This window comes from Caulobacter sp. Root487D2Y (genome assembly GCF_001427165.1).
In the GTDB taxonomy this organism is placed as follows: Bacteria; Pseudomonadota; Alphaproteobacteria; order Caulobacterales; family Caulobacteraceae; genus Caulobacter.
This window is the reverse complement of record NZ_LMFD01000010.1, coordinates 110,239-220,032: the sequence shown is the minus strand read 5'-3', so window position 1 is coordinate 220,032 and position 109,794 is coordinate 110,239. Positions and strand designations below refer to the sequence as shown.

Annotated in this window: 115 protein-coding genes and 1 pseudogene (2 of these 116 cut by a window edge); 53 read left to right on the top strand and 63 right to left on the bottom strand. The window is 69.1% G+C overall.

What is annotated here, in order from left to right:
- Together ASD38_RS10985 and ASD38_RS10980 are read left to right on the top strand one after the other, a co-directional pair.
- A protein-coding gene (locus tag ASD38_RS10985) for a hypothetical protein (RefSeq protein WP_056460024.1) crosses the window boundary here: on the top strand, positions 1-322 show its 3' portion. It extends 35 nt beyond the left edge of the window; only the last 322 of its 357 coding nucleotides appear in the window; the start codon falls outside the window, past its left edge; its stop codon occupies positions 320-322.
- A gap of 104 nt (positions 323-426) precedes the next feature.
- On the top strand, positions 427-1,323 hold the full coding sequence (locus ASD38_RS10980) for a helix-turn-helix domain-containing protein (RefSeq protein ID WP_200946003.1): 897 nt from the start codon (positions 427-429) through the stop codon (positions 1,321-1,323).
- A 21-nt stretch (positions 1,324-1,344) separates the two neighbouring features.
- On the opposite strand, the gene ASD38_RS10975 is transcribed toward ASD38_RS10980, so the two are convergent.
- The 3 genes from ASD38_RS10975 to ASD38_RS10965 all read right to left on the bottom strand — a co-directional run bounded on the left by ASD38_RS10975 (position 1,345) and on the right by ASD38_RS10965 (position 4,748).
- Positions 1,345-2,370, bottom strand: coding sequence for an SMP-30/gluconolactonase/LRE family protein (locus ASD38_RS10975; protein WP_056460020.1), 1,026 nt, complete (start codon positions 2,368-2,370; stop codon positions 1,345-1,347).
- Between the two features lie 84 nt (positions 2,371-2,454).
- The gene (locus tag ASD38_RS10970) at positions 2,455-3,588 is read right to left on the bottom strand and encodes a CaiB/BaiF CoA transferase family protein (protein ID WP_056460017.1); all 1,134 of its coding nucleotides are present in this window, start codon (positions 3,586-3,588) and stop codon (positions 2,455-2,457) included.
- Positions 3,585-4,748, bottom strand: coding sequence for a CaiB/BaiF CoA transferase family protein (locus tag ASD38_RS10965; RefSeq protein WP_056460015.1), 1,164 nt, complete (start codon positions 4,746-4,748; stop codon positions 3,585-3,587). Before ASD38_RS10965 ends, ASD38_RS10970 begins: the two co-directional genes overlap by 4 nt.
- Before the next feature lie 135 nt (positions 4,749-4,883).
- On the opposite strand from ASD38_RS10965, the gene ASD38_RS10960 reads away from it, so the two are divergent.
- Positions 4,884-5,732, top strand: coding sequence for an aldose 1-epimerase (locus ASD38_RS10960; RefSeq protein ID WP_056460013.1), 849 nt, complete (start codon positions 4,884-4,886; stop codon positions 5,730-5,732).
- Positions 5,733-5,838: 106 nt separating this feature from the next.
- Positions 5,839-6,480 carry a TylF/MycF/NovP-related O-methyltransferase gene (locus tag ASD38_RS10955; protein ID WP_162250231.1) on the top strand — a complete coding sequence of 214 codons (642 nt, stop codon included), beginning with the start codon at positions 5,839-5,841 and terminating at the stop codon, positions 6,478-6,480.
- Between the two features lie 2 nt (positions 6,481-6,482).
- Here ASD38_RS10955 and fixK read toward each other — a convergent pair whose 3' ends face one another.
- The 5 genes from fixK to cydD all read right to left on the bottom strand — a co-directional run bounded on the left by fixK (position 6,483) and on the right by cydD (position 12,619).
- The gene (gene fixK, locus ASD38_RS10950; protein WP_056440573.1) at positions 6,483-7,127 is read right to left on the bottom strand and encodes a transcriptional regulator FixK; all 645 of its coding nucleotides are present in this window, start codon (positions 7,125-7,127) and stop codon (positions 6,483-6,485) included.
- A 119-nt stretch (positions 7,128-7,246) separates the two neighbouring features.
- On the bottom strand, positions 7,247-7,861 hold the full coding sequence (fixJ, locus tag ASD38_RS10945) for a response regulator FixJ (RefSeq protein WP_056440575.1): 615 nt from the start codon (positions 7,859-7,861) through the stop codon (positions 7,247-7,249).
- Positions 7,854-9,347, bottom strand: a complete 1,494-nt coding sequence (locus ASD38_RS10940) for a PAS domain S-box protein (RefSeq protein WP_056440577.1) — start codon at positions 9,345-9,347, stop codon at positions 7,854-7,856. The genes fixJ and ASD38_RS10940 overlap by 8 nt, the downstream gene beginning before the upstream one ends.
- 6 nt (positions 9,348-9,353) lie before the next feature.
- Positions 9,354-10,973, bottom strand: a complete 1,620-nt coding sequence (locus ASD38_RS10935) for an ATP-binding cassette domain-containing protein (protein ID WP_082554718.1) — start codon at positions 10,971-10,973, stop codon at positions 9,354-9,356.
- Positions 10,970-12,619 carry a thiol reductant ABC exporter subunit CydD gene (cydD, locus tag ASD38_RS10930; protein WP_056460010.1) on the bottom strand — a complete coding sequence of 550 codons (1,650 nt, stop codon included), beginning with the start codon at positions 12,617-12,619 and terminating at the stop codon, positions 10,970-10,972. Before cydD ends, ASD38_RS10935 begins: the two co-directional genes overlap by 4 nt.
- A gap of 123 nt (positions 12,620-12,742) precedes the next feature.
- On the opposite strand from cydD, the gene ASD38_RS10925 reads away from it, so the two are divergent.
- The 4 genes from ASD38_RS10925 (at position 12,743) to ASD38_RS10910 (ending at position 16,230) form a co-directional block, all read left to right on the top strand.
- The gene (locus ASD38_RS10925; RefSeq protein WP_056460005.1) at positions 12,743-14,308 is read left to right on the top strand and encodes a cytochrome ubiquinol oxidase subunit I; all 1,566 of its coding nucleotides are present in this window, start codon (positions 12,743-12,745) and stop codon (positions 14,306-14,308) included.
- Positions 14,309-14,321: 13 nt separating this feature from the next.
- A complete protein-coding gene (gene cydB, locus ASD38_RS10920) occupies positions 14,322-15,467 on the top strand; it encodes a cytochrome d ubiquinol oxidase subunit II (RefSeq protein WP_056440584.1) in 1,146 nt (381 codons plus the stop codon).
- 28 nt (positions 15,468-15,495) lie between these two features.
- Positions 15,496-15,615 (top strand): cytochrome bd-I oxidase subunit CydX, encoded by a 120-nt coding sequence (gene cydX, locus ASD38_RS10915; RefSeq protein ID WP_056440585.1) that lies wholly within the window; start codon positions 15,496-15,498, stop codon positions 15,613-15,615.
- Between the two features lie 162 nt (positions 15,616-15,777).
- The gene (locus ASD38_RS10910) at positions 15,778-16,230 is read left to right on the top strand and encodes a chemotaxis protein CheW (RefSeq protein WP_056440587.1); all 453 of its coding nucleotides are present in this window, start codon (positions 15,778-15,780) and stop codon (positions 16,228-16,230) included.
- A 102-nt stretch (positions 16,231-16,332) separates the two neighbouring features.
- Here the strand turns inward: ASD38_RS10910 and ASD38_RS10905 are convergent, their stop codons facing one another.
- Positions 16,333-16,830 (bottom strand): ASCH/PUA domain-containing protein, encoded by a 498-nt coding sequence (locus ASD38_RS10905; RefSeq protein ID WP_056440589.1) that lies wholly within the window; start codon positions 16,828-16,830, stop codon positions 16,333-16,335.
- A gap of 106 nt (positions 16,831-16,936) precedes the next feature.
- Between ASD38_RS10905 and ASD38_RS24595 the strand changes: the two are divergent.
- A pseudogene (locus tag ASD38_RS24595) lies at positions 16,937-17,038 on the top strand (hypothetical protein); the annotation flags it as partial.
- Here the strand turns inward: ASD38_RS24595 and yihA are convergent.
- The 11 genes from yihA to ASD38_RS10850 form a co-directional block, all read right to left on the bottom strand.
- On the bottom strand, positions 17,036-17,677 hold the full coding sequence (gene yihA / locus ASD38_RS10900; RefSeq protein WP_082554719.1) for a ribosome biogenesis GTP-binding protein YihA/YsxC: 642 nt from the start codon (positions 17,675-17,677) through the stop codon (positions 17,036-17,038). The pseudogene ASD38_RS24595 and the gene yihA sit on opposite strands and share 3 nt — an antisense overlap.
- A complete protein-coding gene (yidC, locus tag ASD38_RS10895; protein ID WP_056460003.1) occupies positions 17,677-19,554 on the bottom strand; it encodes a membrane protein insertase YidC in 1,878 nt (625 codons plus the stop codon). The genes yihA and yidC overlap by 1 nt, the downstream gene beginning before the upstream one ends.
- A gap of 8 nt (positions 19,555-19,562) precedes the next feature.
- Positions 19,563-20,009 (bottom strand): ribonuclease P protein component, encoded by a 447-nt coding sequence (gene rnpA, locus ASD38_RS10890; RefSeq protein ID WP_056440595.1) that lies wholly within the window; start codon positions 20,007-20,009, stop codon positions 19,563-19,565.
- Positions 20,010-20,121: 112 nt separating this feature from the next.
- Positions 20,122-20,256 carry a 50S ribosomal protein L34 gene (rpmH, locus tag ASD38_RS10885; RefSeq protein WP_012284717.1) on the bottom strand — a complete coding sequence of 45 codons (135 nt, stop codon included), beginning with the start codon at positions 20,254-20,256 and terminating at the stop codon, positions 20,122-20,124.
- Positions 20,257-20,471: 215 nt separating this feature from the next.
- Positions 20,472-21,467, bottom strand: coding sequence for an NADPH:quinone oxidoreductase family protein (locus ASD38_RS10880; RefSeq protein ID WP_056461352.1), 996 nt, complete (start codon positions 21,465-21,467; stop codon positions 20,472-20,474).
- A gap of 25 nt (positions 21,468-21,492) precedes the next feature.
- The gene (locus tag ASD38_RS10875) at positions 21,493-22,536 is read right to left on the bottom strand and encodes an alpha/beta hydrolase (protein WP_056459999.1); all 1,044 of its coding nucleotides are present in this window, start codon (positions 22,534-22,536) and stop codon (positions 21,493-21,495) included.
- Between the two features lie 29 nt (positions 22,537-22,565).
- Positions 22,566-23,207, bottom strand: coding sequence for a TetR/AcrR family transcriptional regulator (locus tag ASD38_RS10870; RefSeq protein ID WP_056459996.1), 642 nt, complete (start codon positions 23,205-23,207; stop codon positions 22,566-22,568).
- Positions 23,208-23,258: 51 nt separating this feature from the next.
- Positions 23,259-24,638 carry a flavin-containing monooxygenase gene (locus ASD38_RS10865; RefSeq protein ID WP_056440605.1) on the bottom strand — a complete coding sequence of 460 codons (1,380 nt, stop codon included), beginning with the start codon at positions 24,636-24,638 and terminating at the stop codon, positions 23,259-23,261.
- Between the two features lie 84 nt (positions 24,639-24,722).
- Complete coding sequence (locus tag ASD38_RS10860) at positions 24,723-25,034, bottom strand: hypothetical protein (protein ID WP_056440607.1); 312 nt, start codon at positions 25,032-25,034, stop codon at positions 24,723-24,725.
- Between the two features lie 34 nt (positions 25,035-25,068).
- A complete protein-coding gene (locus ASD38_RS10855) occupies positions 25,069-25,608 on the bottom strand; it encodes a hypothetical protein (protein ID WP_056459993.1) in 540 nt (179 codons plus the stop codon).
- Between the two features lie 96 nt (positions 25,609-25,704).
- A complete protein-coding gene (locus tag ASD38_RS10850) occupies positions 25,705-26,598 on the bottom strand; it encodes a LysR family transcriptional regulator (protein WP_056440610.1) in 894 nt (297 codons plus the stop codon).
- 105 nt (positions 26,599-26,703) lie between these two features.
- Between ASD38_RS10850 and ASD38_RS10845 the strand changes: the two genes are divergently transcribed.
- Entirely contained in the window at positions 26,704-27,720 is a 1,017-nt protein-coding gene (locus tag ASD38_RS10845) for an NAD-dependent epimerase/dehydratase family protein (RefSeq protein ID WP_056440612.1), read from the top strand.
- A gap of 29 nt (positions 27,721-27,749) precedes the next feature.
- On the opposite strand, the gene ASD38_RS10840 is transcribed toward ASD38_RS10845, so the two are convergent.
- The 4 genes from ASD38_RS10840 to ASD38_RS10825 form a co-directional block, all read right to left on the bottom strand.
- Positions 27,750-28,502: a DUF72 domain-containing protein gene (locus ASD38_RS10840; protein WP_056459989.1), complete on the bottom strand. Its 753-nt coding sequence runs from the start codon at positions 28,500-28,502 to the stop codon at positions 27,750-27,752.
- A gap of 73 nt (positions 28,503-28,575) precedes the next feature.
- On the bottom strand, positions 28,576-28,878 hold the full coding sequence (locus ASD38_RS10835) for a hypothetical protein (protein WP_056440616.1): 303 nt from the start codon (positions 28,876-28,878) through the stop codon (positions 28,576-28,578).
- Positions 28,879-28,980: 102 nt separating this feature from the next.
- Complete coding sequence (locus ASD38_RS10830; protein WP_056440618.1) at positions 28,981-30,369, bottom strand: L-serine ammonia-lyase; 1,389 nt, start codon at positions 30,367-30,369, stop codon at positions 28,981-28,983.
- A 159-nt stretch (positions 30,370-30,528) separates the two neighbouring features.
- Positions 30,529-32,184: a M28 family metallopeptidase gene (locus tag ASD38_RS10825; protein WP_056459986.1), complete on the bottom strand. Its 1,656-nt coding sequence runs from the start codon at positions 32,182-32,184 to the stop codon at positions 30,529-30,531.
- A gap of 131 nt (positions 32,185-32,315) precedes the next feature.
- Between ASD38_RS10825 and xth the strand changes: the two genes are divergently transcribed.
- Positions 32,316-33,089, top strand: coding sequence for an exodeoxyribonuclease III (gene xth, locus ASD38_RS10820; protein WP_200946012.1), 774 nt, complete (start codon positions 32,316-32,318; stop codon positions 33,087-33,089).
- Here the strand turns inward: xth and ASD38_RS10815 are convergent.
- Positions 33,086-34,063, bottom strand: coding sequence for a threonine ammonia-lyase (locus ASD38_RS10815; RefSeq protein ID WP_056459980.1), 978 nt, complete (start codon positions 34,061-34,063; stop codon positions 33,086-33,088). The genes xth and ASD38_RS10815 overlap by 4 nt on opposite strands.
- Positions 34,064-34,161: 98 nt before the next feature.
- On the opposite strand from ASD38_RS10815, the gene ASD38_RS10810 reads away from it, so the two are divergent.
- The 4 genes from ASD38_RS10810 to ASD38_RS10795 all read left to right on the top strand — a co-directional run bounded on the left by ASD38_RS10810 (position 34,162) and on the right by ASD38_RS10795 (position 38,313).
- Entirely contained in the window at positions 34,162-34,770 is a 609-nt protein-coding gene (locus ASD38_RS10810) for an acyloxyacyl hydrolase (RefSeq protein ID WP_056440625.1), read from the top strand.
- Between the two features lie 120 nt (positions 34,771-34,890).
- Positions 34,891-36,177 carry an adenylosuccinate synthase gene (locus ASD38_RS10805; RefSeq protein WP_056459977.1) on the top strand — a complete coding sequence of 429 codons (1,287 nt, stop codon included), beginning with the start codon at positions 34,891-34,893 and terminating at the stop codon, positions 36,175-36,177.
- Between the two features lie 108 nt (positions 36,178-36,285).
- Entirely contained in the window at positions 36,286-37,410 is a 1,125-nt protein-coding gene (locus tag ASD38_RS10800) for a hypothetical protein (RefSeq protein ID WP_056440629.1), read from the top strand.
- Between the two features lie 93 nt (positions 37,411-37,503).
- The gene (locus ASD38_RS10795) at positions 37,504-38,313 is read left to right on the top strand and encodes a response regulator transcription factor (protein ID WP_156390661.1); all 810 of its coding nucleotides are present in this window, start codon (positions 37,504-37,506) and stop codon (positions 38,311-38,313) included.
- 97 nt (positions 38,314-38,410) lie between these two features.
- On the opposite strand, the gene ASD38_RS10790 is transcribed toward ASD38_RS10795, so the two are convergent.
- The 3 genes from ASD38_RS10790 to rpoH all read right to left on the bottom strand — a co-directional run bounded on the left by ASD38_RS10790 (position 38,411) and on the right by rpoH (position 42,563).
- Complete coding sequence (locus ASD38_RS10790; protein WP_056459974.1) at positions 38,411-40,708, bottom strand: TonB-dependent receptor plug domain-containing protein; 2,298 nt, start codon at positions 40,706-40,708, stop codon at positions 38,411-38,413.
- A gap of 206 nt (positions 40,709-40,914) precedes the next feature.
- Positions 40,915-41,616 (bottom strand): alpha/beta fold hydrolase, encoded by a 702-nt coding sequence (locus tag ASD38_RS10785; protein ID WP_056459971.1) that lies wholly within the window; start codon positions 41,614-41,616, stop codon positions 40,915-40,917.
- Positions 41,617-41,675: 59 nt separating this feature from the next.
- On the bottom strand, positions 41,676-42,563 hold the full coding sequence (gene rpoH / locus ASD38_RS10780; RefSeq protein WP_056440637.1) for an RNA polymerase sigma factor RpoH: 888 nt from the start codon (positions 42,561-42,563) through the stop codon (positions 41,676-41,678).
- A 292-nt stretch (positions 42,564-42,855) separates the two neighbouring features.
- On the opposite strand from rpoH, the gene ASD38_RS10775 reads away from it, so the two are divergent.
- Positions 42,856-43,215, top strand: a complete 360-nt coding sequence (locus tag ASD38_RS10775) for a phage holin family protein (protein WP_056440642.1) — start codon at positions 42,856-42,858, stop codon at positions 43,213-43,215.
- Positions 43,216-43,375: 160 nt separating this feature from the next.
- Here ASD38_RS10775 and ASD38_RS10770 read toward each other — a convergent pair whose 3' ends face one another.
- From ASD38_RS10770 to lgt, 8 genes are all read right to left on the bottom strand, one after another.
- The gene (locus ASD38_RS10770) at positions 43,376-44,110 is read right to left on the bottom strand and encodes a tetratricopeptide repeat protein (RefSeq protein WP_056440644.1); all 735 of its coding nucleotides are present in this window, start codon (positions 44,108-44,110) and stop codon (positions 43,376-43,378) included.
- A 65-nt stretch (positions 44,111-44,175) separates the two neighbouring features.
- Entirely contained in the window at positions 44,176-44,796 is a 621-nt protein-coding gene (gene pth, locus ASD38_RS10765) for an aminoacyl-tRNA hydrolase (RefSeq protein ID WP_056440646.1), read from the bottom strand.
- 111 nt (positions 44,797-44,907) lie between these two features.
- The gene (locus ASD38_RS10760; protein WP_056440648.1) at positions 44,908-45,510 is read right to left on the bottom strand and encodes a 50S ribosomal protein L25/general stress protein Ctc; all 603 of its coding nucleotides are present in this window, start codon (positions 45,508-45,510) and stop codon (positions 44,908-44,910) included.
- A gap of 146 nt (positions 45,511-45,656) precedes the next feature.
- Positions 45,657-46,739: a hypothetical protein gene (locus ASD38_RS10755; RefSeq protein ID WP_056440650.1), complete on the bottom strand. Its 1,083-nt coding sequence runs from the start codon at positions 46,737-46,739 to the stop codon at positions 45,657-45,659.
- Between the two features lie 168 nt (positions 46,740-46,907).
- Positions 46,908-47,846 carry a ribose-phosphate pyrophosphokinase gene (locus tag ASD38_RS10750; protein WP_056440652.1) on the bottom strand — a complete coding sequence of 313 codons (939 nt, stop codon included), beginning with the start codon at positions 47,844-47,846 and terminating at the stop codon, positions 46,908-46,910.
- A 101-nt stretch (positions 47,847-47,947) separates the two neighbouring features.
- Positions 47,948-48,727: a peptidoglycan editing factor PgeF gene (pgeF, locus tag ASD38_RS10745; protein ID WP_056459969.1), complete on the bottom strand. Its 780-nt coding sequence runs from the start codon at positions 48,725-48,727 to the stop codon at positions 47,948-47,950.
- 2 nt (positions 48,728-48,729) lie between these two features.
- The gene (locus tag ASD38_RS10740) at positions 48,730-49,893 is read right to left on the bottom strand and encodes a class I SAM-dependent methyltransferase (protein ID WP_056459966.1); all 1,164 of its coding nucleotides are present in this window, start codon (positions 49,891-49,893) and stop codon (positions 48,730-48,732) included.
- Complete coding sequence (lgt, locus tag ASD38_RS10735) at positions 49,880-50,788, bottom strand: prolipoprotein diacylglyceryl transferase (protein ID WP_056459963.1); 909 nt, start codon at positions 50,786-50,788, stop codon at positions 49,880-49,882. The genes ASD38_RS10740 and lgt overlap by 14 nt, the downstream gene beginning before the upstream one ends.
- A 129-nt stretch (positions 50,789-50,917) precedes the next feature.
- Here lgt and ASD38_RS10730 point away from each other — a divergent pair, with 129 nt between their 5' ends.
- From ASD38_RS10730 to ASD38_RS10715, 4 genes are all read left to right on the top strand, one after another.
- Positions 50,918-51,184, top strand: a complete 267-nt coding sequence (locus ASD38_RS10730) for an accessory factor UbiK family protein (RefSeq protein WP_056459960.1) — start codon at positions 50,918-50,920, stop codon at positions 51,182-51,184.
- Between the two features lie 127 nt (positions 51,185-51,311).
- Positions 51,312-51,818 carry a YbjN domain-containing protein gene (locus tag ASD38_RS10725; protein WP_056459958.1) on the top strand — a complete coding sequence of 169 codons (507 nt, stop codon included), beginning with the start codon at positions 51,312-51,314 and terminating at the stop codon, positions 51,816-51,818.
- A gap of 179 nt (positions 51,819-51,997) precedes the next feature.
- The gene (proC, locus tag ASD38_RS10720; RefSeq protein WP_056459955.1) at positions 51,998-52,780 is read left to right on the top strand and encodes a pyrroline-5-carboxylate reductase; all 783 of its coding nucleotides are present in this window, start codon (positions 51,998-52,000) and stop codon (positions 52,778-52,780) included.
- Positions 52,781-52,847: 67 nt separating this feature from the next.
- Positions 52,848-53,390, top strand: coding sequence for a hypothetical protein (locus tag ASD38_RS10715; RefSeq protein WP_056440666.1), 543 nt, complete (start codon positions 52,848-52,850; stop codon positions 53,388-53,390).
- A 77-nt stretch (positions 53,391-53,467) separates the two neighbouring features.
- On the opposite strand, the gene ASD38_RS10710 is transcribed toward ASD38_RS10715, so the two are convergent.
- Positions 53,468-54,808 (bottom strand): hypothetical protein, encoded by a 1,341-nt coding sequence (locus ASD38_RS10710; protein WP_056440667.1) that lies wholly within the window; start codon positions 54,806-54,808, stop codon positions 53,468-53,470.
- 117 nt (positions 54,809-54,925) lie between these two features.
- On the opposite strand from ASD38_RS10710, the gene ASD38_RS10705 reads away from it, so the two are divergent.
- Positions 54,926-56,011 carry an MBL fold metallo-hydrolase gene (locus ASD38_RS10705; protein WP_056459953.1) on the top strand — a complete coding sequence of 362 codons (1,086 nt, stop codon included), beginning with the start codon at positions 54,926-54,928 and terminating at the stop codon, positions 56,009-56,011.
- A 46-nt stretch (positions 56,012-56,057) separates the two neighbouring features.
- Here the strand turns inward: ASD38_RS10705 and ASD38_RS10700 are convergent, their stop codons facing one another.
- Positions 56,058-56,591, bottom strand: a complete 534-nt coding sequence (locus ASD38_RS10700) for an SRPBCC family protein (protein WP_056459951.1) — start codon at positions 56,589-56,591, stop codon at positions 56,058-56,060.
- Positions 56,588-56,956: an ArsR/SmtB family transcription factor gene (locus ASD38_RS10695; RefSeq protein WP_056440673.1), complete on the bottom strand. Its 369-nt coding sequence runs from the start codon at positions 56,954-56,956 to the stop codon at positions 56,588-56,590. The genes ASD38_RS10700 and ASD38_RS10695 overlap by 4 nt, the downstream gene beginning before the upstream one ends.
- A 112-nt stretch (positions 56,957-57,068) precedes the next feature.
- Here ASD38_RS10695 and ASD38_RS10690 point away from each other — a divergent pair, with 112 nt between their 5' ends.
- The 6 genes from ASD38_RS10690 to ASD38_RS10665 are packed head-to-tail and all read left to right on the top strand — an operon-like array spanning position 57,069 to position 61,095.
- Positions 57,069-57,512 (top strand): MarR family winged helix-turn-helix transcriptional regulator, encoded by a 444-nt coding sequence (locus ASD38_RS10690; protein ID WP_056440675.1) that lies wholly within the window; start codon positions 57,069-57,071, stop codon positions 57,510-57,512.
- Positions 57,509-58,279 (top strand): enoyl-CoA hydratase, encoded by a 771-nt coding sequence (locus ASD38_RS10685; protein WP_056440677.1) that lies wholly within the window; start codon positions 57,509-57,511, stop codon positions 58,277-58,279. The genes ASD38_RS10690 and ASD38_RS10685 overlap by 4 nt, the downstream gene beginning before the upstream one ends.
- 1 nt (position 58,280) lies before the next feature.
- Complete coding sequence (locus ASD38_RS10680; RefSeq protein ID WP_235523818.1) at positions 58,281-58,700, top strand: DUF3995 domain-containing protein; 420 nt, start codon at positions 58,281-58,283, stop codon at positions 58,698-58,700.
- A 51-nt stretch (positions 58,701-58,751) separates the two neighbouring features.
- A complete protein-coding gene (locus ASD38_RS10675) occupies positions 58,752-59,720 on the top strand; it encodes an SDR family NAD(P)-dependent oxidoreductase (RefSeq protein ID WP_056459948.1) in 969 nt (322 codons plus the stop codon).
- Entirely contained in the window at positions 59,720-60,238 is a 519-nt protein-coding gene (locus ASD38_RS10670) for a hypothetical protein (protein WP_056459945.1), read from the top strand. The genes ASD38_RS10675 and ASD38_RS10670 overlap by 1 nt, the downstream gene beginning before the upstream one ends.
- On the top strand, positions 60,235-61,095 hold the full coding sequence (locus tag ASD38_RS10665; protein WP_056459942.1) for an SDR family oxidoreductase: 861 nt from the start codon (positions 60,235-60,237) through the stop codon (positions 61,093-61,095). The genes ASD38_RS10670 and ASD38_RS10665 overlap by 4 nt, the downstream gene beginning before the upstream one ends.
- Positions 61,096-61,242: 147 nt before the next feature.
- Here ASD38_RS10665 and ASD38_RS10660 read toward each other — a convergent pair whose 3' ends face one another.
- On the bottom strand, positions 61,243-61,578 hold the full coding sequence (locus ASD38_RS10660) for a TfoX/Sxy family protein (RefSeq protein WP_082560731.1): 336 nt from the start codon (positions 61,576-61,578) through the stop codon (positions 61,243-61,245).
- Between ASD38_RS10660 and ASD38_RS10655 the strand changes: the two genes are divergently transcribed.
- Positions 61,577-62,056 (top strand): GNAT family N-acetyltransferase, encoded by a 480-nt coding sequence (locus ASD38_RS10655; protein ID WP_056459935.1) that lies wholly within the window; start codon positions 61,577-61,579, stop codon positions 62,054-62,056. The genes ASD38_RS10660 and ASD38_RS10655 overlap by 2 nt on opposite strands.
- A 2-nt stretch (positions 62,057-62,058) precedes the next feature.
- Here the strand turns inward: ASD38_RS10655 and ASD38_RS10650 are convergent, their stop codons facing one another.
- Positions 62,059-63,345, bottom strand: coding sequence for an MFS transporter (locus ASD38_RS10650; protein WP_056459932.1), 1,287 nt, complete (start codon positions 63,343-63,345; stop codon positions 62,059-62,061).
- 257 nt (positions 63,346-63,602) lie between these two features.
- On the opposite strand from ASD38_RS10650, the gene ASD38_RS10645 reads away from it, so the two are divergent.
- The 6 genes from ASD38_RS10645 to ASD38_RS10620 all read left to right on the top strand — a co-directional run bounded on the left by ASD38_RS10645 (position 63,603) and on the right by ASD38_RS10620 (position 68,488).
- Positions 63,603-64,133: a GNAT family N-acetyltransferase gene (locus ASD38_RS10645; protein ID WP_056440691.1), complete on the top strand. Its 531-nt coding sequence runs from the start codon at positions 63,603-63,605 to the stop codon at positions 64,131-64,133.
- Positions 64,134-64,211: 78 nt separating this feature from the next.
- Positions 64,212-64,805 (top strand): DUF1285 domain-containing protein, encoded by a 594-nt coding sequence (locus ASD38_RS10640; RefSeq protein ID WP_056441177.1) that lies wholly within the window; start codon positions 64,212-64,214, stop codon positions 64,803-64,805.
- Between the two features lie 2 nt (positions 64,806-64,807).
- Positions 64,808-65,455 carry a CoA pyrophosphatase gene (locus tag ASD38_RS10635; RefSeq protein ID WP_056441180.1) on the top strand — a complete coding sequence of 216 codons (648 nt, stop codon included), beginning with the start codon at positions 64,808-64,810 and terminating at the stop codon, positions 65,453-65,455.
- Between the two features lie 137 nt (positions 65,456-65,592).
- Positions 65,593-66,846, top strand: coding sequence for a CCA tRNA nucleotidyltransferase (locus ASD38_RS10630; RefSeq protein WP_156390660.1), 1,254 nt, complete (start codon positions 65,593-65,595; stop codon positions 66,844-66,846).
- A 227-nt stretch (positions 66,847-67,073) separates the two neighbouring features.
- Complete coding sequence (locus ASD38_RS10625; RefSeq protein WP_056440700.1) at positions 67,074-67,781, top strand: glutamine amidotransferase-related protein; 708 nt, start codon at positions 67,074-67,076, stop codon at positions 67,779-67,781.
- 59 nt (positions 67,782-67,840) lie between these two features.
- A complete protein-coding gene (locus ASD38_RS10620; RefSeq protein WP_056440701.1) occupies positions 67,841-68,488 on the top strand; it encodes a hypothetical protein in 648 nt (215 codons plus the stop codon).
- A 4-nt stretch (positions 68,489-68,492) separates the two neighbouring features.
- Here the strand turns inward: ASD38_RS10620 and hemF are convergent, their stop codons facing one another.
- Both hemF and ASD38_RS10610 read right to left on the bottom strand, forming a co-directional pair.
- On the bottom strand, positions 68,493-69,365 hold the full coding sequence (gene hemF / locus ASD38_RS10615) for an oxygen-dependent coproporphyrinogen oxidase (protein ID WP_056440703.1): 873 nt from the start codon (positions 69,363-69,365) through the stop codon (positions 68,493-68,495).
- Positions 69,366-70,169: 804 nt separating this feature from the next.
- Entirely contained in the window at positions 70,170-70,631 is a 462-nt protein-coding gene (locus ASD38_RS10610; protein ID WP_056440705.1) for a tRNA (cytidine(34)-2'-O)-methyltransferase, read from the bottom strand.
- Between the two features lie 204 nt (positions 70,632-70,835).
- Between ASD38_RS10610 and petA the strand changes: the two genes are divergently transcribed.
- Genes petA through ASD38_RS10595 form a run of 3 tightly spaced genes read left to right on the top strand, consistent with a single transcriptional unit; the run spans position 70,836 to position 73,572 of the window.
- Positions 70,836-71,387 carry a ubiquinol-cytochrome c reductase iron-sulfur subunit gene (gene petA, locus ASD38_RS10605; protein WP_056440707.1) on the top strand — a complete coding sequence of 184 codons (552 nt, stop codon included), beginning with the start codon at positions 70,836-70,838 and terminating at the stop codon, positions 71,385-71,387.
- A gap of 5 nt (positions 71,388-71,392) precedes the next feature.
- Complete coding sequence (locus tag ASD38_RS10600; protein WP_056440709.1) at positions 71,393-72,712, top strand: cytochrome b; 1,320 nt, start codon at positions 71,393-71,395, stop codon at positions 72,710-72,712.
- Positions 72,713-72,717: 5 nt separating this feature from the next.
- A complete protein-coding gene (locus ASD38_RS10595) occupies positions 72,718-73,572 on the top strand; it encodes a cytochrome c1 (protein ID WP_056440711.1) in 855 nt (284 codons plus the stop codon).
- A gap of 64 nt (positions 73,573-73,636) precedes the next feature.
- On the opposite strand, the gene ASD38_RS10590 is transcribed toward ASD38_RS10595, so the two are convergent.
- Complete coding sequence (locus tag ASD38_RS10590; RefSeq protein ID WP_056459926.1) at positions 73,637-74,401, bottom strand: hypothetical protein; 765 nt, start codon at positions 74,399-74,401, stop codon at positions 73,637-73,639.
- A 155-nt stretch (positions 74,402-74,556) separates the two neighbouring features.
- On the opposite strand from ASD38_RS10590, the gene ASD38_RS10585 reads away from it, so the two are divergent.
- Positions 74,557-75,117 carry a DUF1579 domain-containing protein gene (locus tag ASD38_RS10585; protein ID WP_235523817.1) on the top strand — a complete coding sequence of 187 codons (561 nt, stop codon included), beginning with the start codon at positions 74,557-74,559 and terminating at the stop codon, positions 75,115-75,117.
- On the opposite strand, the gene ASD38_RS10580 is transcribed toward ASD38_RS10585, so the two are convergent.
- From ASD38_RS10580 to ychF, 4 genes are all read right to left on the bottom strand, one after another.
- Complete coding sequence (locus tag ASD38_RS10580) at positions 75,114-75,800, bottom strand: dienelactone hydrolase family protein (RefSeq protein WP_056459920.1); 687 nt, start codon at positions 75,798-75,800, stop codon at positions 75,114-75,116. The two genes, ASD38_RS10585 and ASD38_RS10580, sit on opposite strands and share 4 nt — an antisense overlap.
- Before the next feature lie 2 nt (positions 75,801-75,802).
- Positions 75,803-76,483, bottom strand: a complete 681-nt coding sequence (locus tag ASD38_RS10575; protein ID WP_056440720.1) for a dienelactone hydrolase family protein — start codon at positions 76,481-76,483, stop codon at positions 75,803-75,805.
- A 104-nt stretch (positions 76,484-76,587) separates the two neighbouring features.
- Positions 76,588-77,277, bottom strand: a complete 690-nt coding sequence (locus ASD38_RS10570; RefSeq protein WP_156390659.1) for a hypothetical protein — start codon at positions 77,275-77,277, stop codon at positions 76,588-76,590.
- 190 nt (positions 77,278-77,467) lie between these two features.
- Entirely contained in the window at positions 77,468-78,568 is a 1,101-nt protein-coding gene (ychF, locus tag ASD38_RS10565; RefSeq protein ID WP_056440725.1) for a redox-regulated ATPase YchF, read from the bottom strand.
- A 713-nt stretch (positions 78,569-79,281) separates the two neighbouring features.
- Here ychF and ASD38_RS10560 point away from each other — a divergent pair.
- On the top strand, positions 79,282-79,500 hold the full coding sequence (locus ASD38_RS10560) for a hypothetical protein (RefSeq protein WP_056459917.1): 219 nt from the start codon (positions 79,282-79,284) through the stop codon (positions 79,498-79,500).
- Between the two features lie 4 nt (positions 79,501-79,504).
- On the opposite strand, the gene ASD38_RS10555 is transcribed toward ASD38_RS10560, so the two are convergent.
- The 3 genes from ASD38_RS10555 to ASD38_RS10545 form a co-directional block, all read right to left on the bottom strand.
- Positions 79,505-79,753 carry a DUF2188 domain-containing protein gene (locus tag ASD38_RS10555; RefSeq protein ID WP_056459916.1) on the bottom strand — a complete coding sequence of 83 codons (249 nt, stop codon included), beginning with the start codon at positions 79,751-79,753 and terminating at the stop codon, positions 79,505-79,507.
- Between the two features lie 240 nt (positions 79,754-79,993).
- Entirely contained in the window at positions 79,994-81,001 is a 1,008-nt protein-coding gene (gene cobS, locus ASD38_RS10550) for a cobaltochelatase subunit CobS (RefSeq protein WP_056440733.1), read from the bottom strand.
- Between the two features lie 127 nt (positions 81,002-81,128).
- Positions 81,129-81,548: an RcnB family protein gene (locus tag ASD38_RS10545; RefSeq protein WP_056440736.1), complete on the bottom strand. Its 420-nt coding sequence runs from the start codon at positions 81,546-81,548 to the stop codon at positions 81,129-81,131.
- A gap of 234 nt (positions 81,549-81,782) precedes the next feature.
- Here ASD38_RS10545 and ASD38_RS10540 point away from each other — a divergent pair, with 234 nt between their 5' ends.
- Complete coding sequence (locus ASD38_RS10540) at positions 81,783-82,499, top strand: phosphatase PAP2 family protein (protein WP_442857026.1); 717 nt, start codon at positions 81,783-81,785, stop codon at positions 82,497-82,499.
- A gap of 75 nt (positions 82,500-82,574) precedes the next feature.
- Positions 82,575-83,795, top strand: a complete 1,221-nt coding sequence (locus ASD38_RS10535; protein ID WP_056459911.1) for a hypothetical protein — start codon at positions 82,575-82,577, stop codon at positions 83,793-83,795.
- A 21-nt stretch (positions 83,796-83,816) separates the two neighbouring features.
- Here the strand turns inward: ASD38_RS10535 and ASD38_RS10530 are convergent, their stop codons facing one another.
- Positions 83,817-84,467, bottom strand: coding sequence for a J domain-containing protein (locus ASD38_RS10530; protein WP_056440742.1), 651 nt, complete (start codon positions 84,465-84,467; stop codon positions 83,817-83,819).
- Positions 84,468-84,526: 59 nt separating this feature from the next.
- Here ASD38_RS10530 and ASD38_RS10525 point away from each other — a divergent pair, with 59 nt between their 5' ends.
- Both ASD38_RS10525 and cdd read left to right on the top strand, forming a co-directional pair.
- Positions 84,527-84,799, top strand: coding sequence for a BolA family protein (locus tag ASD38_RS10525; protein ID WP_056441183.1), 273 nt, complete (start codon positions 84,527-84,529; stop codon positions 84,797-84,799).
- Positions 84,800-84,904: 105 nt separating this feature from the next.
- On the top strand, positions 84,905-85,348 hold the full coding sequence (cdd, locus tag ASD38_RS10520) for a cytidine deaminase (RefSeq protein WP_056440744.1): 444 nt from the start codon (positions 84,905-84,907) through the stop codon (positions 85,346-85,348).
- 93 nt (positions 85,349-85,441) lie between these two features.
- On the opposite strand, the gene ASD38_RS10515 is transcribed toward cdd, so the two are convergent.
- Positions 85,442-87,493 carry an alpha/beta hydrolase family protein gene (locus ASD38_RS10515; protein WP_056459908.1) on the bottom strand — a complete coding sequence of 684 codons (2,052 nt, stop codon included), beginning with the start codon at positions 87,491-87,493 and terminating at the stop codon, positions 85,442-85,444.
- 309 nt (positions 87,494-87,802) lie between these two features.
- Between ASD38_RS10515 and ASD38_RS10510 the strand changes: the two genes are divergently transcribed.
- Entirely contained in the window at positions 87,803-90,826 is a 3,024-nt protein-coding gene (locus ASD38_RS10510; RefSeq protein WP_082554722.1) for a TonB-dependent receptor plug domain-containing protein, read from the top strand.
- Positions 90,827-90,974: 148 nt separating this feature from the next.
- Complete coding sequence (locus ASD38_RS10505; protein ID WP_056440751.1) at positions 90,975-91,760, top strand: hypothetical protein; 786 nt, start codon at positions 90,975-90,977, stop codon at positions 91,758-91,760.
- 9 nt (positions 91,761-91,769) lie between these two features.
- Here ASD38_RS10505 and ASD38_RS10500 read toward each other — a convergent pair whose 3' ends face one another.
- From ASD38_RS10500 to ASD38_RS10485, 4 genes are all read right to left on the bottom strand, one after another.
- A complete protein-coding gene (locus ASD38_RS10500; RefSeq protein WP_056440754.1) occupies positions 91,770-92,138 on the bottom strand; it encodes a response regulator in 369 nt (122 codons plus the stop codon).
- Positions 92,139-92,141: 3 nt separating this feature from the next.
- A complete protein-coding gene (locus tag ASD38_RS10495; RefSeq protein WP_235523816.1) occupies positions 92,142-93,752 on the bottom strand; it encodes a sensor histidine kinase in 1,611 nt (536 codons plus the stop codon).
- Positions 93,753-93,923: 171 nt separating this feature from the next.
- Positions 93,924-95,207 carry an HlyC/CorC family transporter gene (locus ASD38_RS10490; RefSeq protein WP_156390724.1) on the bottom strand — a complete coding sequence of 428 codons (1,284 nt, stop codon included), beginning with the start codon at positions 95,205-95,207 and terminating at the stop codon, positions 93,924-93,926.
- A gap of 63 nt (positions 95,208-95,270) precedes the next feature.
- Positions 95,271-96,215 (bottom strand): alpha/beta fold hydrolase, encoded by a 945-nt coding sequence (locus ASD38_RS10485; protein WP_082560729.1) that lies wholly within the window; start codon positions 96,213-96,215, stop codon positions 95,271-95,273.
- A gap of 160 nt (positions 96,216-96,375) precedes the next feature.
- Between ASD38_RS10485 and ASD38_RS10480 the strand changes: the two genes are divergently transcribed.
- Complete coding sequence (locus ASD38_RS10480; protein ID WP_056440764.1) at positions 96,376-97,206, top strand: helix-turn-helix domain-containing protein; 831 nt, start codon at positions 96,376-96,378, stop codon at positions 97,204-97,206.
- Positions 97,207-97,344: 138 nt separating this feature from the next.
- Here ASD38_RS10480 and ASD38_RS24885 read toward each other — a convergent pair whose 3' ends face one another.
- The 3 genes from ASD38_RS24885 to ASD38_RS10465 all read right to left on the bottom strand — a co-directional run bounded on the left by ASD38_RS24885 (position 97,345) and on the right by ASD38_RS10465 (position 100,186).
- Positions 97,345-98,358 carry a VOC family protein gene (locus ASD38_RS24885; protein ID WP_056459899.1) on the bottom strand — a complete coding sequence of 338 codons (1,014 nt, stop codon included), beginning with the start codon at positions 98,356-98,358 and terminating at the stop codon, positions 97,345-97,347.
- Between the two features lie 110 nt (positions 98,359-98,468).
- Positions 98,469-99,578 (bottom strand): 3-dehydroquinate synthase, encoded by a 1,110-nt coding sequence (gene aroB, locus ASD38_RS10470; RefSeq protein WP_056459896.1) that lies wholly within the window; start codon positions 99,576-99,578, stop codon positions 98,469-98,471.
- Complete coding sequence (locus ASD38_RS10465; RefSeq protein WP_056440767.1) at positions 99,575-100,186, bottom strand: shikimate kinase; 612 nt, start codon at positions 100,184-100,186, stop codon at positions 99,575-99,577. The genes aroB and ASD38_RS10465 overlap by 4 nt, the downstream gene beginning before the upstream one ends.
- A gap of 121 nt (positions 100,187-100,307) precedes the next feature.
- Between ASD38_RS10465 and ASD38_RS10460 the strand changes: the two genes are divergently transcribed.
- From ASD38_RS10460 to ASD38_RS10450, 3 genes are all read left to right on the top strand, one after another.
- The gene (locus ASD38_RS10460; protein WP_056459893.1) at positions 100,308-101,756 is read left to right on the top strand and encodes a hypothetical protein; all 1,449 of its coding nucleotides are present in this window, start codon (positions 100,308-100,310) and stop codon (positions 101,754-101,756) included.
- Positions 101,753-102,664, top strand: coding sequence for a site-specific tyrosine recombinase XerD (locus ASD38_RS10455; protein ID WP_056440771.1), 912 nt, complete (start codon positions 101,753-101,755; stop codon positions 102,662-102,664). The genes ASD38_RS10460 and ASD38_RS10455 overlap by 4 nt, the downstream gene beginning before the upstream one ends.
- 102 nt (positions 102,665-102,766) lie before the next feature.
- Positions 102,767-102,988, top strand: coding sequence for an alkylphosphonate utilization protein (locus ASD38_RS10450; RefSeq protein WP_056440777.1), 222 nt, complete (start codon positions 102,767-102,769; stop codon positions 102,986-102,988).
- Between the two features lie 148 nt (positions 102,989-103,136).
- Here the strand turns inward: ASD38_RS10450 and ASD38_RS10445 are convergent, their stop codons facing one another.
- On the bottom strand, positions 103,137-103,622 hold the full coding sequence (locus ASD38_RS10445) for a VOC family protein (protein WP_056459891.1): 486 nt from the start codon (positions 103,620-103,622) through the stop codon (positions 103,137-103,139).
- A 117-nt stretch (positions 103,623-103,739) separates the two neighbouring features.
- The gene (locus tag ASD38_RS10440) at positions 103,740-104,372 is read right to left on the bottom strand and encodes a DUF4328 domain-containing protein (RefSeq protein WP_056440783.1); all 633 of its coding nucleotides are present in this window, start codon (positions 104,370-104,372) and stop codon (positions 103,740-103,742) included.
- 102 nt (positions 104,373-104,474) lie between these two features.
- On the opposite strand from ASD38_RS10440, the gene ASD38_RS10435 reads away from it, so the two are divergent.
- The 4 genes from ASD38_RS10435 to ASD38_RS10420 all read left to right on the top strand — a co-directional run bounded on the left by ASD38_RS10435 (position 104,475) and on the right by ASD38_RS10420 (position 109,391).
- Positions 104,475-105,614: an aminotransferase class I/II-fold pyridoxal phosphate-dependent enzyme gene (locus tag ASD38_RS10435; RefSeq protein ID WP_056459888.1), complete on the top strand. Its 1,140-nt coding sequence runs from the start codon at positions 104,475-104,477 to the stop codon at positions 105,612-105,614.
- A 374-nt stretch (positions 105,615-105,988) separates the two neighbouring features.
- The gene (locus tag ASD38_RS10430) at positions 105,989-106,993 is read left to right on the top strand and encodes an aldo/keto reductase (protein ID WP_056459884.1); all 1,005 of its coding nucleotides are present in this window, start codon (positions 105,989-105,991) and stop codon (positions 106,991-106,993) included.
- A 220-nt stretch (positions 106,994-107,213) separates the two neighbouring features.
- The gene (locus ASD38_RS10425; RefSeq protein WP_056459881.1) at positions 107,214-108,239 is read left to right on the top strand and encodes a mechanosensitive ion channel family protein; all 1,026 of its coding nucleotides are present in this window, start codon (positions 107,214-107,216) and stop codon (positions 108,237-108,239) included.
- Between the two features lie 102 nt (positions 108,240-108,341).
- Positions 108,342-109,391 (top strand): HpcH/HpaI aldolase/citrate lyase family protein, encoded by a 1,050-nt coding sequence (locus ASD38_RS10420; protein WP_056440801.1) that lies wholly within the window; start codon positions 108,342-108,344, stop codon positions 109,389-109,391.
- A gap of 132 nt (positions 109,392-109,523) precedes the next feature.
- Here the strand turns inward: ASD38_RS10420 and ASD38_RS10415 are convergent, their stop codons facing one another.
- Positions 109,524-109,794: the 3' portion of an OsmC family protein gene (locus ASD38_RS10415; RefSeq protein WP_056459877.1), read on the bottom strand. The gene runs 146 nt beyond the window's last position; only the last 271 of its 417 coding nucleotides appear in the window; its start codon lies off the right edge, out of view; the stop codon is at positions 109,524-109,526.

Here is a 109,794-nt window from a genome sequence, read left to right as displayed (position 1 = left end):
CGGCGTGACGCTCCTGATCGGGCGCCTGGCCGCCGCGGCCGTGCTGGTGTTCGCCCTGGGCGGTCCCGCGCTGGAATCCCCCTGGCCGGCCCTGCCCCTCCTCTTCCTGGCGGCCGCCCTGACGGCGGGGCTGCTGACCCGCTTCGCGGCGGCGGCCTGCGCGGTCCTGGTGATGTTCGGCGCGGCCAAGGCGGACGGGACGCTTTCCGCGGTGCTGGCGCTCAACGCCTTGCATATCGTCGGACTCGTGCTGACCGGGGGCGGCGCCTATTCGCTGGATGCGCGGCTGTTCGGCCGGCGCGTGATCCGGCTTGACGACTAGGGCGACCACCCGATCGGGCGTCCGACGCCTACCCATCCGGGATTTACCGGCGCCAATGTTCGGCCGATCGTCTGGCCACGTCCGAACAGTGTTGGGAGCGCGTCATGATTGTCCGTAGCGTCGCGGAAATGGCTGGATCCGAGCTCGCCGGCCTCTTTGTCGCCCCGCCCGGCGTGGGCAAGTGGAAGGTCGCCGCGGCGGAGGTCCGGCTGCGGCCGACACAGGACGTCTCGTCCCCCGCCCCGCGGACCGACACCCTGGTGGTCCGCCTGCAGCTGAGCGACTACCCCAGGCAACGGTGCTGGGAGGGCGGCGTGGCGGCCCCGGTTCGCGACGTGGCGGCGGGCGAGGTTCTGTTCCACGACCTGCGGCGCGATCCTCGGCTGTTGTTGGACCAGCCCTATCACGCGTTGCACGTCCACATCCCTCGCGCCGCCTTCGAAGCGATCGCCGCGGAATGCAACGCCGTCCCGATCGGCGATCTCGACTACACGCCGGGGGTCGGCCTGGTGGATTCGACGATCGCCGGCCTTGGCGCTTCGATCCTGGCCAACGCCCGGGACGGCGCGGTCCATAATCGACTGTTCGTCGACCACCTGATCCTGGCCGTGGCCACCCATGTGGCGACCCGCTACGGCGGCATGGTCGCGATGTCGCGGAGCGCGCGCGGCGGGCTCGCCCCCTGGCAGACCCGCCGGGCGAAGGAGATCCTCGCCGCCAATCTCGACGGCGCGGTGCCGCTGACCGAGGTCGCCCGCCAGTGCGGTCTGTCGGTGGGCCACTTCTCGCGATCGTTCCGGCGCTCGTTCGGCACCACGCCGCACCAATGGCTGGTCCAGCGGCGACTGGACGCGGCCAAGGATCTGATCCGCTCGTGCCGCATGCCGCTGTCGAACGTGGCGCTCAGCTGCGGCTTCGCCGATCAGAGCCACCTGACCCGGGTCTTCACCCGCGAGGTCGGCGCCAGCCCGGCGGCCTGGCGCCGCGAGGTGCAGCAATAGGCCGAAGGGCGCCGACGGGATTCAGGCCGCCAGCTTCCTGGCCTTCACCTTGACCCGGATCACGCGGTGGTTGGACGACATGTAGAGGTGGCCGTCGGCGGCCAGCTCGCAGTTGGAGATCACGTCGTCGGCCCGGATGATTCCGATCCGTTTGCCGGCCGGGGTGAAGATGGAGATCCCGTCCTTGCTCGAGGCCCATAGGTTGCCGGCGCGGTCGACCTTCAGGCCGTCGCCGCCGTCGATGCCGGTCGCGGCGCGGTCGACGAGCTGCCGGCGGGCGGTGGGCGCGCCCTTGGCGTCCAGGTCCCAGGCGACCCAGCCCGACTTGCGGTCGGTGGCGTACAGCGTCCGGCCGTCGGGCGACAGGCCGACCCCGTTGGGCTCGATCGTCTTGTCGATCATCGTCAGGACGTTGTCGGTCCCCAGGCGATAGACGCCCGAATACTCCGTCTGGCGATAGGGCGAGCTCCAGTCGCCCTTCAGGCCCCAGGGCGGATCGGTGAAGTAGATCGCTCCGTCGCGGGCCAGGACCAGGTCGTTGGGACTGTTGAGGCGCTTGCCGTCGAAGCTGGAGGCCAGGACCGTCTTCTTCTGGGTCTTCAGGTCGATGAACGAGACGCAACGATTGCCGCTGTCGCCGATCACCAGGCCGCCGCGCGCCAGGATCAGGCCGTTCGAGCCGGCCTCGCGCAGGCTGATCGTTTCAGGACCCGCATAGCCCGAGGGCGACAGCCAGACCGCGCCGCCGCGCGCCGGCGACCAGCTCATGATCTTGTTGGCCGGCACGTCGGAGACCAGCAGGAAGCCGTCCTTGCCGCCGACCCAGACGGGGCCCTCGCTCCAGGTGAAGCCGTCCAGCACCTGCTCGACCGGCGCGTCGGCGTCGATCAGGGCGTCCAGGGCCGGGTCGAGGCGCTCGACCTTGCCGACGACGGTGTAGGATTGCATCGCCGCCTTGGCCGAGCCCGGGGCCAGGGCGGGGGCGGCCGCGAGGGCGAGGAGCGCGGCGGCCGCGCCGCGACGGGTCATCGGGAAGTCTGGGTTCACGGGCGAAGCTCCTGGCGCCGGAATCGTAAGCCTCGCTGTTGTGCCCCGCGTTCGGCCGTCGCGCTACTGTCGCTGACAGCCTTGTCACGATCTAGGCGGACGCGGGCGGGCGGCATGCCATCCCTGGCCGGCATGTTCGTCCAGGTCCGGCGCCCTGGGATCCACGCGCCCGGGTTCCTCACGAAACACCAGGGGCGTGCCCACCACGGCGTTTCCATCGGCGTCCCGCGCGATCATCCCGCGCGCCGCCACGGCCGGATCATCGAAGGCGGCCTTCAGGCTGCGGACCGGCGCGAAACAGATGTCGCGGCCCTCGAACCAGCTTTCCCACTCGGCTTGGCTCCGTGTGCGGAAGGTCTCGCGAAAGAAGGCCCGCAGCGGCTCCTGACCCGGGCCCGGCGACAGCTTGCCGTAGTCTAGCAGGTCCAGCCGCCCCAGGGCCTCCAGCAGATTGGCCGCGAACTTCACCTCCGAGCCGCCCAGCACGATCCAGCGGCCGTCCGCGCATTCATAGAGATTGAACATCGCGGCCCCGCCCCACGAGCGTTCGGCCTTGGGGAGGTTGGCGCGCCCCCCGGCGAACACCGGGCCGGTGGCGTTGGGAGTCCAGGCCATCAGGCTGTCGAGCATGGCGACGTCGAGATGATCGCCCTGGCCAGTCTTCTCCCGCCGCAGCAGGGCCATCAGCACGCCGGACAAGGCGGTCAGCGAGGCCAGGGCGTCGGCGGCCATCAGGCCGGGCATGGCCGGCTTGCCGTCCTGGCCCTCGTTCAGCGCCACCAGCCCCGCCAGGGCCTCGACGGCCAGGTCGTGGGCCGGACGGTCGCGATAGGGGCCGGTCTGACCGAAGGCGCTGATCGAGCAGTAGACAATGCCCGGATTGACCGCCTTCACGGCCTCGTAGCCGACGCCCAGCCGGTCGACCACGCCCGGGCGGAAGGCCTCGACCAGCACGTCGGCCTCGCCGGCCAGGGCCCAGAACGCCGCCTGGCCCTCGGCGCTCTTCAGGTCCAGTTGCACCGAGCGCTTGCCGCGATGGGTGTTGCGGAACCAGACGGTCAGATCGTTTGTCGACAGGCCGATATGACGACTGGGCTCGCCCTCGCCGACCGGCTCGACCTTGATCACGTCGGCCCCGTGGTCGGCCATCATCAGGGTCAGCATCGGACCGGGCAGGAACAGGGACAGGTCCAGAACCTTGACGCCGTCGAGCTTCATGCTCCCTCCCGCCTTTTTGGCCGTCCGAGCAGCAGGTGGTTGTGCTCGCCCATCGCCGGGGCGCGGGCGGCGGGCATTCGTTGGCCGTCGACCTTGATCGGGCAGGCCAGCATGTCCAGGCCCTGGGGCCGGGCCGGATGGTCGATGCGGTCGCGCATGGCCACCTCGGCGACGAACGGGTTATCCAAGGCGTCGGCCAGATCGGCGATCGGCGAGAACGGCACGCGGCCGCCCAGATAGCCCATCCACTCGGCCCCGGTCCGCTGCTCCATGATCGCGTCGAGGATCGGGGTCAGGGCGTCTAGGTGGGCGCGGCGGGCCGGCATGTCGAGGAAGCGCGGATCGGTCTTCAGCTCCGGCCGGCCGACCAAGTCGCACCAGACCTCCCAGAAGCGCTGGGTCTGGCACATCAGCATGCCCCAGCCGTCCTTCGTCTTCACCCGTTGCGAGGGGCTGATCGAGGGATGCGCCCCGCGTGGCGGACGGCCGACCTGGTGGCCCTCGTTCATCGCCCACACCGCCGGATAGGAGGTCTGGTGCAGGGCCACGTCGAACAGCGACACGTCGACGTCGCAGCCCACTCCGGTGGTCCGCGCCCCGAGGATCGCCGAGACGATCCCGAGCGCGAACACCGAGCCGGTCATGAAGTCGACCATCGACAGGCCGAAGCGCACCGGCGGCCCGGCGGGCTCGCCGGTCAGGGTCATGAACCCCGCCTCGGCCTGCATCAGATAGTCGTAGCCCGGCCAGGCCTCACGGCTGTTGCCTCGTCCGTAGGCGGACAGATGGGCGCAGACGACGGCGGGATTGATGTGCTTGAGGTCCTCGTAGCGGATCGCCAGCTTCTCGGGCTGGTCGCCGCGCAGGTTGTTGACTACGGCGTCGGCGCCGGCCACCAGCCGCTCGAACTCGGCCCGCCCCTCGGGCGTCTTGATCTCCAGCGCCACCGATTGCTTGCCGCGCGAGAAGGTCTGGAAAAACTGGCTGTCCTGGTCGCCCAGGAAGTAGGGGCCCAGGCTCCGGCTGATGTCGCCGCCCAGGGACGGAGCCTCGATCTTGATCACCCGCGCGCCCAGCTCGCTCAGCAGCTGGGTGCCGTAGGGCCCGGCGGCGTACTGCTCGACCGCCACGATGCGCACGCCGTCCAGGGGTCTGTTCATCCGCTCCGCCTCTATTCGGACGGATGATGCGACGGGCGTCCCGTCGCGCCTAGGGCGACGTTGGGGAAGGGCGCTTGTTTCAGGGGGACGATGTGCGTAGGCAGGCCGCGTCAGCGCTATTGCTTCGAGGCCCCCATGACCGTCGTCCTGCAAGCCGCCCGCGCTCGTGTCGAGCTGTTGCCCGCCCTGGGCGGTTCGGTCGGCCGGTTCGTCTGGGACGGCCGTGACGTGCTGCGGCCGGCGCCGGCCGGGGCGACCGAGGTGCTGGACACGGGAAATTTCGCCCTGGTCCCGTTCTGCAACCGCATCCGTGACGGGCGCTTCAGCTTCGGCGGTCACGACGTGGCCTTGTCGCCGAACCTGGGCGACCATCCGCACGCCCTGCACGGCCAGGCCTGGCGCGGAGCCTGGCGCGTGGTGTCGGCCGGCGAGACCGAGGCGGTGCTGGCCTTCGACCACGCGCCTGGCGAATGGCCCTGGGCCTATCGCGCCGAGCAGCGCTTCACCCTGGGCGACCACGGCCTGCGCCAAGCGCTGTCGGTGACCAACACCGGCGCCGAACCGATGCCCGCCGGCCTGGGCTTCCATCCCTATTTCCCGACCCGCGACGGCGAGCGCCTGCGGGCCGGGGTGACCGGCGTCTGGCTGATCGACGACGACTGCCTGCCCACCGCCCAGGTCGCGGGCCCATGGCGCTCGGATTGGGCGGCGGGCGCGCCGACGGCGGTCTCGGCCCTGATCGACAATTGCTACACGGGCTGGAACGGCGTCGCGACCCTGTCGGCGCCGGGCGGCGCCGGCACGACCCTGACCGCCTCGCCGGACTGCCGCTGGCTGCATGTCTATTCGCCGCCGGGCGCCGATTTCGTCTGCGCCGAGCCGGTCGCCAACCGCCCCGATCCGTTCAACGGCGAGGACAGCGGCATTGCGATCCTCGCGCCGGGCGAGACGGCGTCGGTGTGGATGAACGTGGCGTCGTCATAGACCGGCCTCCATCCGGGTTGACGCCGCCCGGCGAGCGCCCGCATTGGAGGAGAGTTCAGCTTCGAGGATTGGGTCGATGCAGTTTGGATACGAACCGATTCATCCCATGGCGACCTACGCGCCGTGGCTGGACGATCCCGATTTCCTGGCCGTCTACAAGACCGTCCAACCCAACACCCTGGTGGACCACATGCGGGCTTTCGAGCTGTGGCGCCTGGTCGATCAGGCGTTGAAGGTCCCGGGCGACATCCTGGAGGTGGGCGTTTGGCGCGGCGGCACCGGCTGCCTGATGGCCAAGCGTGTCCAGGCGCTGGGATCGAGCGCCAAGGTCTATCTCTGCGACACGTTCGCGGGCGTGGTGAAGGCCGGGCCGGCCGACCGGTACTACAAGGGCGGGGAGCACGCCGACACCTCCCAGCGGATCGTCCTGGACCTCGCCGACCAGCTCGGGCTTTCCAACGTCAGCCTGCTGACGGGGATCTTCCCCGACGACACCGGAGACCAGGTCGCCGACCGGCGGTTCTGCCTCTGCCACATCGACGTCGACGTCTACGACTCCGCCCTGCACGTCCTGGAGTGGGTCTGGCCGCGCATGCCGGTGGGCGGCGTGGTGGTGTTCGACGACTACGGCTTTTCGTCCTGCACGGGGGTCACCCAGCTGGTGAACGACCGCATGGCCCAGCGGGGCGCGCTGACTTTGCACAATCTGAACGGCCACGCCGTGATCGTGAAGACGGCCGAGGACTAGGCTCAGTCCACCATCGCTTCCAGGGCGCTGCGGTCGCGCAGCAGCACCTTGCGGGTGGTGGGCAGGGCGATCAGGCCGTCGTGCTGGAACTGGGTGAAGGTGCGCGACACGGTCTCGATGGTCAGGCCCAGATAGTCAGCCATGTCCTGGCGGGTCATGGGCACGTCGAGCAAGGCCCGCGCACCCGTGCGCTCGGCCAGGTCCAGCAACAGGGCGGCGACGCGCTCGCAGGCGGCGCGGCCGCCCAGCATCAGCACGTGGTCCTGGGCGCGGCGCAGGCTGTCGGTGGTCAGTTCCAGCAGGCGTCGAGCGACGTCGCCGCGCTCGCAGGCCAGGGCTTCCAGGGCCGAGCGGGGCATCACCCGCACGATGGTCGGGCTCAGCGTCTCGGCCGCCACGCGATAGGTCTCGCCGCTCTCCAGGCCGAACACGTCGCCGGCGAAGTGGAACGCCTCGATCTGCCGCCGGCCGTCGCGCAGAATCCTGCAGGTGCGCAACGATCCGGAGATCAGCTGGTAGATCCGATCGGCCGGTTCGCCCTCATCGAAGATCGTCTCGCCGCGACCATAGGTGTGGTGCAGGCCGTCGAGCACGATCGCCGCCGGCTGGCGGGCGGTGGGCGCGGGAGTCTGGGCCACGGACAGCATCAAGGTCTCCGATCTCTCTCCCGCCCAATCTCCTTCGCCGGAGCCAAGCGGTACAGTCGGGACCTACGCCTAAGGAGGACTACCTAGGACGGTTTGCACGACGCGATCGTCCCGCGCGGCTAGCCGCGCCTGGCCGAAAGCGTCATCCGCACCAGGGCCGCCAGGTTGTCGGCGTGCATCTTGGCCATCAGCTTGGCGCGATAGATCTCGACCGTGCGCGGACTGATCCCCAACTCGCGGGCGATCACCTTGTTGGGCTGGCCATCGACGACGCCGTCCAGCACCTGACGCTCGCGCTCCGACAGGGTCTCCAGCCGTTGGCGGACCACGGCCGCCTCGTCGGAAGCCTTGGCGGCCTCCGGCCGCGGGCCCGCTTCCAGGGCGCGGTTCAGGGCGTCGAGCATGCGGCTTTCGCCGAACGGCTTTTCGATGAAGTCGGCCACCCCGGCCCGCATGGCCTCGACGGCCAGGGGAATGTCGCCATGGCCGGTGATCATGATGATCGGCACGCGGGAGCCTCGGGCGTTCAGCTCGCGCACCAGCTCCAGGCCCGTCATGTCGGGCATGCGCATGTCGGTGATCACGCAGCCGGCCCCGTCCAGGGGCAGGGCCTCCAGCAGGGCCAGGGCCGAGGCGTGGCTGACCACCTCGAAGTCGGCGGCCTCCAGCAGGAAGGCCAGGGACTCGCGGGCGCTCTCGTCGTCGTCGACCACGTGGACCACGGCTTCACTCATCGATCACGTCCTCGTTGTCTCGTCTGGGCGGCAGAATGAAGTGAAACACCGTCCCGCCCTTTGGGTTCGGGTCCGCCCAGATCCGACCGCCATGCGCCTCGATGATCGAGCGCGAGATCGACAGACCCACACCCATGCCCTCGGCCTTGGTGGTCATGAACGGCTGGAACAGCCGCTCGCGGAAATCGTCGCTAATGCCCGAACCGGTGTCGGTGACGCTGACTTGAACGGAACCGTTGTCGAGCCGCTGGCTCGATATGGTCAGTTCGCGTCGCGGGGAGTCGGCCATGGCGTCGACGGCGTTGCGGATCAGATTCACCAGCACCTGCTGGATCTGCACGCGGTCGGCATAGACCGCGTCGGCGGCGGGGTCCAGCTGCAGGCGGGTGGTCACTAGATGCTCCCGCGCCCCGATCAGGGCCAGGGCGGCGGCGTCCTCGACCACCTTGGACAGGCTCTCGGGCGCGCGTTCGCTGGCCCCGCGCCGCACGAACTCGCGCATGCGGTGGATCACGTCGCCGGCTCGCAGGGCCTGGGCCGAAGCCTTGTCGACCGCGTCGCGGACCTTGGCCTGGTCTTCGGGGCGGCCGCGGTCGAGCAGGCGGCGCGAGCCGGTCAGCAGGTTGGCGATCGCCGACAGCGGCTGGTTCAGCTCGTGGGCCAGCGTCGAGGCCATCTCGCCCATGGCGGTCAGGCGCGAGACGTGGACCAGCTCGGTCTGCAGGTCGCGCAGTCGCGCCTCGGTGTGCTGGCGCTCGGTCAGGTCGCGAATGAAGCCGGTGTAGAACGGCTGGGAGCCCCGGGTCTCGCCGACCGCCAGCTCCATCGGGAAAGTCGTGCCGTCCTTGCGCCTGCCGACCACCACGCGGCCGGTGCCGATGATCCGCTTCTCGCCGCTGCGGCTGTAATTGGCCAGGAAGCCGTCGTGGCCGGCGCGGTCCGGCTCGGGCATCAGCAGGCTGACGTTCTGGCCGATCGCCTCGGACGAAGCCCAGCCGAACAGCCGCTCGGCGGCGGGGCTGAACGAGGTCATCACCCCGGCCGGGTCGATGACGATCACCGCGTCGGGGGCGGAGTCGAGGATCGACTGCAGGTGATGGGTCATGGCGGCGGCGCGCGAGCGGGCGGCGTGAAACCAGCCGCCGCCGACCGACATGCCGAAGCCGATCATCACGAACACCAGGCTGGACAGAGCCGTGGCCTGGTCGGGCGTTCCGCGCACCTTCAGCAGCCAGACCGCTCCGGCCGCCAGCACGGTGGCGAACAGGCCCGGCGCCAGGCCGCCGACCGCGGCGCTGATCAGCACGGCCGGCACGAACAACAGGAAGGCCGAGGGGGCGGTGAAGCCGGGGGGCAGGGCCAGCTGGATCAGGGCGCAGGCCAGGACCGTGGCCATGGCCGCCAGATAGGCCCGGGGCCGCAGATCGCTGTGCAGCGTGCCGGCCGAAACCGTGGTCATCACGTGATAGCGGTCTCCGCTGCGCAAGGTCGGCTACCCTATAGCCGTTGGCGCGGCGATTGGCAGTCTCAGATCGCACAAGGCACGCGGCGCGGGACGATGGCTGACCAGGATCAGGCCCTGGCCGGTGCGCTTGAGGCGAGCGTCCAGGCGCTCGACGATCAGGGCCTCGGTCGCGGCGTCCAGCCCCTCTGTAGGCTCGTCGAGCAGCAGCCAGGGGGCGTCCCGCAGCAGGGCCCGGGCCAGGGACAGCCGCCGCCGCTCGCCCCCCGACAGCCGCTCGCCGTTCTCGCCGATCCAGGTGTCCAGGCCCTGGGGCAGGGCGCGGACCCGGGCCTCCAGCGCGGCGTCGGCCAGCGCGTCCCACAGGGCCTCGTCGGCGCGGGTTCCGGCGAGGGCGAGATTGGCGCGGACGGTCCCGGCGATCATCGCCGCGTCCTGCGGGGCGTGGGCGAAAGCGGCGCGGGTTCGTGCGTCGGGCTCCTGGCCTCCGCATGACAACCGTTTGTCCCGGCTTTCGCCGGGATGAGCGGCTGTTGGGGGAGCGCGCAGGCCCAGCAGCCGTTCGAGCACCGTGGTCTTGCCGCAACCCGAGGGGCCGGTCAGGACCAGCCGCGAACCCGCCGTCAGGGTGAGGCCGCCGAAGTCGAGGCTGGGGCGATCCGGCGGGGCCTGGGCGCGCGCCGCGTTCGGTCCATGGACCAAAATCGTATCCAGCCGCTTGGCCGCCGCGTCCGCTCCGGCGTCCTGCTCGAACGCCTTGCCGACTCCGGCCAGGCCTTCCAGCGCCATGGCGGTCGCCAGGCCGGCCATGGCCGCCAGGGGCGTGGCGGCATCGCGGGCCAAGGCCAGGACCAGGGCGACGGCGAGGCCGAGGATCGCGCCCTGCAGCGCGATCAGCCAGCCGGCGGCCGCCACGGCCTCGCGCCTGAGGGCGTCCAGGCGCGCGCCCTTGGCGGCGATCTCGGCGGCCGCTCGGTCTTGCACGCCATAGACCCGCAGCTCGGGCGCGGCGGCGGCGTAGGCGGCCAGGGCGTCCTTCAGGTCGCCGGCCGCCTGCTGGATCGCGGGGCCGGTGCGGGCGGTCAGGCGGCGGGCCAGGGCGCGGCCGCTCAGCACGGCGCCGGCCGCGGCCACGGCGACGACCAGGGCCGGACCCCAACCGGCGGGCGCGGTCATGGCCAGGCCGGCGGTGACCGCCGCCCCGGCGCCCCAGGGGGCGGAGAGGCGGATCAGCCGGGTCTCGACCGCGTCGACGTCCTGCACCAGCCGGGCCGAGGCCTCGCCGCGCGACAGGGCCAGGGCCTGGGCGGGCGGGGCGGCGGCCAGGGACGCGTAGAGGGCCGGGCGGATGGCGGCCAGCGCCTTGAGGGCGGCGGCGTGGCTCGACAGGCGCTCCAGGTAGCGGAAGGCGGTGCGCAGGATGGCCAGCAGGCGGATGCCGGCGCTGGGCAGCAGCACGTTGAAGGCCTGGGCCGCCGCCAGTCCGCCCAGGCCGGCGATCGCCGCGCCGGTCAGGAACCAGCCCGACAGGCCCAGCAGCAGCACCGATCCGGCCCCGACGACCGCGGCCGAGATGGCGGCCAGGCGCAGGCCGGCCGCGTGGCGTTTTCGCTGTTGGCGGATCAGAACGGCGAGGGGACTGGAGCTCACAGCCGCACCACCCGGTCGGCCAGCGCGGCGACGGCCTCGGAATGGGTGGCGATCAGGGTGGTGCGGCCGGCCGCCGCTTGGCGAAGGATCGGCAGCAGGGCCTGCTCCGATGCCGCGTCGAGATCGGCGGTCGGCTCGTCCAGCAGCAGGATGGGCGCGGGCTTGAGCATGGCCCGGGCCAGGCCCAGCCGGCGTCGCTCGCCGCCGGACAGGCCGGCGCCGCGCTCGTCGAGCCGAGCGTCCAAGCCGCCCCGGCCGTCCAGCACGTCCGCCAGACCGACGGCGCGGGCCGTCTGTTCCAGAGCGTCCCGTGTCGCGCCGGGATGGGCCAGGGCCAGGTTGTCGGCCAAGGTTCCCGGCAGAACCACCGGCGACTGTCCGGCCCAGGCGACCGATGTCGCGATCGAGCCGAGATGCGACAGGCGCTGGTCGCCGACCGACACCTCGCCGCCGCTCAGGGGCGCCAGGCCGAGCAACAGGTTCAGCAAGGTGGTCTTGCCGCTGCCGCTGGGCCCCAGCAGGGCGACGACCTCGCCCGGCGCGACGTCGAGATCGAAGCCTTCGAACACGGCGGTCTCGCCGGGATCATAGGTCACGGTCACCGCCTGGAAGCGAATGGGCGGCGGCGCGGCGAAGATCACGGCCGGCGGGGCGGGCGCGGGGGCGGGCAGGGCGGCCAGGGTCAGGGCGGCGGCCTCGGCGGCCTGGCGATCGTGATAGGCGGCGGCCAGACGGCGCAGTGGGACATAAACCTCCGGCGCCAGGGCCAGGGCGAAGAAGGCGCGCTTGAGATCCAGCTGTTCGGGAACGGGGAAGGGGAGCAGGCGCAGCAGGTTGAAGCCGCAATAGACCGCCACCAGGGCCACCGACAGGGCGGCGAAGAACTCCAGCGCCCCCGACGACAGGAAGGCGACCCTCAGCACACGGATCGTCCGCCGCGCCAGGTCGTCGGCGGCCAGGGCGAGGTCGCGGGTCACCGCGCCCTCGGCCTGGAACGCCAGCACCAAAGGCAGGGCGCGAACCCGGTCGAGGAACAGGCTGGAGAGCCGCTCCAGGGCCAGGAACTGCCGCCGCGACTCCTCCGCCGCGGCGCCGCCGGCGAGGGCCATGACCAAGCCGAACGGGACCAGGGTCGCCAGAAGGATCCCGGCCGCCACGGGCGTGGCGACGGCGACAGCGGCGATGACCAGCAGGGGCGCGACCGCGGAGGCCAGTCGGGCCGGTGTGAAACGGGCGACATAGCCGTCCAGGGCCTCGATCCCCTCGACCACGGTCGACAGGGCCTCGCCGCCGGTGGCGCGGCCCTGGGTCAGGGCGCCGCCCAGCACCGAGGCGACGGCGTCGCCGCGCGCCTTGGCCTTCACCCCGGCGGCGGCCTGGGCCCCGACTTCGGCGGCGCGCTTGGCCAGCAGTCCGCGCGCGGCGGCTGCCAGGGCGAGCACGACCAGCCAGGGCGCGGCGGCGGCCAGGCCGCGCGGCAGGGCGTCGAGGGCCAGGGCCAGGCCGGCGGCGAAGGCGATCGCGGCCGGAACATCGGCCAGCAGCCACAGCGGGGCCGTCCTGGCGTCTGTCCCGCCGGCCTTGCCCAGGGTCTTCAGCCAGGGTCGCGCGACGGCGTCGAGCTCGGCGGTGAAACTGACTGTCATCGGCCGTGTTTAGACTCGGCGAACGGGAAATCCTTGATTGGGATCAACGCACCCTAGCCAGGACGCGTCTAGAGGTGGAGGGTCCTTGAGGCGACCGATCGCCAACGACAACCGGAGCGCTGCATGGATCCCGCCGTCGTCGACCTCTCCCGCCTGCAGTTCGCCCTGACGGCCCTGTACCACTTCCTGTTCGTGCCCCTGACCCTGGGCCTCTCCTTCATGCTGGTGATCATGGAGAGCGTCTATGTGATGACAAAGCGGCCGATCTGGCGGACCACCACCCGGTTCTGGGGCACGCTGTTCGGGATCAATTTCGTGCTCGGCGTCGCCACCGGCCTGACCATGGAGTTCCAGTTCGGCATGAACTGGTCCTACTACTCGCACTATGTCGGCGACATCTTCGGCGCGCCGCTGGCCATCGAGGGGCTGATGGCCTTCTTCCTCGAGGCCACCTTTGTCGGGCTGATGTTCTTCGGCTGGGACAAGCTCAAGCCCGTGACCCACCTTTTTGTCACCTTCCTGGTGGCCTTGGGCACCAACCTGTCGGCCCTGTGGATCCTGGTCGCCAACGGCTGGATGCAGAACCCGGTCGGCGCGGCCTTCAATCCCGACACGATGCGGATGGAAGTGGTCGACTTCAAAGCCGTCATCTTCAATCCCGTGGCTCAGGCCAAGTTCGTGCACACGGTCAGCGCCGGCTACACCATCGCCGCGGTCTTCGTTCTGGGGATCAGCGCCTGGTATCTGCTGAAGGGCCGGTATGTCAGCGTCGCCAAGCGATCGCTGACCGTCGCGGCCGCCTTCGGCCTGGCCTCGTCCTTGTCGGTGGTCGTGCTGGGCGACGAGAGCGGCTACGCCCTGACCGACAACCAGAAAATGAAACTCGCGGCCCTCGAGGCCATGTGGGAGACCGAGCCCGCGCCCGCCGGCCTGACCGCCTTCGGCATCCCCGACCTGAAGGACCGCAAGACCCACGCCGAGATCAAGGTGCCCTACGTCCTGGGCTTGATCGCGACCCGCAGCTTCGACCGGCCCGTGGCCGGCATCTTCGAACTGGTGGCCCAGGCCGAAACGCGGATCGAGAGCGGCGTGGTCGCCTACGACGCGCTGGAGACCCTGAAGGCCAATCCAACCGACCTGGCGGCGCGCGGCGTGTTCGAGACGCACCGTCGCGACCTCGGCTACGCCCTGCTGCTCAAGCGCCACGTCGCCGACCCGCGAACGGCCGACAAGGCGCTGATCCAGAAGACCGCCTGGGACACCGTGCCCAACGTGCCGGTGATGTTCTGGTCGTTCCGGATCATGGCCGGAATCGGCTTCCTGATGATCGCCCTGTTCGCCACGGCCTTCGTGCTGGTGAGCCTGCGCAAGCAGAACACCCGCTGGTTCCTGATGATCGCGGTGGCGGCCATTCCGCTGCCCTGGATCTCGACCGAGCTGGGCTGGGTGCTGGCCGAGGTCGGGCGTCAACCCTGGGCGGTGGAGGGCGTTCTGCCGACCTTCCTGGCGCCCTCGTCGCTGAGCGTGGCCCAGATCCTGACCAGCATCGTGGTCTTCACCCTGCTCTACGGCGCCCTGGCGGTGGTCGAGGTCGGGCTGATCCTGAAGACCATCAAGAAGGGTCCCTTCGCCGAGCAGGAGGCCTTCCCATCCGGACCGCTCGCCCCCGCCGGCGAAGCCGTGGCCTAGGAGAAACCGGATCATGGAACTCCCCCTCGACTATCCGACGCTTCGCCTGATCTGGTGGGGCCTGCTGGGCGTGCTGCTGATCGGCTTCGCCCTGACCGACGGCTACGACATGGGCGTGGGCGCGCTTTTGCCGTTCGTCGCCAGGACCGACGAGGAGCGCCGCATGGTGATCAACACCGTCGGCGCCACCTGGGAAGGCAACCAGGTGTGGTTCATCACCGGCGGGGCCGCGATCTTCGCGGCCTGGCCGCTGGTCTACGGCGTCAGCTTCTCGGGCTTCTACCTGGCCATCTTCCTGGTGCTGGTGGCGATGATCCTGCGGCCTGTCGGCTTCAAGTACCGATCCAAGCGGCCGGACCCGCGCTGGCGCGCGTTCTGGGACTGGGCGCTGTTCACCGGCGGCTTCGTGCCGGTGCTGGTCTTCGGCGTGGCCGTGGGCAACGTGCTGCAAGGCGCGCCGTTCAAGCTGGATGGCGACCTGCGCAGCACCTATCACGGCGCTTTCTTCGCCCTGTTCACGCCCTTCACCCTGGTCTGCGGCCTGCTGTCCGTGGCCATGCTGGTGCTGCACGGGGCGGCCTGGCTGGGGGTGAAGGCCGAGGAGGGCGGCGCGGTCCAGGACCGGGCCCGCAGGTTCGGCACGGGCGCCGGCGTCGCCACTCTGCTGCTGTTCCTGGTCGGCGGTCTGCTGGCCATGCGCCTGGGCTTCCGCGTCGAGGGCGCGTTCGATCCCGCCGCGCCGTCCAATCCGCTGCGGACGGCGACCGTCGCCGCGCCGGGGGCCTGGTTCGACAATTTCGGCCGCTATCCCTGGATGCTGATCGCGCCGGTGCTGGGCTTCGGCGGGGCGATCGTGGCCCTGCTGGGCCTGTGGCGGCGATCCGCGCCCCTGGCGTTCGGCGGCTCGTCGGCGTCGGCGGCGGGGATCATCGCCACGGTGGGGCTGTCGATGTTCCCGTTTATCCTGCCCAGCACGATAGACGCCCATTCCAGCCTGACGGTGTGGAACGCCTCGTCCAGCCACATGACCCTGTTCATCATGCTGGTCGTCGTCGTGGTGCTGCTGCCGGTCGTGCTGCTCTACACCGCCTGGGTGTTCAAGGTGCTGTGGGGCCGGACCAGCACGGCGGCCCTGAAGACCGACCCCGCTCTCTACTGAAAACGGCCCGTACTGAGGAGATCTCGCGATGTGGTATTTCACCTGGATCCTCGGCCTGGGCCTGGCGCTGGCCTTCGGGGTGCTGAACGGCGTCTGGTACGAGTTCAACCTGACCGACGAGGGCGATGTCGGGGCGTCGGAGCCCTGATCCTCCCCCGCAGGGTGAAGATCAGGCGGACGCGACAATTCGACGCCGTCCGGTAAGCTTTGCATTAACCGTTATTAAACGGCGGTCGAGCTCTTGTGACAGGTGACGCGAAACCGGCTTTCGGCGTTCGCCGCAAGACCTTTTGAGCCTCGGGACCCGACCATGACCGACCACGCCGAACCCGCCCTGGAGCTGATCTCGTTCTGCATCGGCGAGCAGGAGTTCTGCATCGACGTCAAGACGGTCCGCGAGATCCGCGGCTGGACCCCGGCCACCCCGATCCCGCACGCCCCGTCCTTCCTGAAGGGCGTGATCAACCTGCGCGGCGCGATCATGCCGGTCATCGATCTGCGCAACCGCCTGGGCCTGGGCGTCACCGTTCCGGAGACCCGCCACGTCATCGTCGTGGTCGAGTGCCAGGACCGCCTGGCCGGCATCCTGGTCGACGCGGTCAGCGAGACCTTCACCGTGTCGCGCGACCACCTGCAGCCGACCCCGGACCTGGGGGCCGACGAGCTGCGCTTCATCCAGGCGATCATCTCGCTGGACAGCCGCCTGATCACCTATCTGCGCATGGACGACGTCTTCCCGGCCCAGGTCAGCCAGGCGGCGTAGGCCGCGCTTCAGAGAAACGAAAAAGGGCGGACCAGCTGGTCCGCCCTTTTTGATTCAGCACCCCGGACTGGTGACAGGCGCATGCGCCTGGCACCAACCGATCTACTTCCCCCGCACGAGCTTCGCGGCGGCGGCGTGGAAGACGGCCTCGGCCTCGGCGGCGTCAGCCACGGCGTTGTGGCGGTCGGCGGCGACCGGCATGGCCGCGCGGCCGGTGGTCGGGGCGGCGTAGCTCTGGGCCACCTTGCGGGCGTCCTGGGCGCGCAGGGCGGCGTTGTCCGAGGTGGTCTCGTGCCAGTGGGCCAACTTCTCCGCTGTCAGCGCGCCGTCGACCGGCAGGTCGCCGTGATGGACCACTTCGCCAAAGCCGATGGCCACGAAGCCGTGGATCACGCCGTAGTCTTCCTCCGACAGTAGGAAGGTGATCTGCCGCTCCTCGACCTGGCCGGTATAGGCGTCCTGCTCCGGGTCGAACTCGCGCAGCACCAGCACGTCGCCGACCGCGAACTCGCGGTCGTTGCGGCGGATCTCGAAGCGCTTCTTGCCCGACCGCACGGCGGCGAAATACTGGGGCCAGGTCTTCAGTTCGTGACGGGTCATGGGGAGATTCTCGGAAACGGGAGGCGTGGCCTTGGCCGGCGGTTCGGGCTGGAAGGTTAAGGCCTGGATGGAATGTTGTGGATCGGATTGAGCCGACGGTGCTGAAATCCTCGTCCTTCGACAAGCTCAGGATGAGGATTTCTACAGCCGCTTCGGGGTCGAAATTAGCCCTCATCCTGAGCTTGTCGAAGGACGAGGGCGGCCCCTAGGTCAGGCAGGTCCGCGCGATCTCGGCGCGCAGTTCGGGCAGGCCGTAGCCTTTCTCCGACGAGGTCGCCAGGACCTTCGGGAAGGCCGCCGGGCGCTTGGCGATGGCCTTGAGGGTCTTGTCGATCGTGGCGTCGAGCTCGGCCTGCTTGATCTTGTCGGCCTTGGTCAGGACGATCTGGTAGGAGACCGCCGCGACGTCCAGGGCGTCCAGGGCCTCGGTGTCCACCGACTTCAGCCCGTGGCGGGCGTCGATCAGCAGATAGACCCGCTTGAGGTTCACCCGGCCGCGCAGATAGGCGCGGCCCAGGTCCTGGAACTTGTCGGCCACGCTCTTGGAGACCCGCGCGAAGCCGTAGCCCGGCAGGTCGACCAGGCGCAGCTTCTCGGCCAGCACGAAGAAGTTGACCTCCCGCGTGCGCCCCGGCGAGTTCGAGGCGCGCGCCAGGTGGTTCTGGCCGACCAGCCCGTTGATCAGGCTGGACTTGCCGACGTTCGAGCGGCCGGCGAAGGCGACTTCGGGCAGGCTCGGCGCGGGCATGCCGTCCATCTTGACCGCGCCCATCATGAAGGTCGCCGGCTGGGCGAACAGCACGCGGGCGGCTTCGATGTCCTCTTCGCTATAGGCCAGTTCGTCCATCAGGTGGCCCCGACGGTCTTGCCGCTCAGCCGGGCGATCAGCTTGTCGATCGGGTTCTCGACCTTGTAGCGGTGCATGATGATGTACTGCTGGATGATGGTCAGCACGTTGCTCCAGCACCAGTAGATCACCAGGCCGACGGCGAAGCCCGACAGGGTGAAGGTGAAGATGATCGGGAAGAACTGGAAGATCTTCTGCTGGATCGGGTCGCCGGCCGGCGGGTTCATCGACGTGGTCAGCCACATGGTGAAGCCGTACAGCAGCGGCCAGACGCCCAGGTGGACGATCGAGGCGCCCAGGAACGGCAGGGTGGCGGGATCCCAGGGGATCAGTCCGAACAGGTTGAACAGGGTGGTCGGCTCCGGCGCCGACAGGTCGACGATCCAGCCGAAGAACGGCGCGTGCCGCATCTCGATGGTCACCGTCAGCACCTTGTACAGCGAGTAGAAGACCGGGATCTGGATGAGCATGGGCACGCAGCCCATCATCGGATTGATCTTCTCCTTGGCGTACAGGCCCATCATCTCCTGCTGCTGCTTGGCCGGATCGTCCTTGAACTTGGCCTTCAGCTTCTCGACCTCGGGGGCGATCTTCTTCATCTTCGCCATCGACTCGTAGCTCTTGTCGGCCAGCGGGAAGAGGATCAGCTTCAGGGTCACGGTCAGCAGCATGATCGCCACGCCGAAGTTGCCCACCAGCTTGTAGAAGATCTCCAGGATGTTGAAGATCGGTCGGGTGATGACCGAGAACATCCCCCAGTCGACGGCCTTGTCGAAGCTGGGGATCACGCTGGCCGGACGGTTCCAGAACTGCCACCAGACCACCGGCTTGCCGCCGTACTGATAGCGGGTCAGCAGCGGCACGGTCTTAGCGCCGGCGAACAAGCGGGTGGTGTTGGTGATCGTGGCGCCGGCCGCCAGCGATTGAGGCGCGCCGGTGAAGGCCGATTCATAGACGTCGACGCCCTTGACCGGCTGGACCTGGAAGCGGCCTTTGATCATCTCGGACTGCTCGGGGATCAGGGCCGCCAGCCAGTACTTGTCGGTCATGCCGATCCAGCCGCCCTTGGAGGCAAGATCGTTCTGGACCGGCTTGTCCTTCTTCCACTTGGGGTACTTGGCCTTGTCCTGAAGGATGTATTTCTCGTCGGTAACGCCGCCCAGCACGCCGATGCCGCCTTCGTAGACGATCTGGGTCTTGCCCAGGCCGTGCGGGCCTTCGGTCGGGATGCCCTGGCGCTGGACCGAGGCGTAGGGCGCCAGGGCCACGGCCGCGCCGCCCTGGTTGCGGACGGTGTCGGCGACGGTGAACATGGCGTCGGCGTCGACCGAGATGGTGCGGGTGAACACCAAGCCCTGGCCGTTGTCGTAGGTCAGGACGACCGGGGTGGTCGGGCGCAGCACCTGGCCGGGCGCGGCCGTCCACACGGTCTGGGGCGTGGGCAGGCCGGTCATGCCGGTCATGCCGGCCCAGCCGAAGTCGGCGAACCAGGCGTGCTCGGCGCCCTCGGGGCGGAACAGTTCGACCGGCGGTGAATTCTTGTCGACCGTCTGGGTGAAGCGCTTGAGCCACAGATCGTCGATCCGCGCGCCCTTCAGGGCGATCGAGCCCGCCAGGGCCGGGGTGTCGACGGCGATGCGCGGGCTCTGGGCCTTGGCTTCGTCGCGCGACAGCTTCAGCGGCTGGGGCAGGCCGTCGGCGCCGAGGGTCATGCCCGGCTGGGCGGCGACCTGGGCCTCGGCGATCTTCTTGGCGCGCAGCTCGGCCTCGGCCTTCTTCTGCTGCGGGCCCATGTAGAAGACCTGGTAACCGATCAGGATCGCGAACGCGCAGACGAGGAACATCAGCGTGTTTTTGTTGGAGTCGTTCGGCTGCATGAGATGACTTAACCAGAAACGGAGGAATCGGACGCGGCGGGGGCGTGCGGAGCGGGTTCAGGGCCCGGGCCCGCGCGATCGAGGTCGGCGGCGAGGCTTATCAGCGCGGTTTTAACATCGTCAAGCAAACGCCCCCATGGCCGCTGGCCGGTTCCGCCGCGGGCGATGAACACATAGTCGCAACTGGGACGGCCATGAAGGGGGAGAAGCAGTCTGGCGGCCTCGCGCAGGCGTCTTTTCGCGCGATTTCGCTCGACCGAGCCGCCGATCTTCTTGGTGGCGGTGAATCCGACCCGGATCAACGGGTCGTCGTCGTGGCGGGGGCGCATCTGCATGAACACCGCGCCGCGCGCCAGATTGGGCGCCTTGGCGGCCTTCAGGAAGTCCGGGCGCTTCTTCAGCCGCTCGATCTTCACGGGAATGACCTGCCCAGAAGGGATGGGGGCTTCGGTCATGAAAAAAGCCGCCCTTTCCGGCGCAGGCGCAGAGCCTGGTTCGAGGAAAGGGCGGCTTCCATCATGGTCTTTATCCCGCGCCGTTCTTGCGAAGAAGCGGGGTAGAAGGCTGTTAGGCCGTCAGGCGCTTGCGGCCCTTGGCGCGGCGACGCGCGACGATCTTTTGGCCGTTCTTGGTGGCCATACGCGCGCGGTAGCCGTGACGGCGGGCTCGCACGAGCTTCGACGGCTGGAATGTCCGCTTCACGAGGTGGCTCCGATAATAATGGGACGCGGCAGCCGGAGGGCCGCCGCGAGTGAGGGGCGGTGGATAAGGGAAGGGGCGGTCGCTGTCAACATGAGTCGAACCAAGGGCTTGTGCGAACCTGCCCCACCTGGCGCCTTCGCCGCCTGTCCGTCCCCATAGGGGGCCTAGGACGAAGAGGAGCCGCGGAGCGACCGGTAGGGGGCAAGTGCTCGCCGCTATAGATCTGACCGAATGATAGCCTTGCCGATCACTTGCCGATTGGCCAGCAGATCGAACGCCTCGCGCCAACGGTCAAGGCCCAGCTCCGCATGCACGTGCGGCCGGATCGTCCCCTCGTCGGCCATCTTCCACACCGCCTCGGTGTTCTCCCGCCCCTTCTCCGGAAACCGCCGGCCGTACTCCCCCGCCCGCACGCCCATCACCGAGAAGCCCTTGATCAGCGGCATGTTGACCGAGACGGTCGGGATGCGGCCCGAGGTGAAGCCGATCACCAGCAGCCGGCCGTCGAAGGCGATGCAGCGGACGCTCTCGTCGAACACGTCGCCGCCGACCGGGTCGTAGATCACGTCGGCGCCGTTTCCGCCGGTGATCTCCTTCACGCGCTCACGGAAGCCGCCGGTCACGTTGACCACGGCGTCGGGGGTGTAGAGGCGCTGGATCGCCGCCAGCTTCTCGTCCGAGGCCGAGGCGGCGATCACCCGAGCGCCCAGGGCCTTGGCCAGGTCGACGGCCGCCAGGCCCACCCCGCCGGCCGCGCCGTGGACCAGCACCCACTCGCCCGGCTCCAGCCGCGCCCGGCGAACCAGGGCGACATAGGCGGTCAGATAGGCCGCGCCATAGGCCGCCGCCTCGGCGAACGACAGTCGCGCGGGCTTGGGCTTGAGAGCTTCGGCGTCCAGCACCGTATACTCCGCGAACCCGCCCAGCCGCGCCCCGCCGACCACGGCGTCGCCGACGCTCCAGCCCGTCACGCCCTCGCCCAGCGCCGCGACCTCGCCGGCCAGATCCAGCCCCGGGGTGAAGGGCAGGGGCGGTTTGAACTGGTACTCGCCCCTCGTCATCAGCAGGTCGGGGAAGTTGACGCTGGCGGCGCGCACGCGGACCAGCACCTGGCCGGGGCCGGCTCGCGGCATGGGCACGTCGCGGACCGCGCAGCCGGCGAAGTCGGAGGCGAGGCTTTCGACGACGAGGGCGCGCATGGTGTCGGTCATGAATCCCACCAAGCGGACCTAAAAATCAGGTCCGTGCGTCGAACGCCGCCCGCACCAGCCCGGCGATCTCGCGGCAGGCCGCGTCGGCCGCCGGCACCGCGCCGGTGAAGGCCGTGAAGCCGTGGGCCAGGCTGTCGTAACAGCGATAGGTGGTCGGCACCCCGGCCGCGATCAGTCGCTTGGCGTAGGCCTCGCCCTGGTCGACCAGCGGGTCGAAGCCGGCGGTGATCACCACGGCGGGGGCCAGGCCCGACAGGTCGGCGGTCTTGTCCGGCGACAGGCGCGGATCGGCCGGGTCGGCGTCGGGGCCCATATAGTGGCCCATGAACCAGTCCATGATCGGCCGGCTCAGCGGATAGGCGTCGCCGTAGGTGGTCATCGACGGCGTCTCGCTGGCCACGTCGACAGCGGGATAGATCAGCAGCTGCAGGGCCGGCTGGGTCTCGCCCAGGCGCTTCATCTCCTGGGCGACGATGGCGGCGAAGTTGCCGCCCATCGAGTCGCCGCCGATGGCGGCCACGCCCGGCGCGGCCCCGAATCGGGCGGCGTTGTCGCGGGCCCAGCGGAAGGCGGCCAGGACGTCGTCGAGGCCGGCCGGGAACCGGTGGTCCGGCGCCAGGCGGTAGTCAACCGAGATCACCGCCGTGCGGGCGATCCGGGCCAGGATCCCGCAGAAGGCGTGGCAGGTCTCCAGGTCGCCGATCACGCCGCCGCCGAAGTGGGCGAAGACGATCAGGGGCGCGCTGCTGTCCTGGTCGGCCGGACGATAGGCTCGAGCCTTGATCGCCCCGTTAGGACCGTCGATCGACAGGCTCTCGTTGCGCACGCCCGGCTCGGGCGGACCGCTCATGGCGGTCAGGCCCCGGGCGCTGGCGGCCCGGGCCTCGTCGGGCGCCAGGCTGGTCAGGGACGGCATCTTGGCGGCGGCCGCGGCCAGGAACTGGAAGCGCGGATCCAGGGTCCGCCCGCCGCGATAGACCGTCCCGCCCCCCGACATCATCCGCAGCACCGGGCTGGGCAGCGACAGCAGGACCTTGAGGATGAACTTCTGGACGGCGGGGTCGGCCATTCGGGCTCTTTCTTGTTCTTGCGGAAGGTCTAGGGGCGAGGCAGGGCGGGCAGGCCGCCCAGGATCATCCGGACGGCGAAGTCGGCCGCGCCGTCGACGTCGATCGGCCGGCGCTCCAGCATCTTGTCGCCGACCTCGCGGGCCACGGCGATGCAGGCGGCGGCGAAGTAGTCGAGATCGACGGCCGGGGCGTGGTCGTGCTCCAGCACCTTGGCGAAGGCGGCATGGACCTCGTCGAACACCGCCTGGATCTCGGGCGTGGCGCGGGCGTGGGGGAAGACCTCGCCGGCCGGCCGGTTGATCCGCCAGCTCTCGTGCTCGCCCTCCAGGAAGTCGAAATAGGCCCGGATGGCGCCGCGCAGGAAGCTTTCGAAGTCGACCGCCTTGTCGGACTCGGCCCGCAGGATCGGCCGGAAGCGCCGCGCGCCATCGTCGGCCAGGGCGTCGAACACTTCTTCCTTGGACTTGTAGTAGTTGTAGAAGGTGCCCGAGGCCAAACCCGTGCGGCGGATGATGTCGCGCACCGTGGCGGCCTCGTAGCCCAGCTCGCCGAACACCGCGCGCGCCGCGTCGAGGATCGCCTGGCGGTTGGCGACCTTGGTGCGCTCGCGCTTGCCGGGGCGGGCGTCGTCGGTGGTCGGGCGGACGGGGAAATAGGCGATGTTCGACATCGGACGCGACTCGTGGCGAGGCCCAGATGACGCCCCGTCACGATTTCAGCCTCATTCCGCCGCCAGAGGCAAGGATTCCGACGCGCGCGCCGAAACCGGCAAGACGCCGCCAGACGCCCGCGCCCGCTTCTGGCCGGCGGCGATCTCCTTCTTGAGATCGGCGCAATAGACCCCGAAGTCGACCTGGATGGTGTGGCGCGCCGAGGCGTAATACTGGCCGGTGTGGCGCTCCTCGTCCCTGGCGGTGATCTTCGCCATCTCGGCGACCGGCGGCGGGGCGTAGCGGCCGGTCAGATAGGCGGCCACCAGCTTGGACTGCTGCTCGGCGAAATTGACCAGGGTCGGCAGGGCCTGGGCCAGGCCCATATAGAAGAGATCGGGCACGCCGGGCTTCATCATCCGCTTGAACAGCGGCAGGCGGTGGTGCGCGTCGGGGACCAGGGCCGGGTCGTCCAGGAACGGGAAGCTGATCTTGTAGCCGGTGGCGAAGACGATCACGTCGACGGGCAGGACGCTGTCGTCGGCGAAGCGGACGTTCCTGCCCTCCAGCGCCTTGATCGCCGGCTTGAAGGTGATGTCGCCGCAACCGGCCCGGGTCAGGAACTCGCCGCTGACCGAGGGGTGGGCCTCCAGCGGCTCGTGGTCGGGCTTGGGCAGACCGTAGTCCTCCATCCTGCCGACGTGCTTGCGGATCAGCGAGCGGACGATCTTCAGGCCCAGTCCGCGCGGCATCCACGGCGGCATGGCCGACTTGTCCGACGGCTTGCCGTTCAGATATTTCGGGAACACCCAGACCCCGCGCCGGGCCGAGACGATCAGCTTGCCGGCGATCGGGCGCTGGGCGAGTTCACTCGCGATATCCATGGCCGAATTGCCCATGCCGACCACGACGACGGTCTTGCCGCGCATGTCGACCGGGTCGAACGGGTCGCTATAGGCGTGGGCGTGGAAGGCGACGCCGTCGAAGGTCCCGGGATACTCGGGCACGCGCGGGTCCCAGTGGTGCCCGTTGGCGACGATCAGCACGTCGTAGAGCCGCGTCTCGCCGGTCCACAGGGTCACCGACCAAAGTCCGCCCTGGGTGCGCTCGGCGCGCAGCACCTTGGTGTTGAAGGTGATGGTCTCGCGCAGGCCGAAATGGGCCACGTAGTCCTTGAAGTAGGCCAGGACCTGGCTGTGGTGCGGAAAGTCGGGCCAGTCGGGAGGAACCGGAAAGTCCTCGAAGGCCAGCCGCCACTTGGAGGTGTCGATGTGCAGGCTCTCGTAGCAGGCCGACAGCCCGTTGGGGTTCTTGTAGTACCAGTTGCCGCCGATGTCGTCGGAGGCCTCGAAGCAGTCATAGGGGACGCCGGCGTCCTTCAGCCGCTTGGCGGTGGTGAAGCCGCTGCAGCCCGCGCCGATGATGCAGACCTTTGGCAATGCCGAGGTCATCGCCTGCTCCCTGACTTATCGTTGTTCAGGTGAACGTATCAGCGTTATGCGAGGCGTCAAACTGCCGTTGGGTCAGCGGGGCGATCAGTTGGCGCGCGGCGAATAGGTCGCCGTGCAGCGTGACTTGCATTGCATCCATTGGGTCGGGCAACCGTCGTCGTCGCCGTTGGCCTTGCAGAAGAAATAGGTGCGGTTGCAGGACGAGCGGCACTGGTCCGGATCGCGGCTCGGGGATGCGCCGGTCAACGGGATCAACGGCGGCGGCAGGGCGGGGCTGTCGCTCTGGGCGGGGGCGCCGCCGGACGCGGGCGACAGGCGCGCGGGCTTGGCCGGCTGGGCCGTGGCGGAGCCGGCCAGGGCGGCGAGGATCAGCAGGCTGGCGAGGGCGCGGCGCATGTGAGGGGTTTAGCGGGACGGCGTTGAGGTTCGGTTAACCATGTTTTTGGGCCGCGGGGCACGCCATGCGCGTCGCCTCGTAGTGGGCGAAGGGCTCTTCCTTGTCGCCCTCGCGCGCGGTGATCCGCCAGTCCAGCCGGTCCCCCGCCAGGGTCCAGCGGTTCAGAAAGCTGGAGGGCGGATAGGGATAGGCGATCTCGAAGCCGTCCTCGCGGACCGCGCCCGCGCCGGTCGCCGTGTAGTCGCCGCCGAAGCTGTCGGCCCAATAGCCCGTCAGCGTCGCCGGAAAGGCCCCCTTGGGCGCGCGGGCTCCGATCACCAGGTGGGCGGCGTAGCGGTCGGCCGGATCGGCCTTGGCTTGGCTCTCCGCCTCGATCTGGAACATCGCGCCTTCGACGATCGGCTTGGCCGACAGGACGATCGTGACCGGCTTGCCCATCACTTCTCCCGCGCCGCCCCAACATCCCGCCAGCGCCTTCACCTGGGCGGGAAGCTGGACGGGCGGCGCGTCCTGCGCCAAGGCCGATCCGGCCGTCAACGACAGCAGCATCGCAAGCGCGCGCGAAACCTTCATTCCGTTTCCCCCGACGGACCACGCCCCGTGGCGCCTTGGCTGGCTTAGTGGCGTGATCCGGTCCTCGACGTCCAGTCGCGCCGCGGATCATGGCGCTCAGGGCTGCGACGTCGCCAGGAACGCGCTCAGCCCCTCGGCCAGGTGGTCGAACATCGCGCGCATGCGCGGGGTGGCGCGCAGGTCTTCGTGCATGACCAGCCAGACCTCCAGGCGAAAGCCGACCTGACCGGGACAGACGGGGATCAGGTCCGGATCGCGGCGGGCCACGCCGTGCTGGATGAAGCCCACCCCGCATCCGGCGCGGACGGCGGCCAGCTGGGCCAGGTCGTTGTCGGCCCGCAGGATGAAATCGTCCCTGTTCAGAGGCAGGCGCTGCATCAGGCCGCGCAGGAACGGCGTCTCGCGGTCGAAGCCGACCAGGGCGTGGCCCTTCAGATCATGGAGCGCGCCGGGAACCCCCTCGGCCTCGAGATAGCGGCGGTTGGCGTAGAGGCCCAGGTGAGTGTCGGCCAGGCGGCGGGCGACCAGGGCGTCCTGGGTGGGGCGCACCATGCGCACGGCGATGTCGGCCGCCCCGCGCAGCAGATCCTGCTGCTGGTTGTCCAGCGACAGCTCGACCGCCACGCCGGGGTGCTTGGGGCGGAAATCGGCCAGGATCGACGGCAGCACTTCGGCGCCGATGATCTCGCTGGCGGTCAGGCGGACCACGCCGCGCCCGGTGTCGCCGGCCCCGGACGCCGCGCGGACCAGGGCGCTGGCCGCTCCGGCCATGGTCTGGGCGTGGGGGGCGAGGTCGAGGGCGGCGTCGGTGGGCTTGAGGCCCTGGGGCGAGCGGGTGAACAACGCCACGCCCAGGGCGCGCTCCAGCTCGGCGATCTGGCGGCCGAGGGTCGGCTGGGTCAGGCCCAGGGCCCGGGCGGCGGCCGACAGGCTGCCTTCGGTCATCACCGCCAGGAAGGCGCGGTACAGGCTCCAGTCGGGATCACTCATGCATTTATGCATGGCAGATCAAGAAGGTTCGTCAATTCCCGTTTGGCTTGCCGCGACGCATCTTCCCGTCATCAAGCCCGCCTCATGGACCCGATGGAGACCGACATGACCACGACTGAACGACGCATCGCCCTGGTGATCGGCGCGACCGGCGGCATCGGCGGCGAAGCCGCCTCGGCCCTGGTCCGCCACGGCTGGACCGTCCGGGCCCTGACCCGTCGCGCCCAGCCGGCCCAAAACACCAAGCTGGCGGGCGTCGAATGGATCCAAGGCGACGCCATGGTCGCCGCCGACGTGGCCCGCGCCGCGCGGGGCGTCGGCCTGATCGTCCACGCCGCCAATCCGCCCGGCTACAGGAACTGGGGCAAGCTGGTCCTGCCGATGATCGACAACACCATCGCCGCGGCCAAGGCCGAGGGGGCGCGGATCCTGCTGCCGGGCACGGTCTACAATTTCGGCCTGGAGACCTTCCCGCTGATCGACGAGACCGCGCCCCAGGTCCCGACCACCCGCAAGGGCAAGATCCGGGTCGAGATGGAGCGGCGGCTGAAGGCGGCTTCGACGCAGGGCGCGCCGGTGCTGATCGTCCGGGCCGCCGACTTCTTCGGGCCGCACGCCGGCAACAACTGGTTCGGGCAACTGGTGATCAAGCCGGGCGCGCCGGTGAAGTCGGTGACCGAACCCGCCGCCAAGGGGCTGGCCCACGCCTGGGCCTATCTGCCGGACCTGGCCGAGACCATGGCTCGGCTGCTGGACCGCGCCGACCGCCTGGCGGCCTTCGAGGTCTTTCACTTCGGCGGCCACCTGCTGGCCTGGGGCGAGATGGCGGCCTCGGTGCGCCGGGTGACCGGGCAGCCCAAGCTGCCGGTCATGGGCTTCCCCTGGTGGCTGGTCGTGGCCCTGTCGCCGGTGGTGCGGGTCTTCGGCGAGATGGCCGAGATGCGCTACCTGTGGCGCGAACCGATGGTGCTGGACGACCGCAAGCTCCAGGCGTTCCTGGGGGAGGTTCCGCACACGCCGCTGGACTTCGCGGTGGGGGCAAGCCTGTGGGCGCTGGGGTGCTTGGAAAACCCTCGCCCAGCGCGACAGGGCGGTGCCCGCCGCGTGGCGGTGGAGGGGTGAGGGAGTGCGCCCTCACCCCTTGAGGGGCGCTATTTCAGCTTCTCGATCAGCGCCATGGCGGCGGCTGGGTTCCTCACCTTCGCCCCGGCGATGAAGTAGGCGAAGACGTCGCCGCGCTTGGCCCAGGCCCGGGCCTGCTTGGCGATGCCGTCCAGTTCGTCCGAGGTCATGCCGGTGGGCTCGTCCGGCTTGCTGGACATCAGGCGGGCATAGGTGAAGTCGGCGGTCGGCTCGTCGATGCAGGGCCAGGTCGGCTCCTCGTCGTCGACGGCGTAGACGATGGCCGCCCCGTACTTGGCGGCCAGGTCGTAGAACCGCTGGTCGGCGAAGGTCGGGCTGCGCACTTCCAGCGCGTGACGCGCCGGCCGACCACCGATCTCCTTGGGCAGCAGCTTGAGGAAGCCCTCGAAATCGACCGGGTCGAACTTCTTGGTCGCCATGAACTGCCAGTTGATGGGGCCCAGTTTCGGCCCCAGCTCCTCCAGCCCCTGGCCGAGGAATTTCTCCAGCGAGTCGTTGTTCTCGGAGAGCACCCGGCGGTTGGTGCAGAACCGGCTGGCCTTGACCGCGAACACGAAGTCGTCGGGCGTCTCGTCGCGCCACTTCTGCCAGCTGTTGGGCTTGAAGGTCGAATAGTAGGTGCCGTTGATCTCGATGCTGGTCAGCTTTGACGAGGCGTACTTCAGCTCGTCCTTCTGCTTGAGATCGTCGGGATAGAAGGGCCCGCCCCGCCAGGGCTCGAACGTCCAGCCGCCGATGCCGCAGCGAATGGTTCCGGTCATGGGTGTTCCCTTCCTGTTCTCGCGCACCCTAGGCGAGGCGCGGGAGAACAGGCAAGCGGGAAAACGCGGGTCGCTAGCGGCGGACCTGCAGTTCCCGCACCTCGGCGCGGCCGGTGCGCTTGTCGAACACGCAGGTGGCCTTGCCGCGCGCGCCCCTCATGTGGCGGGGCTTGTAGACGCCTTCGAGGCTGGAGACGGTGACCGACTGGAACGTATCGCCATAGGCGGCGACGCGGACGTTGCGCAGTTCCTGGGCGGCGGCGATGCAAGCCTTGTCGGAGCGGGCGCGTAGGTCGTTCCAGGAGCCGGGCGTCGAGGCCTGGGCCGAGCCGGCGGCGAGGGCGGCGAGGGCGGCGGCGGTCAGGGCGAGACGCATGGGAAGACTCCGACGTTGGGAATGGTGAGGCTTAACGTCTAGAGGCGCCCCCCGGTTCAAAGGCCCTCCCCCGTGGGGGAGGGCCTTGCGGCGGTCAGGTCGTCAGCACTCCACCCGGTTCACCGAAAGCCCCACCGCCAGGCCCCCAAGCGACGTCTCCTTGTAGATCTCGTTCATGTCCTCGCCGGTGCGCTTCATCGTGGCGATCACCTTGTCCAGGGACACCGAGTGTTGCCCGTCGCCCAGCAGGGCCAGGCGCGCGGCGTCGATGGCCTTGATGGCCCCCATGGCGTTGCGCTCGATGCAGGGGATCTGGACCAGACCGCCGATCGGGTCGCAGGTCAGGCCCAGATTGTGCTCCATGCCGATCTCGGCGGCGTTCTCGATCTGGTCGTTGGTCCCGCCCAGGGCGGCGCACAGGCCCGCCGCCGCCATCGAGCAGGCCACCCCCACCTCGCCCTGGCAGCCGACCTCGGCTCCGCTGATCGAGGCGTTGCGCTTGTAGAGCGCGCCGATCGCCGCGGCGGTCAGCAGGAACACCCGCACCCCCTGCGGCGTGCCGTTGTGGAAGCGGTGGTAGAACCGCAGCACCGCCGGGATCAGGCCGGCCGCGCCGTTGGTCGGGGCGGTGACCACCCGGCCGCCGGCCGCGTTCTCCTCGTTGACCGCCATGGCCCACAGGTTGACGTAGTCCATGGCCGCCAGCGGATCGCTGATCTGGCGCTCCATGCGGCCCTGGATGGTCTGGTGGATCTGGCGGGCCCGGCGCTTGACCGCCAAGCCGCCGGGCAGCACGCCGGTCTCGCGCATCCCACGATCAATGCAGGCCTCCATGGCCTGGAAGATGCGGTCGAGCTCCGCGTCCAGCTCGGCCTGGTCCATCCGCGCCAGCTCGTTGGCGCCCATCACCCCGGCGATCGACAGGCCCGCGTCGGCGGCCCGCTGCAACAGATCGGCGCCGGACTCGAACGGGTGGGGGATCTCGGGACCCGGCTCCGGCGGGGCGTTGCGGCCCATCTCGCTTTCGTCGCGCACGAAGCCGCCGCCGATCGAGAAATAGGTGCGCTCGGCGAGGACGACGCCAGCGGCGTCGAAGGCCGTAAAGGTGAGCCCGTTGGGGTGCTGGGGCAGGCGTTCGTGGCCGGCCCAGACGATGTCGCGCTCGGCGTCGAACTTGATCCCGCTCTCGCCGCCCAGATGGATCCATTGGCTGGCGGCGGCCTCGACCAGGGCCGCTTCGCCGGCGTCGGGATCGAGCCGCGCGGGCACGAAACCCATCAGGCCCAGGATCACCGCCCGGTCGGTGGCGTGGCCGCGGCCGGTCAGGGCCAGCGACGCATAGAGCCGCGTCTCGACCCGGGCGACGTCGGGCAGCTTGCCGGCCTCGCGCAGGCGGCCGACGAACCGGCCGGCGGCCGTCATCGGCCCCATGGTGTGGCTGCTCGACGGGCCAACGCCCAGCTTGAACAGATCGAAGACGGAGGCTGTCATTTCAAACTCCGCTCATCCCGCGTGGGGAGGAGCGCCAACAAATCCTGTCATCCCGGACAAGCGCGAAGCGCGCCGATCCGGGACCACCGGAAGCGCATGCGTTCACGCGTCGGTCCCGGGTCTTCGCTTCGCTTCGCCCGGGATGACAATACAAAGAAGCTACTTCCGGTCCGCTTTGGTCGCGTCGCGCAGCGCCTTGAACTCCGAGCCCGCCTGCCATTCCGGCCAGGTCTTGGAATTGGCGAGGTCGGCGCCGATCTCGTAGAACAGGCCGATGTCCTGGGCCTGGCCGGTCAGGTCCCAGTCGGCGCTCCATTCGTCGGCAGGCTGGTGGTAGCGGTTGGCCGTGTAGTCCTCTTCGGCCTTCTGGCCGGCCTCCTTGCCGCCCTTGACCAGGTCCTCGCCGGAGCCGACCGAGATGGCCGGCACCCCGCGCTTGGCGAACGGGAAGTGGTCCGAGCGATAGAAGTGGCCGGCCTGGGGCGAGGGATCGGGCGTGAAATAGCGGCCGTGGGCCTTGGCCTTGGCGACCAGCAGGTCCTGCAGATCGACCTTGCCGTCGCCCGAGGTGGTGACGTCCTTGGCCGGACCGGCGGCCGACAGCGCGTCGATGTTCAGGTCGCCGACCGTCTTGGAGATCGGGAACAGCGGGTTGGCCGCGTAGTATTCCGAGCCCAGCAGGCCGCGCTCCTCGGCGGTGACGGCCAGGAACAGGATCGAGCGCTGCGGAGCCGGCTGGCCCTTGAAGGCGCGGGCCAGTTCCAGGATGGCGGCGATCCCGTCGGCGTTGTCGATCGCGCCGTTATAGATCTTGTCTCCCTTGGCGTCCGGCTCGCCGACGCCCAGGTGGTCCCAGTGGGCGCTGTAGATCACTGTCTCGTCGGGCCGGGCCGAGCCCTTGATCCGGCCGGCGATGTTCTTGGACACGATCACCGAATGGTCGACGGCGTAGGCGGCCGAGAAGGTCGCGCCCTTCAGCTCCACCGGCTTGAAGTCGCGGCTCTGGGCCTGTGTCTTCAACGCGTCGAAATCGAGTCCGGCCGACTTGAACAGGTCGACGGCCACGTCGCGCTGGATCCACGATTCCAGGCTGGGGTGGCTCTTGGCCGGATCCTCGCGGACGATGTCGAACATCGTGTTGGTGTTGGAGTTCTTGACGGTCGCCCAGCCGTAGGAGGCCGGCGCGCTCTCGTGGACGATCAGCACCCCGGCGGCGCCCTGGCGGGCGGCTTCCTCGAACTTGTAGGTCCAGCGGCCGTAATAGGTCATGGCCTTGCCGCCGAAGTCGCCGGTTCCCGTTTCGAAGTCGGGATCGTTGATCAGCACGACCAGGATCTTGCCCTTCACGTCCAGGCCCTTGAAGTCGTCCCAATTGCGCTCCGGAGCCTTCACCCCATAGCCGACGAACACGATCGGGGCGTCCTTGATGGCGACGCTGTCGACATTGGTCATGGCCGCGCGGATGGCGATCTGCTCGCCCTGGGCCAGGGGGACGGCCTTGCCGCCGACGGTGAACTGGGCGGCGACCGGGCCCTTGATGTCGAACTTAGCCAGCGGCACGTCCTGGGTCCAGGCGCGGGTTCCGTCCTTCTGGGGGTCGCCGGCCGGCTCCAGCCCGATGGCCTTCATCTGGTCGACGATGTAGCCGACCGACTTGGTCTCGCCGGCCGTGGCCGGGCCGCGGCCCTCGAACGCGTCCGACGACAGCACCTTGACGTGGGCCGACAGCTTGGCGGGGTCGATCTTGGGCGCGTCGGCCGCGTAAGCCAGCATGGGAACGGCGAACAGGGCGGTCGCGAGCAGCAGGCGTTTCATCGGGTCTCTCTTTTGGAGCAGATCTTGATCGTTGGAGCGGACCCTAGCCGTAGGCGCCGCGCGCGTCATCCTCCGACTTCGTCCGAAAACGCCGCGAGGGACCGTCCCGCGCCGTGCCGCGTTTGGACCCCGTGAAGATCGCCACCTTCAACATCAACAACGTCGTCAAGCGGCTCGACAACCTCGTCGCCTGGCTGGCCGAGGCCGAGCCGGACGTGGTCTGCCTGCAGGAGTTGAAGGCCGAACGGGGCTGGTTTCCCGCCGAGCCGCTGGCCCAGATGGGTTACCACGCGGTCTGGCAGGGCCAGCGCAGCTGGAACGGCGTGGCGATCCTGGCGCGCGGGGCCGAGCCGGTCGTTACCCGCACCGCCTTGCCTGGCGATCGCGAGGACAGCCAGGCCCGCTATATCGAGGCGGCCGTCAACGGGGTGCTGGTCGCCTCGCTCTACCTGCCCAACGGCAATCCGCGACCCGGTCCGAAGTTCGACTACAAGCTGGCCTGGTTCACGCGGCTGATCGCTCACGCCGCCGACCTGCGCGCCTCGGGCGCGCCGGTCGTGCTGGCGGGCGACTACAATGTCGTGCCGACCGAGGCCGACATCTACCAGCCGCACAGCTGGAAGGACGACGCCCTGCTGCAGCCGGAAGTCCGCGCCGCCTACCGCGCCCTGCTCGACCAGGGCTGGACCGACGCTCTTCGCGCCGTCCATCCCGACGGGCCGCTGTGGACGTTCTGGGCCTATCTGCGCAACCGCTGGCCCAACGACAAAGGCCTGCGCCTGGACCACCTGCTGCTGACGCCGGACCTTGCCGAGCGGCTGGCCGACGCAGGCGTCGACCGCTGGCCGCGCGGCGAGGAGGACGCGAGCGACCACGCGCCGACCTGGATCGCGTTGGACCTCTAGAGCTCGCCGTTCAGGATTCGCGCGTACAACGCCGGATCGACGTTGCCGCCCGAGCAGACGACGGCCGCCGTCTGGCCCTTCAGGTCGATCTTGCCGGTCAGGGCCGCCGTCAAGGCCACGCAGCCGCCGGGTTCGATCACCAACTTCAGTGTCGAGAACGCATAGCGCATCGCCTCGGCCACCTCTGCGTCGGTGACCGCCACGACGCCGCTGAGGTTACGGCTGTTGATCGGCCAGGTCAGCTCGCCGGGGATCGGGGTCAGCAGGGCGTCGCAGATCGAGCGGGCCCCTTCGTCGATGGTTTCCCGCTTGCCTGAGGCGAGAGAACGCCGGGTCTCGTCGAAGCCGGCCGGCTCGGCGCCCCAGACTTCCGTCGCCGGCGACAGCGCCTTGACCGCCGTCGAGACGCCGGCGATCAACCCGCCGCCGCCGACGGGCGAGAGCACCTTGTCCAGCGCCACGCCCAACGCCCGCGCCTGTTCGACGATCTCCAGTCCGGCCGTGCCCTGGCCGGCGATGATGTGCGGGTCGTCGTAGGACGGCACGACCACGCAGCCGCGCTCGTCGGCGATCTCCTTGGCGATGGCGACGCGGTCCTCGGTGAAGCGGTCGTAGAACCGGATCTGCGCCCCGAAGCCGCGCGTGCCCTCGACCTTCACCTTCGGGGAGTCGGACGGCATGACGATCAGGGCGGGGCAGCCCAGCAGCTGGGCCGCCAGGGCCACGCCCTGGGCGTGGTTGCCCGACGAGAAGGCCACCACCCCACGCTTGCGCTCGTCGTCGCTCAGCTGGGACAGGCGGTTGTAGGCGCCGCGGAACTTGAAAGCCCCGGCCCGTTGCAGGGTCTCGGGCTTGATCAGCACCCGGCCCCCAAGGCGCTCGTTCAGCGCCGGGCTCTCGATCAGCGGAGTGCGGACGGCCCGGCCCTCAAGGCGGGCGGCGGCGGCTTGGATGTCGGAAAGGTCGATGCTCATGCGGGAACGTCTACCGTCCCCAAAGCGGCGCCGAAACCCTTTGCGAGCGGCGTCGTTCACGGGATAAGAGGACACACGATATCGCTGGGGAGCCTTCCGTGAAGAAAGCCTTGTTCGCCGCCGCGGCCTGCGCCGCCGTGGCCGTCGCCGCGCCCGCCTTCGCCGGGGAAGCCTTCATCGGCGTCTACAAGCACGACGTCACCTTCGTCGGAAACGCGGTCGGCCTGGGCGCCGCGGGCCGCGAGGACGGCGTGGACGTCCATCTGGGCTATCGCACCAACAAGATCGAAAGCCTGCGCTGGCTGGGCAAGCCCCAGGTGCACGCCATGCTGTCGGTCAACAGCGAGAACACCTCCAACTTCGTGGCCGCGGGCTTCGACTGGAAGATCAACCTGGGCAAGCCGGGCGGCTTCTACCTGCGTCCGGGCATGGGCCTGGCCTATACCGACGGCAAGGCCGGCTTGCCGCCCGCCAACGCCCCGAACCTGACTCCGGAAGAGCGCGCCCGCCGCACCGAGCTCTACTACACCCGCATCGATTTCGGTTCGAAGGTGCTGTTCGAGCCGGAACTGGCCCTGGGCTACGACTTCAACGACCACTGGTCGGGCGAACTCAGCTACGTCCACCTGTCGAACGGCCAGGTCTTCCACCAAGGCAAGAACCAGGGGCTTGACGACGCCGGGGTCCGGCTGGTCTACAAGTTCTGAACCGGACGGCCCCCTTCGAAGGTGGGCCGTCACGCCGATCACAAGAGATGAAACGTCCGCCGCCGAGTCCTGTCGAAGGGCCGCGGGCGCCTTTCGGCAGGTGATAAGGCATATCTGAACATGGCCAATGTGACCGTTGTCGGCGCCCAATGGGGTGACGAGGGCAAGGGCAAGATCGTCGACTGGCTGTCCAACCGGGCCGATGTCGTCGTTCGTTTCCAGGGCGGCCATAACGCCGGCCACACCCTGGTGGTCGACGGCAAGGTCTATAAGCTGGCCCTGCTGCCGTCGGGCGTCGTGCAGGGCAAGCTGTCGGTCATCGGCAACGGCGTGGTCGTCGATCCCTGGCACCTGCTGGGCGAGATCGCCAAGATCGCCGAGCAGGGCGTGATCATCGGCCCCGATCTGCTGGTGCTGGCCGACAACGCCACCCTGATCCTGCCGCTGCACAAGGACCTGGACCAGGGTCGTGAGGCCGCCTCCAGCCAGAAGATCGGCACCACCGGCCGCGGCATCGGTCCGGCCTACGAGGACAAGGTCGGCCGTCGCGCCATCCGTGTCGCCGACCTGGCCGATCCCGAGGCCCTGAAACCCAAGATCGAGCGTCTGCTCAGCCACCACGGCGCCCTGCGCCGGGGCCTGGGCTTGCCGGAGGCCGACGGTGAGGCGCTGTTCGACCAACTGATGGAGATCGCGCCGAAGATCCTGGCCTACGCCCAGCCGGCCTGGCGCCTGCTGGACCAGGCCCACAAGGCCGGCAAGCGCATCCTGTTCGAAGGCGCCCAAGGCGCGCTGCTGGACGTCGACCACGGCACCTACCCGTTCGTCACCTCGTCCAACACCGTCGCCGGCCAGGCCGCCGCCGGTTCGGGCATGGGTCCCAAGGGGCCGGGCTATGTGCTGGGCATCGTCAAGGCCTACACCACCCGGGTCGGCGAAGGCCCGTTCGCCTGCGAGCTGGATGATGACGTCGGCAAGCACCTGTCGACGGTGGGCCGCGAAGTGGGCGTCAACACCGGCCGGGCGCGTCGCTGCGGCTGGTTCGACGCGGTGCTGGTGCGCCAGTCGGTGGCCATCAACGGCATCGACGGCATCGCCCTGACCAAGCTGGACGTGCTGGACGGCCTGAAGACCCTGAAGATCTGCGTCGGCTACAAGATCGGCGACCGCGAGGTCGACTATCTGCCGGCCGGCATGCGCGACCAGGCCGCGGCGGTACCGATCTACGAGGAAATGGAAGGCTGGAGCGAAAGCACCGCCGGCGCCCGCTCGTTCAAGGACCTCAACGCCAACGCCATCAAGTATGTACGCCGCGTCGAGGAACTGATCGGCGCCCCGGTGGCCCTGCTGTCGACCAGCCCCGAGCGGGACGACACCATCCTGATGCGCGACCCGTTCCAGGGCTGATCCGCCCAGCTATTTCGGGTCCGATTAGCGATTGCTTAGCAGGCCCGGGCCTATGACGGCGGCTTCTCTTGGGAAGGTCCGCCGTCATTGGCCGTTGCGCGTCGTTTAATGAAGTCCGCCAACAAGGCGGATCGGCTGACGCGCAGCCTGCGGGCGCTTGATCGCGAGGCGTCGACCAGCCGCGTGCTCAACCTGCTGGCCATCGAGACCCGCAGCGGCCACCGGCCGGAACACGCCGAGGCGCCGTTGTTCCGCAACCGCATCCTCAACTCCGCCCTGCTGGTCAAACACCGCCTGCGGGCCGACGACATCTTCCTGTTCGACGAGGTGCGGCCGAACGCCACCAAGGTCATCATCCCGTTCGAGCGCAGCGACCTGGGCCTGGGCGGCCAGTCGTTCTTCGTGGGGCAGCGCGGCTGGGCGGATCTGCTGCGCGAAGCCTGCAACGAACACACCGACATGGCGCGCGATATCGCGACGCTGCGCCTGATCGACAAGCTTCCGTCCCTGGACCCGTTCCTGCTGCGCGAGCATCTGCGCCGCCACGGCCTGTCGGTGGCGCCCAGCTATTTTTCGCTGTCGGGCGCGGACATGGAGCAGATGCAGAGCTTCGTGTCGGTCCAGATCTCGCAACTCATCGACCTGGCCTTTCGCCACGCCGGCCGGGTCGCGCCCGGGGCCCATGCCGCCCGCCTGGTCGAGGCCCTGCTGTCGACCGACGTCGACGAGCGGCTGGAGCCGCTGCGCAAGACCCTGGTCATGGACGGCGAGAGCTTCAAGGAAGGCGTCTTCAGCTGGAAGGGCTTCCTCTACTACAAATGGACGCTGACACGGCTGTGGTCGGAACTTGAGACCGTAGGCGACGAGATCTCTCGGCTGAAGGTCAACGGCAACCGCGACGACGACGCCCAGCGCTCCATCGACGACCTTCGCAAGCGGCTAAGGCAAGGCCTCATCGTCGAGCGCAAGGCGATCATGCGGACTTTGGCCGTCTATGACCGGGCCTTCGACGGCCTGATCGATGAGGGCAATCCCCACGGATTCCGTGATTTCCTGCAGCGCGCGCCCGAGAGATTCCTGTCGCTGGGCGAGCGGGTCGGGGTGATCGCCCATATCGCCAGCTTCTGGCGCTATCGGTTCCCGCAAGGCGCGCCGCTGATCGCCGACATCGACGATGCCTTCGATATCCTGCAGGACTTCGACTCGGGCCTGAGCGCCAATTTGGCCGTCTGACGAACGCCCTGGCGCGACATGTCGCCATCAAGCGGATTTTTACTATCGGCCGCCTAAGATGCGGACGAAAGACTTTTGGAGCGCCCGGGTCCCGTGTTCGACGGCAATATCCGCACCCTGCAGCGTATCGCGGCGAAGATGCAGCGCGTGCTGATCGTCGACCCGCACCCGGCCGCCGGGCGCCTGCTCGCCGACCATCTGCGCCACGTGGGCGGCCACATCCAGATCTTCAACGCCCCGACCATCGAGGCCGGCTGGGGCATGGCCCGCACCATCGACCCGATGCTGTTCTTCGTCGAGCATGCCTCCTCCGGCTGCGACGGCCTGGCCCTGGCCCGCAAGATCCGCCGCAGCGATCTGGCCTGCCGCGAGAACCCGATCATCATGTGCACCGCCGAGGCGACGGCCGAGGCGATCTTCGGGGCTCGCGACGCGGGCATCCACGAGTTCATGCGCAAGCCGTTCACGATCAAGGATCTGGAACGCCGGCTCGAGGCGGTGACGCTGAAGCCCCGCGATTGGGTCGAGGCGGTGCAATATGTCGGACCCGATCGCCGCCGCTTCAACTCGGCCGAGTACAATGGACCGCGCAAGCGCAAGGCCGACGCCGGCGGCGCCCCCGCGGCCCGCCTGTCGCAGGCTCTGCGCATCGTCAAGTCGGCCGCCCAGGCGCTGGACAGCGATCCGGCCCAGGCGCGGCGCGCCCTGGCCGCCCAGGCCGTGGAGCTCAAGAAGGTCGGGGAAACGCTGAAGGACGCGCGTCTGGTCGAGGCCGCCGCCGCCCTGGGCGCTTGCATGACCGGCGGTACGGCGCGGGTCGAACTGGTCAAGCGCATCGACGTCGTGATGGGTTTCCTGATCGATGACGGCAAGAGCGGCCGTGCGACCCTCGAGGTCGCCTGAGACCGTCCAAGAATTCCGGCGGCGCCCTGGGGATCGACCACGAAAAAGGGCGGCGTCCGCGGACGCCGCCCTTCGTCGTTCCGGATCGCGCCGCGGGTTAGAAAGCCAGGCGGGCGATCAGCTGGAACACAGGACCGGCGTTCTCGCGCTCGATTTCGTACTCGTCGAAGCCGCGGTCGGTCTGGTCTTCGATGGTGGTGAACTTGTTGAAGGTCTCCTTCTTCTCGGCGTCCAGCAGGTTGGAGCCGGTCAGGCGGATGGTCAGGTCCTTGCCGATCCGCTTTTCGAGGAAGATCTCCAGGTCGCCGTCATAGGTGGTGGTCACTTCCTCGCCCACGACGCGGCTGTAGGCCTTGCCCTGCTTGCGATAGGTGGCCCCGAACGCCGCGCCCCACGTCGGGATGTCCTGGATGAAGCCGACGTTCAGCACGTAGTCCGACTGGCTGTTGAACTTGCGTGAGCCGAACTCGTCGTTCACGTCGCTGTCGAGCCACGAGTAGTTCAGGAACACGCCGGTATTCTCCAGGCCGATCGCCGTCAGCGGCGTCGACAGGTCGAACTCGACGCCCCAGACCTTGCCGTCGCCGGTGTTGCGGGCCGAGTAGACGAACGTGCCGGGACCCTCGTCGCCTTGCGCGCCGGTGTTGCTCAGTTCGATCAGGTCCGAGACCTTGCGGTAGAAGACGTTGACCCCGGCCACGCCCTGCTTGTCCATCCGATGCTCGTAACCGACGTCCAGGCCCCAGGCGGTTTCCGGCTTCAGTTGCGGATTGCCGATGAAGTCATTGTCGCCCAGCTCGGCGGTCAGCAGGGCCGGGGACAGGTAGTCGAAGCTGGGACGGCGGATGGTGCGCGCGCCCGAGACGTAGAGCTGATCGTCGGCGGTGAGGTTGTAGCGCAACGACGCCGACGGCAGCAGGACGTTGTAGTCGGTGTCGGTGGTCGAGGGGACCGTGCGGTCCTGCAGGCTGACGTCGGTGGTCTCGTAGCGCAGGCCGGCTTCCCACTTCAGCGCGCCCGACTTGCCGTCCAGCATCACATAAGGGTCCAGGCGGGTCTGCTCGAACGCCGCGTCGCCGCCGTCGATCGCCGCATAGGCGCCGAAGGGCGGCGGATTGGCGTTGGGCAGGTTGTAGCGGTTGCGCGGAACCTCGGTGACCAGCAGGTCGCGCTGCTTCTTCTCGTACTGGACGCCGAACTGCAGCCGCACGCCTTCGGAGAGGTCGCGCTTGTGCTCGAGCTTGGCGGAGAACTCGGTGTCCTCCAGGTCGGTCCTGGACTTGTCGCGAGTGATGCGGTCGCCGTCCGGATAGGGGGTAGCGTCGCGCAGGTACTCGGTTTCGTCCTCGAACTCGGCCTCCTGATCCTTGAACGAAGCGTAGCCCAGCTTCACGCTGGTCGTGCCGCCGGCCATCTCGTGGCTGTACTTGCCGTTGATCGAGTAGCTGTCCTGATCGATGTCGACGTCGTTGTCGTTCAGGGTCGATAGGTTGGCGTTGGTGCGGATGCCCTTGTTGTACTCGATCGAGTCTTCGTTCTGGTAGCGGTCGGTGTGGACATAGAAGCCGCTCAGGTCCAGGTCGCCGCCGGCCAGCGGGGTCTGGTAGCTGGCGTTGAACGAGTAGTCGGTGCCGTTGCGCACGTCCGTCTGGACTTCGCTGTTGTTGATCGGCGCGCCCGGTTCGTCATAGCGAAGGCTGAGCTTGTTCTTGGGGTTGCGGCGGCCCTGGATGTTGGCGCCGACCAGCAGGCGGCCGGGGCCGACCTGGCCGCCCCAGACGCCGCCGACGGTTTCGCGGATGCGCTTGTCGTCGAACATCAGGGCGCCCAGGCGCACGAAGCCGCCGTCCAGGGCGTAGGCGTCGCGCAGCACGATGTTCAGCGCGCCGGCCACGGCGTCGCCGCTACGGTTGGCCGAGGCGCTGCGGACGATCTCGATGCGGTCGATCAGTTCGGCGGGGATGCGGTCGACGAAGAAGGCCGAGTCCGCGCCCGAGCCGAACGCGCCCGAGCCCGAGCCGGCGCCGGGGACCTTCTCGCCGTTGATCAGGATCTGGGTGTAGGCGGGGTCCAGGCCGCGCAGGCGCACCCCATCCGATTCCAGCACGTCCGACAGGAAGGCCACGCTGGGCACGCGCTTGAGGGCGTCGCCGGCGGTCAGGGGCTCGAAGCGCTGGAAGTAGTCCAGGCCGTAGTCGAGGACCGGGGCGGCCTGGTCGGTGCGGTTGCGATAGGCGATCTGGGCCTGGACGACCAGTTCCGATGCGATGGTCGGCGCCTCGGCGGCCGTGGCGATCGGCGCGTCGGCGTCGGCGGCCCAAGCGGTCGTCGAGACTCCGGCGGCCAGGGTCATGGGCGCGAGCGCGGCCAAGGCGAACAGTGCGGTCTTCTTCATCGAGACATCCCCCTCACGGCGTCCCGATTTCGGGGTCGTCCGCGTGTTTTCACGCGAAGGGGCATAGTTTCGCCGTGCTTGGGCTTCCAGTGATGTTTGTCTGAAGCTTTTGCTGCGGTTTTGTGAGGGTTGAGGAAATCTGTGCCCTGATGGTCCGGGCGGCCAGGGCGTGGCGAGTCTGGGCGCGACCGGCGCCGAAGCGGTCTCTAGCGCGCCAGCCAGCGGCGCAAGGCGGCGTTGACCGCCTCGGGCGCTTCCATCGGCGTCATGTGGCCCGCGTTCGGGATGATCACCATGTGCGAGCAGCCGATGGCGTGGGCCATCTCGTGCTGGCCGGCCAGCGGGGTGATGGCGTCGTGCTCGCCGCAGATGATGACGATCGGGCAGCGCAGGGCCCGCAGGGCGGCCGCGCCGTCCTCGCGGGGCAGGGCGTTCTGGCGCAGGAACACCTCGCGGCCCAGCCGCTGGGTCATGGCCTGGATACGGCCGGTCAGGTCCTTGTCTTCGAGCCGCGAGGCGTCGACATAGCTGGCCATCAGCCGGTCGGCGACGCCCAGGAAGGCGCCCTCATGGGCGGCCGCGGCGTTGACGGCCCGGCGCTGGGCGGCCCGTTCGGGTGTGTCGGCGCGGATGGCCGTGTCGATCAAGGCCAGGCGTTCGATGCGCTCGGGCGCGAGGCGGGCGATCTCCTGGGCCACGTAGCCGCCCATCGAGAACCCGGCCAGGGCGAAGGTCGGCTCGGCGTCGGCCAGCACCTGCTCGGCCAGTTCGCGAAGGCTCTCGCCGCGCGTCAGGTCGGGAACCTGGCAGCGGGCGACGTCGGCCAGGCCGCTGACCTGGTCGCGCCACAGCTCGGCGTCGTTCAGCAGGCCGGGCAGGAGCAGGAGTTGGGGCCGGGGATCGATCATCGAAAAACGCCCCGGACCTTGCGGTCCGGGGCGCTCCAGTTCTTAGGGTTCAAGCCGTTCTAGGCTTCGACCATGTTCTTGGCGATGGCGGCTTCGCGCATCGACTTCTGCAGCTTCTCGAAGGCGCGGACCTCGATCTGGCGGACCCGCTCGCGGCTGACGCCATATTGCGAGGCCAGGTCTTCCAGGGTGGTCGGGTCGTCCTTCAGGCGCCGCTCGGTGAGGATGTGGCGCTCACGATCGGTGAGCTCGACCATGGCCTCCTCGAGCAGGCTCATCCGCAGCGACTTTTCCTGGTTCTCGGCGACCACGGTCTCTTGCGAAACCTGGTCCTCGTCGGCCAGCCAGTCCTGCCACTCGCTCTCGCCGTCGGCGCGCAGCGGCGCGTTCAGCGAGGCGTCGGGACCGCCCAGGCGGCGGTTCATCGAGATGACCTCGCTGTCCAGCACGCCCAGCTTGGTGGCGATGGCGCTGACCTGGTCGGGACGCAGGTCGCCGTCCTGGAAGGCCTCGATCTGGCTCTTGGCCTTGCGCAGGTTGAAGAACAGCTTCTTCTGCGCGGCGGTCGTGCCCATCTTCACCAGCGACCACGAACGCAGGATGTATTCCTGGATCGAGGCGCGGATCCACCACATGGCGTAGGTGGCCAGGCGGAAGCCCTTGTCGGGCTCGAATTTCTTGACGGCCTGCATCAGGCCGACATTGCCCTCGGAGATCACCTCGCCGATCGGCAGGCCGTAGCCGCGATAGCCCATGGCGATCTTGGCCACCAGACGCAGGTGGCTGGTGACCATCTTGTGGGCGGCTTCGGAATCCTGATGCTCTTTCCAGCGTTGGGCGAGCATGAACTCCTCGTCCTTGGCCAGCATCGGGAACTTGCGGATTTCGGTGAGATAACGCGACAGGCCGCCATCCGGCGACATCACCGATAGTGAATTCACGGCCATGGAAAACCATCCCCTTGGTGTGGACCCGCCCGTCAACCGCGCGCCATCATCCCCACCGAATGGGTCAGATAGGAATGGGTTGCGGCTAAGGTAAGGTCGATAACGTATTTGTAATGTCCGACACCCGGACTCGGGTATTGGCGCTTCGAAAGTGAGAATGAACGTTCATTCTCAGAATTTCAAGCGCAAAATGCCGTGCGACGCTACGTCATGCGAAGGCGGCCCGGCGGGCTTGCCCAGATGGGGGCAATGCCCATCTAATGGTCGCGCTTGACGCCAAGGAGGCTTTCCCGTGACGCGCTTCATCATCCGAGCCCTGATCGCCGCTCTGGGCCTGTGGCTGGCGTCGGAGATCGTGCCGGGCATCGCCGTGCCGGGCGGTTGGACGAGCCTGCTGATCGCCGCGGTGCTGCTCGGACTGGTCAACGCCATCGTCCGGCCGGTGGTCTTCGTGCTCACCCTGCCGATCACCGTGGTGACGCTGGGCCTGTTCCTGCTGGTCGTGAACGCCGCGATGCTGGGCCTGGTCGGCCTGATGCTGGACGGCTTCGTGGTCGACGGCCTGTGGGCGGGAGTCTTCGGCTCGCTGGTGGTCGGCGTGGTCAGCTGGCTGGGCCACCTGCTGATCGGCGACGGGCGGGAGCGGGCCTAACAACCATCGCCCGTCATCCTCGGACTTGTTCCGAGGACCCCTCTATCAGTAGAGCTGTCGGCGAGGGTTGGACCGCGATCTCACCGCTTCCCGGATCGACCTTCTTCGCGGTTGAAGCAGGGACCCTCGGAACAAGTCCGAGGATGACGATTGTTGGGGGTCACCCCACCGCCGCCGCCGCCAGGTCGCGCCAGCCGCGGGCTTCCTTGCGAAAGTGCGAGTGGGTCTTGGCCAGGCGCTTGTCGATCTCGACCAGCGCCTCGCGAGCCTCGTCCTTGCGGCCGGTCTGGGCCAGGAACACCGCGTAGCGCGCCATCCCCTCGAAGCCCGGCAGGTGCGCCGCCGCCCAGCGCAGGGCGGTGTCGGCGTCCGCCTGGCGGCCCAGGGCGTGATAGGCGCGGCCCATGGCCAGGGCGACGTTCGGCGTGCGGGCGGCGGGCGATTGGGCGCTCAGGCCCTCCAGCAGCGGCAGGGCCTCGGCCGAACGGTTCAGCTCGATCAGGGCGTTGGCGCGGCCCAGCAGCAGCTGCGGATCGTCGGCGTACATGCCCTGCAGGGCCTCGGCGTACAGGCGCTCGGCCTCGGCGTGCCGGCCCAGACCGGCCGCGGCCACGGCCAGGCGGCTGCGATTGGCCACGGTCGGCGCATCCTCGACGGCCTGGCCGGCCTCGCGGTATTCGCGCTGCGGGTCGAGGACCTGCCGTGCGGCGTGCCGGGCCTTCTGGGCCTTGGCGCCGCCCAGGAAGTCCGGCGCGACGATGGCGAGCAGATAGACGAGGCCGCCCAGCGGCTGAAACAGCAGGATGATCATCAGCCAGTACATCTGCTGGCCCGTGCGCACCACGTGGACGCACAAGGCGATCGAGAAGATCAGCGACAGGCCTAACAGGATCATCGGAAGAGGCGCTCCAAGCTTAGCGCTATGTGTGGGCTGGAGCCGGCGCCGTCAATCGGCCGGACCTACTCGGCTTGGCGCGCGGCTTTTTTGGGATCGGCCTTGGGGGCGGGCGCCAGGCGCAGCACCTCGGCCTGGTAGCGTTCGTCGTCGCCGGCCGCCGCGAAGGGCAGGGCGTCGGCCAGGGCGTCCAGCATCGGGTCCAGCCACTGGTGCTCGACCTTGTGGAAGTCGCCCAGCACGTAGTGCATGACCGCGTCCTTGTGGCCCGGATGGCCCACGCCGATCCGGCCGCGGCGGAAGGTGTCGCCGATCTGGCTGGTGATCGAGCGCACGCCGTTGTTGCCCGCCGCCCCGCCGCCGGCCTTCATCCGGAAGCGGCCGGGGGCCATGTCGATCTCGTCGTGGAAGACGATCACGTCGGTCGGGGCCAGCTTGAAGAACTTCATCGCCTCGCCCACGGCGCGGCCGCTCTCGTTGTAGAAGGTCTTGGGCTTGAGCAGCAGCAGCTTGACCGGGCCGTTCGGGGTCGAAACCTGACCTTCGCAGGCCAGGCCCTGGAAGCGCGAGCGCCACGGCGCCGTGCCCCATTTGCGGGCCAGGGCGTCGACCGCCATGAACCCGACATTGTGGCGGTTCTTCTCGTATTTCGGCTCGGGATTGCCGAGGCCGGCGAGGATCAGCATCGCGTAAGACCCAGAGTGGACGCCCATGGCGAAGAACGGGGCAACGAAAAACGGGCGGGCCGTGAAGCCCGCCCGTTCTCGCTTATCAGATCGGAGACCCGACCAAAGCGCTTAGGCTTCGGTGGTGGCCGTGTCGCCTTCGTTCGATTGCGAAGCGGCCGAGGCCTTCAGGTTGGCGATCACGAAGTCGCGGTCCATGGCCGGACGCACGCCTTCCGGCAGCTTGATTTCCGAGATGCGGATGGTGTCGCCGATGTCGTGCGAGGCCAGGTCGATGACCAGCTCTTCGGGGATCTTGTCGGCCGGGCAGGCCAGCTCGACGGTGTGGCGGATGATTTCCAGCGTGCCGCCCTTCTTCAGGCCGACCGAGATGTCGTGGTTCTTGAAGTGCACCGGCACTTCGATCTTGATCAGCTGGTGCTCGTCGACGCGGTACAGGTCGAAGTGCAGCGGCTCGTCGGTGACGGGGTGGAATTGCACGGCCTTGGCGATGACCGATTGCTTCTTGTCGCCGTGTTGCAGGGTCACCAGGTGGCCGAGCAGCTTGCCGGTGTAGAGCGCCTTGCGGAATTCGTTGCCCTTCACGGCGATGTTCACCGGGGCCTCGGGGCCGCCGTACAGCACGCCCGGGATCTTGCCCTGGCGGCGGGTTTCGCGCGAACCGCCGGTGCCGGCGCGGTCACGAATTTCGACGTTGAGAATGATCTCGGCCATGTCTTGTCTCTCTGGAGAGCCCCGTGCTCTCGAAATGCGAAACCGCCGCACAAGACTGGATTGTCTCGCCCGGTCGGTGGTTTTGGGGTGGGGCTAAATACACAGAACGGCCCGCCGATGCAACGGCGGGCCGCTGGGTGGGGCGATCAGCCCTTCTTGGCGGCGGGCTTGGCCGCGGCGGCCTTGGCCTTCTTGGAGTTGCGGCCCGCGCCGCCCGCCGAGATCGATTCCTTGACGGGGATCGCGCGCGGCGGCGGCGGCGGCTCGTAGGGCATCTCGGCGCCGGACGCCTTGATCACGCACATGCCGGTGTCGATCAGGATGTGCTGGCCCAGGCAGAACACGTCCTCGTAGTGCGGCTTGGCCACGGCCAGGCACTGGTACAGGTTCAGCTTGGCCATGTTCAGGCACATGGCGCTGGCCGGCTCGGCCATCACCGCGTCGATCAGGGTCAGCTTGTCGTCGCCGGCATAGCCGAGCGCGGCCAGGGCCGCGACGGCCAGGCCGCGGATGACCAGCGGCTTGTAGGGCGGCGGCGCCGAGCGGGGCGTGATGACCAGCGGAACGGCGCCGCTCGAGGCCTGCTGCAGGACGGCGATGTCGGCGCTGTCGGCCAGGCCGGGCGTGGCCGACATGGTCTTGGCATAGGCCAGGCGGCCGTCGCGGTCGAGCACCGGCAGCGTCGACCACTTCGAGCGCTGGACGTCATAGGCCGCCTGCTTCACGGCCTTGCCGGCGGTGTAGACCTTCAGGCCGTCGGCGCCGAGCGTGTCGATGATCAGGCCGGCGGCGGTGTCGCTGCCCTTGAAGCCGACGGCGTAGGCCGGGTCGGAGATGATCTGGTTGATGACCTGCTGGCGCTGGGTCGGATCGGCGGCGAACGCGCGCACCGAGGCCACATAGGTCGGATCCTGCAGCGCCAGGACGGCGGCGTAGGCCGTGGCGCCCGACAGGAACCGCTTGGGCTCGTAGGCGACGGCGATCTTCAGCGAGCTCTGGATCTGCTCGCCGTTCTCGAAGGTGGCGCCGATCGCGCCGGCCCGCTGCATGTAACCGCGGAAGGCGCTGGCCTTCTCGACGATGCTCGACGACAGGGTGATCGGCGGCGGGGCGGGCGGAGCGGCGACCACGGGCGGCGGGGGCGGCGGCGTTTCGCAGCTGGCCAGCAAGGTGGCGGCGACCACGGCGATGGCCGTCAGCGCGGCGCGCGTACGCGTGGTGGAAAGCATCCCGGAAACATCCCCAATGATAGAGCGCCAGCCATTAGCACCGGCGCGCGGGCGAGATTGTGACAGTCAGCCCGTTAACCCCCTGTTGACAAGCGGCGCCATCGAAAAGGCGCTCGAAGCCCGGATGGTTCCCCTCCGAGGCGTTATTGGGTGCTTTCCCAGGGCGTCCTAGTCGAACAGCTTGGAGACCGATTCCTCGTTGGCGATCCGGCGGATGGCCTCGCCGATCAGCGGCGCGCAGGAGACGTAGCGGATCTTCTTGCAGGCCTTGACGGTGTCGGAGGCCTCGATCGAGTCGGTGACCACCAGCTCGGTCAGCACCGAAGCGGCGACCCGGTCGGCGGCCGCGCCCGACAGCACCCCGTGGGTGACATAGGCCGAGACCGACTTGGCGCCGTGGGCCATCAGGGCGGCGGCGGCGTTACAGAGGGTGCCGGCCGAATCGACGATGTCGTCGAACAGGATGCAGCGACGGTCCTTCACGTCGCCGATGATGTTCATCACCTCGCTCTCGCCGGGGGCCGAGCGGCGCTTGTCGACGATGGCCAGGTCGGCGTCGTTCAGGCGCTTGGCCAGGGCCCGGGCCCGCACCACGCCGCCGACGTCGGGCGAGACGACCATCAGGTCGTCGCCCATCTTGTAGCGCTTGTGGATGTCGTCGGCGAGCAGGCGCGAGGGCAGCAGGTTGTCGGTCGGGATGTCGAAGAAGCCCTGAATCTGGCCGGCGTGCAGATCCATCGTCAGCACCCGGTCAGCGCCCGAGCGGGTGATCAGATTGGCCACCAGCTTGGCCGAGATCGGCGTGCGGCCGCCGGTCTTGCGGTCCTGGCGGGCGTAACCGAAGTAGGGCAGCACGGCCGTGATCCGCTTGCCCGACGCGCGCTTCAGCGCGTCGATGCAGATCAGCAGCTCCATCAGGTTGTCGTTGGCCGGATAGCTGGTCGACTGGATGACGAAGACGTCCTCGCCCCGGACGTTCTCGTCGATCGTGACGAACACCTCGAGGTCGGCGAACCGGCGCACCTGGGCGCGGGTCAGCGGCATGTCGAGATACTCCGCGATGGCCTGGGCCAGGGTGCGGTTCGAATTGCCTGACAGCAGCTTCATGGTTTGGTCTCGGAGAGGGGTGTCGCCGTTGCGGGGGCTTCTAGCAGTCCCGGGCGCGGGAACAACCCCGTGTTTCCACTGAGTCTCGTTATTCGACCCGCTCATGCCTCAAGCGCGATCGCCGAGAGAAGTCGTCCGTAGTCGGACTCCCCGTCCAGGAAGGCCCTGCGGTTCGAAAAGAACAGGTCCGGCTCGGCGCGGGTGTCGCGGCCGACCCATTCGCTCTGGCCCACGCCCGCCGTCTCCAGGCGGTCCAGGACGAAAGCCGGAAGGTCGAACAGGCGCTTATCGTCGGTTTCACCCGGTGAAAAGAATCGGCCGGAGCCGGGGCTGTCGGCCTCGAAGCGGTGCAGGAACTCCAGCCCCACCTCGTAGGACCGGGGCCCGATGCAGGGGCCGACGGCGGCGACCATGCGAGAAGGCTGGGCGCCCAGGGCCGTCATCTGGTCGACGGCGGCCTGGACCACGCCGTCCAGCGCCCCGCGCCAGCCGGCATGGGCGGCGGCGACGATCCGGGCGACCGGGTCGGCGATCAGCACCGGGGCGCAGTCGGCGTGCAGCGCCCCGCAGACCACGCCCGGGGTCTTCGTCACGACGGCGTCGCCCTCCGGGCGAACCTCGCCCCACGAGCCGTCGGCGACGATGGCGATGGTCGAGTGGATCTGGAAGCAGGTGTTGAGGTCTTCCGGCGCGGCGCCGAACCAGGCGGCGGCCCGGGCGCGGTTCTCGGCCACGTCGGCCGGCTCGTCCTTGCTGCCCCGGCCGACGTTGAGACTGGAATAGAGTCCAGTCGAGACGCCGCCCTGGCGCGTGAAGAACGCGTGCCGGACCCCGGCGACGGCGGCCAGCAGCGGCGACTGGACGGTGGGCAGGTCGTGCATCGTCACGGGTCCTCGAACAGCGGAGGAGAAAGGCCGGGCGCGGACAGGCAGACGACCTTGAACAACTGCCCCATCTGCGCCGCTCCGGTCAGGCGATCAAGCTGTCTTGCCAGCTTGTCCGCCTGGTTTGCCTGGGGCTGGGCGGCGGCCAGGGCCTGGGCGCGGGCCTCGATCCCCAGTCCCGCGAGAAACGCCCCCTGGGTCAGAATGGGTCCCACGGCCGCGCCGGCCTCGGCGGCGGCGGCCAGCACGGCCGGGAAGTCGGCCCAGACGGTGAGGTCGGCCTGGCCCGGCTCGGCCAGGGGCGAGACCTTGGTGTGGGCCTTCAGGGCCTGCAGGGTGTCGCCCGCCCCGGGCGCGTCGCGGCCATAGTCGATCAGCAACGCCGCGCCGCCGTCCCGGGCGACGCGGTGGCCGATCTCCGAGCCGAGGGCGGCCTGGGCGGGAGAGGATTCGACGAGGGTTCCAATGGGCAGGTCCTCCCCCTGTGGGGGAGGTGTCGATCGAAGATCGACGGAGGGGGGATTTTGCCGACTCGGCAGGTTCCCTCCACCGTCCCTTCGGGCCGCCTCCCCGACAGGGGGAGGGCCCAGGGGTTTCAGCCCGAACGCCAACGCCCCAGCCGCATCCAATCCCACCACGCGTTCGGCCCAGCCGCTTTGCGTCCGCACGAACTGATGGGCCGGCAGGCAGTCGAGCACCTCGTTGGCGACCAGCAGCAGCGGCGCGCCGGCCGGCACGGCCTCCAGGCGGTCGGCCCAGCGCGGCGTCAGGGGCGCGTTCGCCAGCGTCGCGGCCTGGACCGCGCGCAGCGGCGGCGACACCTCGACCAGCCACAGGTCGGCGGCCTCGAGGAATTCGGGCAACAGCCGGGCGGCGCGCAGGATGTCGGAGATCAGCGTCCCGTCGCCCGGCCCCATCTCGACCAGCCGCACCGGCGAGGGTCGGCCCATGCGGGTCCAGGTCTCCAGGAGCCACAGGCCGATCAGCTCGCCGAACATCTGGCTGACGCCCGGCGCGGTCAGGAAGTCGCCGCCCTCCCCGAGCGCGGGCCGGGTGGCGTAGTAGCCGTCGCGCGGGTCGTGCAGGCAGCGGGTGAAGTACTCGGCGACGCTGATCGGGCCGTCCTGGGCGATCTGGGCCCGCAGGCGGTCAAGCAGGCTCATGGTCTTCCGTGAGCGGCGCGGGAACCGGCTCGCGCAGGGCGCGCCACAGAAGCCAGAGGCCGACCAGCAGCATCGGCGCCGACAGGATCATCCCCATGGTCAGGCCCAGCGGGAAGTCCGGCATGCCGCGGTCGGGGTTGCGCACGCCTTCCAGCGAGAAGCGGAACAGGCCGTAGCAGATCAGGAACGTCGCCACGAGCGCGCCCCGGCGCTGCAGCCACTTCAGCTTGTGGGCGGCGAAGTTGAGGATCAGGAACAGCACCACGCCCTCCAGCGCCGCCTCGTACAGCTGGCTGGGATGGCGCGGCTCGGGCCCGGCGGGGCAGAAGCCGTTGTTGGCCTTCTGGATCGTGTGGTTGCAGAAGATCATGCCGAACGGATGGTCGGTGACCCGGCCCCACAGCTCGCCGTTGATGAAGTTGGCGCAGCGGCCGAAGAACAGGCCGATCGGCGCGACCGGGGCGATCAGGTCGCCCAGCTTCAGCATGTCGATCTTCTGCTGGCGGGCGAACAGCACGACCGCGGCGCACACCCCCAGGAAGCCGCCGTGGAAGGACATGCCGCCCTCCCAGACCTTGAAGACGCTCAGCGGGTTTTCCGCCAGTCCGGCCCGCTGATCGTCGTTCATCAGCATGTAGAACAGCACGTAGCCGATCCGCCCGCCCAGGATGATGCCCAGCGTGATCCACAGCACCAGGTCGTCGATCTGCGCCGGGGTGGCGGTCGGCTTGCGGCCGCCCCACAGCTTGGCGTCGCGGACCAGCCGGATCGCGTACTGCCAGCCCAGCAGGATGCCGGCGACATAGGCCAGGGCGTACCAGCGCAGGGCCAGCGGGCCCCATTGCAGCGCCCAGGGGCCGATGTGAACGATGGGGTCGATGTCGGGGAAGATCACGCCGCGAGCGCTCCGGACGGACAGATGGTCGCACCTGTACCGCGTTCGCTCTTCGCTTTCATCCTTCCTTTCCCATATAAGGGCCGCGACGAACCGCGCCGCGCCTCCCGAGGCGCTCTGGGAATCTCGATGCACAGCCAAAACCCCTTCCTCGACGAATTCGCCAAGCTGACCCAGGCCGCCATGGGCATCGCCCAGACCGCCGGCGAGGAGGCCAAGACCGCGATGCGGGCCCAGGCCGACCGCTTGGCCGCCGAGTTCGACCTGATCCGGCGCGACGATTTCGAGGCCCTGAAGGCCGAGGTCGCCGCCCTGCGCGCGGAAATCGCCGAGCTGAAGGCCAAAAAGACGCCCGCCAAGAAGTCCGCCGCTGGCAGCGATAACGCGGCCGAATAGGCGAGTTTCGTTCCCGTTCGACGTGAAGGCGGTTGTGACGCCGCCCGCGAAGCAGATTAGACTCCCTCGAGTGGGTGATTTGGTCGGGTCCCACGACCCGTCTCTCCCCCGGGGGCCAAAGGTTCTTATGGACACCCAACCGGAAGAAGACGACGTCCTGCTGGCGATGGATCCCCTCGAGGTCGTCGAGCATGTCCTGGCGGCCGAGAACCTGACGTTCGACCGCACCGAGGACGGCGACCTGGCCTTCGCCCTGACCGGCGACTGGAAGGATTACGAGCTGTGGTTCGCCTGGCGGCCCGAGGCCGACTGCCTGCAGCTGTGCCTGTCGCTGGACCTGCGCGCCGCCAAGACCAAACGCCCCAGCGCCTATGAATTGCTGTCGATGATCAACCAGCGCGTCTGGCTGGGCCATTTCGAGGTTTGGACCGACGACGGCGAGGTGGTGTTCCGCCACGCCCTGGCCCTGCCGGCCGGCGAACGCCCGACCATGGCCCAGGCCGCCTCGATGATCGACGCCGCGGTGGAGGCCGCCGACCGCTTCTATCCCGCCTTCGACTTCCTGCTGCACGGCGCCAAGACCCCGGACGAGGCCATGGCCGCCTGCATGTTCGAGACCGTGGGCCAGGCTTAGGACTGGACTTTCCTTCTCCCCTTGCGGGAGAAGGGGACCTTGCGAAGCAGGGTCGGATGAGGGGTTTCTCGGACGCTTGAGCTGGGTCGCTGGCCTACCGCCGCGCGACCCCTCATCCGTCGCTTCGCGACACCTTCTCCCGCAAGGGGAGAAGGATCAGGTAGAGCGGAGATCCAGCCATGACCCCCATCCTCCTCCTCGGCGCCGGACGCATGGGCGGGGCCCTGATCGAGGGCTGGACCAAGGCGGCGACCTTTTCCGCCGCCGACCTGATCGTCCGCGATCCCAATGTCGACGCCGCCGCCTTTCCCGGCGCGAGCGTCAATCCGCCGCTCGATGCCCTCTCCGCCGCCAAGACCGTGCTGCTGGCGGTCAAGCCGCAGATCTGGCGGCAGGCCGTGGCCGACGTCGTCCCGCGCCTGGCGCCCGACGCGGTGATCGTCTCGATCGCCGCCGGGGTGCGCGCCGCCGACATTTCCGCCGCGTTCGACGGCCGCGCCGTGGCCCGGGTGATGCCGACCACCGCCGTCGCCATCGGCCTGGGCACGGCCAGCATCGTGGCGGACACCGCCGAGGCGCGCGCCCGGGCTCATGCCCTGCTCGACCCGGTGGCCACCACGGTCGACCTCGACGACGAGGAGCAGATGCACGCCGCGACCGCGGTGTCCGGCTCGGCCCCGGCCTATCTCTACGCCTTCATCGAGGCGCTGGAGGCTGCGGGCGCCGCTCAGGGCCTGGACCCCGCCGCCTCGGCCAAGCTGGCGCGGGCCACCATCGTCGGGGCGGCGGCCCTGCTGGGGCAGGGCGGCGAGGAGCCGGCCGAACTGCGCAAGCAGGTCACCTCGCCCGGCGGGACGACCGCCGCGGCGCTGGCCGTGCTGATGGGCGAGGGGGGATTTGGCGACCTGCTGCCCCGCGCGCTCGAGGCGGCGGTGAAGCGGTCGGTGGAGCTGGGCGGGTAGGGGCGGGCTCTCTCCCCACGGGAGAGGGTTCTTGTAAGCGCGGCTAGAACCCGCCATTTCAGCAGCCATGACCGCCGCCGAAGACATCCTCGATCGCGCCGCCGCCGCGGCCCTGTCCCTGGCCGCCGACCGGCCGTGGACTCAGATCAGCCTGCGCGACATCGCCCTGAAGGCCGAGGTCCCGTTCGCCGAGCTCTATGCGCGCGCCGACGGCAAGGGCGCGGTGCTGAACCATCTGGCCGCCCGCTTCGACCGCGCCGCCCTGGCCACCGTCTCGGCCGAGGACGCCACCACCCACGACCGCCTGTTCGACGCCGCCATGGCCCGGATCGAGGCGATGGAGCCGCACCGCGCCGCCCTGATCGCCATCAGCCGCTCCGAGAGCCTGGTGATCTCGGCCCTGCGCTTCCCCAAAACCGCCCGCGCCATACTGGAAGCCGCCGGCGTCGACGCCACGCCGGCTCGGCTGGCCGCGATGTCGGCCGTCTGGGGCCGCACCCTGCAGGTCTGGCGTGACGACGAGGGCGCCCTGAACCGCACCATGGCGGAGCTGGACAAGCGCCTGAAGCAGATGGCCTCGAGCCTGGAGAAGGTCGGGGCGGGGCTCTAGGTCTCTAAATTCGAAACAAAGAAAAAGCCCGCCGGGATCGCTCCCGGCGGGCTTGCTGTTTCAGGCTGTGCGCCCGATCAGCTCTTGGTCTTGTTGGTCGGCAGCTTGCAGCCGCCGCCCACGCCCTTGGCCTGCAGGCAGGACAGCACTTCCTTGGCGTGCGGGGCGGTGGTGGCGAGCGGATAGGCCATCACCCAGCCGGGCAGGCCGTCCGAGCAAGCCACCTCGACATAGCCGTCGGTGGCGGTCTGGCCGATGATGCGAGCGCCCGAGACGGTGCAGCTGCCCTTGCCCAGGCCCTTCAGGTCGTTGGTCAGGCGCGAGAAGGCGGCGTCCGGCTTGGTGAAGCTGCAGCGGTAGCCGTTCATTTCCGAGGTGATGCAGTCGTAGACCGTGTTGCTGGTGGCGGTGAAGATGCCGATGCCGCCGTCGGGACGGTTGGAGCACTTCAGTTCGACGATCTCCTTGCGGGGATCGGGGCTGGGCAGCATGCCGTACTTCTCGACCTTGCAGTCGAAGCCGGCCTTGGTGGCCAGCTTGGTGTAGAGGCCGGCCTGCTCGGTCTGGGCGGCCACGGCGTCGCTCAGGGTGCAGCCGCCGCCGACGAAGCCGGCTTGGGCGCAGTCGATGGCCTTGACGAAGGCGCCGCCGGCGGCGGCCTGTTGCAGCACGTAGCCCTTGCCGTCCTGGCAGGCGACCTCGAAGTAGTTGTCGGTCTTGGTGCTGAGGATGTAGCGCTTGTCCTTGATCGCGCAGTTCTTGCCCGCGGCGGCGTTCAGCGTGTCGACGACGGCCAGTTGGGTGGCCTTGTCGGTCAGCTTGCAGCTGACATTGCCGCCTTCGTCGTACAGCAGGCAGCTGTTGACCGTGACTTCCTGGTCCACATTGATCGGGGCCGAGGTCTGGACGATGTAGCCGGCGCCGCCCTTACAGGCGACCTCGAAATAGGCGTTCTTGGCGCCGGCGCCGATGGCCCGGGCGTTTTCGATGTCGCAAGGAGTCTGAGCCTTGGCCAGGTACGGCGCCAGACCGGCCTTGGGATTGGCGTTGCCCGGCAGGATGCAGGCCAGGGCGCTGGGCTTGCCGTCGGCGGCCGCCGCGGCGGTCTCCAGGCAGCTGTAGGTCTGCGGAGCCGTGTCCTTCTTGGCCAGCACCGCGAAGCCCAGGCCCTGCTGGCAGGCGACTTCGTAATAGTCGGTGGCGGTCTTCTTGTCGTTGCCGATCAGGCGGGCGTCCGTGACGGTGCACGAAACGCCGGCGGTCTTGATCAGATCCGGCGCGGCCTTCATGCCGGCCTCGCGGGATTTGGCGTCGACAGCGGGGGCGGCGGCCTTCTCCTTCGGCGCCGAGATCACGGCGGCCGGAATGAGCGCGGCGAGCGCGAGGGCGGCCGTCAGGCCGATCGCGATGGGCCTCATGGGGGTATGTCTCCTGGGGTAAATTCCTCGCGCGGACTTAAGGCCCGCTTGCATCGGGGGTCAAGATGTCGTCCGACGGGGGCGCAATCATGACGACGGCCGGTAGCGGAGGACCAGATGCGAGACGGGATCGAGGAAGACGCGCCCGAACCGCCCGAGAAGACGTACAGGCCGCGGCTGATCTATCCGTTCGAAGCGGCGCCGGAGACGGGGTCGGGGCAGGCGATCGAGGTCGCGCCGGGCGTCCTGTGGCTGCGCCAGCCGCTGGGCGGGTCGCTGGGCTTCATCAATGTCTGGGCGATCGCCGACGGCGAGGGCTGGGCGGTGGTCGACACCGGCCTTCAGACCAAGGAGACCTCGCAGGCCTGGCGGGCGGCGTTCGCCGGAGCCCTGGGCGGGCGGCCGGTCACCCGGGTGATCTGCACCCACCTTCATCCCGACCATGTGGGCCTGGCCGGCTGGATCGCCCGCAAGTTCGACGTCCGGCTGTGGATGACCCGGCTGGAATATTTCCAGTGCCGGATGCTGGTGGCCGACACCGGCCGCGAGGCGCCCGAGGACGGGGTGCGGTTCTTCCACGCCGCCGGCTGGGATGACGACGCGATCGAGAACTACAAGGCCCGGTTCGGCGGCTTCGGCAAGGCGATCTACCAGATGCCCGACAGCTATCGCCGCCTGAGCGACGGCGAGACCTTCCGCATCGGCGACCACGACTGGCGGGTGGTGACCGGCCAGGGCCACTCGCCCGATCATGCCTGTCTGTGGTGTCCGGACCTGGACGTGCTGATCTCCGGCGACCAGGTGCTGCCGCGCATCTCGTCCAACGTCTCGGTGCATCCGACCGAGCCGGACGCCGACCCGCTGACCGACTGGATCACCTCGCTGGCCAAGGTGAAGGCGGCCGTGCCGGACACGGTGCTGGTCCTGCCGGCCCACAACGACCCGTTCCGGGGACTGCACGCCCGCATCGATCACCTGATCGGCGGCCATGAGCGCGGCCTGGGACGGCTGGAGGGCAAGCTGTCGGAACCCAAGCGCGCGGTCGACGTGTTCGGCGCCCTGTTCGCCCGGCCGATCGGTCCGGATCTGCTGGGCATGGCCACCGGCGAGGCGCTGGCCCACCTTAACTGCCTGATCGGCCGGGGGCTGGCCACGCGCGAGACCGACGGCGACGGGGTGAACTGGTACCGGGCGGCCGGCTAGTCGGGGACAGGCGCAGGCGCCTGTCCCGACGGCGTCGCGGACGGCCTCAGGCCGGCAGGCGCTTGTCGTATTCCGCCTTGAGCCCCCTCCAGACGTCCCAGAAGGACGTCGTCTGCGGCTTGCCGCCGATCCGCGCGGCCAGGATGTCCAGGTGCGTGTGCCAGCCGGCGCTGACATTGAGCAGGGTGGCGCGGTCGGGCGCGCGTTTGTGGGTGACGGTCAGCAAGACCTTGTCGCCGGCGGGCTCCAGCTCGAACGAGACCTCGCCGGTGTTCCAGGCGATGGTCAGCTTGCGGCCCGGGTCCAGGTCGAGGATCCGGCTTTCCATGCTGTGTTCGGCGGCGAAGCCGTCGGGCCGGCGGCCGGGCGGGTCGCTGAGTTCGTCATTGCGCCAGGTGAACGTGAACGGCGCGCCGGCCTTCACGTCCATCTGGCCCGCGGCCAGCCATTGGCGGCGCAGTTCGCTCTCGGTCAGATACGCCCAGACGCGATCGACCGGCCCGGGCAGCAGGCGCTGGATCCGCAGGGTCATGGGCTCGATCAGGTCGCCATAGGCGTCCAGAGTGGCGAGTTCCGTCATTGATCGTTTCCTTGTCTGGGGGGCGGGGTCTTGCGGGCGTCCTCCTCGCGAAGGAGCCGGTCGAGCACGTCCAGACGGCTGGTCCAGAAGTGCTCGTAGAAGTTCAGCCACTCGTGGGCGCCGGCCAGCGGGCCGGGTTCGAGGCGGCACAGGTGGGTGCGGCCACGGATCTCGCGCTGGATCAGGCCGGCGCTTTCCAGGGCCTTGATGTGCTTGGAGGCGGCCGCCAGCGAGATCGAGAACGGCTCGGCCAGCTGGCCCACGGTCCGTTCGCCGTTCGCCAGTTCGCGCAGCATCCGGCGGCGGGTGGCGTCGCCGAGGGCGTGGAAGACGCTGTCCAATTGAGGGGTGAGTAATTCAACCATGTGGTTGAATGTGTAGGGCGCTCGTCAGAGAGTCAACCGATCGGTTGAATAATTTCCGATCAAAGTCGAAACATTCGTTTGATATTTCGTGCGCGAATTATAACCTCGCCCCATGACCACGCCTCCCGACCGCCGCCTGGTGTTCCTGCTCAACGTCGCGCACCGCAGGGTGCAGCGCTACGTCGAGGCCAAGATGGCCGCCAAGGGCGGGCTGACCGCCGCCCAGTCCGGGGCCCTGTTCGTGCTGGGCCAGAAGGACGGCGCCCTGATCGGCGAGGCCGCCGAGGCGCTGGACCTGGCCCCTTCGGCCATGACCGGCCTGGTCGACCGCATGGTCCGCGCCGAGCTGGTCGAGCGCCGGCCCGACCCCAAGGACGGCCGCGCCTTCCGCCTGCACCTGACGCCCCACGGCGAGGCGGCCCGCGAGGAGGCCAAGGCGGGGGTCGAGGGCCTGAACGCCCACCTCACCGACGGTTTCACGGACGACGAGATCGCCGTGGTGTCGCGCTGGCTGGCCAGCCTGCAATCGAAGTTCCCCAAAGGAGACCCCTCATGACCGACTACGTCCAAGTCGCCGTGGACGCCGGCGTGATGACCATCACCTTGGCCCGTCCGGACAAGAAGAACGCCCTGTCCAACGCCATGTACGGCGTGCTGGCCGACAGCCTGGAGCGGGCCGAGACCGATCCGTCCGTGCGGGTGGTGGTGTTCCAGGCCGACGGCGACAGCTTCAGCGCCGGCAACGACCTGCAGGACTTCACCGCCCAGGCCACCGGCGCCTTCACCGGCGAGCGCCATGTGATGCGGTTCCTGAAGAACCTGGCCAAGGCCACCCGGCCGCTGGTCGCCGCCGTCCAGGGCCAGGCCGTGGGCGTGGGCACGACCATGCTGCTGCATTGCGACCTGGTGTTCACCAGCCCCGACGCCAGGCTGACCGTGCCGTTCGTCAACCTGGCCCTGGTGCCGGAAGCCGCCTCCAGCCTGCTGCTGCCGGCCCGCATCGGTCACGCCCGCGCCTACGCCATGTTCGCTCTGGGCGAGGCGGTGAGCGGCGAGACGGCCGCCGCCTGGGGCCTCGCGAACGCCTGCGTGCCGCTGGCCGACCTGCGCGCCAGGGCCCGGGCCGCCGCCGACCAGCTGGCCAAGCGTCCGCTGGGCGCCCTGACCGTCACCAAGAGCCTGATGCGCGACGCCGAGACGATCTCGGCCCTGATGGACAAGGAAGGCGAGCTGTTCGCCGCCCGTCTGCAGACCGCCGAGGCCCGCGAGGCCTTCATGGCCTTCGCCGAGCGCCGCGCGCCGGACTTCAGCAAGGTCGGCTGAAGTGGCCCTGGCCCTCGCCCTGATCCTGGCGGCGGCGCTGTTCGCCTTGGCGGGAATCCACCTCTACTGGGCGTTCGGCGGACGGTGGCCAGGGCATGACGAGGCCTCGATGGTCGAGCATGTCGTCGGCCGCACGCGCGGCATGCGCGCGCCGAGCCTGGCCTCTGGCGTCGCGGTCGCCCTGGCCCTGGCGGCGGGCGGCGCCCTGGTCGCGGCGACCCTGGTTTCGACCCCGTGGGACACGGCGTTGAAGGTCGCGCGCTGGGGGCTGTTCGCGGTGTTCGCCGGTCGAGGCCTGGCGACCTACGTCCCGCCCGTCTTCCGCTATGCCGAGGGCACGCCGTTCGCGACGCTCAACCGCCGCGCTTACGGGCCGCTGTGCCTGGCGATCGCCCTGGGGCTTCTGATCCTGCAGCTGTAGCCCCAGTCACGACCACAAGGTCACAACGATAAAATCAAAGGGAGCGAACACATGGTCGACCGCATCAAATCGCCCTTCGGGGCCTTCACGGACGCGCGCGCCGTCGTCGCCGGCCACGACCTGACCGGCAAGGTCGCCATCGTCACCGGCGGGGCCACCGGCATCGGCGTCGAGACCGCCCGCGCCCTGGCCGAGGCCGGGGCCGAGGTGGTGATCGCCGTGCGCAAGCCGGACCTGGCCGAGGCGGCCGTCGCCGACATCCGGAAGACCGCGAAGGGCGAGGTGTCGTGGTCGATGCTGGACCTCTCCAGCTTCAAGTCGATCCGCGCCTTCGCCGAACGCTGGGGCGACCGGCCGCTGAACATCCTGATCAACAACGCCGGGGTCATGGCCTGCCCGCTCGCCTATACCGAGGACGGGCTGGAGATGCAGATCGGCACCAACCACTTCGGCCACTTCCTGCTGTCGGTGCTCCTGGCCCCGAACCTGGTCGCCGGGGCCAGACAGTCGGGCAAGACCTCGCGCCTGGTGTCGCTGTCGTCGATCGGCCATCGCCGCGCGCCGATGAACTTCGACGACCCGCACTTCCGTTCGCACCCGTACGAGAAATGGGAGAGCTACGGCCAGGCCAAGACCGCCAACGCCCTCTTCGCCGTCGGCTTCAACAGGCGCTTCAAGGACCAGGGCGTCACCGCCAACGCGGTGATGCCGGGCGGCATCTTCACCCCGCTGCAGCGCCACCTGCCGATCGAGGAGCAGAAGGCGATGGGCTGGCTCGACGACGACGGCAAGCCGCGCGCGGGTTTCAAGACCCCCGAGCAAGGCGCCTCGACCAGCGTCTGGGCCGCCGTGGGCGACGAGCTGGAGGGGCGGGGCGGGCTCTATCTGGAGGACCTGGCCCAGGCCGCTCCCTGGAGCAAGGACCATCCCTGGGCGGGCGTCATGCCCCACGCCCTGGACCCCGAGGCGGCCGAACGCCTCTGGACCCTGTCGGTCGAAACCACCGGCGCGGGGGCCTGATGCGGCAGCAGACCATCTGGCGGCTGGCCGGCCTGGCCGCCGTCCTGGGCGGGACGATCGACCTGTTCGGCCCGCTGCTCTATCCGCACCTGGCCGAGCCGGTCCGGCTGTCGACCTATGTGCTGATCGACGTGCTGCTGCTGTTCGGCATGCTGGGGGTGCAGTCGGTGGCCGGACGGGTCATGGGCTGGCCGGGGCTGGTCGGCTTCGTGATCGCCGTGAGCGGCGTCCTGCTGGTCCGCAGTTCGGCGGCCGGAATCTGGGGCGCGGCGTCCTACACCGTGGCCTCGGCGGTCTGGTCGATCGGCATGGTCGTGGTCGGGGCGGCGCTGCTGGCCGGGAAGGGACCGTTCCGCGCGCCAGCGGCCCTGTGGATCGCCGCCTTCGTCATTGGCCTTGCCGGTCTGGCGCTGAAGGATCAGGGTCTGGCCCATCGCCTGGCCGGCTGGTGCTTCGCCCTGGGCTTCGTCGCCGCCGGCGTCATCCTGGCCAGAACCGCATCGAGAGCAGAAGCATGACCAGCCTTTCCGGCAAGACCCTGTTCATCACCGGCGCCTCGCGCGGCATCGGCCTGGCCATCGCCCTGCGCGCGGCCCGCGACGGGGCCAATATCGTCATCGCCGCCAAGACGGCGCAGGCCCATCCCAAGCTGCCGGGCACCATCTACACCGCCGCCGCCGAGATCGAGGCGGCCGGCGGCAAGGCCCTGCCGCTGGTGGTCGACGTGCGCGAGGAGGCCAGCGTCCAGTCGGCCGTCGACAAGGCGGTCGAGACGTTCGGCGGCATCGACATCTGCGTGAACAACGCCTCGGCGATCTCGCTCACCGGCACCCTGTCGACCGACATGAAGCGCTACGACCTGATGCACCAGATCAACGGGCGGGGCACGTTCCTGACCTCGAAGATCTGCCTGCCGCACCTGAAGAAGGCGGCCAACCCGCACATTCTGGCCCTGTCGCCGCCGCTGGACATCAAGCCCCGCTGGTTCGCGCCGCACGTCGCCTATTCGATGGCCAAGTACAATATGAGCCTGTGCATGCTGGGCATGGCCGAGGAGTTCCGCGCCGACGGCGTGGCCTGCAACGCCCTGTGGCCGCGCACCGCCATCGCCACCGCCGCCATCCAGTTCGCCCTGACCGGCGAGGAAGGCCTCAAGCACTGCCGCACGGTCGAGATCATGGCCGACGCGGCGCACGCGATCTTCTGCAAGCCGTCGCGGGAATTCACCGGCCAGTTCGTGATCGACGACACGTTCCTGTACGGCGAGGGCGTGCGCGACTTCGACCCGTACCGCGTCGATCCGACCGCCACCCTGATGCCCGACTTCTTCGTGCCGGAGGACAGCGTCCCGCCGCCGGGGGTGGTGATCGGGTAACCCACTCTCCGCTCATCCCGGCGAATGCCGGGACCCAGATGGAATGGCTTTAAGGCTGACGCCAAAGGCGCCGAGCTTTTCCAATCCGCCACACCGTCATGGGATCTGGGTCCCGGCATTCGCCGGGATGAGCGGATTTTTTGGGATCTATTTCGGCTTGCGCGCTTTCCGCGCCGCCGCCACCGCGATCGACCGCCGCGCCCAGTCGACCATCAGGTCCGGATCGTCCAGCGCCTCGGCCGGGGCGGTCCAGTAGGCCATCGGGCTCATGCCGAACGGCGCGAACTGGGTGCTGCCGGCGGCTTCGAAGTCAGGACGCAGGGCGTCGTCGCCCTTGAGGTACAGGGTGTCGTCGTCGATCAGGGCGAAGAACAGCCCTTGGGCGTAGAGCCCGACTCCGCCGAACATCTTGCGCGAGGTCAGCGGTCCGACCGGGGCCAGCTGTTCGAGCACGAAATCCAGATAGTCCGAAGAGACCGCCATGCCTGTATCCATTCGCCCCGCCGTCGCGACAGACAGCGCTCTGATCTATCGGTTCATTCGCGATCTGGCGGAATACGAAAAACTACTCAGTACGGTGGAGGCCACGGAAGACGACGTGACCGCCGCTCTGTTCGGCGAAACGCCCAGGGTCTTCTGCGACATCGCCGAGATCGACGGCCAGCCTGTCGGGTTCGCGCTGTGGTTCTACAACTTCTCGACCTTCGTCGGCCGGCACGGGATCTATCTGGAGGACCTGTTCGTGCGCCCCGAGGCGCGAGGCTCCGGCGCGGGCAGGGCCCTGCTGGCCGGCCTGGCCCGACGCTGCCTGGACGAGAAGCTGGGTCGGCTGGAATGGGCCGTGCTGGACTGGAACGCCCCGTCGATCGCCTTCTATGACAGCCTGGGCGCGGCGGCGATGGACGACTGGATCGTGCGGCGGATGACGGGCGAGGCGTTGCGGAGATTGGCGGGGGTCTAGCCCTATGCCAGCCGGTCCGCCTTGCGCAGTTCGGGGAACATCTTGGCCCACGCCCCGGTCACGATCAGCGCCCCGACGCCGCCGAACACCGCCGCGCCCACCGGGCCCAGGAACCGCGCCGCGACGCCGCTCTCGAACTCGCCCAGCTCGTTGGAGGCGCTGATGAACAGGCCCGAGACGGCGGCGACGCGGCCGCGCATCGGGTCGGGCGTGACCAGTTGCACTAGGGTCTGGCGGATATAGACCGAGACCATGTCGGCCCCGCCCAGCACGACCAGGGCGGCCACCGACAGCCAGGTCCATTTCGACAGGCCGAACACCACCGTCGCCGCGCCGAACACGGCCACGGCGCCGAACATCAGCAGGCCCGCGCGGCGGCGGATCTGATGGCTGGCCAGGAAGACCGCCACTAGGGTCGCGCCCACGGCGGGGGCGGCGCGCAGGATTCCGAAGCCCTCGGCGCCGACGTGCAGCACGTCGCGGGCGAAGACCGGCAGCAGGGCGGTGGCCCCGCCCAGCAGCACGGCGAACAGGTCCAGCGAGATCGAGCCGAAGACGATCTTGTTGTCCCAGGTGTAGGCCAGGCCCTCCTTGATCAGGGTCCAGCGCGAGCCCGGCTGCACGACCGGCTTGGTCGATTGGCGGATGAAGGTCAGCAGCAGGCCGCCCAGCAGGAACAGGCCCACCGACGCCCCGAAGGCCGTGGCCGGCGAGATCGCGCACAGCAGGCCGCCCAGGGCCGGGCCGATGATCGAGGCGCTCTGCCAGGACAGCGAGTTCCAGGCGATGGCGCGCGGCAGCAGCGGGCGCGGCACCAGCATCGGGCCCATGGCGCTGGAGGCCGGCGACAGGAAGGCGCGGCCGGCCCCGAACAGCACGGCGATGGCGAAGATCGGCCAAAGCGCCGTGTGTCCCGACCAGGCCAGCAGCCCCAGGCCCGCGGCGCACAGGACGTCGACGCCGATCGCGGCGGTCACGATCATCTTTCGGTCATGGCGGTCGGCGGTTTCGCCGGCGGTCAGGGTCAGGAAGAACAGCGGGATGAACTGGGCCAGGCCCACCATGCCCAGCAGGAAGGCCCCCTGGCCCTCGTTGTGTCCGGTCTCGCGGGCCAGGGTGTAGACCTGCCAGCCGATCGTCACCGCCTGGATCTGCACCGCCAGGGTGGCGACGAAGCGCGCGGCCCAGAAGAACACGAAGTCGGTCTGCTTGAGCAGGGCGCGCATCGAGGTGTCCGCCACTTCGAGAGCCGAAGGGACGGAGTCGGGGTCGGGGGGGAGGTCGGTCATCGGCGCGGACCATGTCCCCGAGCGAGCGTCACCGCAATCGAGTTTGTTTGATGCGACAGTTGATTTCATTGACGCCAGGCGCCCCAGGCCCTATTTCGCGCCCCTCTGAACGGAAGGAAGCGCCGCCATGCGACGCCTGCGACGAACCTGCGCCGCGCGGACCGGAGTCCGCGTCTGAACGCCCCGGAAGCGGCCGTCTCGGCCGCGTCACGATCCGGGGCTATGCCCCTTTTCGTGTCTTGGATCGTTTAGCGCCCATGTCGTTTTCCGCCGTCGCCTCTTCGCCGCCGCCTCCCGGCCTGGCCCCCTCCCTCCTGATCGAGCGGCCCGAGCACGCCCGCGCCGTCGAGGTGCTGGTCGACCGCGCCTTCGGCCCCGGCCGGTTCGCCAAGTCCTCCGAGCGCCTGCGCGAGGGCAACCATAAGCTCGACGACTGCTCGTTCGTGGCCCTGCACGAAGGCCGGGTGATCGGCAGCGTGCGCCTTTGGCCGGTCACGGTGGGCGGCCAGCCCGTCGCCTTCCTCGGCCCGCTGGCCGTCGACGCCGACGAGCGCAAGCACGGCCTGGGCCAGGCCCTGGTCGAAGCCGCCTGCGAGGCCGCCGCCAAGGCCGGCTGGCGCGCGGTGCTGCTGGTCGGCGACGCCCCCTATTTCGGCCGCGTCGGCTTCTCGGCCGCGCCCGCCGCCCGCGCGGTCATGCCCGGACCGGCCGACCAGCGCCGGGTTCTGGTCAAGGCCCTGGTCGAGGGCGGGGATCAAGGCCTGGTCGGGCCGATCCGCATCCGCTGAAGGTTCCCTAGGTCCTCCCCCCGCGAGGGAGGGCAAGCGAGCCTTGAGCCCGAGCCCGGCTTGGCCTACCTGAACCCCATGACCGTCGATCCCACATCTTCCGGCCTCGCGGGCGTCACCGCCGCCGCCAAGGAAGCGGGCCAGCGGGGCCTGCCGCCGGTGCATCTGTGGCATCCGACCCATTGCGGCGACATCGACATCCGCATCCGCAAGGACGGGGTCTGGTTCCACGAGGGCACGCCGATCGGCCGCGAGGCGCTGGTGCGGCTGTTCTCGACCGTGCTGCGGCTCGATCCGGACGGCTATCACCTGGTCACCCCGGTCGAGAAGCTGAAGATCCAGGTCGAGGACGCGCCTTTTATCGCCACTCGCGTGGACGCATTGCCAAGCAAGGACGGGGTGGGCGATACGCTCCGCTTCGAGACCAATGTCGGCGACGTGGTCGAGGCGGGACCGGACAACGCCATCCGGGTCGAGACCGACCCGGCGACCGGCGAGCCCCGGCCCTATCTGCACGTGCGGCGCGGGCTGGAGGCGCTGATCGCCCGGCCGGTGTTCTACGAACTGGCCGAGCTGGCCGCCGAGCGCGACACGCCGGACGGGCCGCGCCTGGGCGTGACCTCGAACGGCGCCTGGTTCCCGATCGCCCCGGTCGGGGCGCATCGCGGATGACCCTGAGCCGTGAAGAGCGTCGGGCCTGGATCGTCAGCAAACTCGATCCGATCGGCGGCTACGATCCCAGCCTGGACGCGGCCCGCTCGGACTTCGACCTCAATCCCGGCCTGCGGCCCGACAATCCCCACGCCCTGCGGCCGGCCGCGGTGCTGGTCGGGCTGGTCGAGCGCGAGGCGGGCATGACCGTGCTGCTGACCCGCCGATCCGACACCCTGCGCAGCCACACCGGCCAGATCGCCTTTCCCGGCGGCCGCTGCGATCCCGGCGAGACGCCGTGGGAGACCGCGCTGCGCGAGGCCCAGGAAGAGGTGAACCTCGACCCGTCCTTCGTCACCCTGGCCGGCCTGCTGCACGGCTATCGCACGGTGACCGGCTTCCATGTGACGCCGGTGGTGGGCTTCATCGACCCGGCCGCCACCTTCGAGCCCTGCCCCGACGAGGTGGCCGACGTGTTCGAGACGCCGTTCGCGTTCCTGATGGATCCGGGCAACCACCAGCGCCAGCACCGCGACCTGCCGGACGGCGAGCGGCGGTTCTTCTACGCCATGCCGTGGAACGAGCGGTTCATCTGGGGCGCGACGGCGGGCATGCTGCGGGGGCTGTACGAACGCCTGCACGCGCCGGACGAAACGCCGGATTCCCCTTAGTCCCGCCAAGGCCTCCGCAGCGTAAACCACGGAAGAATCTATAGTTAAGCTTATCAACGGGCTTGTTCGCCCGCGATAATCGTCTGAAATGCCTCGCCCCGAATGCCGGGGCATGTTGCGTACCGCGGGGGACTAGCGTGAGCACCGAGACAATAGGCGTGGCGCCGTGGATGGCGCTGCCGGAGACCCAGGCGGTGATCGCCGCGCTCGAGGCCCGGGGCTTCCCCGGCTGCGCGCGGTTCGTGGGCGGCTGCGTGCGCAACACCCTGATGGGCAAGCCCATCGACGACATCGACATCGCCACCACCCTGACCCCCGACCAGGTGATCGAGGCGCTGGGCGAGGCGGGGCTGCGCGCCATCCCCACTGGCGTCGACCATGGCACCGTCACGGCCATCTCGGGTGGGCGGCCTTACGAGATCACCACCCTGCGCCGCGACGTCTCGACCGACGGCCGCCGGGCGGTGGTGTCGTTCACCCAGGACTGGGACCAGGACGCGGAGCGCCGCGATTTCCGCTTCAACGCCCTTTATGTCGACATCCACGGCCGGCTCTACGATCCGACCGGCGAGGGGGTGAACGACGCGCGTGACGGGCGGGTGGTGTTCGTCGGCGATCCGATGACCCGGATCCGCGAGGACTATCTGCGCATCCTGCGCTTCTTCCGCTTCCACGCCTGGTACGGCAAGGGCGACGCCGACCAGAAGGCCCTGGCCGCCTGCAAGGCGCTGAAGGGCATGGTCGAGGGCCGCGCCGCCGAGCGCACCCAGAAGGAGCTGTTGAAGCTGCTGGCGGCCGAGGATCCGCGCCCCGCGCTGCGGCTGATGGCGGCCACCGGCGTGCTGTCCTCGATCCTGCCGTTCGTGAAGTCCCTGGCCCGTTTCGAAGGGCTGATGGCCATCGAGACCGAGCAGCTGTTCGAGAACGATCCCGAGCTGCGCCTGGCGGCCCTGATTCCCGACGATCCCAAGATCGCCGAGCAGATGGCCGAGCGGTTGCGGCTGTCCAACGCCCTGAAGGAGCGGCTGGTCGAGGCGGTCGGCAAGTCGCCGCGCGTCGTCAGCTGGATGAGCCCGCGCGAAATCCGCCGCGCGGTCTACGCCCTGGGCCTGAAGACCTTCAGCGATCGGGTCAAGCTGGCCTGGGCGGCCGCCAGCCGGTCGGCGACCACGCCGCAATGGCGCGGCCTGCTGGCCCTGGGCGAGAGCTGGACGCCCCCGGCCTTCCCCCTGAGCGGCGAGGACATTCTCAAGGCCGGCGTGCCCAAGGGCCCGATGGTCGGCGAGGTGATGCGCGAGGTCGAGATCTGGTGGATCGACCAGGACTTCATCGAGGACAAGTTCTCGGCCATCGAGCGGCTGAAGGCCGTGGCCCAGGGGATGGCGTTCTAGAGGGGCTGATCAAGCCTCTCCCACGGGCCGTCATTCCGCCCTTGTGGCGGGAAACCCTCCATCCGTCGCAGGGGCAGGGGGGGGGGCGCGCCGGCGCGCCAAGGCGCTTCACCGTCGGCTGAACCAGGGGTTCCCGCCACAAGGGCGGGAATGACGGCTGAAAGGGTGGTTGAACTGGGTCGCGCGTGACCACAAATGCCCGTCAGCCCCGGTGGAGACCCATGCCCATGAAGATCGGCTTGCTCGAGACCGGCGAACCGCCCGAGGCGCTGCAGCCCGAGTTCGGCCGCTATGGCGCGATGTTCCAGGACCTGCTGGGGCCCGGTCACGACTATGTCGTCTACGACGTGCAGGCGGGGGCCCTGCCCGCCGATCCGGCCGAGTGCGAGGCCTATATCGTCACTGGCTCGTCGGCGGGGGTCTATGACGACCTGCCGTGGATCGAACCGCTGAAGTCCTTCCTGGTCGAGGTCCGGGACCGACCCCTGGTCGGAGTCTGTTTCGGCCACCAGGTCATGGCCGAGGCGTTCGGCGGCAAGGTGGTGAAGTCCGACAAGGGCTGGGGCGTTGGCCTGCACGTCTACGATGTCGCCGAGTTCCAGCCCTGGATGGACTTTGGAATGGATGGGGACGCCAAGGTCGCCGTCCCCGCCTCGCACCAGGACCAGGTGGTCGAGATCCCGCCGGGGGCCCGGGCCGTGGCCGGCAGCGCCTTCACCCCGGCCGGCGTGCTGGTCTATGACGACCGGCCGGCGATCTCGATGCAGTTCCATCCCGAGTTCGACCCGGCCTATGCCCGCGCCCTGATCGAGGCCCGGCGCGGCAGCCGCTTCACCGACGCCCAGGCCGACGCGGCCATCGCCAGCCTGGGCGGCGTCGACGATCGGGCGCGGGTCGCCGGCTGGATCGAGGCCTTTCTCGCCCACGAGGCCTGAAATCAGGCAACCTGGACCGCTAGCCAGCCGTTCCGGCTGAAACGCGGGAGACCAGGACCATGAGAGCTGTCGCCATCGTGCTTGCCGCCGGTTCGCTGATGGTCGGCGGAGCGCTGCTGTCCAGCGTTGGAGCGGCCGCCCCCGCCGCACCGCCCGCGGCGCCGGTCGAAACCCTCAAGAGCGTCGCCGATTTCACCTCGATCCAGGACCCGGCCGCCCGCTCGGTGGCCCTGTTCACCGAGGCTGGCAAAGTGATCAACAGCCCGCGCTGCATGAATTGCCATCCGGTCCAGCGCGCCCCGACCCAGGGCGACAATCGCCATCCGCACAACCCGCCGATGGTGGCCGGCCAGAGCGGTCACGGACCCGTCGGCCTGTCCTGCGCGTCCTGCCACGGCCCGGCCAATTTCGCGACCTGGGGCCAGGACATCAAGTCGATCCCCGGCGATCCGAAATGGGCCCTGGCCCCGGTCGAGATGGCTTGGCAGGGCAAGTCGCTGGGCGCGATCTGCGCCCAGATCAAGAACCCGGCCAAGAACGGCGGCCGCTCGCTGGCCGAGCTGCATCACCACATGGCGCAGGACCACCTGGTCGGCTGGGCCTGGAATCCAGGCGACGGCCGCCGGCCCGCGCCGGGGACGCAGGCCCAGTTCGGCGAACTGGTGAAGGCCTGGATCGATACGGGCGCGAAATGTCCTAAGGCCTAGGGCCCTACGGCCACTTCACCGCGGGCGGCATCGAGCTGAGGATCGACTCGACGTTGCCGCCGGTCTTCAGGCCGAACATCGTGCCGCGGTCGTAGAGCAGATTGAACTCCACATAGCGGCCGCGCTGCACCAGCTGCTGCTCGCGCTCCTCGGGCGTCCAGGCCTCGCCCATCCGGCGGCGAACCAGCTCGGGGTAGATTTCCAGGAACGCCTTGCCGACATCCTGGGTGAAGGCGAAGTCGCGGGCCCAGTCGCCGCTGTCGTGGTGATCGTAGAAGATCCCGCCGACGCCGCGCGGCTCGTTGCGATGAGGCAGGAAGAAGTACTCGTCGCACCAGGCCTTGTACTTGGCGTGCCAGGTCGGGTCATGGGCGTCGCAGGCCCGCTGGTAGGCGGCGTGGAAGTCGACGGCGTCGGGAAAGTCCTGCCGGCGCTGGTAACCGAGCAGGGGCGTCAGGTCGCCGCCGCCGCCAAACCAGGTCTTGGTGGTGGCGATGAAGCGGGTGTTCATGTGCACGGCCGGCACACGCGGATTGGTCATGTGGGCGATCAGGCTGATGCCGGTGGCGAAGAACCGCGGGTCTTCCTCGGCGCCGGGCATGTTTTTCGCCATCTCCGGCGTGAAGGTCCCGAAAACCGTCGAGACGTGGACGCCGACCTTCTCGAACAGGCGGCCGTGCATCATCGACATCACCCCGCCGCCGCCGGCCTCGCGGTCCCAGGGCTTGCGGACGAAACGGCCGGGCTCGCCGGCGTAGAGGTCGTCGGGGGCTTCGTCCTCCAGCCGTTCGAATTCCGCGCAGATCTGGTCGCGCAGGCTTTCGAACCAGGCGCGGGCCGTGGCTTTTTTCTGGTCGAGGTTCAGGGCGTCGGTCATGGCCAAGCCGATTAAGCGTTCGCCGCGCGCGGCGCAAATACGCAGGAGCGCGTAGAGGCCAACCGCGTCGCGCCTTGCTTCCGATCAACTGGGGGGATTGGGAATGTCTAGGGGGACCCGGCCGCGTCCATCCCCGCCAGCGACGCGAAAAAACCGAGCTCTTTCAAGGCTCTGGAAAATAATCAGCGTCACCAACGCGCCAGGGTTCAAACTTCCCGCACAATAAACCCGTCCCCATCGCGGGGGAGGGCTCTTGGTACCGGCCCAAGCAGGCGATGGAGATCGAACCGAGCGGGGCCTGGCTGGCCTGGCGGGCGGATCGTCGCGGGAAGCGGGTCTCAGAAGGATCCAAGGCCCGGGGTGGATGCAAGCCGGACGGCCGGGGTCGACGGGGCCGGAAAGTTCAAACCGGCCTGTTCCAGGATCAGTCGGAGTCGCCGACGGCCCCTTCCGGGCGACCTGATCCTGCCCGTCCGAGGGGGAACGTCGATCGGGATGAAACAGGCCCTCAATCGACGTCCCTTGGTCAAAACGGTTCGGCGGAGCGGTCAGGTCTAGCCGAAACGCACATCCAAACCCACGGTCATCCGGGCTGGGCCCGGACCGCTCCGCGCCTCCCCATCATCCTTTCGGGCCATCCCGAAAGGCGACGAAGCCGTGTGTCCCAGGTCCTCCCCCCGTGGGGGAGGTGTCGGCCCAGCCGACGGAGGGGGGAGTGTTCGGAAGATGGCCAGACCTACGATCTTCGATCCCAAACCTCCCCCCACCGGCCTTCGGCCGCCTCCCCCACCAGGGGGAGGGCTTTTAAACCTCCGGAAACCCGTCCGTCTGCCGCAGCGCCTCGCCGAGCGCCATGGCCGCCGTCGTGGCCAGGTTCATCGATCGGGCCTCCGGCCGCAGAGGGATCGTCAGGCGCGAGAAGGCCGCCTCGTGAACCTCTGGTGGCGCGCCGCGGCTTTCGTTGCCGAACAACAGGGTGTCGCCCGCCTGGAACGCGAACTTATGGAACGGGGCGGTCGCCTTGGTGGTGAACAGCAGCAATCGACCCTCGCGACGTTCCGGCGCGGCGAGAAACGCTTCCCACGAGGCGTGGCGGATCATGTGGGTCAACGGACCATAATCCAGGGCCGCGCGCTTCAAGCTCTTGTCGTCCAAGGGGAAACTGCAGGGCTCGATGACGTCCAGACCCACCCCCAGGCAGGCGCCCAAACGGATCGCCGCCCCAACGTTCTGCGGAATGCCGGGTTGAAAAAGCGCGAGCCGCATTCTAAGCGAACCACCATAGAGCCAGCAGGGGCATTTGCTGCGAATCGAAAGGGCTTGCGGACTTCGTCCGCGCGTCCGATAGGACGATCCGCTTTTGCCTCTTGTGGCGAAGACCCGTTCGCGGGTCCAGACAGTATGCGCCGACAGGCGTTTCTCCAGGCCGGGCCGTCTTTGGCGGCGCGGCGGCATCGAAGGGTGACTTGGGTGGCCGACACCGCCGTGGGCGCAAAAACAGATCCGGCGCATGGGGAAGACCCCAGCCGCCGGGATTTCATCTACATCGCATCGATGGCGGTCGCCGCCGGCGGCGCGGCCGCGATCGCGTGGCCGTTCATCGACCAGATGAACCCCGCCGCCGATACGCGGGCCTTGGCCTCGATCGAGTTCGACGTGACCAAGGTGGGCGAAGGCCAGCAGGTCGTCGTCAAGTGGCGCGGCAAGCCCTTGTTCGTGCGCAACCGCACCAAGGCCGAGATCGCCAAGGCGGTCGCGGATGACAATGCGTCGATGAAGGATCCCGAAAAGGATTCGGCGCGCGTGAAGCCGGGCAAGGCCCAATGGCTGATCGTCGGCGGCAACTGCACCCACCTCGGCTGCGTCCCGACCTTCGGCGGCGGTGATTACGGCGGCTGGTTCTGCCCGTGCCACGGCTCGGTCTACGACACCTCGGGTCGCATCCGTAAGGGCCCGGCTCCGAAGAACCTGATCGTTCCGGAGTACGCCTTCCTGTCCGACACCAAGGTCAAGATCGGTTAAGCGAGATGAGCGGACATTCGACCTACGAACCCAAGACCGGTTTCGAGCGCTGGCTCGACGCCCGTCTGCCGATCGTGCGCCTGGGCTACGACAGCTTCGTCGACTACCCCACGCCGCGTAACCTGAACTACTGGTGGACCTTCGGCGGCATCCTGTCGCTGTGCCTGGCCTCGCAGCTGATCACCGGCATCATCCTGGTGATGCACTACACGCCGAGCGCCGACCACGCCTTCGCCAGCGTCGAGCACATCATGCGCGACGTGAACTACGGCTGGCTGATCCGCTACATGCACGCCAACGGCGCGTCGATGTTCTTCATCGCCGTCTACATCCACATGCTCCGCGGCCTCTACTACGGCTCCTACAAGGCGCCGCGCGAAGTGCTGTGGCTGCTGGGCTGCGTGATCTACCTGCTGATGATGGCCACGGCCTTCATGGGCTACGTCCTGCCCTGGGGCCAGATGAGCTTCCACGGCGCGGTCGTGATCACCAACCTGTTCGGCGCCCTGCCGGTCGTGGGCGAGAGCATCACCACCTGGCTGTGGGGCGGCTTCGCGGTCGACAACCCCACCCTGAACCGCTTCTTCTCGCTGCACTACCTGCTGCCCTTCATGATCGCCGGCGTGGTGATCCTGCACATCTGGGCGCTGCACGTGGTCGGCCAGAACAACCCGACCGGCGTCGAGCCGAAGTCGAAGGCCGACACCGTGCCCTTCACCCCGTACGCGACGGTGAAGGACGGGTTCGCGATGAGCGTCTTCCTGATCCTCTTCGCCTTCTTCGTCTTCTTCATGCCCAACGCCCTGGGCCACGCCGACAACTACATCCCGGCCAACCCGCTGGTGACGCCGTCGCACATCGTTCCGGAATGGTACTTCCTGCCGTTCTACGCGATCCTGCGCGCCGTTCCCGACAAGCTGATGGGCGTGCTGGCCATGTTCGGCGCCATCGCCTGCCTGTTCGCCCTGCCGTGGCTGGACCGCTCGAAGGTGCGCTCGATGCGCTACCGCCCGACCGCGAGGATCCACTTCTTCATCTTCGTGGTGGCCTGCTGCATCCTGGGCGTCTGCGGCGCCAAGCTGCCGGACGATCAGATCATTCCTGGCCTGACCACGTTCAAGGTGATGGAATCGGACCTGAACAGCTTCGTCTGGCTCAGCCGTGTCGCGGCCGCCTACTATTTCGCTTTCTTTGTGATCGTGATGCCGTTCCTGCCGCTGTCGGAAAAGACCCTGCCGGTGCCGGACTCCATCGCCTCTCCCGCCCTGTCGCATCCGGCCGCCGCGCCGGTCGAAGCGACCGCCGCGCCTGAAATGAAGGGCTGATCCCGATGCTGCGCAAACTCTCCGTCATCGCAGCGGTCGCCGGTCTCCTGACGGCCGGCGTCGCGGGTCCGGCCCTGGCCGGCCACGGCCCGCTGGAAGCCAAGGACGTCCACTGGTCGTTCGAAGGTCCGTTCGGCAGGTTCGACCAGGCCCAGCTGCAACGGGGCTACAAGGTCTATCGGGAGGTCTGCTCGGCCTGCCACTCGATGAGCCTGGTCAGCTTCCGCAACCTCGGCGACAAGGGCGGTCCGTTCTACGACGAGAAGTACCCGAACTCGAACGACAACCCGTACGTCAAGGCGATCGCCAAGGACTACGAGGTCGCCGACATCGACAACGAGACCGGCGACGCGATCAAGCGTCCGGCCACCCCGGCCGACCGCTTCCCCGCGCCGTTCGCGAACGAGGCCGCGGCCCGCGCCAGCAACGGCGGCGCCCTGCCGCCGGACATGTCGCTGCTGGCCAAGGCCCGCGAGGCCGGTCCGGCCCACATCTATTCGATCGTCACCGGCTACGTGGCGCCGCCGGCCGGCCTGAAGGTCGATCCGACGTCGCACTACAACCCGTACATGGCGGGCGACCTGACCTCGTACTGGTCGGGCAGCCACGAGCACGTGCCTCCGGGCGGCTTCATCGCCATGGCGCCGCCGCTCAAGGCCGGCCAGGTGACCTTCGACGACGGCACCCCGTCGACGCTGGACCAGCAGGCCAAGGACGTCTCGGCCTTCCTGATGTGGGCCGCCGAGCCCAAGCTGGAAGAGCGCAAGCAGACCGGTTTCGCCGTTCTGCTGTACCTGCTGCTGTTCGCGGGCCTGCTCTACGCCAGCTACCGCAAGGTCTGGAAGAACGAGTCGCACTGACCCGTTCAACAGTCTGAAGAGATCAGGGCTCGGCGGTGACGCCGGGCCCTTTTTCTTTGTCCGTCTACGGGGGCGCCGGGGCGGGGGTCAGCCACAGGCGCAGGGCCTGGGGATCCAGCCGCAGGCGATAGCCGGCCAGCACCTGGACGCCCAGGCCCCCGACCACGCCGTCGGGCAGGTCGCCGGCCACAACGGCCGGCAGGTCCTGGCGCAGAACACCGTCCAGCGACAGGCCGCGCAGGATTCCGGCCGGCTTCTGGCGCGGTCCGTCGGCGGCCCCACGAGCCCGCACCCCGCCGCCCGAGGCCGTGTCCAGGGTGAAGGGGCCGGAGACCCCCTCAAGGCCGTCGGAGGCCGCCGCGAGGATCGTGGGCACGCCGCCGATCATGGTCACTGGCAAGCCGCCGTTCTGGCCGTCCACGGCCGGTCCTGGGCGTTCCAGCCGCAGGCGGCACGGCGAGAAGTCCAGGGTCACCACATAGCGATCCAGGATGTCGGCGCCGATCACCCCGACGATCGGAGTCGAGAAGCCGACGGCGCGATAGTCCAGGCTCTGGACCACGATGGGCGCGGTCTCGACCCGCTGCCCGGCCAGGCGCACGGGCAGGGTCAGGGCGGTCTCGACATGGCCGGCGGCCTGGGCGACGTCGAGGTGCAGCAGGGTGCGCGGCGCCGACAGGTCGATCACGTAGTCGCCGGCGATCTCGCCGACCGCGGCCGGGGCCACCACCGCGCCGTTCTCGAACCAGCAGGCGGTCTCGCCCGCCAAGGCGGGGCCGCCGCGCGCCGCCAGCAGGCTCAGGAACAGCAGGGGGACGACGCGACGCATGATCCGATCCTAGCCAAGGTTTGCGTGGCGGGCGACCGCCGCGCGCGATCCGTGTGAGGCTTGACTCAGAGAACTCTGTATATCAGAGTAATCTGTATAAGCCGCTCCAACCAAGAGGTCGTCCGATGCGAGTCCTGTCCGCCCTTGTCCTCCCCGTGACGTTTGCCGCGACCCTGGCCGCGGCGGCCGCGCCCGCCCTGGCCCAGAGCCCGCCCGACCCGGCGGCGCGGGTCGCCAAGCAGCAGGCGGCGATGAAGGCCCTGTCCTGGATGGACGGCGTCTGGCGCGGTCCGGCGATGACTACCCGGCCCGGCGGCGTCAAGGTCACGATCACCCAGACCGAACGCAGCGGGCCGCTGCTGGGCGGCGCGGTGCACGTGGTCGAGGGACGCGGCTACAACGCCGATGGCTCAACCGGCTTCAACGCCCTGGGGATCATCTCCTACGACCCCGACAAGGACGCCTACAGCATGCGCTCCTACGCCATGGGCCAGGCCGGCGACTTCCCGATGACCCTGACCCCGACGGGCGCGGTCTGGACGATCCCGGCCGGGCCGGCGACGATCCGCTACACGATCACCGCCAAGGACGGCGTCTGGCATGAGGTCGGCGAGCGGGTGGTCGAGGGCCAGCCCCCGATGGCGTTCTTCGAGATGACCCTAAAGCGGATCGGCGACAGCGACTGGCCGGCGGCGGGCGCGATCCCGCCGAACTAGGCCTCGCCCCGCGCGCCGCCCGCCCGCTGGAACAGCTGCAGGGTCCGCAGCATCGCCAGGCTGGCGCTGTCGGCGTGATAGCCGTTGGGCGCGACGAAGGCGTGGCCGGCGTCATAGAGCCAGACGGGCAGGTCGGGGTGGGCGGCGGTGATCGTCTCGACGTCGGCGGGCGGGATCAGCGGGTCGGTCCGGCCGAAGTGCAGGATGGTCGGGATCTTGGGCTGCTCGTCGACGTAACCCGCGATGTCGCCGCCGTAGAAGCACGACACCGCCGTCAGGCCGGTGCAGCGGGCCGAGGCCAGCCAGGCCGTCGTGCCGCCGAAGCAGAAGCCCATGGCGAAGACCTTGCCCTTGTCCGCCAGCAGGTCGATCGCCGCCTGCACCCGGGGGAGGGCCGCCGCGCCCCAGCCGCTGGCCAGGCCCATGGCCATGCGGGCGTCCAGGTTCGGTGGGTCGAGGTCGTCGGCCGGAAAGGGGGCGTCCGCCGCGTCCAGCAGGCTGGGGGCGATCACCTCGTAGCCCTGCTCGGCCAGGCTGTCGGACAGGGCGCGGATGTGCGGCGTGACCCCCCAGATGGCGTGCAGGATCACCAGCCCGCCCCGCCGCGCCTCGCCGGGCGGGGCGTGGTAGGCCGAGACCGCCTCGCCGTCGGCGGTCGTCAGGACAATGCGGGCGCCGGCCATGGTCAGGCCGCTCCGTGAGCCGCGAACAGGTCCAGGCTGCGTCGGCGGGCCAGCTTGGCGTCCTCGAGGTCGGAGTCTGGCCGGCCGTCGTTGTTGAAGCCGTGGCCGCTGTTTTCGTAGATGTGGACCGGAACCTCGGGGTGGGCCGCGGCGAGTTTGGCCTTCACCGCCTCGGCGGGGATGTGGCCGTCCTTGCGGCCCAGATGGACGATCACCGGCGCGTTCAGCGGCAGCTCGGCGTTGGCCGCGATCATGCTGCCGTAATAGGCCGCCCCCGCCGCCAGGCCCTTCAGCTTGCCAGCGGCCAGCCAGACCAGCGAACCGCCCAGACAGTAGCCGACCGCGAACACCGGGCCGCGCGCGGCCAGGGCGTCGATGCAGGCCTGGATGTCGGACAGCATCTTGTCCAGCCCGATCGTCTGAACGTGGCCGATCCCGATCGGGAAGGCGGCCGGCTCGTGGTCGGCGGCATAGCCGGGGGCGGCGCGGTCGAAGAGCGACGGCGCCAGCACTTCGAAGCCCAAGGCCGACCAGCGCGCCACGTCGGCCAGCACATATTGATCCAGACCGAAGATCTCCTGGACCACCACGATCCCGCCCCGACGCTCACCCTCGGGCTCGGCATGGGCGGCGGTGAACGAAAAGCCGTCGAGGGCGGAGGTCAGGGTCGTCGTCTGGGCCATGGAAGCGCTCCGGATACCGATCGGGGGCCACGCTGACGCGCGACCCCCGGGATCTACACCAATCGTCTCTGTTCCGGAGGCCCGAGCCTCCGCGACGGCCGTCCTCAGCCCTTGCCGGGCTTCAGCGAGCAGGCCAGGCCCGCGGCCTTGGCCTCGGTGCAGCTCATGGCCTGAAGGCCGGCCTTCGAACGCGGCTGGGGCGCGTCGATGATATAGCCGGACCCGCCGTCGCACAGCACTTCGTAGCGCGAGATGGCCGGATCGCCGCCGCCGCCCAGATAGGCGCCCTGGGTCGGCTTGCAGGCCAGGCCGGCCTTCTTGGTCAGCGAGGCCAGGCCGTCGGTCGAACCGACATTGGCCTTCAGGCGGCAGGTGGTCAGCTTCGGGCCCCGGCCCTTCTGGGCCTTGGCGGAGGAGAGCAGCGCCACGCAGTCATAGGCCGTCAACGCCGCGCCGGTCTTGGTGACCACCCAGCCGAAGTCGTTCTTGCAAGCGACCTCGTAGCTGACGGTGCGCACGCCGGCGCGGTTGGCGTTCATGATCAACCCGGCGTCCACCAGTTCGCAGGCCACGCCGGCCTCGGTCGCCAGGCTCTGGGCTTCGCGCTGCTGCAGCGGGTTGGCCGATTCGCGGAAGCCTTTCCCGGCCGCATCGGCGGCGTTCATTTTGTTGGCGAAGTTCGGATCGGTGAACTCGCGTTGGGTGTAGTTCGAAGCGGTCGGCAGGCCCGGCGCCTGCGCCATGGCCACGGTTGCGAGACTGGCGAACGCCAGCGACAGGATCAAAGCTCTCATGAAAACCCCCAAGGTGACTGTGCCGTGCGCGGCTCCCACCACGCTTGGCGGCTATCGAGACTCGTCGCGCGCCGGATTTCAAGGTCGGAATGCCGGCCCTGGGGCGTCGCCGACGGAAAACCCGGGGATGTGATCCTGGCGGAGGCCGTCCTCGCGGCGCCGTGGCGGGCGAGGACGGCGGATCAGGCCGCTAGACGTTGAACCGGAAGTGCATCACGTCGCCGTCCTTGACGACGTAGTCCTTGCCTTCGGCCCGCATCTTGCCGGCTTCCTTGGCGCCGCTTTCGCCGCCCAGCTTGACGAAGTCGTCGAAGGCGATGGTCTCGGCGCGGATGTAGCCCTTCTCGAAGTCGGTGTGGATGACGCCGGCCGCCTGCGGGCCGGTGTCGCCGACGTGGATGGTCCAGGCGCGGGCTTCCTTGGGGCCGACCGTGAAATAGGTTTGCAGGCCCAGCAGGTTGTAGGCCTCGCGGATAAGGCGGTTCAGGCCCGGCTCGGCCAAGCCCAGGGTCTCGAGGAACTCGCTGCGCTCGTCGGCGTCGAGCAGGGCGATCTCGCTCTCGATCTGGGCCGAGATCACCACGCTGTTGGCGTTGTCCTGGGCGGCGCGAGCCGCGACCAGGTCGCTGTACTTGTTGCCCTTGTCGGCGCTGCCTTCATCGACATTGCAGACATAGAGCGCCGGCAGGGCGGTCAGCAGCTGCAGCATGTGCCAGGCCTTCTCGTCGTCGGCGTCGATCTTGGCGACGCGCGCCGGACGGCCTTCGCGCAGTTGGTCCAGGGCCAGGTTGGCCAGGCGCAGGGTGTTGGCGCTGTCCTTGTCGCCGCCGGTCTTGGCGCGCTTCTCCAGGGCGGGAACGCGCTTTTCCAGGCTCTCCAGGTCGGCCAGCATCAGTTCGGTCTCGATGATGTCGAGATCGCTGATCGGGTCGATGCGGCCTTCCACGTGGACGATGTCACCATCCTCGAAGCAGCGGGCCACGAAGGCCACGGCGTCGCAGTCGCGGATGTTGGCCAGGAACTGGTTGCCCAGGCCCTCGCCCTTGCTGGCGCCGCGCACCAGGCCGGCGATGTCGACGAAGGTGATCCGGGCCGGGATGATCTCCTTGCTGCCGGCGATCTTGGCCAGGGCGTCCAGGCGCGGTTCGGGAACGGCCACCTCGCCGGTGTTGGGCTCGATCGTGCAGAACGGATAGTTGGCGGCCTGGGCCGACGCCGTCTGGGTCAGGGCGTTGAACAGGGTGGACTTGCCGACATTGGGCAGGCCGACGATGGCGACTTTAAGGGCCATGGATCTCTCGTGAACTTCGGTGGCGCGCGCTTAGCACGGATCGCGCGGGAAGTCCCAATCCTCCGCCCCCTCTGGGGGCGGACAGACCGCGAAGCGGTCAGGTTTGGGGCAAGTGTTCGCGGGCACGATCTCTCGTTCTCACGCGGCAAGCCGCTGAGGAGATGGAAAGGGTCGCGGAGCGCCGGACACCGTCCGGAGAACTTTGAATAGATACCGTTTCGACGAAGCCCGATCGCTCCGCGCCATCGTTATCCGGAAGCCCGCGGCGCTGAGCCCTGTTAGGGCCTCGCCGCCTTGAAGCTTCCGACGGGCGGGCCAGGTCAACGAACCCCGGTCCCGGACCGCGAACGTGTCACCGTCCGCCTGCTGCTGCTGTCCCTACGCACGCGGACAACACCGCCGACAGAGCTTCCCGCTCGATCGCCCCCCGCCGCCGCATCGGTCGCTGGCCATGCGCCCTTTCCCTGCGTCGAGGTGAGACAAGGATACGGGCGCCGCGAAAGGGTGCGGGGAATAAAGATTTAAGCGAGCCAGTTCAGCGCCCTAGGGCCGAATGTCGTGTGACCTTGCGGCGCCCCATGGGCCGGGCGCCTGGCCGGCCCGCGCGACGGCAGTGTCGGCTGGCTGACCGACGATGCATCCGCCGTCGCGCTAGATTCCGCTCGGGCGATGGCTGGTCGGCATGGCGGACCCTTCGCTCGGGGCGGGCGAGCATGGGGAAGACCTACACCTTCGTGGGCTTGAGCGCGGACGGCCGTTCGCCGTTTGTCGACATCCGCGTGTTCGAGAACGGCGAGGATCCGGCGATCCACGCCCGCGGGGTGCTCGACGAGCATCGCAGCTGCGCGCGGATCGAGGTCTGGGACGGTCACGTCCGCCTGTTCACGGTCGGCCGCGACCTCGCGGATACGGGCGAGGTCGCGCCGCGCTGAAGCCCTATTTCTTGCCGTCGACCACGTGGGTCGTGGGACGGTCGTCCCCGGCCGACAGTTCCTCGCGCCACTGGCCGCGCTCGTCCTCGTACGAGATTCCCGTCTCCTCGCCCGCCACCCGCTGCTCGCCGGCCGCGCGCTGGGCGGCGTGCAGGGCCGCGTCGTGGGTGCGGAAGGTCTCGGAGAACACCTCGCCCACCTTGTAGGCCCAGCCGCCGTCGTGCTCGACGATGATGTAGGTGATGTCGGTCATGGGCGCGGCTCCGTTCGGGTTGCTCAGAGAAACTGCGCCTCGAAGGGCGCGGTTCCAAGCGGGAAGTCTTGAAGGGAGGGGGGCTGGCCTTCTCCTCACCCGCAACGCGGGGGAGGTGGCGCGATGCGAATCGGCCTCTGCCCGAGACGCCCCCTCCGTCACGTCGCCGATGGCGCCGCGCCACCTCCCCCGTTTCACGGGTGAGGAGAAGGAAGAGAGGGCCCGTCTAGTAGGGCGACCCTAAGCCACCTTCACCCGCGCCGCGCTCTCCGGCAGATCCGTCCCGAACGCCCGCTGGTAGAACTCGGCCACGGTCGGGCGTTCCAGTTCGTCGCACTTGTTCAGGAAGGTCAGGCGGAACGCCAGGCCGATGTCCTTGTCGAAGATTTCGGCGTTCTGGGCCCAGGTGATCACCGTGCGCGGGCTCATGACGGTCGAGATGTCGCCGTTCATGAAGGCGTTGCGGGTCATGTCGGCAACACGGACCATGGCGGCGATCGTGCGCTTGCCTTCCGGGGTGTCGTACGACGGGTTCTTGGCCAGGACGATGCCGGCCTCGACGTCGTGGTCCAGATAGTTGAGCGTCGTGACGATGCTCCAGCGGTCCATCTGGCCTTGGTTGATCTGCTGGGTGCCGTGATAGAGCCCCGTGGTGTCGCCCAGACCGATGGTGTTGGTCGTCGAGAACAGCCGGAAATAGGGGTTGGCGCGGATCACCCGGTTCTGGTCGAGCAGGGTCAGCTTGCCGCCGGCCTCCAGCACGCGCTGGATGACGAACATCACGTCCGGGCGGCCGGCGTCGTATTCGTCGAACACCAGGGCGATCGGGCGCTGCAGGGCCCAGGGCAGGATGCCTTCGCGGAATTCGGTGACCTGCTTGCCGTCCTTCAGGACGATGGCGTCCTTGCCGACCAGGTCGATGCGCGAGACGTGGCTGTCGAGGTTGACCCGCACCAGCGGCCAGTTCAGCCGGGCGGCGATCTGCTCGATGTGGGTCGACTTGCCGGTGCCGTGATAGCCCTGGACCATCACCCGCCGGTCGTTGGCGAAGCCGGCGCAGATCGCCTTGGTCGTCTGCGGATCGAACTTGTAGGCCGTGTCGATCTCGGGGACGTGGCTGTCCTTGTGGCTGAAGTACGGAACCTTCATGTCGCTGTCGACGCCGAACGCGTCGCGAAGCGTGACCCACTTGTCGGGGGCCAGGGTGATCAGGGGATCGGCGGCGTGGCTGTCGGTCAGGTCGGGCATGCTTTGTGGATTACCGCCTTGACCCAGGGGAGGGGAAGGGGCGAGGGCCCTTTCAGGCTTGAAAAATGCAAACGCCCCGGACGGCGGAACCGTCCGGGGCGCTCGAATGAGGTCCTTGGGAAAGGGCCTAGTTGTTGGCGATGATCACCGAGGCGATCAGGCCGGTGGCCACGGCGGCCAGGATGTAGCTGTCGTCCACGCGCTGCCAGCGATAGCCGCGGGGCGGGGCGCGCAGGCCGTGACGGCGATAGTCGGTCACATAGTAGCGGTGGTCGCGGTAGCGGGCGTCCAGGCGCTGGCCGCGCTGCCAGTGGCGATACTCGTGGCGGGCGTCGCGGCGATCGTGGCTGTAGTCGCGACGGTCGTGGCCATAGTCGCGACGATCGTGGTCGTAGCGGCTGTCGTGACGCTGGTCGTAGCGGCTGTCTTGACGCTGGTCGTAGCGGCCGCGGTCGTCATAGCGTTGGCCCGCGGCCATGGCCGTGCCCGACAAGGCCGTACCGGCCAGCAGGGTCGCCGCGAGGGTGGTGATGATCAGACGCTTCATAACGAGGTCCTTTCCTGTTGTGTGGCAGTCCGACACTGCCGAACCTCTTCGATAGTCCGACACTAGCGAGAGTGGTTTGGACCGGACATGAACGGCGCTGGTCAGGAATGGTTCATCCTGTTTCAGGGCCGCAACATTTGGTGAGCCACGGGGAATACTTGTGCGGCGCGAAATCGATTTTTGTGCGTTCACTTGCACATGATGAATTTGTCCTTCTTTCAGCCTCGCCGGGATTTGCCGCGACTGCTAAGCGCCGCCCGGAGCGAACTGGGCGCGGTCGCCGCGCTGCTGATCGTGGCGGGGGGGCTGCTGGCCTTCCTGCACGTCTCCGACGAGGTGGCCGAGGGCGACACCCGCGCCTTCGACCTGGCGGTGCTGAAGGCGCTGCGGCTGCCGGGCGATCCCAACAGCCTGATCGGGCCCAAATGGCTGCACGTCGCCGCCACCGACATCACGGCCCTGGGCTCGGTGACGGTGCTGGGGCTGATCGTGGTCCTGGCGCTGGCCTTGATGCTCTGCCTCAAGCGCTGGAGCGAGGCCCTGGTGGTGCTGGTCGGCGCCGGCGGCGGGGTGGCGATCAGCCAGGGCCTCAAGCAGCTGTTCGGGCGCGAACGGCCGGATCTGGTCTATCGCGCGGTCGAGGCGGCGAATCCCAGCTTCCCCTCCGGCCACGCCATGCTGTCGGCCGTGGTGTTCCTGACCCTGGGCGCCCTGGCGGCCCGGTTCGCGCCCCTCAAGCGGATCAAGGCCCTGGCCCTGGGGGCGGCGGTGGTGCTCAGCGTGCTGGTCGGGGCCTCGCGAATCTATCTGGGCGTCCACTGGACCAGCGACGTGCTGGCCGGCTGGAGCCTGGGCGCGGCCTGGGCCATGGCCTGCTGGGTGGCGGCCTGGGCGTGGGAGCGGCGGTTCGGCGCTCCGGCGATTTCCCCGCGTGGGACGAACGCGCCCTGACGCTATCGTAAAGATGGTGTTATGGTTTCGCGCCCCTCCTGGTCGAGATCGGCCGCCGGCGGCGGGAGCGCGAAAATGCGAAAGCTGGCCACGGCCGTCTTCGTGACGGCGCTCGTCCTCGGGGCGGTGCTGATGCGCACGCCCGCGGTCGCCAACTTGATCGGCCTGACGCCGGCCACCTGCGGCGCCGGCGAATACATGGTCGGCGTCAGCGGCCGCGGCGGGGATTTCATCAACGCCATCCGCCCGGTCTGCCAAAGCTGGAACCCCGCCACCAGCACCGCGGGCCCGACCCGCAACGGCCAAACCCAGGGCGTCCCGGGGGGCGGCGAGGGCGTGGCGATCTGCCCGCGCGGCTCGGCCGTCAGCGGCATCGAGATCCGCCACGTGACCCAGGGCGAGGACATGTTCCTGCAATATGTCGCGCCGCAATGCCGAACCATCCTGCCGCCGCGCGACATCGTCCAGATCGGCCGCCTGCAGTTCGGCCAAGGCGGTTCGCCGACGCCCAGTTCGGGACCGACCTTCCACGGTTGCGGCTCGCGCGAGCTGGCGATCGGCATCTCGGTGGCGGTCGGCCGGGCTCATGTCGCCGAGGTCGACCTCAAATGCCAGTTCGCCCCTGGTCCGTCGCCCCCGATGACGAGCCGCGACACCGGGCATGGGACCAGGCTCTACACCGGCCCGACCATCCGCACGGCCAGCGGCGACGACGTCAGCCTCGATTTCTGCCGCGAGTTCGGGACCAACTGCGGCCAGGCGGCCGCCAACGCCTTCTGCCGGGCCCATGACGAGCTGGTGGCGACGGCGTTCGAGCCCGCCTCGCGGATCGGCGTGACGGCGGTCATCGCCGATGGTCGCATTTGCGGCCCGACCTGCGACGGCTTCCGCAGCATCGAATGCGGCAAGGCGGCCGGCCCGGGATCGGTGTTCACGCCTCGCCCGCCGCTCTCGGTGACGCCGTCGGCGACGCCATCCCCATCCCCCGCGCCCGCGCCGCCGCCGCCCACGACCCATGTGCCGGTCGCCCAGATGACCGGCGTCATCTATCGGAATCCGGAGATCACCGCCGCCACGGGAGAAACCGCCCCTCTGGACTGGTGCCGCGACTACGGGAGCGAATGCGGCAAGCCCGCGGCCGACGCCTTCTGTCGAGCGCAAGGCCATGCGCGGGCCGATCACATTCAGCCGCGACCGGACATCGGCAGAACGGTGATCATCGCCACCGGCGCGATCTGCGCCGATCCGACCTGCGACGGCTTTCGCCTTGTCGAATGCGTCCGCGCCGGGGAGTAGCCGGCGGCGGGTTCGGGCGGCCTACTTCGCCAGCCCGGACTTCTGCAGCGTCTTGTAGGCCTTGATCACCCGCTGGAGCTTGTGCTCGGCGCTGCGGTCGCCGCCGTTCATGTCGGGGTGGCAGCGCTTGAGCAGGTCCTTGTACTTGGCGCGGATCGCCGCGCCGTCGGCGCCGGCTTCCAGATCCAGGTCGGCCAGGGCCTGGCGTTCCAGCTTGCCCAGGGCGCGACCGGCCGAGGCCGATTCGGCCTTGCGCTGCTGGGCGCGGAACAGGCCGAACGGGTCGTTGAGGTGACGGGCGTCGCGGGCGGCGGCGGCGGCGGCCTCGCGCGAGCGCGAATCGGCCTTCATCGACCAGGTCGGTCGGCCGCCGGTCATCTTCTCCTGCTCCTGCTGCGAGCGGATCTGGCCCTCGCTCATGCCGGCGTAGAAGTTCCAGTTCTTGTTGTACTCGGCCGCGTGCCGCTGGCAGAAATTGTAGTAGACCCCCGGCATGTCGCGTGACTTGGGCGCCTTGGCCGTCGCGGCCGAGCGGCACTCGGGGTGATCGCAGCGCACTTCGCCCGGTTTCAGGGCGAAGACGTCGTTCTCCCGAGCCGCCTCCTCCGGCGATTTGGGGGGGCGGACACGGATGTCGAAAAACTTGGGGCGATATTCGAAGTCGGCGCTCATGGCGCTTAGAGTAAGCCGCAGCTATTTCCGTTCAAGGATTGACAAGCAAGGAAGCCATCATGGGCGCCGTCGCCGATGCCATCGCCGCCAAACTGACCACCGCTTTTTCGCCCACCAGGCTGGAGGTCGTCGATGACAGCGACCGCCACCACGGCCATGCCGGGCATCGCGAGGGCGGGGAGAGCCACTTCAACCTGTTGATCGAGGCCCAGGCCTTTGCGGGCAAGGCCCGGGTGGCCCGCCAGCGGCTGATTTTCCAGGCCCTGGCCGAGGAGATGGCGGGCCCGGTCCATGCCCTTTCGATCGTCGCCAAGGCGCCGGGCGAGGCCTGATCCCTTCGTGCGAAAACGGGCTTGCCAGGGCGGCCCGCGACTGATTGCCTCTCCGCCCGGCGCGGCCCTGCAAAACGGCAGGAAACGCCGGCGAACGAGGCCGGCATGAGCGCGACAGAGAATTCCACCCCGATCCCGATCTTTTTGGACCAGGACAGCGAAGCCGCCCTGGCGGCAGCCTTGCCGGCCCTGCTGGCGCGGTCCTACGCCCGCTATTCGAACTTCACGGTGGCCGCCGCGGTGATCGACGCGGACGGCCGCGCCCACCTGGGGGTCAATGTCGAGAACGCCGCCTATCCGTCCGGCACCTGCGCCGAGCAGACGGCGATCGGGGCGATGGTCACGGCCGGCGGGCGCGGCATCGCCAAGGTGCTGATCGCCGCCGGCTCCGACGCGGTGGTCCAGCCCTGCGGCGCCTGCCGTCAGCGCATCGCCGAATTCGCCACCGGCGCCTGCGAGATCGTCTCGGTCCAGGGCGGCAAGGCCACGCGCCGCACGCCGTTCTGGAGCCTGCTGCCCGACTCGTTCGGGCCCCGCGACCTCGGCTAGAGCATTTTCAAGCGAAGTGGCCTCCGGTTCGCGTGAAGAAAATGCCCGAAACAAAGATCTAGAACCCCGGCCTGATGCAATCAGGCCGGGGTTCTAGAGCCCGCCCGGGCCGCAGTCCTTGGCCAGGAAGCTCTCGATCTCGGTCAGCTGCTGCACCGCCATGGCGGGGGTCCAGGTGTCCAGGGTGTGGCCCATGTCCTTGATCTCGAACGCCCGGTAGGGCTTGCCCGCCGCCTTGATGGCGGCGGCCACGCCCTTCATCTCGCCGCCGTCGGACACCGCCTGGTTGACGTCGCGGTCGCCGCGATACAGCAGCACGGGAATCTTGGCCTCGCCGGCGTGGGCCACCGCGTCCAGGCCCTCGACCGTCGGCCGCTGCAGCTCGCGCAGCTGGCGGTTGTTGAAGGTCTCGCGCTTGAAGCTGGCCAGCGAGCCCGGGGCGCCTGAAACAGCGCATTGATACAGACCATTGGGCCGGATGGCGGCGACCAGGGCCGCGTAGCCGCCGTAGGAATAGCCGAACATGGCGACACGGTCGGGCGCGGCGATCTTCTGGTCGATCAGCCACTTGGCGCCGTCGTCCTTGTCGTCCTGCATCTTCTGGCCCCATTCGCCGTCGCCGGCGCGCCACAGCTTCTGGCCCCAGCCGGTCGAGCCGCGGAATTGCGGTTGCAGCACCGCGTAGCCGCGGCTGGCGAAATACTGGGTCCAGCCGGTGGGGTCCCAGCCCAGGTCGTCGCGCGCCCACGGGCCGCCGTGCGGGGCGACCAGGGCGGGATAGGGCCCGGGGCCGAACTTGTCGGCCGGCGGCCTAGTCAGGAAGGCCGGGATCATCAGGCCGTCCCGCGCCGCATATTCGACCAGGGTCGTGTCGCCGAGCGTGGACAGGTCCAGGGCCGGATCGGCGGCCCTGCCCAGCAGGCTCAGCTGGCCCGTATCGGTGAGCCTGTAGAACTCGGACGGCTGGCGCGGTCCGCTCTTCTCGACGATCACGGTCTTCAGGTCGTCCGATCGCGAGATCACCATGGCGTTGGCGCCCGACGGCACGCCGATCTTGACCTGGGCGTTCGAGCCCGGATCGGTCCAGGTCATGGCGACGGTCTTGACGCCCAGGGCCGCGCGCACGCCCTTGTCGAGGGCGGCCAGCTTGTCGTCGGTCCAGTAGATGGAGGTGCTGGGCCCCTGGTAGGTGAAGCCCAGGATCTGCCCCAGACGAGCGGGCGTGCGGTCGATCAGCACGCCGCCGGCCTCGAACACCTTATGCTCGAACAGCGGCTCGGTGATCTTGCGTTGCTTGAGGTCGTATTCGTAGACGCCGGCCTTGTCGCGCCCCATGGACGAGCGGACGAAGACGATGTTCGGGTCGGTGGAGAACCCGACCACGTCCATGTTCTCGCGGTTCTTGGCGTAGTTGCGGAAGTGCTCGCTCCACTGCCCCGTGGCCGGGTCCTTGAACCATTGGGCGACATAGAGCTTGCCGTCCTCGAAGTCGGCCGACTGGCGGGCCCGGATCTGGCCGGTCAGGTCGGCGCGGTACGAGAAGTACTTCTCCGAGGCGCTTTCCAGCTTGGTGGTCTCACCGCTGTAGAGGTCGAGCTTGAGGATGTCGCCGCTGGAGCGCAGGCGCCGGTCCAGGACGATGACGTGCCTGGGGTCCTGCGGAAGGCTGTCCAGCAAGATGGCGTTGTCGAACTTGGCGACGTATTCGTCGACCGCCGAGCGGGCGTGGCTGGGGGCCAGCAGGCCGGTCCATTCCTTGCCCTGCAGGTCCGAGACGAACGAGCGGCGAAGGTGGCCGCGGTCGTCGTCTTCCGTGAAGACCTGGATCGTGTCGATCATCAGGCGGTCGCTCTTCAGGAAGCGCACGCCCTGGATGCGGACCTTGCCCGCGCCGATCACCGCGAAGGGTTTGCTCAGATCGTCGGTGTTCCACACCGAGATGGTGACGACATTGCCGTCGGCCGAGGTCAGGGCGGCCAGGTGCTTGCCGTCCGGCGCGATGCTTACGTCCGAGATCGCCGGGGCGCGGACCAGCGCGAAGGCGGAGGGAGGATCGCCGGCCCGGGCGATCACCGGCGCGCCCGAAAACGCCAGCGCGAGCACCGCGGCCGCGGCGCGCAGGCCGCCGGCTATCGAAATCGTCATCTGTTGCCCCACACGAATACGCCGCCGACCGAGGGCGCCCTCAATAGCGTCCCGCGACGCCCGCGCGACCTTAGCGAGCATTGTTTCAGCCAGAAAGAGGGCGAACGACGTTCCCTCCAGCCGACAAGGTCAAGCTTTGCAGGGGTTTTGCCTAAAGTGAGGGCTGGACGACACAGTTTGGCGCAAATGCGACAAAACGGCGTCAGCAATGTTGCGTGTTTTGATCAACGCATGGTCAGCTTGTGACTTGCCGTTGGTCTGAGGGGATCGGACGGCCCCACATGTTCGTGGTTATGGGGACACAGCTTCATGATTGTCAGCCGGAAATATCTGCTCAACACGACCGTGCTCGCGGGCATGGCGATCGCGGCCGCCATCGGCGCGCCCGCCGCGGCCCTGGCGCAGGAGGCCGCTTCCACCGCGACGGCGCAGCCGCCGCCGGCCGACAATTCCGAGGTGGAGGCCCTGGTCGTCACCGGGTCGCGCATCAAGCGCAATGAATTCACCAGCCCCGATCCCATCCAGGTGATCTCGGCCGAGAAAGGCCAGCTGGCCGGCATCGCCAGCACCGCGGGCCTGCTGCAGTCGTCGACGATCGCGTCGGGCTCGCCGCAGATCACCTCGGCGATCTCCAGCGCCTTCGTCACCGACGGCGGCCCGGGTTCGGAAACCATCTCGCTGCGGGGCCTGGGCGCCAACCGCACCCTGGTGCTGTTGAACGGCCGTCGCGCCGGTCCGGCCGGCGTGCGCGGCGGCGTGTCCGCCTTCGACCTGAACGTGCTGCCGCTGTCGTCGATCGACCGCGTCGAAATCCTGAAGGACGGCGCCTCGTCGATCTACGGCTCCGACGCCGTGGCCGGCGTGGTCAACATCATCACCAAGCGCGACACCGACGGCGTCAATCTGGAGATGTTCGTCAGCCAGCCCCAGGACAAGGGCGGCGAGGAGTTCCACGCCAGCGCCAACTGGGGCAAGACGTTCTCGCGCGGCTTCTTCAACATCACCTACGACTATTACAAGAAAGAAGAGCAGACGAACGGCCAGCGGGACTACACCAGCTGCGGCCAGTCCTACATCTTCGACGCCCAGGGCAAGCGCAAGGACACCATCGATCCGCGCACCGGCCAGATCCAGTGCCGCGACCTGCTGTACGATCAAGTCTGGCTCTATGACTACCCGGACTTCAACGGCCGGAACGGCAAGATCCAGTACGACTATTCCGGCAAGATGGGCCAGTTCATCCCGCAGACGCCGACCAATCCGGTCGACGGCGGCTATCCGGGCATCCCTCCGGGCTTCTTCATCGTCGGCGACAGCCTGGACCCGGCCAATCCGGACATGGGCGTGCTGGACTACAACAGCCCCTACAACCTGGCCAAGTCGCTGACCCCGCGCACCGAGCGCAACACGATCTTCGCCCAGGGCTCGTTCGACGTCACCAGCAGCGTCGAGGCTTATGGCGAGGTGCTGCTGAACCGTCGGGCGAGCAAGACCAACGGCTACCGCCAGTTCTGGACCTATCTCTACACCGAGGATCTCGGCGATCCCTTCAGCGCCGGCTTCACCGGCGACTTCGTCCTGAGCCCGACCCCGGTCACCAACTTCAACCGCGACGGTCAGAAGGTCGACTACCAGCGCTATGTCGGCGGCTTGCGCGGCGACTTCGGCGGCGTCGACTTCCTGAAGGGCTGGGACTGGGACATCTTCGCCCAGTACAGCCACTCCAAGGGCGAGTACTCGCAGGACGTGATCCTGGATGACGCGGTCAAGAGCGCCGACGGCCGCAGCGACTTCGGCAGTTTCGGTCTGGGCAACGCCAACTCGATCCCGCGCCCGACCGCCTCCTGCGTCGGCTACAAGACGCCGATCAGCAACCGCGACTGCGTGGACGTGAACTGGATGTCGGCCGACTTCCTGGCCGGCAAGTACACCGACGCCGAAAAGAAGTTCCTGTTCGACACCGAAACCGGCCGGACGATCTACAAGCAGCTGGCCGTCGAAGGTTCGGTTTCGGGCGACCTGTTCAAGCTGCCGGCCGGCCCGGTCGGCGCCGCGTTCGGGGCCGCCTATCGTCGCGACGAGATCAACGACACCCCCGGTCCCATCACCATGGCGGGCAACATCTGGGGTTCGTCGACGGCCGGCATCACCGCCGGCAGCGACAAGACCAAGGAAATCTACGGCGAACTGAGCGTGCCGATCTTCAGGGATATGCCGCTGGCCCAGAAGGTCGATCTGTCGCTGTCGGGCCGCTACACCGACGTCGACTCCTACGGCAGCGATGAGACCTACAAGGTCGGCCTGAACTGGCAGCTGATCTCCTCGCTGCGCCTGCGCGCCACCAAAGGCACCTCGTTCCGGGCCCCGGCCCTGTTCGAGCTCTACAAGAACGCCGAGACCAGCTTCGCGTCGCAGCGCTCGATCGACCCCTGCATCCGCTGGCAGTCGAACCTGACCGCCGGCAACATCACCCAGCGCGTCGCCGACAACTGCGCCGCCGACGGCATTCCGCCGGCCTACACCGGCGCCGGCGCCACGGCGACCATCACCTCGGGCGGCGGCGCGGGCTCGCTCGAGGCCGAAACCTCGGACGCGGTGACCTACGGCGTGATCTGGACCCCCAGCTTCGCGGACCTGAACGTGGCGTTGGACTATTTCGACATCGAGGTGAACAACGAGATCACCCAGCTGGGCGCGAGCCGGATCATCGGCGGCTGCTATCGTTCGACGACCTTCCCGACCGACAAGCTGTGCTCGCTGTTCCAGCGTGGTCCGTCGCACCTGATCACCACGGTCACCGACAACTACCTGAACATCGCCTCGCAGAAGAACCGCGGCATCGATCTGACGATCAACTACGCGCACGACCTGCCGTGGGACACCAAGCTGTCGGTCGAGCTGCAATCGACCTGGCAGCTGGAGGACACCACGGCCCTGTTCGCCGACGACGTGAAGGACACCAACGGCTTCGTGGGCGATCCGGACTGGACCGGCCAACTGGGCTTCACCCTCGAGAAGGGCGACTGGACCGGCTACTGGCGCGTGGACATGATCGGCAAGGCCTCCGACGCCGAGACCGAGGCGGACCACAACGCCGCGGGCACCACGTTCTACAAGATCCACACCGAGTTCACGGCCTATCACAGCCTTTCGGTGCAGCGGGAGTTCGACCGCTGGACCTTCCTGGGCGGCGTGGCCAACCTGTTCGGCGAGGATCCCCCGCAGATGACCCTGGCCCAGGGCAACTACAACACGGTCGGCCGCTCGGTGCTGGCCTCGCAGTACGACTATGTCGGCCGCCGCCTGTTCGTGCGGATGACGGCGAAGTTCTAGACCTGGCCGGACCGCGGGGCGCCAACAAGGCGTTTCGCGGTCCATCGTCAGGCGCTAGGTTCAAGCGGCGGAGCGATCCGCCGCTTTTTTCTTGCGGTCGCCCCTTCCATCCCCGGAGGGCGCGGCCAGGTCACAGGATCCGTCTCGCGTGAACGCCGTCATCCGTGGAAAGCCGGACAATCTCGACGCCATCGGCGCCCGTTTCGAGCGGGCCGCGCTGAGCCAGCCGGTCCTGCTCAACAGCGTTCCCAAGGCCGGAACCCACCTGATCCGCAACATCCTGCGGATGTTCGTGGTCAAGGAACAGCACTGGCCCAGCGAGTACATCCAGCACGGCCTGCTGCGCCGCAGCCTGGCGGCGTTCTCGCCGGACAAGCCGTTCCTCAGCTGGGGGCATCTGCTGTTCTCGGACGAGGCGGCGATCGCGCTGCGCCGGGTCCGGCACATCGTCCTGGTCCGCGACCCCTATGACTGGGTGCTGGCGCGGGCCCGGTTCTACGTGTCCGACGAGTTCCAGGGCTCGCTGAACCACATCAAGGGCGGCGCCGTGGCGCCCGAGGACGTCATGAACATGATGATCCTGGGGGTGAACGGCCACGTTCCGACCCTGCTGGACATCTACACCTACAACGCCGCGGCCTGGATGGGCACGCACGCCGTGATCGTCCGCTACGAGGACATCGTCGACGCCCTGAGCGACCTGGACTCCCGGCGCGCCGAGGCGTTCTTCACCAGGCTGCTGAACGACTGCGGGCTGGACCTGCCGGCCGACTGGCGCGAGCGGGTCGAGGCCGGCGCCGACCGCCGCGAAAGCCGCACGGCCAGCGAGAACCTCAACCTGACGGCGGAATTTCCCAGGACCCTGCCGGACATCCAGAAGCGCCTGGTCGATTTTCATGCCCCGGGGCTGCGCGCCCTGTTGGGGTACGCCTAGAGCGCCTCGTCAGGCGACCTGGGCGGCCAGGCCTTCCAGAACCCTGCGCAGGTCGGCTTCGCGGAACGGTTTCTGCAGCACCGTCGCGCCCTTGTGGCCTTCCGACAGGCCGGCCTCGCCATAGCCGCTGGCGAAGGCGAACGGCACGCCGCGCTCCCTGAGGGCGTCGGCGACCGGGAAGATCGGACGCCCCCCCAGATTGACGTCCAGCAAGGCGGCGTCGATGTCGGCGCTGCCGGCCAGGCGCAAGGCTTCCTCCAGCTCGGCGGCGGGGCCGACGACGATGCAGCCAAGGTCGCTGAGCATGTCTTCCACCAACATGGAGACCAGCGCCTCGTCTTCGACCACCAGAACCTTAAGGGCGGCGAGGGTCTTCATTGTTCAGGGCTCCAGAGCACGGATCGGCAACCTCATGGTGCATACGAGGCCGAGGCTATCATAGGCTAGGTTGACCTGGGCGGACAGTTCGCCCGCCAGGCCCTTTTCGAGCAGACGGACGCCAAAGCCGTGGCGCGTCGGCGGGGCGACCGGAGGGCCGCCCTGTTCGGTCCAGGTCAGGCGCAGATGCGGTCCGTCGCCGGTTTCGTCCGGATCGAGCGCCCAGACCACCCGCACCGCGCCTCCGGGAACCGACAGGGCCCCGTATTTCAGCGCGTTGGTCGCCAGTTCGTGGACGGCCATGCCCAGGGCCACCGTCGCCTTGGGGCTCAGCTGCAGGTCGCGAACATAGTCGAAACCGATGCGGTCGCGGGCGGCGAAGGCCTCCAGCTCGAAATCGAAGATCTCGCGCAGGCTGGCGCCTTCCCAGTTCTGCTCGGTCAGCAGGTTGTGGGTGTGCGACAGGGCCATGATCCGGCCCTCGAAGGCGTCGCGGAAAGCCTCGGGCGTTTCGGTGGTGCGCAGGGTCTGGCTGGCGATCGACTGCACCGAGACCAGGGTGTTCTTCACGCGGTGGTTCAGCTCGTTGACCAGCAGCCTCTGGCGTTCCTCGGCGCGCTTGCGCTCGGTGACGTCCAGCGACACGCCCGCCATGCGCCGCGCCCCGCCGTGATCGGCGGTCTGGGCGGCGCGGCCTCGCGCGTGCACCCAGCGGGTGTCGCCGTCCGGCGTGCGCACCCGATATTCGATGTCGTACTCCGCGCCGTGGAGGATGGCGTCCTCGATGGCGGCGGTCATCCGCGCGCGGTCGCCCGGATGCACCGAGGCCACCAGGTCGGCGAACCCGAAGTCGTCGTCGGGGCCGCGCCCGTAATTGGCCTTGCAGATGTCCGAGGCCAGATAGGCGCGGGTCTCGACATCCAGCTCCCACGAGCCCAGGCCGCCGGAATCCAGGGCGAACTTCAGGCGCTCCTCGGCGTCGCGGCGCTGGGCCAGCTCGGCGCGGGCGGCTTCCTGGGCCCGCACGGACTCGATCGAGACCGCCGCCTGGGCGGCCAGGCCGACCAGCAGGGTCTCGGCCCGCGCGTCGAAGCGGCCGGTCATGGAATGGCCGAAGAACAGGCCGCCCAGCACGGTTCCCTCGCGGGTGATGACCGGCACGGCCAGGTAGCTGCGCACCGGCAGATGCCCCTCGGGCATGCCGCGGCGGGGCGCGTTGCGGCCATAGCGCGGGTCCTGGGTGATGTCGTCCGACCGCACCACGCCCTCGCCGTTGAAGGTCGGGGCGAAGACGGCGGTGTTGCGCGGCATCGGGAAGGCTTCGAAGGCCGCCCGCGGCGCCCCCGACAGGCTGTAGAGCATGAAGCTTTCGCCCGCCTCGTCGACGACATTGTAGAAGAACGCGCCGAACTGGGCGCCGGTCAGCTCGACGCCGCCGTCGACCACGGTCTGGACCAGGCTCCCGGCGTCGTGGCCGGCTCCGATGGCCTCGGCGATGCGGTTGAGGGCGCGCGACCGGCGCACTTCCTCGGCCAAGGCCTCTTCGGCCGCCGCGAGGCGCGCGACGAGGCTCTCGAACCCGTCCTCCTCGACACGGCCCATAGCCTTGACCAACCCTTGATCCCCCGTCTCCCGAGCGTCACCGTTGTCGTGCGCGCTCACCAACGCGCCGCCACGTTGATGGTTCCGTTGCGCTCATCCTGCGCCGGACCACGGCGTCCTCAAAGGGGTTCGTTGCGGAAAGCCGTCAAAACAAGCGGTTACGTCGGGTTGTCGACAAAGCCGCTAGCGGACGCTCTCATCCAGCCGTCCGCTGATCCGCAGGCCGGTGATCTGGTTGCGCTGGCGACGCAGCACCTGGAAGCGGTGGTGGTGGAAGATGAAGATCTGGCCCGGCTCCGGAATGGTCTGGGCCTCGTGGATCACCAGGCCGGCGATCGTCACCGCGTCGCCCTCCGGCAGGCGCCAGTCCATGGCCCGATTGAGGTCGCGGACGGTGACATGGCCGTCGACATGCACCGAACCGTCGGCCTGAGGACGCAGGCCCTCGACCTTGGTGTCGTGCTCGTCCTCGATCTCGCCGACGATCTCCTCGAGGATGTCCTCCAGGGTCACCAGGCCCTGCAAGGCGCCGTACTCGTCGACCACCAGGGCGAAGTGGCTGCGCCGCTTGAGGAAGGCGTTCAGCTGGTCCTTGAGGTTGGTGGTGTCGGGGATGAACCACGGCTCGCGCTGGATGGTCGCCACGTCGATGTCGTCGATCGCCCCGTTGGCGGCGGCCAGGGCCCGCAGAAGGTCGCGGGCGTGCAGCACGCCGACGATGTTGTCCGGGTTCTCGCGATAGAGCGGGATGCGGGTGTGCTGAGCCTCCAGGGCCTCGGCCACCAGCTCGCGGATCGGCAGGTCGGCGTCGATCAGGGTGATCGACTTGCGGTGGACCATGATCTCCGAGACATCCATGTCCGACAGGTCCAGCACCCCGCCCAGCATCCGCCGGTCGCCGCTTTCGACCCCGCCTTCGGAGTGGTGGTATTCGACCGCGCCGCGGATCTCCTCGTGGGCGGCCAGCACGTCGACCCCCATGTCCAGCTTGACGCCGAACAGCCGCAGCGTGCGCCGCACCACCCACTGGATGGTGTAGATGATCGGCCCGAACACCCGCACCACGACCAGGGTGGGGGCCGACAGGAAGCGGGCCACGTCGTCGGACTTCAGGATGGCCAGGGTCTTGGGCAGCACCTCGGCGAACACCAGGACCAGCACGGTCATCGCGCCGGTGGCCGCCGCCACGCCCCAGGGGCCGGGGATGGCCGCGGTCAGCACCTGGGTGGCCAGGGCCGAGGCCAGGATGTTGACCAGGTTGTTGCCCAGCAACACCGCCCCGATCATCGTTTCCTGGTCGGCCAACAGCTTGTTGACCCGCTTGGCCGGCCGATCGCCCTCGCGCTCCAGCTGGTGCATGCGAGCCCGGGAGGCGGCGGTCAGCGAGGTCTCGGCGGCCGAGAACAGCGCCGAGACGGCCAGCAGGACGATGATGATCGGCGCGAGGCCGAGGATGGCGGTCAGGATCATGGATCCTTCTTACGCCACGTCTGGCCAATCAGGGAGAGCGCCCGGCGGGGGAGTGGAGCTTTAGACGCCCCAGAGCTTGCGGGCTTCCTCGGCGATCAGATCGGGCCGCTCCTCGGGGAAGAACAGGTTGGCGTCCTCGACGAAGCGCACGCCGCGCGACTTGGGGAACGTATGGTCCAACCATAACGCCCATTCGTCGCCGAACAGCTCGTTGTTCCGGGCCCAGACCATCCGCACCGGCTTGTCGAAACCGTGCAGGGCGGGCGCGGCGGCCGGCAACGGGTTGGGCAGCATGGCGATCGCGTAGTCCTGGCCCTGGCGGCGACGCTTGTCCGGGCCGACCAGCGGCCGCAGGTAGGTTTCGACCACGGCCGGGCTCAGCACCTGGTCGGGCCGCGAATAGCCGCGACCGATGCCGTCATGCGATCGCGCGAAGGCGTTGTCGTCCAACTGCTTGCCGAACCAGCCGACCAGTTGGTCCTTCCGCGCCGCCTCGATGGCGCCCATGAACGGCGGCGGCGGGCTGTTTGTGTCGACGTCGCCGTTGGTCAGCAGCAGCGACCGCACCCGCTCGGGATGATGGGCGGCGATCAGCTGGGCCACGCCGGTGGCGCTGTCGTTCGAGACCAAATCGGCCTCGAGGAGGCCCAGCCTGTCCATCGCGGCCACGACCATCGCGGCCTGAGCCGGGGGCGACAGGTCGGCGTCCTCCGCCACGTCGCTGTAGCCCAGGCCCATCAGGTCGATGGCGATGCAGCGGCGATGATCGGCCAGCCGGGCCATGGCGCCGCGCCACTGGAAGCCGTTCAGCGGATAGCCGTGCAGAAAGATCGCCGCCCGGCCTCGGCCGCGCTCGGCATAGGCGATCTTGCCGACCTCCAGATCGACGAAGCGCCGCGCGGCGTGGAACTGGCCGGCCGTCCATTCCGTCGGCGCGGCCAGAGCCGGACCGGCCGCCACGGCGACCAGGCTCGCGCCGGCCGCCAACACCTCACGCCTCAACATTCCAACGCCCCGCGACCGACACACCGATGATGAAGCCGATGTAAGGAGATCGCCCCCGCCTTCTCAACTACGCTGCAAATCATCCGGTCATGACCTTGGAGGTCATGGACCGGATAGCCAGCTTGCCGGATAGGCCTTCTTCCTCGCTTACAGGGTCAGAATGAGCGTTTCGTCCGTCGCGTCGCGTCCTCTGGCCGTCCAGCCGCCGATCGGCAGGCTCCTGCGGGAATGGCGGGCGGCGCTGCGCTTCAGCCAGATGGACCTGGCGATGGAGGCCGGGGTCTCGACCCGCCACCTCAGCTGCATCGAGACCGGCAAGGCCCAGGCCAGCCGCGAGATCCTGACCCGCCTGGCCGACGCCCTGGCCATGCCGCTGCGCGAGCGCAACGCCCTGCTGACCGCCGCCGGCTACGCGCCGAAATATCCCGAGACCACGCTCGACACGCCCGAGCTGGAGCAGATGCAGAAGGCGATCGAACTGATCCTGGCCAAGCAGGAGCCGTACCCCGCCTTCGTGATCAACCGCCATTTCGACGTGCTGCGGATCAACCGGGCCACGGCGCGCATCGACCAGCTGACGATGGGACGGCCGAGCCGCCACACCAACCTGCTGCACCAGGTGTTCGACCCCGACGACTTCCGCCCCGTGATCGCCAACTGGCACGAGGTGGCCGAGGGCTTCATCGGTCACCTGCATCACCAGATCGCCGCCTCGCCCGCCGACCCGCGCGCCCAGCAGCTGCTGGACGAGATCCTGCGCTATCCGGACGTGCCCACCCGCTGGCGGTTCCGCGACGTCGACAAGGCCCCGTCGCCGATCCAGACCATGCGGTTCCGCAGCCCCGAGGGCGAGCTGCGGTTCTTCGAGACGATCACCACCTTCGCCCTGCCGCGCGACGTCACCCTGGACGAGATGCGCATCGAATGCGCCTTCCCGGCGGATGAGCACACCGCCGCGGTGTGCGCGCGGTTGGCCGAGGCGGACGCCTAGCGTTGGTCCGGATGCGAAAACCTCGTCCTTCGACAAGCTCAGGATGAGGTCTTCTACCGCTCAGGCCTAGACAATGGTCCTCATCCTGAGCTTGTCGAAGGACGAGGACCAAGCACGGCGACTGGATGTCGATAGGCCTCAGCCCTTCACCCCCTCGCACGGCCCCTTGGCGGACGCCGCGTGGAATTCGATCAGCAGGCCTAGATCGGCGCGGGTCGGGGCCAGGAACGCGGCGCCCGACAGACCGTCATAGCCGGCCAGGCTCTGCTCGTAGCCGCGCTCGACGCGCCGCTTGGCCGCGTCCAGGTCGGCGACGCCCAGGCTGACGCCCAGCACCTGCGGGCCGCCCTCGCGCAGGGCGTCCGCGGCGATCCCCGGCCCGTCCGGCTCCAGCGCCAGCAGGGCGTTCGGACCCACCGCCACGCAGTAGCCCTTGGCCGCCACCTGCGGGACCCGGACCGGAACCGCCCCGGCCAGACCCAGCTTTTCCAGCTTCGCCTTGTCCGCGCTGGCGTCGGCCGACAGCAGCCAGAACGCCGACAGCGACCGCGCGCCGTTCGGGTGCTGGCGGGCGGCCTTGTCGTCCGCCACGCTGACCGGGTCGGACCGGGGGGCGGCGTAGTCGATCAGGAAGACGCTGCTGGACAGCACCGGGCGCTCGAAGGCGAACAGCCGCCAGCGCGGCGGCTTGCCCGGCCCCTGGCCGTCGGGATCGTCGGCGGCGGCGGTGAAGATCGGGGTCACCGGCAGGCCCTGGGCCTTGAGGTCGGCCTGGGCCTTGTCGAGCGCCGAGGCGTGCAGGCCGAACGCCCGCGCGCCCGATCCGCCGTGCAGCGAGGCCTGGTCGGCCTGCATGCCGGGGTCCAGCTCCGGATTGGGACGGGTGATGCCCAGCAGCTCCAGATAGCCCTGGTCGGCCAGGCGCACATAGCGGTTGGCGACGCCGCCGGGGTTGCGCCCGGGCCGCACCTGGAAGCCCAGCTTGACCGCCAGGACCGCCGAGGCCTGGTCGATGTCGCGGCCCCACAGCAGCGCGTGGTCCAGCTTGTCGACGGGGGCGGGCGCGGCGGCCTGGGCGGCGGGCGGACCCAGGCCGAGCGACCCGAGGCCGAGCGTTAGGGCGAGAGCGGAGAGGGTGAGACGAGGGCGCAAGGTGGGGGCTCCGTGACGCTTGAGCGGACGGGGCAAGCTGGCATGGCGGCGTAAGCGGAACCATGACCCCGGAGGTCATGACCTCAGGCGGGGCGAGGTCAGGACGGCCCCTAGACCGCGCCTTCCTCGATCAGGAACGCCCGCAGCTCGTCCCGATCCACGTCCTTGGCCACGAAGGCGTCGCCGATGCCGCGGACCAGGATGAAGGTCAAAAGTCCGCCCTCGGCCTTCTTGTCCTGGGCGCTGTGGGCGATCAGGGCGTCGGCGCTGAACGGCTCGGGGCGGATGTCCGACAGCCTGGTCGGCAAGCCGGCGGCCTTGATCGCGGCCTCGGCGCGGACGGCGTCCTGGCTGGAGCACAGGCCCTGGCGGGCCGAGAAGCGGAAGGCCTGGGCCATGCCCAGGCCCACGGCCTCGCCGTGCTTGAGCGCGTCGCCGAAGCCCATCTCGCCCTCGACCGCGTGGCCGAAGGTGTGGCCCAGATTCAGCAGGGCCCGGCGGCCGACTTCCTTCTCGTCCTCGGCGACGATCTCGGCTTTCATCTCGACCGAGCGCCCGACGGCGCGGACCAGGGCCGAGGTGTCGCGCTCCAGCACGGCCTGGACGTTGGCCTCCAGCCATTCGAAGAAGGGGAAGTCGCCCAGCAGGCCGTACTTGATGATCTCGGCATAGCCGCAGGCCAGCTCGCGGGCCGGCAGGGTGGCCAGGATGTCGAGGTCGGCCAGCACCAGCCGCGGCTGGTGGAAGGCGCCGATCAGGTTCTTGCCGCGCGGGGTGTCAATGGCGGTCTTTCCGCCCACGGACGAATCCACCTGGGCCAGCAGGGTGGTGGGGATCTGGATGAAGTCGATGCCGCGCTTGTAGATCGCCGCCGCGAAGCCGGTCAGGTCGCCGACCACCCCGCCGCCGAACGCCACGACCATGTCGCCGCGCTCCAGGTTCAGGGCCAGCAGGCGGTCGCTCAGGTCGGCCAGGCCCTCGAAGCTCTTGGTCTCCTCGCCCGGCGGCACCAGGATCACGTCGGTCGCGATCCCGGCGTGCTCCAGCGCGTTGGCCAGCCGCTCGCCATGGTGCTCGCCGACGATGGTGTCGGTGACGATGGCCACCCGCTTGCGCTTCAGCAGCGGGGCGATGTGCTCGCCCGCCCGATCGATCAGGCCGGTTCCGACCACGACGTCATAAGCGCGCGCGCCCAGGCCCACGGGGATGGTGGTGATCACTTCAGCTCGCTTTCGGACTTCAGGTACTTTTGCAGGGCCTGGATCACGGCCTCGACCGCCACGCCATGGGCGGTGTCGCCGGTCTCGACGGTCAGATGGGCCTCGCCATAGGCGGGGTAACGGAGTTGGGCGTGCTCGCGCAGCACGTCCATCGGGTCGCGGCCCTTCAGCAGCGGCCGGCCCTCCTTGCGGCTGACGCGGCGGGCCAGCAGCTCCAGGTCGGCCTTCAGCCAGACGGCGACGGCCTTGGACTTGATCAGGGCGCGGGTCTCGGCGTTGACGAAGGCCCCGCCGCCGGTGGCCAGCACGTGCGGCGGCTCGTCCAGCAGCCGGGCGATCACCCGCCGCTCGCCGTCGCGGAAGGCCGCCTCGCCCATCTCGGCGAAGATCTCGGGGATCGAGCGGCCGGCGGCGGCCTCGACCTCGTTGTCGGCGTCGCGGAACGGCAGGTCCAGCGCCGTGGCCAGGCGGCGGCCGACGCTGGACTTGCCCACGCCCATCAGCCCCACCAGGACGATGGTCTTGCGGCGCAGGGCGGCCCTCGGGTCCGGTCCCTGGGATTCAGGGGCTCGAACGTCAGGGCGGGAAGGGGCGGGATCGTCGGTCATGGCCTGCTCGCGGTTTACACGAGCGCAAGGCCTCCCGCCAAGGTTTGGACCAAAGCCGCGTCCAGGGTGTCGCGGAGGGCGAAAAGTTTCGCCAACCCCTGTCCTGCGGCATAGTTGAACCATGGCTCCTTGCAAGCGACTCACGACCCTTTCGGCCATCGTCCTGGCGGCGGTGCTCGCGGCCACGTCCACCCCCGTTCAGGCCTTGGCTCAGGTGCAGGTCCAGCCCCTGGCCGCCCCGGACCTGTTCTCGACGCCGGCGGCGCAGACGGACCTGACGGGCGACCTCTGGAAGGACGCCTCGCCGGGCGTCGCCAAGGAAGCCCTGCCCAAGCTGGCGACCAAGCCGCTGTCGCCGGCCGCGACCGGCCTGGCGCGGCGGGTGCTGGCCACCGGCGCCAACGCCCCGCCCGGCATCGGCGACGACCCCGAGCTGGGCGCGATGAGGGCCCTGGCCCTGATCGCCCTGGGCGAGGCCAAGGGGGCCGACGCCATGCTGGACCGCGCGCCCGGCGTGGCGGGCAGCGCCCCGCTGTCGCTGGCGGCGGCCGAGGCGGCCCTGATCTCCGGCGCCGACGACAAGGCCTGCAAGATCGGCGAGGCGCTCACCGTCGACCGCGGCGGGCCCTACTGGCTGCGGCTGCGAGCCTTTTGCCAGGCCCTGGCCGGCGAGAAGGCCGCGGCCCAGCTGACCCTCAGCCTGGCCCAGGGCCAGGACGCCGATTACGCCCGGCTGATGAGCGCCCTGTTGTCCGGTGCGCCGGCGGGGCCGGCCAACCTGGCCAACGGGATCAACTACGCCCTGTCGCGCAAGCTGGGACTGGACGTGGGGTCGGCCGCCGCCGTCGCCAGCGCCTCGCCGGCGCTGAAGGCGATGCTCAAGCCCGCCGACGCGGCCGCGCCGACCGACCCGGCCGCCGCCCAGGCCCAGGTCCTGGCCGCCCTGCGCGGCGCCAAGGGCCTGGTCGCCTTCACCGACGCCGCCAAGGCCGCCCAGCCGGCGGTCGCCGCCCTGGCCCAAGGCGCCGCGCCGCTGGAGGACCCCGTGCCGCTGGCCCGCGCCGCCCTGGCCGCCGGCGACCTGGCCACCGCCCAGGCGATCCGAGGCAAGCTGACCGGCGACACCATCCCGGGGGCGACCACTCTGGATCTCGCCCTGCTGGACGCGACCCTGGCCGCCGCCGAGGGCAAGAAGGACAGCCAGATCCTGGACGGCCTGATCGAGCGCGGCGTCCAGGGCGGCGTCAAGTCGCCCGCCCAGGCGGCCGCCCTGATCCTGGCCGCGTTCGGCGGCCCCATGAGCCCCGAGGCCCGCGCGTCGTTCGCGATCTTCGACCCGGGCAAGTCCGCCGCGCCGGCCGGACGACTGATCGTGCTGGACGCCGCCGCCGCCGCCGGCCGCCAGGGCGAGGCGGCGCTGCTGGCCCTGTCGATCGCCGCCGACGCCGGGCCCGCCGGACCGGGGCCGGTCGATCGCGCCCGGCTGGTCCGCGCCCTGCTGAAGGCCGGGCTGGAAGCCGACGCCCGCGCCTTCGCCGTGGAGGGGCTGCTGGCGCTGCAGCTGAAATGAGCAGCGTGGCATCAGGCTGGATCGACGCCTTCCTCGAGATGATGGCCGTCGAGCGCGCGGCCGCCCGCAACACCCTGACCGCCTATGAGAAGGACCTGGCCGACGCCCGGCTGTTCCTGGCCTCGCGCGGCGATCTCGACGCCGCCTCGGCCGAGGCCGTCGAGGCCTATTTCGCCGACCTGGGCGCGCGCGGCCTGTCGCCGGCCACCGCCGCCCGCCGGCGCTCGGCCCTGCGGCAGTTCTACCGCTTCGTGCTGGGCGAGGGCTGGCGCGACGACGACCCCTCGCGCCGGGTCGAGGCGCCCAAGGCCGGCCGGCCCCTGCCCAAGGTGCTGTCGCGCGACGCGGTCCTGCGGCTGATCGCGGCGGCGGCCGCCAAGGACGGGGGGCAGGGCCTGCGCCTGGCCTGCATGATCGAGCTGCTCTACGCCTCGGGCCTGCGGATCTCCGAACTGCTGAACCTGCCGCTGGCGGCCCTCGCCCGCGACCCGGCCTTCCTGATGGTCAAGGGCAAGGGCGGCAAGGAGCGGCTGGCCCCGCTGAACGACGCGGCCCGCGCGGCGGTGAAGGCCTATTTGGAGGCAAGGCCGCAATTCCTGCCAAAGGGCGTCAAGGAGAGCCCCTGGCTGTTCCCCTCGCGCGGCAAGGGCGGCCGGCTGACGGCGCGGCGGGTTTCGCAGCTGCTCGAGGACGCCGCCATCGCCGCCGGCATCGACCGCGAGACCGTCAGCCCCCACGTCCTGCGCCACGCCTTCGCAACCCACCTGCTGGAGGGCGGCGCCGACCTGCGCGTGATCCAGACCCTGCTGGGCCACGCCGACATCGCCACCACCCAGATCTACACCCACGTGGCGGGAGATCACCTGGCCCAGGTGGTGAAGTCCAAGCATCCGCTGGGGCGGAAATAGTTTTGTCACCCCGGATCTGCGCGCTGCGCGCTTGTCCGGGATGACAGTGTTTGTATTGGGCGCGCGCGCTGCTAAGCACCCACACCTTTTCAGGAGAACGACATGTCGGACGAAACCCGCGACAGCAACGGCACGATCCTGGCCGACGGCGACAACGTCACCCTGATCAAGGACCTCAAGGTCAAGGGCTCGGGCGGCGTGACGCTCAAGCGCGGGACCCTGGTCAAGAACATCCGCCTGACCGGCGACACCGACGAGATCGAGGCCAATGTCGAGAAGGTGCGCGGCCTGGTGCTGCGGGTGGAGTTCGTGAAGAAGGCTTAAGGGCGCCTAGTCCCTCCCCCTGTGGGGGAGGTGTCGGCGAAGCCGACGGAGGGGGGCGTGATCGGCGGACGACCACAACCCGGATCGACGATCCTAAACTCCCCCCACCGGCCTTCGGCCGCCTCCCCCACGGGGGGAGGGCCCAGGCCTATGCCCCCTCGAACGCCGCCTTCAGCTTGGGCATGTCCAGCTTCACCATCTGCATCATGGTGGCGAACATCCGGCCGACGGCGGCCTTGTCGGGGCTGGAATAGAGGTCGAGCAGCGCCTGCGGCACGATCTGCCAGGACAGGCCGAACTTGTCCTTCAGCCAGCCGCACGCGCTTGCCTGGCCGCCGTCGGCGAGCAGGGCGTCCCAGTAGCGGTCGACCTCGGCCTGGTCGGCGCAGTGGATGACGAACGACACCGCCTCGGTGAGGGGGAACATTGGGCCGCCGTTCAAGGCGGTGTATTCCTGGCCCTCCAGCTCGAAACCGATGGTCATGACGGTTCCGGGCGGTCCCGCCGGCGGCTGGGAGTCGCTGGGATAGCGCGCCACGCTGGTGATCCTCGAATTGGGAAACAGCGAGACGTAGAAGTTCGCGGCCTCCTCGGCCTGGGTGTCGAACCACAGGAACGGGGTGATCTTGGGCATGGGGCGTCCTCCGTTGAGCGGGTGTCGAACCCAGGACGATCAAGCCACGTCCGTTCCGACATCGGCCCGCGCTTTTCGACGAACCGCCGCCCAGGGGCGACCGATGTCGCCGAGGTCCTAGTCGAACACGCTCGTGTCGGTGACCCGGCCTTGCAGGTCGGTGACGTGGCGGACGATCCGATTGAACAGCACGCACTGCGCCATCACGACCAGGCCGCCCAGCATGATCATGCCGGTGAGCAGCGCGCGGTCATGAATGCCGACCTGCTTGAGGACGCCGAGCAGGCCGCCGACGCCGCCGCCCGCCAGCCATGCGCCCCACCACCAGCGGAGCAGGGCGGGGGTCGTGACCGAGCGCCATGCGGTCCCCGCGGTGCTAGCCTTCCACAACTGTTCCATGCCCTCGAAGGGTTTCCAGATCGCGGCGATCGGCACGAAGTACCAGCCGACCGCCCAAGCGGCTGACATTGGCAGGCCGTAATTCGCTAGGCGTTGGGCGTTGCGGCTGGCGCGGTAAATCCAGATCAGGGCGAGGACGCCGGCTACAGCCTGGGTGAACAAGGCGATGTTGGTTGAAAGCTTCAGGACTTGGGCGAAGGCTAAGTATGGGAAGGCCTCCGGCGGCTTTCCGACCAGCAATGCTAGATTCGCCCCGAACAGACTGAACGTTAGGAGCCGTCCGGCGAAGAACATCCAGGTCGCGGCGATGACGAGGCCCGCCAGCCGCCTCGGAGCCTCAATGATCGTCATGCCGTTCCCCAAACACTCAAGATCGCTAAGGCGGTTCGAGGCGATGGACAAGGTTCGAGACGGGTCGTTGCGGCCGGACGCCGCGCCGACTAGTTACGCTGCATGGCCGCTTCCGAGATCGAACCCTTCCACGCCATCGCCATCAGCCGTCTGGCCCACCAGATGAAGGCCGAGGGCCGATCGATCATCCACATGGAGTTCGGCCAGCCCTCGACCGGCGCGCCCAAGGCGGCGATCGCCACGGCGCACCATGTGCTGGACACCGACGGCATGGGCTATTGGGAAAGCCCGCGGCTGAAGGCGGCGATCGCCCAGCGTTATGCCACGCTGGACGGGGTGAGCGTCGATCCCGAGCGGATCATCCTGACCTGCGGCGCCTCGCCGGCCCTGGTTCTGGCCCTGGCGTCCAACTTCCAGCCGGGCGACCGCGTGGCCCTGGCCCGGCCCGGCTACGTGGCCTATCGCAATACGCTGAAGGCCCTGAACCTGGTCCCGGTCGAGATCGCGTGCGGGGCCGAGAGCCGCTTCCAGCTGACCGCCGCCCACCTCGCCGCCCTGGATCCCGCCCCGGCCGGGGTGATCATCGCCAGCCCGGCCAATCCGACCGGCACCATCATCCCCGCCGCCGAGTTGGAGGCCATCGCCGAGGTCTGCCGCGCGCGGGGGATCCGCGTCGTCTCCGACGAGATCTATCACGGCCTCAGCTACGGCGAGCCGGCCCGCTCGATGCTGGCGTTCGCGCCGGACGCCCTGATCGTCAACAGCTTCTCGAAGTACTTCAGCATGGCCGCCTGGCGGCTGGGCTGGACGGTCGTGCCGAGCGAGCAGATCCAGCGGGCCCGGGCCTTCATGGGCAATCTGTTCCTGACCCCGCCGTCGCTGAGCCAGCACGCGGGGCTGGTGGCCATGGACTGCCTGGACGAGCTGGAGGGCCACGTGGCCGTCTACCGCGCCAACCGCGCCCTGCTGCTCGATGCGTTGCCGGCCCTGGGCCTGGCCTCGATCGCCCCGCCGGACGGGGCCTTCTACATCTACGCCGACATCGGCCATCTGACCGACGACAGCCTGGCCTTCTGCGAGGCCCTGCTGCGCGACACCGGCGTGGCCACCGCGCCCGGCGTCGATTTCGACCCGGTCGACGGCCGACGGTTCATCCGCTTCAGCTTCGCGGTCTCGACGGCGGAGGTCGAGGAGGCCCTGCGGCGGATCACGCCGTGGTTCGCCGCGCGAGCGGCCGCCTAGGGCGTATCGACGGTCAGCGTTTGAGACGAAAACCTCGTCCTTCGACAAGCTTAGGATGAGGTTTTTCTAAAGCTCGAGCCTGTAAATGGTCCTCATCCTGAGCCTGTCGAAGGACGAGGACCACGCAACGAGCGTGAATGTCGATAGCTCTAGTCAGCCTGGCACGGACGCTTCGGGGCTAGGTCGCCCAACGGAAAGCCGTGACCTTCTCGGCGCGCAGGCCCAGCTCTGGTCATGACGTTTGCCCGATCCGGCGAACGTCTTGCCCATTCCTGCGCGGTCGATTTGGGGGCCTTATAGTCGCGGCGACCCGCGCCCATCTTCCAGGCGGAAGGCGGACCTTCCCACGCGAAAACAGACACAAGGAGCTCCCCATGAAGACGCGCAAACTCGGCGACGGGCTGGAAGTCTCGGCCATCGGCCTCGGCTGCATGGGCATGGGCCAGGTCTACGGTACGGCCCTGGACAAGGCCGACGCCTTCAAGGTGCTGGCCCGGGCGGTCGAGCTGGGCGTGACCTTCTTCGACACCGCCGAGGTTTACGGCCCCTATCTGAACGAGGTGCTGGTCGGCGAGGGCCTGAAGCCTTTCCGCGACAAGATCGTCATCGCCACCAAGTTCGGCTTCGACATCGCCCCGGAAGGCGCGGGCGAGGGTTACGCCCGCATGCGCGGGACCGACAGCCGGCCCACGCATATCCGCGAAGTGGCCGAGGCGTCGCTGAAGCGTCTGGGCGTCGAGGTGATCGACCTGTTCTACCAGCACCGCGTCGACCCCGACGTGCCGATCGAGGACGTGGCCGGCACGGTCAAGGACCTGATCGCCGAGGGCAAGGTCAAGCACTTCGGCCTGTCGGAAGCCGGTCCCGAGACGATCCGCAAGGCCCATGCCGTGCAGCCGGTGGCCGCCCTGCAGAGCGAGTATTCGCTGTGGTTCCGCGACCTGGAGCACACCACCCTGCCGGTGCTGCGGGAACTGGGGATCGGCCTGGTGCCCTACAGCCCGCTCGGCCGAGGCTTCCTGACCGGGGCGATCAAGGCCGACGCGCCGCTGGCCAAGGACGATTTCCGCCGCGGCCTGCCGCGCTTCCAGGGCGAGGCCCTGGCCAAGAACCTGTCGCTGGTCGAGGCCCTGACCCAGATCGCCGCCGACAAGGGCGTCACCCCGGCCCAACTGGCCCTGGCCTGGATCCTCCATCAGGGCGACCACATCGCCCCGATCCCCGGCACGACCAAGATCGGCCGGCTGGAGGAGAACGTCGGCGCGGTGGACGTCGTGCTGTCCGCCGACGACCTGGCCAGGATCGCCGCCGCGGCGCCCGAAACGGCGGTCGTGGGCGCGCGCTACAGCGAAGCCGGCTTGGCGATGGTGGGGCGCTGATCACCCTCTCCCAGAGGGAGAGGGAGGGACCCGCCGCGTAGCGGTGGGAGGGTGAGGGGTTACGCCCTCACCGATTTTCGCTCGGGCTCCCTGCCGGCGCGCCGTCGACTCACCACCCCCTCACCCTCCCACGCCTGTCGGCGCGGGCCCCTCCCTCTCCCCATGGGAGAGGGTTTTGGGGACTTGCCCGCCGTGCTCGGGCGCCCCCACACTCGCCGCCATGGCCGAAAACCTGTTCAACCGCCCCGACGCCATCGAACTGGTCAAGCTGGGCAAGACCACGATCACCCTGGGCGGGGTGGCGGCGGCGATCGTCGTGGTGGTGGCTTCGATCTACCTGTCGAAGCTGGTGGCCGCCGGTCTGCGGCGGCTCCGCGAACGGTCGGCGGTCGCCGCCCCGTCGCTGTACATCGTCGAAAAGCTCAGCACCTACGGCCTGCGCGTCATCGGCCTGCTGGTCGCCCTGTCGGTGATGGGCGTGAACCTGACCTCGCTGGCGGTGTTCGCCGGGGCCCTGGGCGTCGGGGTGGGCCTGGGCCTGCAGGGCCTGGTCAAGGACTTCGCCTCGGGGGTGTCGCTGATGTTCGAGCGCCTGGTGGCGGTGGGCGACTTCGTCGAGCTGCAGAACGGCGCGCGCGGCGTGGTGCACGAGATCGGCCCGCGCTCGACCCGCATCCGCACCAACGACAGCACCGACCTGATCGTGCCCAACTCGGTGCTGGTCAACGAGCAGGTGGTCAACTGGACCCTGCACCACAGCACCCGCCGCATCCGCGTGCCGTTCGTCACCGCCTTCGGGGTCGACAAGGAGAAGGTGCGCGAGGCGGTGCTGAAGGCGGCCCATTCGGTGTCGTTCACCGCGCCCGACGATGGCGCCCGCAAGGCCCAGGTCTGGCTGGTGGGGTTTGGCGAGTCCGCGCTGAAGTTCGAGCTGATCGTCTGGCCGACCATCGAGTCGGTGCGCCGGCCGGCGGCGATCCTGGCGGCCTACACCTGGGCGATCGACGACGCCCTGCGCGGGGCGGGCATAGAGATCCCCTATCCGCAGCGCGACGTGCGCCTGCGCGGCCTGTTCGGCGAGGAGGGCGACGACGCCCGCGCCGCCCTGCGCCTGGAGACCCGGGCCGGCCGCAAGGCCAAGGCCAAGGCCGCCCACGCCTCGAAGAACGACGCGGCCGAGGATCTCAAGCGCGAGGATCCCGAAGAGCCGCCGTTGCCTGTCCAGGGGCCGCCCAGCAAGCCCTGAGGTTGGACCGTGACCCTTCCCTTCGCGTCAGTCTTGACCCCGCTACCGCGCCGCCGCAATCTTCTCGCAACTGCGAAATAAGAAACGAACTGGGAAGCGCGCATGAAGACCCCCCGAGGCTTTTTCAAACCCCTGGCCATCGGCGCGCCGACCCCGTGGCGCGAACCGCCGGCCCGGGTCGAACGGATGATCCACTTCGTGCCGCCGCACCTGGACAAGGTGCGCGCCAAGGTCCCCGAGATCGCCCCGACCGTCGACGTGATCCTGGCCAATTTGGAGGACGCCATCCCCGCCGACGCCAAGGGCGCGGCCCTGGCCGGCGCGATCGCCATGGCCCGCGAGACCGACTTCAAGGCCCTGGGCGTGGGGCTGTGGGTGCGGATCAACTGCCTCAACTCGCCCTGGCACCTGGACGAGGTGGCCACCCTGGTCGAGAAGGCGGGAAACCAGATCGACGTGATCATGGTCCCCAAGGTCGAGGGGCCGTGGGACATCTTCTACATGGACCAGCTGCTGGCCTCGCTGGAGGCCAAGCACGGCGTCACCCGGCCGATCCTGCTGCACGCCATCCTCGAGACGGCGGAAGGCGTGATGAACGTCGAGGCCATCGCCGGGGCCAGCCCGCGCATGCAGGGCATCAGCCTGGGCCCGGCGGATCTCGCCGCCAGCCGCGCCATGAAGACCACCCGGGTCGGCGGCGGCCATCCCGGCTACCGCGTGATCGAGGACCCGCACGCTGACGGTTCGCCCCGCGTCTCCGTCCAGCAGGACCTGTGGCACTACACCTTCGCCAAGATGGTCGACGCCTGCGCGGCCCATGGCATCAAGCCGTTCTACGGTCCGTTCGGGGCCATCGACGACCCGGTCGCCTGCGAGCAGCAGTTCCGCAACGCCTTCCTGATGGGCTGCGCCGGGGCCTGGAGTCTGCACCCCAGCCAGATCGCCATCGCCAAGGCGGTGTTCAGCCCGGCGCCGGACGAAGTGATCTTCGCCAAGCGCATCCTGGAGGCCATGCCGGACGGCACTGGCGTGGCCATGCTGGACGGCAAGATGCAGGACGACGCGACCTGGAAACAGGCCAAGGTCATGGTCGACTGCGCCAGGCAGATCGCGGCCAAGGATGCGGAGTATGCGGCGCTCTATGGGTTCTGAGGCTCACGGACTTGCCCCCACCTGGCGGCTTCGCCGCCTGTCCGCCCCCATAGGGGGCGGAGGACGCGCCTCTTCCCCCTGTGGGGGAAGACGGTCGCGAAGCGACCCGTAGGGGGCAAGTGTTCGCCGAACCTACGCCGCCGAAGTCACCACCCGCGACCCCGCCACCAGCATCTTGTGGATCGGGCAGGCCTCGGCGATCTCCATCAGCCGCGCCCGCTGGGCGTCATCGAGGTCGCCGCCCAGGGTGATCACGCGCTCGAAGACATCGGCTGGCTGCGAGGACGGGTCGCGCCGCCAGGTCACCTCCACATGCACCGCGCCCAGCGGCCAGGCCTTGCGCCGGGCGTAGAGCCGCAGGGTCTGGGTGGTGCAGGCCGCCAGGCCGGCGGCCACCAGGTCA

Coding starts and splice junctions, on each gene's coding strand:
- ASD38_RS10980 (WP_200946003.1), top strand. CDS start 427: ATGATTGTCCGTAGCGTCGCGGAAATGGCTGGATCCGAGCTCGCCGGC.
- ASD38_RS10970 (WP_056460017.1), bottom strand. CDS start 3,588: ATGAAGCTCGACGGCGTCAAGGTTCTGGACCTGTCCCTGTTCCTGCCC.
- ASD38_RS10965 (WP_056460015.1), bottom strand. CDS start 4,748: ATGAACAGACCCCTGGACGGCGTGCGCATCGTGGCGGTCGAGCAGTAC.
- ASD38_RS10960 (WP_056460013.1), top strand. CDS start 4,884: ATGACCGTCGTCCTGCAAGCCGCCCGCGCTCGTGTCGAGCTGTTGCCC.
- ASD38_RS10955 (WP_162250231.1), top strand. CDS start 5,839: ATGGCGACCTACGCGCCGTGGCTGGACGATCCCGATTTCCTGGCCGTC.
- fixK (WP_056440573.1), bottom strand. CDS start 7,127: ATGCTGTCCGTGGCCCAGACTCCCGCGCCCACCGCCCGCCAGCCGGCG.
- fixJ (WP_056440575.1), bottom strand. CDS start 7,861: ATGAGTGAAGCCGTGGTCCACGTGGTCGACGACGACGAGAGCGCCCGC.
- cydD (WP_056460010.1), bottom strand. CDS start 12,619: ATGACAGTCAGTTTCACCGCCGAGCTCGACGCCGTCGCGCGACCCTGG.
- ASD38_RS10925 (WP_056460005.1), top strand. CDS start 12,743: ATGGATCCCGCCGTCGTCGACCTCTCCCGCCTGCAGTTCGCCCTGACG.
- cydB (WP_056440584.1), top strand. CDS start 14,322: ATGGAACTCCCCCTCGACTATCCGACGCTTCGCCTGATCTGGTGGGGC.
- cydX (WP_056440585.1), top strand. CDS start 15,496: ATGTGGTATTTCACCTGGATCCTCGGCCTGGGCCTGGCGCTGGCCTTC.
- ASD38_RS10910 (WP_056440587.1), top strand. CDS start 15,778: ATGACCGACCACGCCGAACCCGCCCTGGAGCTGATCTCGTTCTGCATC.
- ASD38_RS10905 (WP_056440589.1), bottom strand. CDS start 16,830: ATGACCCGTCACGAACTGAAGACCTGGCCCCAGTATTTCGCCGCCGTG.
- yihA (WP_082554719.1), bottom strand. CDS start 17,677: ATGGACGAACTGGCCTATAGCGAAGAGGACATCGAAGCCGCCCGCGTG.
- yidC (WP_056460003.1), bottom strand. CDS start 19,554: ATGCAGCCGAACGACTCCAACAAAAACACGCTGATGTTCCTCGTCTGC.
- rnpA (WP_056440595.1), bottom strand. CDS start 20,009: ATGACCGAAGCCCCCATCCCTTCTGGGCAGGTCATTCCCGTGAAGATC.
- ASD38_RS10880 (WP_056461352.1), bottom strand. CDS start 21,467: ATGACCGACACCATGCGCGCCCTCGTCGTCGAAAGCCTCGCCTCCGAC.
- ASD38_RS10875 (WP_056459999.1), bottom strand. CDS start 22,536: ATGGCCGACCCCGCCGTCCAGAAGTTCATCCTCAAGGTCCTGCTGTCG.
- ASD38_RS10870 (WP_056459996.1), bottom strand. CDS start 23,207: ATGTCGAACATCGCCTATTTCCCCGTCCGCCCGACCACCGACGACGCC.
- ASD38_RS10865 (WP_056440605.1), bottom strand. CDS start 24,638: ATGACCTCGGCATTGCCAAAGGTCTGCATCATCGGCGCGGGCTGCAGC.
- ASD38_RS10860 (WP_056440607.1), bottom strand. CDS start 25,034: ATGCGCCGCGCCCTCGCCAGCCTGCTGATCCTCGCCGCCCTGGCCGGC.
- ASD38_RS10855 (WP_056459993.1), bottom strand. CDS start 25,608: ATGAAGGTTTCGCGCGCGCTTGCGATGCTGCTGTCGTTGACGGCCGGA.
- ASD38_RS10850 (WP_056440610.1), bottom strand. CDS start 26,598: ATGAGTGATCCCGACTGGAGCCTGTACCGCGCCTTCCTGGCGGTGATG.
- ASD38_RS10845 (WP_056440612.1), top strand. CDS start 26,704: ATGACCACGACTGAACGACGCATCGCCCTGGTGATCGGCGCGACCGGC.
- ASD38_RS10840 (WP_056459989.1), bottom strand. CDS start 28,502: ATGACCGGAACCATTCGCTGCGGCATCGGCGGCTGGACGTTCGAGCCC.
- ASD38_RS10835 (WP_056440616.1), bottom strand. CDS start 28,878: ATGCGTCTCGCCCTGACCGCCGCCGCCCTCGCCGCCCTCGCCGCCGGC.
- ASD38_RS10830 (WP_056440618.1), bottom strand. CDS start 30,369: ATGACAGCCTCCGTCTTCGATCTGTTCAAGCTGGGCGTTGGCCCGTCG.
- ASD38_RS10825 (WP_056459986.1), bottom strand. CDS start 32,184: ATGAAACGCCTGCTGCTCGCGACCGCCCTGTTCGCCGTTCCCATGCTG.
- ASD38_RS10815 (WP_056459980.1), bottom strand. CDS start 34,063: ATGAGCATCGACCTTTCCGACATCCAAGCCGCCGCCGCCCGCCTTGAG.
- ASD38_RS10805 (WP_056459977.1), top strand. CDS start 34,891: ATGGCCAATGTGACCGTTGTCGGCGCCCAATGGGGTGACGAGGGCAAG.
- ASD38_RS10800 (WP_056440629.1), top strand. CDS start 36,286: ATGAAGTCCGCCAACAAGGCGGATCGGCTGACGCGCAGCCTGCGGGCG.
- ASD38_RS10790 (WP_056459974.1), bottom strand. CDS start 40,708: ATGAAGAAGACCGCACTGTTCGCCTTGGCCGCGCTCGCGCCCATGACC.
- ASD38_RS10785 (WP_056459971.1), bottom strand. CDS start 41,616: ATGATCGATCCCCGGCCCCAACTCCTGCTCCTGCCCGGCCTGCTGAAC.
- rpoH (WP_056440637.1), bottom strand. CDS start 42,563: ATGGCCGTGAATTCACTATCGGTGATGTCGCCGGATGGCGGCCTGTCG.
- ASD38_RS10770 (WP_056440644.1), bottom strand. CDS start 44,110: ATGATCCTGTTAGGCCTGTCGCTGATCTTCTCGATCGCCTTGTGCGTC.
- pth (WP_056440646.1), bottom strand. CDS start 44,796: ATGCTGATCCTCGCCGGCCTCGGCAATCCCGAGCCGAAATACGAGAAG.
- ASD38_RS10760 (WP_056440648.1), bottom strand. CDS start 45,510: ATGGCCGAGATCATTCTCAACGTCGAAATTCGTGACCGCGCCGGCACC.
- ASD38_RS10755 (WP_056440650.1), bottom strand. CDS start 46,739: ATGCTTTCCACCACGCGTACGCGCGCCGCGCTGACGGCCATCGCCGTG.
- ASD38_RS10750 (WP_056440652.1), bottom strand. CDS start 47,846: ATGAAGCTGCTGTCAGGCAATTCGAACCGCACCCTGGCCCAGGCCATC.
- pgeF (WP_056459969.1), bottom strand. CDS start 48,727: ATGCACGACCTGCCCACCGTCCAGTCGCCGCTGCTGGCCGCCGTCGCC.
- ASD38_RS10740 (WP_056459966.1), bottom strand. CDS start 49,893: ATGAGCCTGCTTGACCGCCTGCGGGCCCAGATCGCCCAGGACGGCCCG.
- ASD38_RS10730 (WP_056459960.1), top strand. CDS start 50,918: ATGCACAGCCAAAACCCCTTCCTCGACGAATTCGCCAAGCTGACCCAG.
- ASD38_RS10725 (WP_056459958.1), top strand. CDS start 51,312: ATGGACACCCAACCGGAAGAAGACGACGTCCTGCTGGCGATGGATCCC.
- proC (WP_056459955.1), top strand. CDS start 51,998: ATGACCCCCATCCTCCTCCTCGGCGCCGGACGCATGGGCGGGGCCCTG.
- ASD38_RS10715 (WP_056440666.1), top strand. CDS start 52,848: ATGACCGCCGCCGAAGACATCCTCGATCGCGCCGCCGCCGCGGCCCTG.
- ASD38_RS10710 (WP_056440667.1), bottom strand. CDS start 54,808: ATGAGGCCCATCGCGATCGGCCTGACGGCCGCCCTCGCGCTCGCCGCG.
- ASD38_RS10705 (WP_056459953.1), top strand. CDS start 54,926: ATGCGAGACGGGATCGAGGAAGACGCGCCCGAACCGCCCGAGAAGACG.
- ASD38_RS10700 (WP_056459951.1), bottom strand. CDS start 56,591: ATGACGGAACTCGCCACTCTGGACGCCTATGGCGACCTGATCGAGCCC.
- ASD38_RS10695 (WP_056440673.1), bottom strand. CDS start 56,956: ATGGTTGAATTACTCACCCCTCAATTGGACAGCGTCTTCCACGCCCTC.
- ASD38_RS10690 (WP_056440675.1), top strand. CDS start 57,069: ATGACCACGCCTCCCGACCGCCGCCTGGTGTTCCTGCTCAACGTCGCG.
- ASD38_RS10685 (WP_056440677.1), top strand. CDS start 57,509: ATGACCGACTACGTCCAAGTCGCCGTGGACGCCGGCGTGATGACCATC.
- ASD38_RS10675 (WP_056459948.1), top strand. CDS start 58,752: ATGGTCGACCGCATCAAATCGCCCTTCGGGGCCTTCACGGACGCGCGC.
- ASD38_RS10670 (WP_056459945.1), top strand. CDS start 59,720: ATGCGGCAGCAGACCATCTGGCGGCTGGCCGGCCTGGCCGCCGTCCTG.
- ASD38_RS10665 (WP_056459942.1), top strand. CDS start 60,235: ATGACCAGCCTTTCCGGCAAGACCCTGTTCATCACCGGCGCCTCGCGC.
- ASD38_RS10655 (WP_056459935.1), top strand. CDS start 61,577: ATGCCTGTATCCATTCGCCCCGCCGTCGCGACAGACAGCGCTCTGATC.
- ASD38_RS10660 (WP_082560731.1), bottom strand. CDS start 61,578: ATGGCGGTCTCTTCGGACTATCTGGATTTCGTGCTCGAACAGCTGGCC.
- ASD38_RS10650 (WP_056459932.1), bottom strand. CDS start 63,345: ATGACCGACCTCCCCCCCGACCCCGACTCCGTCCCTTCGGCTCTCGAA.
- ASD38_RS10645 (WP_056440691.1), top strand. CDS start 63,603: ATGTCGTTTTCCGCCGTCGCCTCTTCGCCGCCGCCTCCCGGCCTGGCC.
- ASD38_RS10640 (WP_056441177.1), top strand. CDS start 64,212: ATGACCGTCGATCCCACATCTTCCGGCCTCGCGGGCGTCACCGCCGCC.
- ASD38_RS10625 (WP_056440700.1), top strand. CDS start 67,074: ATGAAGATCGGCTTGCTCGAGACCGGCGAACCGCCCGAGGCGCTGCAG.
- ASD38_RS10620 (WP_056440701.1), top strand. CDS start 67,841: ATGAGAGCTGTCGCCATCGTGCTTGCCGCCGGTTCGCTGATGGTCGGC.
- hemF (WP_056440703.1), bottom strand. CDS start 69,365: ATGACCGACGCCCTGAACCTCGACCAGAAAAAAGCCACGGCCCGCGCC.
- ASD38_RS10610 (WP_056440705.1), bottom strand. CDS start 70,631: ATGCGGCTCGCGCTTTTTCAACCCGGCATTCCGCAGAACGTTGGGGCG.
- ASD38_RS10600 (WP_056440709.1), top strand. CDS start 71,393: ATGAGCGGACATTCGACCTACGAACCCAAGACCGGTTTCGAGCGCTGG.
- ASD38_RS10595 (WP_056440711.1), top strand. CDS start 72,718: ATGCTGCGCAAACTCTCCGTCATCGCAGCGGTCGCCGGTCTCCTGACG.
- ASD38_RS10590 (WP_056459926.1), bottom strand. CDS start 74,401: ATGCGTCGCGTCGTCCCCCTGCTGTTCCTGAGCCTGCTGGCGGCGCGC.
- ASD38_RS10580 (WP_056459920.1), bottom strand. CDS start 75,800: ATGGCCGGCGCCCGCATTGTCCTGACGACCGCCGACGGCGAGGCGGTC.
- ASD38_RS10575 (WP_056440720.1), bottom strand. CDS start 76,483: ATGGCCCAGACGACGACCCTGACCTCCGCCCTCGACGGCTTTTCGTTC.
- ASD38_RS10570 (WP_156390659.1), bottom strand. CDS start 77,277: ATGAGAGCTTTGATCCTGTCGCTGGCGTTCGCCAGTCTCGCAACCGTG.
- ychF (WP_056440725.1), bottom strand. CDS start 78,568: ATGGCCCTTAAAGTCGCCATCGTCGGCCTGCCCAATGTCGGCAAGTCC.
- ASD38_RS10560 (WP_056459917.1), top strand. CDS start 79,282: ATGGGGAAGACCTACACCTTCGTGGGCTTGAGCGCGGACGGCCGTTCG.
- ASD38_RS10555 (WP_056459916.1), bottom strand. CDS start 79,753: ATGACCGACATCACCTACATCATCGTCGAGCACGACGGCGGCTGGGCC.
- cobS (WP_056440733.1), bottom strand. CDS start 81,001: ATGCCCGACCTGACCGACAGCCACGCCGCCGATCCCCTGATCACCCTG.
- ASD38_RS10545 (WP_056440736.1), bottom strand. CDS start 81,548: ATGAAGCGTCTGATCATCACCACCCTCGCGGCGACCCTGCTGGCCGGT.
- ASD38_RS10535 (WP_056459911.1), top strand. CDS start 82,575: ATGCGAAAGCTGGCCACGGCCGTCTTCGTGACGGCGCTCGTCCTCGGG.
- ASD38_RS10530 (WP_056440742.1), bottom strand. CDS start 84,467: ATGAGCGCCGACTTCGAATATCGCCCCAAGTTTTTCGACATCCGTGTC.
- ASD38_RS10525 (WP_056441183.1), top strand. CDS start 84,527: ATGGGCGCCGTCGCCGATGCCATCGCCGCCAAACTGACCACCGCTTTT.
- cdd (WP_056440744.1), top strand. CDS start 84,905: ATGAGCGCGACAGAGAATTCCACCCCGATCCCGATCTTTTTGGACCAG.
- ASD38_RS10515 (WP_056459908.1), bottom strand. CDS start 87,493: ATGACGATTTCGATAGCCGGCGGCCTGCGCGCCGCGGCCGCGGTGCTC.
- ASD38_RS10510 (WP_082554722.1), top strand. CDS start 87,803: ATGATTGTCAGCCGGAAATATCTGCTCAACACGACCGTGCTCGCGGGC.
- ASD38_RS10500 (WP_056440754.1), bottom strand. CDS start 92,138: ATGAAGACCCTCGCCGCCCTTAAGGTTCTGGTGGTCGAAGACGAGGCG.
- ASD38_RS10485 (WP_082560729.1), bottom strand. CDS start 96,215: ATGTTGAGGCGTGAGGTGTTGGCGGCCGGCGCGAGCCTGGTCGCCGTG.
- ASD38_RS10480 (WP_056440764.1), top strand. CDS start 96,376: ATGAGCGTTTCGTCCGTCGCGTCGCGTCCTCTGGCCGTCCAGCCGCCG.
- ASD38_RS10465 (WP_056440767.1), bottom strand. CDS start 100,186: ATGACCGACGATCCCGCCCCTTCCCGCCCTGACGTTCGAGCCCCTGAA.
- ASD38_RS10460 (WP_056459893.1), top strand. CDS start 100,308: ATGGCTCCTTGCAAGCGACTCACGACCCTTTCGGCCATCGTCCTGGCG.
- ASD38_RS10455 (WP_056440771.1), top strand. CDS start 101,753: ATGAGCAGCGTGGCATCAGGCTGGATCGACGCCTTCCTCGAGATGATG.
- ASD38_RS10450 (WP_056440777.1), top strand. CDS start 102,767: ATGTCGGACGAAACCCGCGACAGCAACGGCACGATCCTGGCCGACGGC.
- ASD38_RS10445 (WP_056459891.1), bottom strand. CDS start 103,622: ATGCCCAAGATCACCCCGTTCCTGTGGTTCGACACCCAGGCCGAGGAG.
- ASD38_RS10440 (WP_056440783.1), bottom strand. CDS start 104,372: ATGACGATCATTGAGGCTCCGAGGCGGCTGGCGGGCCTCGTCATCGCC.
- ASD38_RS10435 (WP_056459888.1), top strand. CDS start 104,475: ATGGCCGCTTCCGAGATCGAACCCTTCCACGCCATCGCCATCAGCCGT.
- ASD38_RS10430 (WP_056459884.1), top strand. CDS start 105,989: ATGAAGACGCGCAAACTCGGCGACGGGCTGGAAGTCTCGGCCATCGGC.
- ASD38_RS10425 (WP_056459881.1), top strand. CDS start 107,214: ATGGCCGAAAACCTGTTCAACCGCCCCGACGCCATCGAACTGGTCAAG.
- ASD38_RS10420 (WP_056440801.1), top strand. CDS start 108,342: ATGAAGACCCCCCGAGGCTTTTTCAAACCCCTGGCCATCGGCGCGCCG.